The organism is Vibrio sp. YT-17 (assembly GCF_033337375.1).
Classification (GTDB): domain Bacteria; phylum Pseudomonadota; class Gammaproteobacteria; order Enterobacterales; family Vibrionaceae; genus Vibrio; species Vibrio alginolyticus.
The window spans coordinates 173,015-286,184 of record NZ_JAWOQP010000004.1; the positions used below are offsets into that span (position 1 = coordinate 173,015).

General features: G+C 44.8%; 115 protein-coding genes (2 of these 115 cut by a window edge). 65 read left to right on the forward strand and 50 right to left on the reverse strand.

The genetic code is table 11. From position 1 onward, the window contains the following. Positions 1-73: the beginning of a hypothetical protein gene (locus R7F67_RS05880; protein ID WP_005380230.1), read on the reverse strand. The gene continues 116 nt to the left of window position 1, outside the view; 73 of the gene's 189 nt are visible here — the first part of the coding sequence; its start codon is at positions 71-73; its stop codon lies beyond the left edge, outside the window. 417 nt (positions 74-490) lie between these two features. Then, positions 491-1,828 (reverse strand): amino-acid N-acetyltransferase, encoded by a 1,338-nt coding sequence (gene argA, locus R7F67_RS05885; RefSeq protein WP_086047007.1) that lies wholly within the window; start codon positions 1,826-1,828, stop codon positions 491-493. Between the two features lie 162 nt (positions 1,829-1,990). Between argA and R7F67_RS05890 the strand changes: the two genes are divergently transcribed. The 5 genes from R7F67_RS05890 (at position 1,991) to R7F67_RS05910 (ending at position 6,410) form a co-directional block, all read left to right on the forward strand. Further along, positions 1,991-2,446 carry a DUF2850 domain-containing protein gene (locus R7F67_RS05890; protein WP_054728413.1) on the forward strand — a complete coding sequence of 152 codons (456 nt, stop codon included), beginning with the start codon at positions 1,991-1,993 and terminating at the stop codon, positions 2,444-2,446. Positions 2,447-2,719: 273 nt separating this feature from the next. Then, the gene (gene mltA, locus R7F67_RS05895; protein WP_086047006.1) at positions 2,720-3,823 is read left to right on the forward strand and encodes a murein transglycosylase A; all 1,104 of its coding nucleotides are present in this window, start codon (positions 2,720-2,722) and stop codon (positions 3,821-3,823) included. A gap of 99 nt (positions 3,824-3,922) precedes the next feature. Next, positions 3,923-4,732 carry a tRNA cyclic N6-threonylcarbamoyladenosine(37) synthase TcdA gene (tcdA, locus tag R7F67_RS05900; protein ID WP_005391724.1) on the forward strand — a complete coding sequence of 270 codons (810 nt, stop codon included), beginning with the start codon at positions 3,923-3,925 and terminating at the stop codon, positions 4,730-4,732. A gap of 19 nt (positions 4,733-4,751) precedes the next feature. After that, entirely contained in the window at positions 4,752-5,180 is a 429-nt protein-coding gene (gene csdE, locus R7F67_RS05905; RefSeq protein WP_054728416.1) for a cysteine desulfurase sulfur acceptor subunit CsdE, read from the forward strand. Positions 5,181-5,489: 309 nt separating this feature from the next. Next, a complete protein-coding gene (locus R7F67_RS05910) occupies positions 5,490-6,410 on the forward strand; it encodes a GGDEF domain-containing protein (protein ID WP_054728419.1) in 921 nt (306 codons plus the stop codon). Between the two features lie 33 nt (positions 6,411-6,443). Here R7F67_RS05910 and csdA read toward each other — a convergent pair whose 3' ends face one another. The 4 genes from csdA to R7F67_RS05930 form a co-directional block, all read right to left on the reverse strand. Beyond that, complete coding sequence (gene csdA / locus R7F67_RS05915; RefSeq protein ID WP_054728421.1) at positions 6,444-7,655, reverse strand: cysteine desulfurase CsdA; 1,212 nt, start codon at positions 7,653-7,655, stop codon at positions 6,444-6,446. After that, positions 7,655-8,254 carry a DJ-1 family glyoxalase III gene (locus R7F67_RS05920; protein ID WP_006742560.1) on the reverse strand — a complete coding sequence of 200 codons (600 nt, stop codon included), beginning with the start codon at positions 8,252-8,254 and terminating at the stop codon, positions 7,655-7,657. Before R7F67_RS05920 ends, csdA begins: the two co-directional genes overlap by 1 nt. After that, entirely contained in the window at positions 8,251-9,141 is an 891-nt protein-coding gene (panE, locus tag R7F67_RS05925) for a 2-dehydropantoate 2-reductase (protein ID WP_053306735.1), read from the reverse strand. The genes R7F67_RS05920 and panE overlap by 4 nt, the downstream gene beginning before the upstream one ends. A gap of 108 nt (positions 9,142-9,249) precedes the next feature. Further along, the gene (locus R7F67_RS05930) at positions 9,250-10,095 is read right to left on the reverse strand and encodes an outer membrane protein OmpK (protein ID WP_005391741.1); all 846 of its coding nucleotides are present in this window, start codon (positions 10,093-10,095) and stop codon (positions 9,250-9,252) included. Positions 10,096-10,418: 323 nt separating this feature from the next. Here R7F67_RS05930 and R7F67_RS05935 point away from each other — a divergent pair, with 323 nt between their 5' ends. Genes R7F67_RS05935 through R7F67_RS05950 form a run of 4 tightly spaced genes read left to right on the forward strand, consistent with a single transcriptional unit; the run spans position 10,419 to position 13,665 of the window. After that, the gene (locus R7F67_RS05935; RefSeq protein ID WP_258485516.1) at positions 10,419-11,006 is read left to right on the forward strand and encodes an LON peptidase substrate-binding domain-containing protein; all 588 of its coding nucleotides are present in this window, start codon (positions 10,419-10,421) and stop codon (positions 11,004-11,006) included. Positions 11,007-11,021: 15 nt separating this feature from the next. Then, complete coding sequence (locus tag R7F67_RS05940) at positions 11,022-12,380, forward strand: DUF4397 domain-containing protein (RefSeq protein ID WP_053306734.1); 1,359 nt, start codon at positions 11,022-11,024, stop codon at positions 12,378-12,380. Between the two features lie 44 nt (positions 12,381-12,424). Continuing rightward, a complete protein-coding gene (locus tag R7F67_RS05945) occupies positions 12,425-13,009 on the forward strand; it encodes an RNA polymerase sigma factor (protein ID WP_017636022.1) in 585 nt (194 codons plus the stop codon). After that, a complete protein-coding gene (locus R7F67_RS05950; protein ID WP_005380256.1) occupies positions 13,006-13,665 on the forward strand; it encodes a ChrR family anti-sigma-E factor in 660 nt (219 codons plus the stop codon). Before R7F67_RS05945 ends, R7F67_RS05950 begins: the two co-directional genes overlap by 4 nt. A gap of 63 nt (positions 13,666-13,728) precedes the next feature. On the opposite strand, the gene R7F67_RS05955 is transcribed toward R7F67_RS05950, so the two are convergent. The 4 genes from R7F67_RS05955 to R7F67_RS05970 all read right to left on the reverse strand — a co-directional run bounded on the left by R7F67_RS05955 (position 13,729) and on the right by R7F67_RS05970 (position 17,454). Further along, positions 13,729-15,081 carry an AmpG family muropeptide MFS transporter gene (locus tag R7F67_RS05955; RefSeq protein WP_005380257.1) on the reverse strand — a complete coding sequence of 451 codons (1,353 nt, stop codon included), beginning with the start codon at positions 15,079-15,081 and terminating at the stop codon, positions 13,729-13,731. A gap of 71 nt (positions 15,082-15,152) precedes the next feature. Beyond that, positions 15,153-15,698 carry a peptidylprolyl isomerase gene (locus tag R7F67_RS05960; RefSeq protein ID WP_005380258.1) on the reverse strand — a complete coding sequence of 182 codons (546 nt, stop codon included), beginning with the start codon at positions 15,696-15,698 and terminating at the stop codon, positions 15,153-15,155. After that, positions 15,698-16,267, reverse strand: a complete 570-nt coding sequence (locus tag R7F67_RS05965) for a YajG family lipoprotein (protein WP_005380259.1) — start codon at positions 16,265-16,267, stop codon at positions 15,698-15,700. The genes R7F67_RS05960 and R7F67_RS05965 overlap by 1 nt, the downstream gene beginning before the upstream one ends. Positions 16,268-16,299: 32 nt before the next feature. Further along, positions 16,300-17,454, reverse strand: a complete 1,155-nt coding sequence (locus R7F67_RS05970; protein ID WP_318057100.1) for a methyltransferase — start codon at positions 17,452-17,454, stop codon at positions 16,300-16,302. 243 nt (positions 17,455-17,697) lie between these two features. Between R7F67_RS05970 and bolA the strand changes: the two genes are divergently transcribed. From bolA to nqrM, 9 genes are all read left to right on the forward strand, one after another. Next, positions 17,698-18,006: a transcriptional regulator BolA gene (gene bolA / locus R7F67_RS05975; protein WP_005380262.1), complete on the forward strand. Its 309-nt coding sequence runs from the start codon at positions 17,698-17,700 to the stop codon at positions 18,004-18,006. Positions 18,007-18,479: 473 nt separating this feature from the next. Continuing rightward, positions 18,480-19,820, forward strand: a complete 1,341-nt coding sequence (locus R7F67_RS05980) for a Na(+)-translocating NADH-quinone reductase subunit A (RefSeq protein WP_318057101.1) — start codon at positions 18,480-18,482, stop codon at positions 19,818-19,820. Positions 19,821-19,825: 5 nt separating this feature from the next. After that, a complete protein-coding gene (locus R7F67_RS05985; RefSeq protein ID WP_005380265.1) occupies positions 19,826-21,070 on the forward strand; it encodes an NADH:ubiquinone reductase (Na(+)-transporting) subunit B in 1,245 nt (414 codons plus the stop codon). Beyond that, positions 21,060-21,830, forward strand: coding sequence for a Na(+)-translocating NADH-quinone reductase subunit C (locus tag R7F67_RS05990; RefSeq protein ID WP_005380267.1), 771 nt, complete (start codon positions 21,060-21,062; stop codon positions 21,828-21,830). The genes R7F67_RS05985 and R7F67_RS05990 overlap by 11 nt, the downstream gene beginning before the upstream one ends. Next, positions 21,830-22,462, forward strand: a complete 633-nt coding sequence (locus R7F67_RS05995) for an NADH:ubiquinone reductase (Na(+)-transporting) subunit D (protein WP_005380269.1) — start codon at positions 21,830-21,832, stop codon at positions 22,460-22,462. Before R7F67_RS05990 ends, R7F67_RS05995 begins: the two co-directional genes overlap by 1 nt. Before the next feature lie 7 nt (positions 22,463-22,469). Further along, complete coding sequence (nqrE, locus tag R7F67_RS06000) at positions 22,470-23,066, forward strand: NADH:ubiquinone reductase (Na(+)-transporting) subunit E (protein WP_005380270.1); 597 nt, start codon at positions 22,470-22,472, stop codon at positions 23,064-23,066. Positions 23,067-23,099: 33 nt separating this feature from the next. Next, positions 23,100-24,323: an NADH:ubiquinone reductase (Na(+)-transporting) subunit F gene (nqrF, locus tag R7F67_RS06005; protein WP_005380271.1), complete on the forward strand. Its 1,224-nt coding sequence runs from the start codon at positions 23,100-23,102 to the stop codon at positions 24,321-24,323. 157 nt (positions 24,324-24,480) lie between these two features. Continuing rightward, on the forward strand, positions 24,481-25,485 hold the full coding sequence (locus R7F67_RS06010) for an FAD:protein FMN transferase (RefSeq protein WP_005380272.1): 1,005 nt from the start codon (positions 24,481-24,483) through the stop codon (positions 25,483-25,485). A 22-nt stretch (positions 25,486-25,507) separates the two neighbouring features. Further along, positions 25,508-25,741: a (Na+)-NQR maturation NqrM gene (gene nqrM / locus R7F67_RS06015; RefSeq protein ID WP_005380273.1), complete on the forward strand. Its 234-nt coding sequence runs from the start codon at positions 25,508-25,510 to the stop codon at positions 25,739-25,741. A 160-nt stretch (positions 25,742-25,901) separates the two neighbouring features. On the opposite strand, the gene R7F67_RS06020 is transcribed toward nqrM, so the two are convergent. Next, positions 25,902-27,119 carry a response regulator gene (locus tag R7F67_RS06020; protein WP_064368726.1) on the reverse strand — a complete coding sequence of 406 codons (1,218 nt, stop codon included), beginning with the start codon at positions 27,117-27,119 and terminating at the stop codon, positions 25,902-25,904. A 187-nt stretch (positions 27,120-27,306) separates the two neighbouring features. Here R7F67_RS06020 and R7F67_RS06025 point away from each other — a divergent pair, with 187 nt between their 5' ends. Both R7F67_RS06025 and dinB read left to right on the forward strand, forming a co-directional pair. Next, positions 27,307-27,540: a DUF2789 domain-containing protein gene (locus R7F67_RS06025; RefSeq protein WP_005380277.1), complete on the forward strand. Its 234-nt coding sequence runs from the start codon at positions 27,307-27,309 to the stop codon at positions 27,538-27,540. Between the two features lie 76 nt (positions 27,541-27,616). Beyond that, on the forward strand, positions 27,617-28,681 hold the full coding sequence (gene dinB, locus R7F67_RS06030; protein ID WP_025768236.1) for a DNA polymerase IV: 1,065 nt from the start codon (positions 27,617-27,619) through the stop codon (positions 28,679-28,681). Here dinB and R7F67_RS06035 read toward each other — a convergent pair. Next, a complete protein-coding gene (locus tag R7F67_RS06035; protein ID WP_005380279.1) occupies positions 28,678-30,603 on the reverse strand; it encodes an ATP-dependent DNA helicase RecQ in 1,926 nt (641 codons plus the stop codon). The two genes, dinB and R7F67_RS06035, sit on opposite strands and share 4 nt — an antisense overlap. 76 nt (positions 30,604-30,679) lie before the next feature. On the opposite strand from R7F67_RS06035, the gene R7F67_RS06040 reads away from it, so the two are divergent. Both R7F67_RS06040 and R7F67_RS06045 read left to right on the forward strand, forming a co-directional pair. Beyond that, positions 30,680-31,159 (forward strand): GreA/GreB family elongation factor, encoded by a 480-nt coding sequence (locus R7F67_RS06040; protein ID WP_005380280.1) that lies wholly within the window; start codon positions 30,680-30,682, stop codon positions 31,157-31,159. Between the two features lie 61 nt (positions 31,160-31,220). Next, complete coding sequence (locus tag R7F67_RS06045; protein WP_318057102.1) at positions 31,221-31,964, forward strand: YggN family protein; 744 nt, start codon at positions 31,221-31,223, stop codon at positions 31,962-31,964. A gap of 90 nt (positions 31,965-32,054) precedes the next feature. Here R7F67_RS06045 and R7F67_RS06050 read toward each other — a convergent pair whose 3' ends face one another. Further along, the gene (locus tag R7F67_RS06050; protein ID WP_053304077.1) at positions 32,055-34,601 is read right to left on the reverse strand and encodes an Ig-like domain-containing protein; all 2,547 of its coding nucleotides are present in this window, start codon (positions 34,599-34,601) and stop codon (positions 32,055-32,057) included. Positions 34,602-34,979: 378 nt separating this feature from the next. Here R7F67_RS06050 and R7F67_RS06055 point away from each other — a divergent pair, with 378 nt between their 5' ends. Then, entirely contained in the window at positions 34,980-36,344 is a 1,365-nt protein-coding gene (locus R7F67_RS06055; RefSeq protein ID WP_033905531.1) for a sodium-dependent transporter, read from the forward strand. Between the two features lie 104 nt (positions 36,345-36,448). Here the strand turns inward: R7F67_RS06055 and R7F67_RS06060 are convergent, their stop codons facing one another. The 5 genes from R7F67_RS06060 to tsaA form a co-directional block, all read right to left on the reverse strand. Continuing rightward, complete coding sequence (locus R7F67_RS06060) at positions 36,449-36,640, reverse strand: DUF4250 domain-containing protein (RefSeq protein ID WP_005380289.1); 192 nt, start codon at positions 36,638-36,640, stop codon at positions 36,449-36,451. Then, positions 36,640-36,846, reverse strand: coding sequence for a YaeP family protein (locus R7F67_RS06065; RefSeq protein WP_213907265.1), 207 nt, complete (start codon positions 36,844-36,846; stop codon positions 36,640-36,642). Before R7F67_RS06065 ends, R7F67_RS06060 begins: the two co-directional genes overlap by 1 nt. A 111-nt stretch (positions 36,847-36,957) precedes the next feature. After that, positions 36,958-37,626 carry a tellurite resistance TerB family protein gene (locus tag R7F67_RS06070; protein WP_017820764.1) on the reverse strand — a complete coding sequence of 223 codons (669 nt, stop codon included), beginning with the start codon at positions 37,624-37,626 and terminating at the stop codon, positions 36,958-36,960. Between the two features lie 177 nt (positions 37,627-37,803). Next, positions 37,804-39,519 (reverse strand): proline--tRNA ligase, encoded by a 1,716-nt coding sequence (locus R7F67_RS06075; RefSeq protein ID WP_005380292.1) that lies wholly within the window; start codon positions 39,517-39,519, stop codon positions 37,804-37,806. A gap of 111 nt (positions 39,520-39,630) precedes the next feature. After that, complete coding sequence (gene tsaA, locus R7F67_RS06080; RefSeq protein ID WP_005380294.1) at positions 39,631-40,326, reverse strand: tRNA (N6-threonylcarbamoyladenosine(37)-N6)-methyltransferase TrmO; 696 nt, start codon at positions 40,324-40,326, stop codon at positions 39,631-39,633. Positions 40,327-40,448: 122 nt separating this feature from the next. Between tsaA and R7F67_RS06085 the strand changes: the two genes are divergently transcribed. The 3 genes from R7F67_RS06085 to R7F67_RS06095 all read left to right on the forward strand — a co-directional run bounded on the left by R7F67_RS06085 (position 40,449) and on the right by R7F67_RS06095 (position 42,654). Next, the gene (locus R7F67_RS06085; protein WP_005380295.1) at positions 40,449-40,709 is read left to right on the forward strand and encodes a type B 50S ribosomal protein L31; all 261 of its coding nucleotides are present in this window, start codon (positions 40,449-40,451) and stop codon (positions 40,707-40,709) included. A gap of 3 nt (positions 40,710-40,712) precedes the next feature. Further along, positions 40,713-40,838 carry a type B 50S ribosomal protein L36 gene (ykgO, locus tag R7F67_RS06090; protein ID WP_005380299.1) on the forward strand — a complete coding sequence of 42 codons (126 nt, stop codon included), beginning with the start codon at positions 40,713-40,715 and terminating at the stop codon, positions 40,836-40,838. 229 nt (positions 40,839-41,067) lie between these two features. Further along, positions 41,068-42,654: an AbgT family transporter gene (locus R7F67_RS06095; RefSeq protein WP_005380301.1), complete on the forward strand. Its 1,587-nt coding sequence runs from the start codon at positions 41,068-41,070 to the stop codon at positions 42,652-42,654. A 106-nt stretch (positions 42,655-42,760) separates the two neighbouring features. Here the strand turns inward: R7F67_RS06095 and R7F67_RS06100 are convergent, their stop codons facing one another. From R7F67_RS06100 to R7F67_RS06135, 8 genes are all read right to left on the reverse strand, one after another. After that, positions 42,761-43,834, reverse strand: a complete 1,074-nt coding sequence (locus R7F67_RS06100; protein ID WP_258478471.1) for a hypothetical protein — start codon at positions 43,832-43,834, stop codon at positions 42,761-42,763. Beyond that, positions 43,831-44,943, reverse strand: coding sequence for an ATP-grasp domain-containing protein (locus tag R7F67_RS06105; RefSeq protein WP_318057103.1), 1,113 nt, complete (start codon positions 44,941-44,943; stop codon positions 43,831-43,833). The genes R7F67_RS06100 and R7F67_RS06105 overlap by 4 nt, the downstream gene beginning before the upstream one ends. Continuing rightward, positions 44,931-46,199: a F390 synthetase-related protein gene (locus tag R7F67_RS06110; RefSeq protein WP_170897457.1), complete on the reverse strand. Its 1,269-nt coding sequence runs from the start codon at positions 46,197-46,199 to the stop codon at positions 44,931-44,933. Before R7F67_RS06110 ends, R7F67_RS06105 begins: the two co-directional genes overlap by 13 nt. Further along, complete coding sequence (locus tag R7F67_RS06115) at positions 46,187-47,050, reverse strand: MBL fold metallo-hydrolase (RefSeq protein ID WP_017636031.1); 864 nt, start codon at positions 47,048-47,050, stop codon at positions 46,187-46,189. Before R7F67_RS06115 ends, R7F67_RS06110 begins: the two co-directional genes overlap by 13 nt. Then, entirely contained in the window at positions 47,019-48,005 is a 987-nt protein-coding gene (locus R7F67_RS06120) for an NAD-dependent epimerase/dehydratase family protein (RefSeq protein WP_017636032.1), read from the reverse strand. Before R7F67_RS06120 ends, R7F67_RS06115 begins: the two co-directional genes overlap by 32 nt. After that, positions 48,002-48,991 (reverse strand): ketoacyl-ACP synthase III, encoded by a 990-nt coding sequence (locus R7F67_RS06125; RefSeq protein ID WP_017636033.1) that lies wholly within the window; start codon positions 48,989-48,991, stop codon positions 48,002-48,004. The genes R7F67_RS06120 and R7F67_RS06125 overlap by 4 nt, the downstream gene beginning before the upstream one ends. A gap of 194 nt (positions 48,992-49,185) precedes the next feature. Then, positions 49,186-49,635, reverse strand: a complete 450-nt coding sequence (locus R7F67_RS06130; protein WP_054576289.1) for a YaiI/YqxD family protein — start codon at positions 49,633-49,635, stop codon at positions 49,186-49,188. Continuing rightward, positions 49,632-49,925: a hypothetical protein gene (locus R7F67_RS06135; protein ID WP_012841496.1), complete on the reverse strand. Its 294-nt coding sequence runs from the start codon at positions 49,923-49,925 to the stop codon at positions 49,632-49,634. The genes R7F67_RS06130 and R7F67_RS06135 overlap by 4 nt, the downstream gene beginning before the upstream one ends. A gap of 931 nt (positions 49,926-50,856) precedes the next feature. On the opposite strand from R7F67_RS06135, the gene R7F67_RS06140 reads away from it, so the two are divergent. Then, a complete protein-coding gene (locus R7F67_RS06140) occupies positions 50,857-51,342 on the forward strand; it encodes a GNAT family N-acetyltransferase (protein ID WP_080996677.1) in 486 nt (161 codons plus the stop codon). Here the strand turns inward: R7F67_RS06140 and R7F67_RS06145 are convergent. Together R7F67_RS06145 and R7F67_RS06150 are read right to left on the reverse strand one after the other, a co-directional pair. Further along, positions 51,302-51,601 (reverse strand): DUF3301 domain-containing protein, encoded by a 300-nt coding sequence (locus R7F67_RS06145; RefSeq protein ID WP_005380315.1) that lies wholly within the window; start codon positions 51,599-51,601, stop codon positions 51,302-51,304. The two genes, R7F67_RS06140 and R7F67_RS06145, sit on opposite strands and share 41 nt — an antisense overlap. Positions 51,602-51,614: 13 nt before the next feature. Beyond that, complete coding sequence (locus R7F67_RS06150) at positions 51,615-52,652, reverse strand: DUF3549 family protein (RefSeq protein WP_064354241.1); 1,038 nt, start codon at positions 52,650-52,652, stop codon at positions 51,615-51,617. A gap of 76 nt (positions 52,653-52,728) precedes the next feature. Between R7F67_RS06150 and R7F67_RS06155 the strand changes: the two genes are divergently transcribed. After that, complete coding sequence (locus R7F67_RS06155) at positions 52,729-53,043, forward strand: YqcC family protein (protein ID WP_005391784.1); 315 nt, start codon at positions 52,729-52,731, stop codon at positions 53,041-53,043. A gap of 4 nt (positions 53,044-53,047) precedes the next feature. Further along, the gene (truC, locus tag R7F67_RS06160; RefSeq protein ID WP_017636036.1) at positions 53,048-53,830 is read left to right on the forward strand and encodes a tRNA pseudouridine(65) synthase TruC; all 783 of its coding nucleotides are present in this window, start codon (positions 53,048-53,050) and stop codon (positions 53,828-53,830) included. A 67-nt stretch (positions 53,831-53,897) separates the two neighbouring features. On the opposite strand, the gene R7F67_RS06165 is transcribed toward truC, so the two are convergent. The 3 genes from R7F67_RS06165 to map form a co-directional block, all read right to left on the reverse strand. Continuing rightward, positions 53,898-54,281: a DUF3461 family protein gene (locus R7F67_RS06165; RefSeq protein ID WP_005380322.1), complete on the reverse strand. Its 384-nt coding sequence runs from the start codon at positions 54,279-54,281 to the stop codon at positions 53,898-53,900. Positions 54,282-54,423: 142 nt separating this feature from the next. Next, positions 54,424-57,048 (reverse strand): bifunctional uridylyltransferase/uridylyl-removing protein GlnD, encoded by a 2,625-nt coding sequence (gene glnD / locus R7F67_RS06170; protein WP_017636037.1) that lies wholly within the window; start codon positions 57,046-57,048, stop codon positions 54,424-54,426. Between the two features lie 108 nt (positions 57,049-57,156). Then, a complete protein-coding gene (map, locus tag R7F67_RS06175) occupies positions 57,157-58,035 on the reverse strand; it encodes a type I methionyl aminopeptidase (RefSeq protein ID WP_005380326.1) in 879 nt (292 codons plus the stop codon). A 384-nt stretch (positions 58,036-58,419) separates the two neighbouring features. On the opposite strand from map, the gene rpsB reads away from it, so the two are divergent. The 21 genes from rpsB (at position 58,420) to R7F67_RS06280 (ending at position 81,257) form a co-directional block, all read left to right on the forward strand. Further along, the gene (gene rpsB, locus R7F67_RS06180) at positions 58,420-59,148 is read left to right on the forward strand and encodes a 30S ribosomal protein S2 (RefSeq protein WP_005380327.1); all 729 of its coding nucleotides are present in this window, start codon (positions 58,420-58,422) and stop codon (positions 59,146-59,148) included. Positions 59,149-59,280: 132 nt separating this feature from the next. Continuing rightward, entirely contained in the window at positions 59,281-60,126 is an 846-nt protein-coding gene (gene tsf / locus R7F67_RS06185; protein WP_005380328.1) for a translation elongation factor Ts, read from the forward strand. Between the two features lie 147 nt (positions 60,127-60,273). Further along, positions 60,274-60,999, forward strand: coding sequence for a UMP kinase (gene pyrH / locus R7F67_RS06190; RefSeq protein WP_005380329.1), 726 nt, complete (start codon positions 60,274-60,276; stop codon positions 60,997-60,999). A 100-nt stretch (positions 61,000-61,099) separates the two neighbouring features. Continuing rightward, complete coding sequence (frr, locus tag R7F67_RS06195) at positions 61,100-61,657, forward strand: ribosome recycling factor (protein WP_005380330.1); 558 nt, start codon at positions 61,100-61,102, stop codon at positions 61,655-61,657. Between the two features lie 96 nt (positions 61,658-61,753). Then, on the forward strand, positions 61,754-62,509 hold the full coding sequence (locus R7F67_RS06200; protein WP_130545982.1) for an isoprenyl transferase: 756 nt from the start codon (positions 61,754-61,756) through the stop codon (positions 62,507-62,509). A 12-nt stretch (positions 62,510-62,521) separates the two neighbouring features. After that, positions 62,522-63,364 (forward strand): phosphatidate cytidylyltransferase, encoded by an 843-nt coding sequence (locus R7F67_RS06205; RefSeq protein WP_005385351.1) that lies wholly within the window; start codon positions 62,522-62,524, stop codon positions 63,362-63,364. 50 nt (positions 63,365-63,414) lie between these two features. Beyond that, a complete protein-coding gene (ispC, locus tag R7F67_RS06210) occupies positions 63,415-64,620 on the forward strand; it encodes a 1-deoxy-D-xylulose-5-phosphate reductoisomerase (RefSeq protein ID WP_047102607.1) in 1,206 nt (401 codons plus the stop codon). Continuing rightward, positions 64,620-65,978 carry a sigma E protease regulator RseP gene (rseP, locus tag R7F67_RS06215; protein WP_258475955.1) on the forward strand — a complete coding sequence of 453 codons (1,359 nt, stop codon included), beginning with the start codon at positions 64,620-64,622 and terminating at the stop codon, positions 65,976-65,978. The genes ispC and rseP overlap by 1 nt, the downstream gene beginning before the upstream one ends. 44 nt (positions 65,979-66,022) lie before the next feature. After that, positions 66,023-68,437, forward strand: coding sequence for an outer membrane protein assembly factor BamA (gene bamA / locus R7F67_RS06220; protein ID WP_005391802.1), 2,415 nt, complete (start codon positions 66,023-66,025; stop codon positions 68,435-68,437). 13 nt (positions 68,438-68,450) lie between these two features. Continuing rightward, positions 68,451-68,960, forward strand: coding sequence for an OmpH family outer membrane protein (locus R7F67_RS06225; protein ID WP_005391804.1), 510 nt, complete (start codon positions 68,451-68,453; stop codon positions 68,958-68,960). Positions 68,961-68,966: 6 nt separating this feature from the next. Further along, entirely contained in the window at positions 68,967-69,998 is a 1,032-nt protein-coding gene (lpxD, locus tag R7F67_RS06230) for a UDP-3-O-(3-hydroxymyristoyl)glucosamine N-acyltransferase (RefSeq protein ID WP_318057104.1), read from the forward strand. A 232-nt stretch (positions 69,999-70,230) separates the two neighbouring features. Beyond that, the gene (gene fabZ / locus R7F67_RS06235) at positions 70,231-70,683 is read left to right on the forward strand and encodes a 3-hydroxyacyl-ACP dehydratase FabZ (protein ID WP_005380349.1); all 453 of its coding nucleotides are present in this window, start codon (positions 70,231-70,233) and stop codon (positions 70,681-70,683) included. Position 70,684: 1 nt separating this feature from the next. Continuing rightward, positions 70,685-71,473, forward strand: coding sequence for an acyl-ACP--UDP-N-acetylglucosamine O-acyltransferase (gene lpxA, locus R7F67_RS06240; protein ID WP_005380357.1), 789 nt, complete (start codon positions 70,685-70,687; stop codon positions 71,471-71,473). Between the two features lie 119 nt (positions 71,474-71,592). Continuing rightward, positions 71,593-72,732 carry a lipid-A-disaccharide synthase gene (gene lpxB, locus R7F67_RS06245; protein WP_017636041.1) on the forward strand — a complete coding sequence of 380 codons (1,140 nt, stop codon included), beginning with the start codon at positions 71,593-71,595 and terminating at the stop codon, positions 72,730-72,732. Between the two features lie 9 nt (positions 72,733-72,741). Next, positions 72,742-73,377 (forward strand): ribonuclease HII, encoded by a 636-nt coding sequence (gene rnhB / locus R7F67_RS06250; protein WP_318057105.1) that lies wholly within the window; start codon positions 72,742-72,744, stop codon positions 73,375-73,377. A gap of 81 nt (positions 73,378-73,458) precedes the next feature. Beyond that, positions 73,459-76,938: a DNA polymerase III subunit alpha gene (gene dnaE, locus R7F67_RS06255; protein WP_318057106.1), complete on the forward strand. Its 3,480-nt coding sequence runs from the start codon at positions 73,459-73,461 to the stop codon at positions 76,936-76,938. A 46-nt stretch (positions 76,939-76,984) separates the two neighbouring features. Then, positions 76,985-77,944, forward strand: a complete 960-nt coding sequence (gene accA, locus R7F67_RS06260; protein WP_005380365.1) for an acetyl-CoA carboxylase carboxyl transferase subunit alpha — start codon at positions 76,985-76,987, stop codon at positions 77,942-77,944. A gap of 106 nt (positions 77,945-78,050) precedes the next feature. Beyond that, positions 78,051-79,361: a tRNA lysidine(34) synthetase TilS gene (gene tilS / locus R7F67_RS06265; RefSeq protein ID WP_017636042.1), complete on the forward strand. Its 1,311-nt coding sequence runs from the start codon at positions 78,051-78,053 to the stop codon at positions 79,359-79,361. Between the two features lie 70 nt (positions 79,362-79,431). Next, positions 79,432-79,746, forward strand: a complete 315-nt coding sequence (locus tag R7F67_RS06270; protein ID WP_017636043.1) for a c-type cytochrome — start codon at positions 79,432-79,434, stop codon at positions 79,744-79,746. Positions 79,747-79,932: 186 nt separating this feature from the next. Next, positions 79,933-80,271, forward strand: a complete 339-nt coding sequence (gene glnB / locus R7F67_RS06275; protein ID WP_005380372.1) for a nitrogen regulatory protein P-II — start codon at positions 79,933-79,935, stop codon at positions 80,269-80,271. Positions 80,272-80,411: 140 nt separating this feature from the next. Next, entirely contained in the window at positions 80,412-81,257 is an 846-nt protein-coding gene (locus R7F67_RS06280) for an endonuclease/exonuclease/phosphatase family protein (protein WP_017636044.1), read from the forward strand. Position 81,258: 1 nt separating this feature from the next. On the opposite strand, the gene R7F67_RS06285 is transcribed toward R7F67_RS06280, so the two are convergent. The 3 genes from R7F67_RS06285 to gloB form a co-directional block, all read right to left on the reverse strand. Then, positions 81,259-81,945 (reverse strand): YIP1 family protein, encoded by a 687-nt coding sequence (locus R7F67_RS06285; RefSeq protein WP_005380375.1) that lies wholly within the window; start codon positions 81,943-81,945, stop codon positions 81,259-81,261. Continuing rightward, on the reverse strand, positions 81,942-83,525 hold the full coding sequence (locus R7F67_RS06290) for a LysM peptidoglycan-binding domain-containing protein (RefSeq protein ID WP_258475953.1): 1,584 nt from the start codon (positions 83,523-83,525) through the stop codon (positions 81,942-81,944). The genes R7F67_RS06285 and R7F67_RS06290 overlap by 4 nt, the downstream gene beginning before the upstream one ends. A gap of 254 nt (positions 83,526-83,779) precedes the next feature. Continuing rightward, positions 83,780-84,538, reverse strand: a complete 759-nt coding sequence (gloB, locus tag R7F67_RS06295) for a hydroxyacylglutathione hydrolase (protein WP_017636045.1) — start codon at positions 84,536-84,538, stop codon at positions 83,780-83,782. 37 nt (positions 84,539-84,575) lie between these two features. Between gloB and R7F67_RS06300 the strand changes: the two genes are divergently transcribed. Then, a complete protein-coding gene (locus tag R7F67_RS06300) occupies positions 84,576-85,322 on the forward strand; it encodes a class I SAM-dependent methyltransferase (protein ID WP_017636046.1) in 747 nt (248 codons plus the stop codon). Here R7F67_RS06300 and rnhA read toward each other — a convergent pair. Next, entirely contained in the window at positions 85,319-85,783 is a 465-nt protein-coding gene (gene rnhA / locus R7F67_RS06305; protein ID WP_005380384.1) for a ribonuclease HI, read from the reverse strand. The genes R7F67_RS06300 and rnhA overlap by 4 nt on opposite strands. 59 nt (positions 85,784-85,842) lie before the next feature. Here rnhA and dnaQ point away from each other — a divergent pair, with 59 nt between their 5' ends. The 5 genes from dnaQ (at position 85,843) to R7F67_RS06330 (ending at position 89,655) form a co-directional block, all read left to right on the forward strand. Continuing rightward, positions 85,843-86,565 (forward strand): DNA polymerase III subunit epsilon, encoded by a 723-nt coding sequence (gene dnaQ / locus R7F67_RS06310; RefSeq protein WP_017636047.1) that lies wholly within the window; start codon positions 85,843-85,845, stop codon positions 86,563-86,565. A gap of 8 nt (positions 86,566-86,573) precedes the next feature. Continuing rightward, positions 86,574-87,824, forward strand: a complete 1,251-nt coding sequence (locus tag R7F67_RS06315; protein ID WP_025768253.1) for a TIGR03503 family protein — start codon at positions 86,574-86,576, stop codon at positions 87,822-87,824. A gap of 221 nt (positions 87,825-88,045) precedes the next feature. Then, complete coding sequence (locus R7F67_RS06320) at positions 88,046-88,576, forward strand: hypothetical protein (RefSeq protein WP_005380387.1); 531 nt, start codon at positions 88,046-88,048, stop codon at positions 88,574-88,576. A gap of 191 nt (positions 88,577-88,767) precedes the next feature. Beyond that, the gene (locus R7F67_RS06325; RefSeq protein ID WP_017633769.1) at positions 88,768-89,160 is read left to right on the forward strand and encodes a DUF1353 domain-containing protein; all 393 of its coding nucleotides are present in this window, start codon (positions 88,768-88,770) and stop codon (positions 89,158-89,160) included. A gap of 84 nt (positions 89,161-89,244) precedes the next feature. Next, positions 89,245-89,655 carry a GNAT family N-acetyltransferase gene (locus R7F67_RS06330; protein ID WP_005391824.1) on the forward strand — a complete coding sequence of 137 codons (411 nt, stop codon included), beginning with the start codon at positions 89,245-89,247 and terminating at the stop codon, positions 89,653-89,655. Between the two features lie 73 nt (positions 89,656-89,728). On the opposite strand, the gene R7F67_RS06335 is transcribed toward R7F67_RS06330, so the two are convergent. Together R7F67_RS06335 and fadE are read right to left on the reverse strand one after the other, a co-directional pair. Then, positions 89,729-91,504, reverse strand: a complete 1,776-nt coding sequence (locus tag R7F67_RS06335; protein ID WP_005380390.1) for a SulP family inorganic anion transporter — start codon at positions 91,502-91,504, stop codon at positions 89,729-89,731. Between the two features lie 202 nt (positions 91,505-91,706). Continuing rightward, the gene (fadE, locus tag R7F67_RS06340) at positions 91,707-94,151 is read right to left on the reverse strand and encodes an acyl-CoA dehydrogenase FadE (RefSeq protein WP_258647303.1); all 2,445 of its coding nucleotides are present in this window, start codon (positions 94,149-94,151) and stop codon (positions 91,707-91,709) included. A 376-nt stretch (positions 94,152-94,527) separates the two neighbouring features. Here fadE and lpcA point away from each other — a divergent pair, with 376 nt between their 5' ends. Then, complete coding sequence (lpcA, locus tag R7F67_RS06345; RefSeq protein ID WP_005380392.1) at positions 94,528-95,103, forward strand: D-sedoheptulose 7-phosphate isomerase; 576 nt, start codon at positions 94,528-94,530, stop codon at positions 95,101-95,103. Between the two features lie 50 nt (positions 95,104-95,153). Further along, on the forward strand, positions 95,154-95,999 hold the full coding sequence (locus R7F67_RS06350; protein WP_005380394.1) for a class II glutamine amidotransferase: 846 nt from the start codon (positions 95,154-95,156) through the stop codon (positions 95,997-95,999). Between the two features lie 389 nt (positions 96,000-96,388). Here the strand turns inward: R7F67_RS06350 and purN are convergent, their stop codons facing one another. Then, the gene (purN, locus tag R7F67_RS06355; protein ID WP_318057107.1) at positions 96,389-97,045 is read right to left on the reverse strand and encodes a phosphoribosylglycinamide formyltransferase; all 657 of its coding nucleotides are present in this window, start codon (positions 97,043-97,045) and stop codon (positions 96,389-96,391) included. 151 nt (positions 97,046-97,196) lie between these two features. Next, on the reverse strand, positions 97,197-98,237 hold the full coding sequence (gene purM, locus R7F67_RS06360; RefSeq protein WP_005389861.1) for a phosphoribosylformylglycinamidine cyclo-ligase: 1,041 nt from the start codon (positions 98,235-98,237) through the stop codon (positions 97,197-97,199). A gap of 179 nt (positions 98,238-98,416) precedes the next feature. Here purM and upp point away from each other — a divergent pair, with 179 nt between their 5' ends. Continuing rightward, entirely contained in the window at positions 98,417-99,043 is a 627-nt protein-coding gene (gene upp / locus R7F67_RS06365) for a uracil phosphoribosyltransferase (RefSeq protein WP_005380401.1), read from the forward strand. Positions 99,044-99,159: 116 nt separating this feature from the next. Here the strand turns inward: upp and R7F67_RS06370 are convergent, their stop codons facing one another. Next, a complete protein-coding gene (locus R7F67_RS06370; protein ID WP_005389855.1) occupies positions 99,160-100,413 on the reverse strand; it encodes a uracil-xanthine permease family protein in 1,254 nt (417 codons plus the stop codon). A 365-nt stretch (positions 100,414-100,778) separates the two neighbouring features. On the opposite strand from R7F67_RS06370, the gene R7F67_RS06375 reads away from it, so the two are divergent. After that, on the forward strand, positions 100,779-101,987 hold the full coding sequence (locus tag R7F67_RS06375; RefSeq protein ID WP_054577598.1) for a DUF2066 domain-containing protein: 1,209 nt from the start codon (positions 100,779-100,781) through the stop codon (positions 101,985-101,987). A gap of 140 nt (positions 101,988-102,127) precedes the next feature. On the opposite strand, the gene R7F67_RS06380 is transcribed toward R7F67_RS06375, so the two are convergent. The 4 genes from R7F67_RS06380 to R7F67_RS06395 are packed head-to-tail and all read right to left on the reverse strand — an operon-like array spanning position 102,128 to position 104,979. Then, a complete protein-coding gene (locus R7F67_RS06380; protein WP_005380407.1) occupies positions 102,128-102,568 on the reverse strand; it encodes a DUF2069 domain-containing protein in 441 nt (146 codons plus the stop codon). A gap of 22 nt (positions 102,569-102,590) precedes the next feature. Further along, positions 102,591-103,160: an NAD(P)H:quinone oxidoreductase gene (gene wrbA / locus R7F67_RS06385; RefSeq protein ID WP_005380409.1), complete on the reverse strand. Its 570-nt coding sequence runs from the start codon at positions 103,158-103,160 to the stop codon at positions 102,591-102,593. Further along, positions 103,161-103,511 carry an arsenate reductase (glutaredoxin) gene (gene arsC / locus R7F67_RS06390; RefSeq protein ID WP_005380410.1) on the reverse strand — a complete coding sequence of 117 codons (351 nt, stop codon included), beginning with the start codon at positions 103,509-103,511 and terminating at the stop codon, positions 103,161-103,163. Between the two features lie 16 nt (positions 103,512-103,527). Next, positions 103,528-104,979, reverse strand: a complete 1,452-nt coding sequence (locus R7F67_RS06395; protein WP_005394337.1) for a tetratricopeptide repeat protein — start codon at positions 104,977-104,979, stop codon at positions 103,528-103,530. Between the two features lie 257 nt (positions 104,980-105,236). Here R7F67_RS06395 and R7F67_RS06400 point away from each other — a divergent pair, with 257 nt between their 5' ends. Continuing rightward, entirely contained in the window at positions 105,237-105,473 is a 237-nt protein-coding gene (locus R7F67_RS06400; RefSeq protein WP_005380414.1) for a sulfurtransferase TusA family protein, read from the forward strand. A gap of 1 nt (position 105,474) precedes the next feature. Then, on the forward strand, positions 105,475-106,548 hold the full coding sequence (locus R7F67_RS06405; protein ID WP_005380416.1) for an AI-2E family transporter: 1,074 nt from the start codon (positions 105,475-105,477) through the stop codon (positions 106,546-106,548). 77 nt (positions 106,549-106,625) lie between these two features. Here R7F67_RS06405 and bcp read toward each other — a convergent pair whose 3' ends face one another. Then, positions 106,626-107,096, reverse strand: a complete 471-nt coding sequence (bcp, locus tag R7F67_RS06410) for a thioredoxin-dependent thiol peroxidase (protein ID WP_005380418.1) — start codon at positions 107,094-107,096, stop codon at positions 106,626-106,628. A 16-nt stretch (positions 107,097-107,112) separates the two neighbouring features. Beyond that, positions 107,113-107,655: a glycine cleavage system protein R gene (locus tag R7F67_RS06415; RefSeq protein WP_005380420.1), complete on the reverse strand. Its 543-nt coding sequence runs from the start codon at positions 107,653-107,655 to the stop codon at positions 107,113-107,115. A gap of 474 nt (positions 107,656-108,129) precedes the next feature. On the opposite strand from R7F67_RS06415, the gene dapA reads away from it, so the two are divergent. Together dapA and bamC are read left to right on the forward strand one after the other, a co-directional pair. Beyond that, positions 108,130-109,008, forward strand: coding sequence for a 4-hydroxy-tetrahydrodipicolinate synthase (gene dapA / locus R7F67_RS06420; RefSeq protein WP_005380422.1), 879 nt, complete (start codon positions 108,130-108,132; stop codon positions 109,006-109,008). Between the two features lie 80 nt (positions 109,009-109,088). Next, on the forward strand, positions 109,089-110,108 hold the full coding sequence (gene bamC / locus R7F67_RS06425; protein WP_005380424.1) for an outer membrane protein assembly factor BamC: 1,020 nt from the start codon (positions 109,089-109,091) through the stop codon (positions 110,106-110,108). 106 nt (positions 110,109-110,214) lie between these two features. Here bamC and R7F67_RS06430 read toward each other — a convergent pair whose 3' ends face one another. From R7F67_RS06430 to R7F67_RS06445, 4 genes are read right to left on the reverse strand one after another with little or no spacing between them, the layout of a single operon-like run. Next, positions 110,215-110,418, reverse strand: a complete 204-nt coding sequence (locus tag R7F67_RS06430) for a DUF2897 family protein (protein ID WP_005380425.1) — start codon at positions 110,416-110,418, stop codon at positions 110,215-110,217. Then, entirely contained in the window at positions 110,415-111,113 is a 699-nt protein-coding gene (locus tag R7F67_RS06435; protein ID WP_053306708.1) for a M15 family metallopeptidase, read from the reverse strand. The genes R7F67_RS06430 and R7F67_RS06435 overlap by 4 nt, the downstream gene beginning before the upstream one ends. A gap of 14 nt (positions 111,114-111,127) precedes the next feature. Next, complete coding sequence (dapE, locus tag R7F67_RS06440) at positions 111,128-112,264, reverse strand: succinyl-diaminopimelate desuccinylase (RefSeq protein ID WP_017820820.1); 1,137 nt, start codon at positions 112,262-112,264, stop codon at positions 111,128-111,130. An 18-nt stretch (positions 112,265-112,282) separates the two neighbouring features. Continuing rightward, positions 112,283-112,633, reverse strand: a complete 351-nt coding sequence (locus R7F67_RS06445; protein WP_005380431.1) for an ArsC family reductase — start codon at positions 112,631-112,633, stop codon at positions 112,283-112,285. Positions 112,634-112,924: 291 nt separating this feature from the next. Between R7F67_RS06445 and R7F67_RS06450 the strand changes: the two genes are divergently transcribed. After that, on the forward strand, positions 112,925-113,170 hold the 5' portion of the coding sequence (locus tag R7F67_RS06450; protein ID WP_005380433.1) for a helix-turn-helix domain-containing protein. It continues 42 nt past the right edge of the window; only the first 246 of its 288 coding nucleotides appear in the window; the start codon lies at positions 112,925-112,927; the stop codon falls past the right edge of the window.

Here is a 113,170-nt window from a genome sequence, read left to right on the forward strand (position 1 = left end):
CTAGGCCTTCTAAAAACTGATTGTCAGCCATATCCCAGAAGCTTTGAAGCGAATTACAAATGATTGTTCTCATAACAGTGCTCGTCTCGGCTTATTTAAAGTCAGATTAACAACTGTCCTTGGTGTGCAATACGGAGCTAACTAGTTTTTCAATTGCCCAGTATTTTAGGGTGAAGGCTACATTACATCACCTAGATCCATTCGTATTGGTTAAAAACCAATCACTAGCGAGCAGAGTATAGCCAACCAAATGTATATTTAAAAGATAAAATTGGAACGAAAATCAAGCAATGGTTTGCGCATTTCTAAGTTGGGTTTACATGATGACCCGCTAGTCCGGAGTAGGGTTTATGTGTGGCCTTACTCCTAAACAAACTCGTTCCTAAACAAGCTCGATGTGCAGGGTTGAGCGTCAATGAACTGAATCCTGCCCTTTGAGGTTAGTTGGTATAGTGGAACGTTAAGTTTCGCTCCCTGATTTAAGGTTAAGCTATAAATCTAACGCTAAGATTTTGGACTTACGCTGGAAGTTATATAACCCTTGTTTGGCTCCAGGCAAATAGTCGACACTGACTTCGTAAAAACCTTGCTCTCTGAACCAATGCAAACTGTGTGTCGTGAGGACAAAAATTTGATCAATGGTTTCGGATTTAGAACGATGTTTCATGTAGTTGAGCAGTAACAAACCTCGGTTTCCATCACGATAGTCAGGGTGAATCGCTACGCAAGCCATCTCAGCTTTACGCTCTTCTGGGTATGGATAAAGGGCAGCACAGCCAATAATCAAACCGTCTTTTTCGATGATGGTAAATTTTCCAATCTCTTGCTCTAGCTGCTCTCGAGAGCGCCTAACGAGTACACCTTGTTCTTCTAAAGGACGAATGAGGTCTAAGATACCGCCAATATCGTCAATATTAGCTTGCCTCACTTGTTCAGCGCTCGCCATAACGACTTGGGTTCCGATACCGTCGAAAGAGAACAACTCCTGAATTAAGGCGCCATCTACTTTATAACTGATCAAGTGGCTACGAGGTACTCCGGCACGGCAAGCTGCAATAGAGCCTTTAAGAAAGCGCAGTGTTCCTGTGTTGTAATCTAGATCAGGAGACGTATTTTCAGAGAGCGTTTTGATGACATGCTCCGCCTCAATTGGCAGTAACTCGGCGACAGCATTGCCGTTGTCATCAATGACACCTTGTTCGGAGCAAAAACCAATCAGCTTATCCGCACCCAGCTTTATCGCTAGTTGGGTGGCGACTTCTTCAGAAAGTAAGTTAAAGCACTCGCCAGTCACAGAGCTAGCAATGGGACCTAGCAGAACAATTGAACCTTGATCAAGAGTGCGGTTGATAGCATCGGTGTCAATGCGGCGAATGCGTCCACTATGGCAATAGTCCACACCATCATCAACGCCGAGTGGCTGAGCAATGATGTAGTTTCCGCTAACGACATTGAGCTGGGTGCCTGCCATCGGAGTGTTGTTGAGGCTCATTGATAGGCGCGCAGTAATCGCAAGTTGAAGTTGTCCGGCAGCTTGCATAACAACAGATAAAGCCGATTCATCCGTAATGCGGATATTTTTGTGGTAAGGCGTAGTGAGGTCTTGTTTTTCTAGCTGCTGATTAATTTGAGGACGTGCACCATACACCACCACGACTTTTATTCCGAGGCTGTGCATGAGTGCGATATCATTAATAATATTGCCAAAATTTTTGTGTGCGACGGCTTCTCCGCCCAGCATGATCACCATGGTTTTTCCGCGGTGAGCATTGACATAAGGTGTTGATTGACGGAATCCTTTTACGAGAGCAGTACTACGAATTTTCACTACAGCCATTCCTTTGTTTAATTATGTTAAAATAATGCCTTTTTATTCACTTGGTGGCAAGGTGAAATTTTGGAATAAAGCACAAACATATTGAGGTAGGTTCTTGGTCCCGTTAAGAGGGAAGGTTACAATGGTGGCGTCTTTCCTCAATACGTGAACCTCATGTCTTCTGCTGTTAATAAGAATGCTGCGATCACTGCTTCCAATCTGTCAAAAACGTCATCTAAATCAATGTTTCGTAAGTGGCTAGAGCGTTCTCTCATGCTTATAGCGATAGTTGGAACCGTTGTCGTGTGCATGCTGTATAGTGATTTGATTACTCGAACCATTAATCCGCCCATTCCCAAATCGACAATTTATGGTCGCTGGGTTGAGCAAGATGTTGCGCCTTATGCTCGTGAAGAATTTGTGTTGAGTGAGCGCGGTGTTACCGTAAATGGTTCTACAGTGGCGACCAGTTTTGAATTCGATGGGGATTCGTTTTCGTATCGAGTGGGTTCAAATGAGCGGCACTTCAATTTTGTGGGTAAGCAGCATGCAGAAATGAAGCTGGATGCTAATGCACATTATCTACCTGTATTCCGTTTAGAGGGGCGTGCAAGGATTGCGGTAAGATAGTCGTTTTTATTATTGTCTCTTAAGCTGACAGCTTTTTCGTCTGTGAGTCACATGGATGATCACAACTTCATCTCTCAATCAGTAAATTTTACTTTCAAACATAATCCGGACAATTCCGTAATTCTTCCGCTGTTATCATGTTGCATTAACTGAATGAATTTACAACGAGTAAACGGATTGGCTTAGCGTTGAAACATTTTGTCGTTGCTTTTCAATTGCGTCGTATTCATTTGTTTGCCATCCTTTTGCTATTCTCTTTTACGGAAAAGACACGTGTTAAAAAAACTCCTTCCTATTATCTCTTTGAGCCTACTCTTTGGCTGTGCTCAACAAAATGATCGTGCTCAGCAATATCTTGATGGTGAGTTTCCTCAGCTCCTCAATAAAGTGGATGTGGTTGAGTCTAACAAACCACGCGATTTTACTGAATTTAACAAGCAAGCTGAGCAAGTGGTGATAAAGTCACCATCCATGGCGAAGATATACCAACCGCTATATCAACGATTAAGTGAGTGGGCGCAACAGAGCGGAGATACCAGTGCGTTGAGTGCGTTTGGCATTCAAGCCGCGCAATTGGGTGGTGGTGATAAAAAAGGTAATGTGCTGTTTACCGGATACTTTTCTCCCGTGATGGAGCTGCGTCATACACCAAACGACATTTTTAAGTACCCAGTTTATGGCAAGCCAAACTGCTCATCAGATTGTCCGACTCGTGCGGAGATCTACAACGGGGCATTAGATGGCCAAGGTTTAGTGCTAGGTTATGCGCCTAACCGTATTGACCCGTTTATGATGGAAGTGCAGGGCAGTGGCTATGTGCATTTTGAAGATGATGATACGTTGGAGTACTTCGCGTACGCAGGGAAAAATAATAAAGCTTACGTTAGTATTGGCCGCATTTTGATTGAACGTGGTGAAGTGCCGCGTGAAAAAATGTCTCTCAAAGCGATTAAAGAGTGGGTAATGGACAACGACGACGCAACAGTACGCGAGTTGTTGGAGCAAAACCCTTCTTACGTTTTCTTTGCGCCAAAATCGGAAGCGCCAGTAACGGGGTCGGCTGGTATTCCTTTGTTGCCAATGGCCGCGGTCGCGGGTGACCGTTCTATCTTACCAATGGGCACACCAATCTTGGCGGAAGTACCATTGCTGAATGCGGATGGTACGTGGAGCGGTGCTCATCAACTGCGAATGCTGATCGTTTTAGACACTGGTGGTGCGGTAAAACAGAACCATTTGGATCTGTATCATGGCATTGGTGCGAGAGCAGGAACGGAAGCAGGGCACTACAAGCATTTTGGTCGAGTTTGGAAACTTGGGCTGGAAAACTCACCAACTCAAGCGCCTTGGGCTTTGCCGCCAGAAAAGCTACAATAGCCATCCAAGAAAGAGGAACCGCCTCTTATCTAGACATTTCATCAAAGAGTGCGTATAAATCGCACTCTTTGTTTTTCTATCGATCATCTGGACTTCAATATGCGTGAACTCGATACCCCAGCATCTGACAGCTACAATCAACGCTTTGGCGGCACTCGTCGTCTTTATGGCAACAGTGAAGTGGACATTCTTCGCGCTGCACACGTTTGTGTTATTGGTATTGGTGGCGTGGGTTCATGGGCGGTCGAAGCGCTGGCCCGTACTGGGATCGGTGAGTTGACTCTGATTGATATGGATGATGTTTGTGTCACGAATATTAACCGCCAAATTCATGCGATGACGGGCACCGTTGGCCAAAGCAAAATTGAAGTGATGGCCGAGCGTGTCAAATTGATCAACCCAGAGTGTAAAGTCAATCTGATTGATGATTTCATCACGCCAGACAATCAACATGAGTACTTAAGCAAAGAGTTTGATTACGTGCTAGATGCGATTGACAGCGTAAAAGCGAAGGCGTCTTTGTTGGCGTATTGCCGCAGCAACAAGATCAAAGTGATCACCACGGGGGGCGCTGGTGGTCAGGTTGACCCAACGCAGATCATGGTCGCTGACTTAACGAAAACGATCCAAGATCCTCTAGCGAAGAAAATCAAAGACACCTTGCGTCGTCATCATAACTTCCCTAAGAATCCGGCTCGTAAGTTTGGTATTGATTGCGTGTTTTCAACCGAGCAGCTGAAGTACCCTCAAGCAGACGGTTCAGTGTGTGGTGTGAAGTCGACAGCGGAAGGTCCAAAACGTATGGATTGCGCTAGCGGTTTTGGTGCGGCGACTGTCGTAACTGCAACGTTTGGCTTTGTCGCGGTATCGCGAATCGTTGAGAAGTTGATTTCAAAATATAAGCAGTAAACTAGAAGAAGAGCGCATCATGACAGATTTTCCCGTTTCTCCATTTGGTACAGATATCACCAGCGAAGACATTGTAGCGACTATGCAGCAATTTCAAGGCTGGGAAGATCGTTACCGTCAGGTGATTCAGTGGGGTAAAAAGCTGCCACAAATGCCAGAAGAGCTGAAATCAGAACAAGTTACCGTTTCGGGTTGTGAAAGCTTGGTGTGGTTAGTGAGCCAAGAGCAAGATGGCGTTTGGCATTTTTGTGCGGACTCCGATGCGCGTATCGTCCGTGGATTGATTGCCTTGGTAATGGCAGCTTATGACGGTAAAACGGCCGATCAAATTCAAGCATTTGATATTGATGCTTATTTTGATCAGCTGGGGCTTGTCTCCCATTTAAGCCCGTCACGTGGTAATGGCTTGAAAGCTATTGTAGAGCAGATTAAGCAAGTCGCCGTGTAACGAGTTATTTTTCCAACTCTTAAAAAACGCCGAATAGCCTAGCTGTTTGGCGTTTTTTGTATCTGAGTTGAGATATTTTTTGCATATGGATAAAAAGTATGCAAATGGTCGACTATTTTAGCGTTAATTAACCATTCTATTGATCCTGGTTCATTATATTGCCCACTTGGTTTTTATAAACTCAATTGTATTTAAAATTTGTCTATATTAGATAATAGACATATGCCCCATCCGCTCCTATTCCCCAATGTGGAAACACACTTGGAAGCGATTGGGTTACTTAGATACAAATGCTAGGAACCTCCCTATATGCAATTCACCTTGGAACATGCGCAAGACGTGTTATCCGGAATGCCAGACCCCACTTTTATTCTGAGTGAAGATGGTATCTATATTGATGTTTTTGGAGGAACAGATAAAAAAGCCTATCACGATGGAAGCAATTTGATAGGTGAGACGCTGCACAGCGTACTCGAGAAAGATAAAGCTGACTGGTTTATCGAGCAGATCAATCGATCACTGAAACAAGACAGTATTGTGACGGTCGAGTACAAGATGTGCGCCGACAGCATTCAGGGAATAGATGCTAACAGTGGGCCAAGAGGCGACCTATACTACGAAGGCAAGATCTGCCCACTCGCTATAAAATACCGAGGTCGTCGCGTTGTCCTTATTCTTACACGCAACATCTCCAATCGCCACCGAGTTGAAACCCTTCTTCGCCATCAAAGCCAAATTGATGCTCTTACCAACATCTACAATCGACGTGTCTTTTTCGAAAAGCTCACAGAAGAGGTCATTAAAGCTCAAGAGCCGAACTATCACTCCGCGTTGTTATTGTTTGATTTGGACTTTTTTAAAGTCATCAATGATAAACGTGGTCATGATGCGGGGGATTATGTCTTAGAGACCTTAGCTGATTTGGTTTCTCACTTACTCGTCAAAGACGAAATTTTTGCAAGAGTCGGAGGGGAGGAGTTTGCGATTATTTTGCCAGAAACTTCTCTGTCGGCGGCGAAAGAGGTAGGAGAGGAAGTACGTTCCCACATTCAAAATTGTCAGTTCGAATTTGAAAAGATTGAAATTCCGGTCACGGTGAGTGTAGGCGTGGTGGAAATAGGCAGAAATGAAACCACCAAACGTTTGTATGCGCATGCAGATAAAGCGCTTTATGCTGCGAAAAGAAATGGCAGAAATTGCGTGGCGACTCTGGATAGGCAGATGGAGTAACCTTGTTGGTTACTCCAAATCAAACTGTTGGCGTTATAGCATGTCGACGGCTTTTTCTACGGCGGCGATGAGTCTATCCACATCTTCAGCCGTGTTATAAATACCAAAAGAAACGCGTACCGTGCCTTTAACGTTTAGCGCATCCATCAATGGGTGAGCGCAGTGGTGTCCTGCTCGTACCGCAATGCCTTGTTGATCGAGCAGCGTCGCCATGTCTTGGTGATGAACGCCGTCCATGACGAACGTCAGTACAGAGGCATTCGGTTGATAGCCTAGAATATGGATGTCATCCAAAGCGCTTAGTGCTTGGTAGGCCTTATCCTGAAGCACATGGAGATGAGTCTCTACTTCGTGATGGTCAAAACCTTGGTACCACTCAATGGCTTTCGCTAGAGCAATCGCGCCCGCAACGTTTGGTGTGCCCGCTTCAAATTTACCAGGAAGTGCAGAAAACGTCGTTTTTTCGAAAGAAACGCGTTCAACCATTTTACCGCCGCCGTGCCATGGTGGCATGGCTTCCAAAAGTTCAAGCTTGCCGTATAAAACCCCAATGCCTGCTGGTGCATAAAGTTTGTGACCTGAGAAAACGTAGAAATCGATATCTGATGCCGATAAATCAAGTTGCTCATGTACGATGCCTTGCGCGCCATCAACTACAACAACCGCGCCAACGTTGTGCGCCAGTTCAGTGATTTTTTCGATAGGTTGGCGTGTGCCTGTTACGTTGGTTATTTGTGCGCAAGCAACAATTTTACAGCGGTCAGACAGAAGCGCCTCAAATGCACTGATGTCGAACTGGCAATCTGATGTCATCGGAACTTTAATGACTTTAGCACCCGTTTGCTCTGCCACGATTTGCCAGGGCACGATGTTGGCGTGGTGCTCCATCTCGCTAATTAAGATCTCATCACCTGGTTGTAACGTGCTACGGGCGTAGGTTTGAGCAATTAAGTTCAGTGCTTCGGTTGCGCCCCGTGTCCAAATGATCTCTTTAGAGCTGTTTGCACCAATAAAGCTTGCCACTCGTTCTCGTGCCGCTTCAAATTGGCTGGTGGCATTAGCCGTTAAACTGTGGCTGCCACGGTGAACATTGGCATTTTGCGCACTGTAGTAATGACTGATGACATCAATCACACATTGCGGTTTTTGCGTTGTCGCTGCGCTATCTAGATACACTAAGGGCGTATCGTTGACGGATTGGTTTAGAGCAGGAAATTGCTCGCGTACAGCATTTACGTCAAACATTATTCTTCACCAAGCTTGTGGTAGTGCAGAGTAGGCAGAGGGATCATTGGTTCAGCAACTGACCATGCGTGTTTTTTACCTGAGAGTTGAATGATTACTTCCATCGCGAACTCTAAAGCTGTACCCGGACCTTGACTAGTGATCAGGTTGTGGTTGATATCAAAGGTCACGCGTTTGCTGCGCCACTTCTCTTCCGGGATATGTGACTGAAAGCTCGGGTGACAGGTCATCAGTGATTGTGGGAAAAGATCATGGTGTTGCAATACCAACGCCGGTGCTGCGCAGATAGCAGCGACCAATTTTCCCTCGTAGATGTGCTGCTTAAGGATTTCTATCATCACCGTGCTATCACGAAAAATTTCTGCACCACCAACACCACCAGAAAGCGCTATGGCGTCAAACTCATCATCAGCAATATCGACCAGTTTACAATCGGCTGTTAGTGTGACTCCGCGAGAAGCTTTCATCGTCAATGAGCCATCAAAAGCAGCACTCGCTACCGTAACGTCATAACCCGCGCGAACCATCATGTCGATAACGGTGACGGCTTCCATTTCTTCGGTGCCCGGAGCGATTGGCACTAAGATTTTCTTACTCATTGTTCTGTCCAGCTTTGTTCTATTTGTTTGATGCGTTGGTAAAGTTTTAAATTCTCAGGCGTATTGATGCGATGTTTCTCGGCAGCCTTTAACAAGTATCCGGTTATAAAATCAATTTCCGTTCGACGCTGATGGAATACGTCTTGTCTCATTGAAGAATAGTTCTCAGCTGTGGCGTTCACCACTTGCATTACCGTATCGAAAAGAGAGCGAAACTCGATAGCAATACCTTCTTTACTCATTACTTCAACCAGTTCTTGAGTGATGCTTTCGAGTTGTATCTTAAACTCGGGCTTCGCAAGTTCACCATTCTTACACTGGAGAATCGCAGTCAGTGGGTTAATCGCGCAGTTGATCGCTAACTTAGTCCATAACGCAGATTGGATGTGTGGATTCCAAATGGCCTCTGGAAGGGCATTATGCATAACATCTTTCAGAAAAGTGCACTGCATTCCTTTGTCATTATAACCACCCGCTTGCGTTGTTCCGTGACCGGTATGCAATACGTGTTGGTTATCTGGTTTGTATGCGCCGTGCGTTGTTGTTGCGAGCACTATCGGATTGTTTGGCACAACCTTCTCCAAGGCAGAGGCAGTACCCATACCATTGTGCATCAGCATGATAATCGTGTCTGTATTGATATGAGGGAGCAAAGGCTGAATGGCGTCTTCCACTTGCCAAGCTTTTACCGTGATCAAAATGAGGTCCGCTTGATTTACGGAGGAAATATCTTGATTACTGAATACGATTGCGGGTGTGTCATCCAACTGAAGTGGTTGTTGTCTCTCTGAACTTCTTCCCCACAATGAAACATTGTGCCCGGCAAGCTTAAATTTTGTTGCCCAGAGTGAGCCCACCGCACCTGGACCGAGGATAAGGATATTCACCAAACGCTCTCATTAAAAAGGTTTGCTGCAAGGATAATGAGGGAAAAAAGGAAAGCAAATAAAAATGGCGCCGAAAGGCGCCATTTTTGAGCAAACTTAGTGGTTCAATTAGAACTTGTAAGTTACAGCTAGGTAGTGGCTTACACCAGTCGATTCTAGCTCAACACCTGGAGCAACTTGTAGACCGTCTTTTACGCCATATACTTCTTTGTATGCTTTCAGGCCGTAACCAACCGCGAAGCGATCTGAGTGCCAGTAAATGCCGTTGAACATTGCACCACCGTTTGACGCGGTAGTACCAAATTTGTTACCAGCATCATCATCCATACCGAATTGGTAATCAATGTAACCTTGGTAAGAAATGAATGAACCATTGTCGAAGAAGTAGAATGGTTTGAACCAGTTAGTCGAGATTTGGAAACCGTTCCAACCTTTGTTGTTGCCATCGTAAGTGCTGTACAGGTTTAGGCCGATTTTACCTAACCAAGGAACCATTACATCAGAACCTAAACCGATTTTCTGGTTGTTTACACCACCGTTGTTACCGCCCCATTCCATTAGAGATGCAATGTATAGCTCTTGAACTGGACCGAAAGATAGGTCTTTACCAGTTACGGCATCTAGAGACATACGTGGTGCAAATTTCATGAACATCTTGTCAGGAGCGCCGTTCTCAATTGACTTATCTTGGTTATCTTTAGTCGCTAGGTTAAATACGTCTACGTAACCGTATAGGTCGAAAATACCAGAGCGACCGCCAAATTCCATTTCTAGGTAATCGTGAGCGTTGTCGTCAGCGCCTTTAACTCGTGGCATTTCATCAATTGAGTACATGTAGTTGAACTGCATCCACTTGTAATCGTTTTTGTGGATATCGCCGTCAGAGTAATCTGCCGCCATAACTGGAGCTGAAGTAGCCGCTAGAAGGCTAAGAGCTAAAAGTGATTTACGCATAAGGGGACTCTCTATGTTTGTAATGATTCAGAACACGCAATCTATGCTGCGCTTTCCAATTGGCGGGAATAATAGCGATAAAAATCCCAAATGAAAGTGATAAAGGGTGCAAAACTGAACGTTTTTGGTGAGTTGTGTCACGAAATTATCTTTATTTACGGAACTTTTTGTTTGTTGCATTTGATTGCAATAAATGTGTGATTTGGATCGTTTGCGTAAGCGATTTTATGACTTTTTAAGCCAGTCGATTAACCAACATAAATCGTTAGTGATCGGAGTGATAAGGGATTCGTATGTATCCGTGAATCAAAGAGGACGTTTGAATGAAAGAAGTCATGTTATTCCCACTCACTTCAGTTGTACTCCCTGAGGGTAAAATGAATCTGCGCATTTTTGAGCCACGATATAAGCGAATGGTAAAGGAATGCAGCCTACAAAATGTGGGCTTTGGAGTTTGCCTGGTAGGAAGTGAAGGTGACCCTAAAGACGTGGGTAACGTTTCATCTATCGGAACTTTGGTCAGGATCGTTGATTTTGAAACACTCAGTGATGGCCTTCTTGGTATTACAGTTGCTGGTGAGCAACGCTTTATTGTCAAACGCGTCCGTGCAGATGCGGATGGCTTACGTCATGCAGAGGTTGAATGGTTAGACAATTGGCAACATCTAGACAACTCACCAGATTTCTTCTTTTTAAGCCAGCAGTTATCCCATGTTTATGAAGAGTTTCCTCAACTTGGAAGCCTCTACCAGCATCGTTTTTACGATGACTCTGCTTGGGTTACTCAGCGTTGGCTTGAGTTACTACCCCTAGACTGCAATCTGTTCGAACAGCTAGTCGGCGCAGAGGACTGTATTCCTGCGTTGCAATTTCTGACAGAAGCCATAGAAGCCCCGACTAACCCCGACTAACAAAGAGGCAAGGATATGAAAGGATTTAATAAAGCTGCGCTAACTATTGTTGCGACATTAGGACTTGCGGCGTGTGGCTCCGACAGTGACACTATCGAGTATTCCAATTTACAAGCAGTGCACGCTTCTTCTGATGCGCCGCTTGCAAATGTGTGGATCAACGATAAACCATCTTTAACGAATGTTGATTATGGTGTGGGATCTGGCTACGTTAAATTGCGAGAGGGGATGAATTCGATTCAGGTCGATGTACAGCTCCCAGGTAATGAAACCGCGACCGTAGTACCTAAAACAGAACTAGATCTTGATTCCGACCTCAATTATAACGTGTTCGTTGTTGGCGATGCCGATGGTTCGCCAAACCCAGTTGAGCCTTTAGTTGTGACTCGCAGCGCCGATTCAATGGCTGATGCCAATAGTCTAGATGTTCAAGTTGTTCATGCAGCTTCAGGCGTTCCTGCTGTTGATCTTTATGTCACTGAGCCAGGTGTTGCTCTTGCTAGCGCGACTCCAATAACTAACCTTGCTTACAAAGCTTCTACCGACGTATTGAACATCCCAGCTGGTGAGTATCAAGTTCGACTTGCCGTAGGAGACAGCGTTGCTTTTGACTCGGGCAAAGTATCTCTTGCGGCTAACTCCAACTTGACGATTGCCGCTATCGGCACAGGAGATTCGAATAGCACGTCACCTGTCAAACTCTTGGTGTTGGACGGTTCGGGCTCTTCTATAATTGAAGATATGGGCAGCCAAGCTGAAGTAAGAGTCGGACACCTTGTCGATGGAGCGCCAGTCGTCGATGTTAACGTTAACGGGGCGGCCTTCGCTCCTCTTGCCGACTTAGCGTTCAAAGAGATTCGTGGTTATTTGGATCTTGCTGCTAGCGCTTACGATATTGACGTTTACGTGGATGGCACAACAACCAATCCGATCATAGATGTTGGCGGGTTAATGGTTGCAGGTGGAATGGATTACAGTGTTTATGCAGTCGGTGTTGTTAGCCCAGCGATTGATATCGAAGCTCTGGTTGTTGAAGATATGAGACGCGCTGTGGCGACTAGCGCGACATTGAATGTGACACACGCGGCGGCTAATCCTATAGCGGAAATGGTGGATATTTACCTCACTACGAGTGCAGGAATAGATGGAAGTGATCCAACTATTGCTAATTTTGCGTATAAAAATAGCGTACAAGGATTATATGTCGCTGAAGGTACATATTATGTAACGGTAACAGTGGCTGGTAACCCAAGTATTGTTGCGGTTGACTCAGCACCAGTCAATGTAATGAACGGTGTTGTGTACCAAGTCGTTGCCATTGATGATGGGAACAACGGTGGTTTCAACTTGTTGGTCGATGACGTGACCGATTAGGACGAATGGGAGGAGGAGACTCCTCCCACAAATTAAGGCCGATTATGATGAGTGATAGCCCGAAAAAACTGGGGCGCAGTGATTGGAACGATTACATGGATAAAGTGAAGGATCGAGACAAAGATGCGTTCGCTTTTGTATTCCGTTTTTACGCACCCAAGCTGAAGCAATTCGCTTACAAACATGTTGGTAATGAGCAAGTTGCTATGGAGATGGTGCAAGAGACCATGGCGACAGTTTGGCAGAAAGCGCACCTCTATGATGGTGAAAAGAGCGCGTTATCGACTTGGATATATACCATAATCCGAAACCTTTGTTTTGATCTGCTGAGAAAACAGAAAGGTAAGGAATTACACATTCATTCTGATGACATTTGGCCGTCAGAGTATTATCCACCTGATCTTGTTGATCACTATTCACCAGAACAAGATATGTTGAAAGAACAGGTGGTTAAGTTTTTAGATATATTACCGAAAAACCAGAGAGATGTTTTACAAGCGGTATATCTTGAAGAGTTACCTCATCAACAGGTCGCGGAATTATTTGATATACCCCTCGGTACCGTAAAATCCAGGCTGAGGCTTGCAGTAGAAAAGCTAAGGCATTCAATGCATACGGAGCAACTATGAACAAACACCCAGATAACAGCTTGTTAGAAGCATACGCTTCGGGAAGCATTGATGCAGTTTCTGGTCTTGTGGTCGCAACCCATTTAGAAACATGCACCAAGTGCCGAGCTTATGTGAACCAAGTCGAAGCAAGTCAAGCGAACATCGTAAGTGACATACCTTCTGAGTATGTTTCTGAATTTGACGACATGTTTAATGACATCATCAATGCGGAGCCAGCGACTGATAATATCGTGATCCGCGACTCTGCTGCTGTTAATGTGGCAGGAAAAAGTTTCGCTCTTCCTAAAACTCTAGCGCGTTTCTCTGACCTCGTAGGGTCATGGAGAAGTTACGGAGGCAAGGTTTTCAGTGCTCAGATTGACCTAGGGGAAGACGCTCGTGTCAGCTTAATGTACATCGGGGAAGATGTGCAAATTCCTCAACATACGCACAAAGGCCTGGAGTCTACATTGATCCTACATGGTGGATTTAGTGACGAGGATGGCCAATATGAAGAAGGCGATTTGATGATTAGAGACGCATCAGTGAAGCACAGCCCTTACACTAAGGCCGGAGAAGACTGCTTGTGTTTAACCGTATTGACTGAGCCGATGATCTTTACTCAAGGCGTGGCACGTATATTTAATATGTTTGGTAAAGGGTTATACCCATAGACCTCTTATCTTATATCTCGCAAAACAAAAACCACCGAATTCGGTGGTTTTTTATATGTTTCGTTAATGTTTGTGACGTGCTTTTTCCAATAGAGCATCAAAGTAATGTCGTAGCGAGTACAACATAATCAAGCTTGGCACGACCATGACAGCGGTAAGCACGAAGAATGTGCTCCAATCATTAAGATAATCCACTAGCTCGCCACTGAAAGAAGCAAGAGTCGTCCGTCCGAAGTTTCCTAGAGAGGCAAGCAACGCATACTGAGTTGCCGAAAATGCTTGCCCGGTTAGAATCGTCAAAAATGAAACAAAAGCGACGGTTGAGAAAGCAGTCGTAAAGTTATCGACAATAATCGTGGCTAAGTACAAGTGCTCGTTTGGGCCTACCGAAGCAATCCATGCAAACATCAAGTTACTGGCAGACATAGCAATACCGCCGATCATTAATCCACGTACAATACCAAACCTAACGTTGAACATGCTTCCGACAAAAGTAAAGAAGATGGTGGCTCCCCAACCAATCAGTTTGGAGTAATAGCCAATTTGTTCATTGCTAAAACCAATATCTTTATAGAACGCGATCGACATCCTGCCCAAAAACGCTTCGCCAATTTTAAATAGGAAAACGAACAGCAACAGAGTAATCGCGACACGGACGCCATTGCGATTAAAGAAATCAAGGAAAGGTTCTACAACAGTCACGGTAAACCAAGCTACGACTTTTGAACCAACCACTTCTTTGTGTCGTTGTTCAGCGGCAGACTGAAGTTGTTCGCGTTGAGTCTTCGGTTCACCGACTAAAATCGTAAAGACCATTAGAATGCCGACTATCACCGCCATCCCGTAATACACACCATTCCAACCGACACTGTCAGCATTAACAAACGCTAAATAACCCGGTAGTGAATAACCTGTCCACCAGCCAATGACCGCCATTGCAGAAGCTTGAGGCAGTTTAGACTCTTCTGACTTTGGGAAAGTATCAATACGAAAAGCATCAATTGCGATGTCTTGTGTCGCTGAAGCCGTTGCAATACACAAGGCGAGTAGTGACGCAAACACCAAGTTTTCCGCTGGATTAACGCCGGCAATAAATAGGGTAGCGACGAGTACGATACTTTGGCAAAAGAAAATCCAGCTACGTCTTTGCCCCAGCAGTCTAAAGAGGACTGGCAGCTTCACGCGGTCAACCAGAGGTGCCCACAGAAAGTTGATCGCATAGACCGCAAAAACGCTACCAAAATAGCCAATTGCGGAGAGGGTCAAGCCGGCATCTTTTAGCCAACCTGACATGTTTGAACCGATAAGAACCCACGGAAAGCCGCTAGAGCAGCCCAGCATGAAAACCCACATGAGTCGTTTATCGAGGTAACTTTTTACCGTTTCCAACCAAGTGATGGAAGGTAATGAAGACATAAATCAATCCAATAAAATGAAGCCGTTGAAAGAGAAAGCCCTTCGATTATTCAAAGGGCTTATCGTTTTGGCTATTTAAGTAGTGTAGCTTTGGTGATGACGATTTGCGTCTCTGGTACATCACGCATTCGGCCTACTGTCGTGGTCGGCTGCTGAGCCATTTTCTGGATAACGTCGAACCCCTCAGTAACCTCACCAAATACAGCATAACCTGGTGGTCGAGCGCCATAGTTGAGAAAGTCATTGTCGACTAAGTTGACGAAAAACTGACGAGTTGCAGAGTTTGGTGCATTAGTTCGTGCCATGGCGATGGTAGCACGGTCATTGTTTAGACCATTATTTCCTTCGTTTTTGATTGGCGCGTATGTTTTCACCATCTGCATATCTTGGTTAAAGCCGCCACCTTGTGCCATGAAGCCTGGGATAATACGATGAAAAATAGTACCTTCGTAGCTCCCATCTTCTACATATTTCAGAAAATTAGCGACAGTGATAGGTGCTTTCTCTTCGTTTAACTCAACCGTAAATGAGCCAAGTGTCGTTTCAAACGCTACTTTTGGTCCAGCCCAAACGCTGCAGCTGAGTAATGCTAAAGACAGAATCGCTTTGCGTAACATTAGAAACGCTCCTGCATGTATTGACGAAGCTCAGGGTCATTGGCAATCTCTTTAAGCGTTAATGTCACCACATCATTCAAGGTTTCTTCAATATCGGCATCAGAAGCACTCAATGTGCCAGATCGCTTTGCTGTACCTGTATAAGTTTTGACTAGCTTGCCCTCAGGTGTCTCTGCTGTGATTTCCAGCACAACTTTAGCATCCATCTCATTTTCCATCACCGAATGCTTCACGTTGACCAACGCTTCTTGAACGCTCAATTCAATCGCGTTGTTGCTGTTTAGATCCGCATGGAAACCTTGAGATGAGAATTGCTTCTCTAATGCTTCTTCTAACGCAATACGTAAATTCTGTTTAGCATGAAGAGGAAGAATGTTCGAACGGCCGTTATCCACCAACGCCACGTACTGCGCTGCACGTACATCTTTGCTGGTCAAACTGTAAGTCTTGCCTTGAACAATTGGATTGGTGCTCAATGTGCTTTCTGGCATCAGGTTCAGCTGAGGTTGTTGAGGGGCTGAACACGCAGCAAGCAACGCAACCGAAGCCGCAAGTACCAATTTTCTCATTTTATTATTCCTTTTAACTATTTTGCTAAAGCTTATATTGCGCTTAATTTAGCAGGATTTTTTGTAGCCTGTAAAATCACAAACTTATTGTTGGAAGCGATAAGTTTCACATTTTTATCGCCAAACAGACGTTTGAGTTTTGCGTCGTACCCGAGGTGACGATTTCCGATAACCAGTAAACGGCCATTTTCACTTAATACTTGTTTAGCATCGCAGAACATTTGCCAAGCAATATGATCGGTGATTGCCTGTTGTTGATGAAACGGTGGATTACACATAACCATAGAGCTGCTGCTGTGTTTAAAACCGTCCAAGCAATTGTTCGCTATACACTGTATGTCTCTATTTTCACCAAGGTTGTCGCGTAGGTTCTGTTTTGCTGATTCAAGCGCCATAAAACTTTCATCAACACATGTTAGCCGAGCATTTGGATTCAACTGACCAAATTTAACAGACAAAACACCATTGCCGCAGCCGAGGTCGATGACATTGTCTATCGAAGGGTCTTGAGGCAGGTGCTGCAGCATAAAGCGTGCACCTAAATCTAAACTTTCTCCTGAATAGACATTTGGCATGTTCTTGAGTTCGATATCTTCGCCATCAACGCGCCAAGTCGTGAAAGGCATTACTTCAATCGGAGGCTCAACTGTTGCTTGAGAAAACACCAATCTGTGCTTTTTCCAGGCCAAAGATGTTTTTGTTTCGCCTAAGTATTTTTCAAACAGTTTTAGCGTCGAAGTATGAATGTCTTTCGCTTTATTGACTGCAATGACGGGGCAGGAAGCCGGTAGCGCCTTTCTTAATTGGCTTAGTATCCACACTAGATGGCGGTTACTTTTGGGCAGTTGCAGCAAGACGAGATCAATATTGGCAGGAACGAGGTCCATCGTGGTGGCAAGCGCTACTTTATTGCACTGGTTTTGCTCGAGATTTTGCTGTGCACCTTTATGTGAGATGAATGAATCACTCATTAGCGTTACATGGTGCTTTTCCGAAAACCAGCAGGAGAGGGCACCAAAGCTGTCATTAATCACGAGGATGTTTTGATTGTCTGGCAAAGCAAGCTCTTCAACATGATTAATAAGATACTCATCACCGGCATCCCACGCTTGTAGCGTTTCGTTACTACGTTTTGGGAAACGATGAAGTGTTAAGCTTCGCTCGTGAAGGTTCAGTTCGGTTTTCATAGCTAAATGTAAGTTGATTTAGAAATTAAGTGTTATTGTCGCAAATGATGACGTGTCGAGATACAAAAAGCTGTCAAATTTTACGAGTTCAGTGATGGCTGCTCTCTAGGCATGCTCATGGAGTCGAGCGCCTTGAGACAATATGTCTACAAAGTGCGTCAATAATGAGAGTGACGTTTGAGTGATGCATGTCTGCTTTACTTAGGTATATACTTATGGAATTCGCATCAATGAGGAACGAATATGATCCAAGAAATCATAGAGAAGAAACTACACAGTGAGCTGCAACCCAGCTATCTCAAAGTCATTAATGAGAGCTACATGCATAATGTGCCACCAGGCTCAGAGAGTCATTTCAAAGTGATTGTTGTGAGTGATTCGTTCGCGGGACAGCGTTTGATTGGGCGCCATCGTCAAGTTCATCAAATTTTGGCAGATGAACTGGACAACCACATTCATGCATTAGCTATTCATACATATACTGATGAAGAGTGGAAGCGTGAACAAGATGGCGCCCCTGATAGCCCGATGTGTATGGGTGGTGGTCACTAAAAACGCAAGATATAAAGGTGCAGAGAAAGGTGGCTTAAGGCCATCTTTTTTCGTTTTACATTCTTTAGGGACGTTAACGTGGCACAAATTCTGGTTAAAAAATGTGTTAACAGTGTTTCAACAAATGAATGGAAATTGCAGAATATTTCAGGCGATGAATATCACTTTTCCATAAGATATGTATGGAATATGGCATTTGTGCGATGGGTCAAAGTTATGACTATTCTTTGACCTTTTAGACCTGATTCTACCGAAATAACCCCTCTATTCTAATGATTGATCATGGCATCAAGTTCCTAAAAAATGCTAGACTACGGCACCTGATAAATCTCGCGTATTCCTTGTGACGAGATTTTTAATAGGATGTTGCGATTTTGATGTTTAAAACAACATCAAAACCGGACACTGATGTCGTGTCTAAAAGTTACGCAATCAAAAGAATCTTTTTCCCGATAAAAGTAGTGCAAGTGCGTATGATTACAATAAAGAAGGGCTTGGATCTTCCTATCGCAGGAACTCCATCCCAGGTGATTAATGATGGTAAGACCATCAAAAAAGTCGCCTTGCTTGGCGAAGAGTACGTTGGCATGCGACCTACCATGCATGTCCGCGTTGGTGATGAAGTGAAAAAAGCGCAAGTTCTTTTTGAAGATAAAAAGAACCCAGGCGTGAAATTTACTGCACCAGCAGCCGGTAAAGTGATCGAAGTTAACCGTGGCGCTAAACGTGTCCTTCAATCTGTAGTGATTGAAGTGGCAGGTGAAGAGCAGGTGACATTTGATAAGTTCGAAGCCGCTCAACTTTCAGGTCTAGATCGTGAAGTGATCAAGACTCAGTTGGTTGACTCTGGCTTATGGACCGCTTTACGTACTCGTCCGTTTAGCAAGGTTCCTGCAATCGAGTCTTCTACTAAGGCTATTTTCGTAACTGCAATGGATACTAATCCACTAGCAGCTAAGCCTGAGTTGATCATTAATGAGCAACAAGAAGCATTCATTGCTGGTCTAGACATTCTTTCAGCCCTGACAGAAGGCAAGGTTTACGTATGTAAATCTGGCACTAGCTTGCCACGCTCTTCACAGTCTAACGTAGAAGAACACGTCTTCGATGGCCCTCACCCAGCAGGTCTTGCTGGCACCCACATGCATTTCCTATACCCAGTAAATGCAGAGAATGTGGCATGGAGCATCAACTACCAAGACGTTATCGCGTTCGGTAAGCTGTTCCTAACTGGTGAGCTATGCACAGATCGTGTTGTGTCTCTAGCTGGCCCAGTTGTGAATAACCCTCGTCTAGTTCGTACCGTAATGGGTGCAAGCTTAGATTACCTAACAGATAACGAGCTGATGCCTGGCGAAGTTCGTGTGATCTCTGGTTCAGTACTAACAGGTACACATGCAACTGGTCCACACGCATACCTTGGCCGTTACCATCAACAGGTTTCTGTATTACGTGAAGGCCGTGAAAAAGAACTATTTGGCTGGGCAATGCCTGGTAAGAATAAGTTCTCGGTAACTCGCTCTTTCCTTGGTCACGTATTCAAAGGTCAGTTGTTCAATATGACAACGACGACCAATGGTAGTGATCGTTCAATGGTTCCAATTGGCAACTACGAACGCGTAATGCCTCTAGATATGGAGCCTACTTTGCTGCTTCGTGATCTATGTGCCGGCGACACAGACAGTGCTCAAGCACTGGGTGCGCTTGAACTGGATGAAGAAGATCTAGCATTGTGTACCTTTGTATGTCCAGGTAAGTACGAGTACGGTACGTTACTTCGTGAATGCCTAGATACTATCGAGAAGGAAGGGTAATTTTCATGGCTCTTAAAAAGTTTCTTGAAGACATCGAGCATCATTTTGAGCCTGGTGGCAAACACGAAAAATGGTTTGCCCTGTACGAAGCTGTAGCAACAGTTTTTTACACGCCAGGTATCGTAACAAATAAAAGCTCGCACGTTCGTGATAGCGTTGACCTAAAACGTATCATGATCATGGTTTGGTTTGCGGTATTCCCAGCAATGTTCTGGGGTATGTACAACGCAGGTGGCCAAGCTATTGCAGCACTTAACCACATGTACGCTGGTGACCAACTAGCGACAGTTATCGCAGGTAACTGGCACTACTGGCTAACAGAAATGCTTGGCGGCACTATCGGTGCGGAAGCGGGTGTTGGCAGTAAGATGCTACTAGGTGCGACTTACTTCCTGCCAATCTACGCAACAGTATTTATTGTTGGTGGTTTCTGGGAAGTGTTGTTCTGTATGGTGCGTAAGCACGAAGTTAACGAAGGTTTCTTTGTAACTTCTATCTTATTCGCACTTATCGTTCCACCAACGCTACCTCTATGGCAAGCGGCGCTAGGTATCACATTTGGTGTTGTTGTAGCAAAAGAGATCTTCGGTGGTACAGGTCGTAACTTCCTTAACCCTGCACTTGCAGGTCGTGCATTTCTATTCTTCGCTTACCCAGCGCAAATTTCGGGTGACGTAGTATGGACTGCAGCTGACGGCTTCTCTGGTGCTACTGCTCTTAGCCAATGGGCTCAAGGTGGTAACGGTGCTCTAGTTAACACAGTAACTGGCGCTCCTATCACTTGGATGGACGCGTTCATCGGTAACATCCCTGGTTCAATTGGTGAAGTATCGACTCTAGCTCTAATGATCGGTGCAGCGATGATCGTTTACATGCGAATCGCTTCATGGCGCATCATTGCGGGGGTAATGATCGGTATGATCGCAGTATCGACTCTGTTTAACGTGATCGGTTCTGACACTAATCCAATGTTTAATATGCCATGGCACTGGCACCTAGTTCTAGGTGGTTTTGCATTCGGTATGTTCTTCATGGCAACGGACCCAGTATCAGCGTCATTTACTAGCAAAGGTAAATGGTGGTACGGCATCCTGATTGGTGCAATGTGTGTGATGATCCGTGTAGTTAACCCAGCGTACCCAGAAGGTATGATGCTGGCGATTCTATTCGCGAACCTATTCGCACCTCTGTTCGACCATGTAGTGATTGAGAAGAACATCAAGCGGAGACTAGCACGCTATGGCAAGTAATAACGACAGCATTAAAAAGACGCTGGGTGTTGTTATCGGGTTGAGCCTTGTTTGTTCAATCATCGTATCAACAGCAGCAGTAGGTCTGCGTGATAAGCAAAAAGCTAACGCTGTCCTAGATAAGCAATCAAAGATCGTTGAAGTTGCAGGCATTGACGCAAACGGTAAGAAAGTACCAGAGCTATTTGCTGAGTACATCGAACCTCGTCTAGTAGACCTTGAAACAGGTAACTTTACTGAGGGTAATGCATCTACGTACGATCAACGTGAAGCATCAAAAGATGCAGAACGTTCAATCGCATTGACACCAGAAGAAGACGTAGCTGATATCCGTCGTCGCGCGAATACAGCAGTGGTGTACCTTGTAAAAGATCAAGATGAAGTCCAAAAAGTTATCCTGCCTATGCACGGTAAAGGACTATGGTCGATGATGTATGCCTTTGTAGCCGTTGAAACTGATGGTAACACTGTGTCTGCTATTACTTACTACGAGCAAGGTGAAACTCCTGGACTTGGTGGTGAAGTAGAGAACCCTTCATGGCGCGATCAATTCATTGGCAAGAAATTGTACAATGAAGATCACCAGCCAGCGATTAAGGTCGTGAAAGGCGGCGCACCGCAAGGTTCTGAGCACGGTGTTGATGGCCTATCAGGAGCGACGCTCACTAGTAATGGTGTTCAACACACATTTGACTTCTGGTTAGGTGATATGGGCTTTGGTCCTTTCCTAGCAAAAGTTCGTGACGGAGAACTTAACTAATGTCTAGTGCACAAAACGTTAAAAAGAGCATTCTAGCGCCAGTATTGGATAACAACCCAATCGCGCTACAAGTTCTTGGTGTATGTTCTGCTCTTGCAGTAACAACTAAACTAGAAACAGCTTTTGTAATGACACTAGCGGTAACATTTGTAACTGCGTTGTCTAACTTCTCTGTTTCATTGATCCGTAACCACATTCCTAACAGTGTGCGTATCATCGTTCAGATGGCAATCATCGCATCGTTAGTAATCGTGGTAGACCAAGTGCTAAAAGCTTACCTATACGATATATCTAAACAGCTATCTGTATTCGTTGGTCTGATTATCACTAACTGTATCGTAATGGGTCGTGCTGAAGCATTCGCAATGAAGTCTGCGCCAGTACCATCTCTTATTGACGGTATTGGTAACGGTCTAGGTTACGGCTTCGTTCTTATCACTGTAGGTTTCTTCCGTGAGCTATTTGGCTCAGGCAAACTATTTGGTCTAGAAGTTCTACCTCTAGTGAGCAACGGTGGTTGGTACCAGCCTAACGGCCTAATGCTACTAGCACCATCAGCATTCTTCCTAATCGGCTTCCTTATCTGGGTAATCCGTATTCTGAAACCAGAACAAGTAGAAGCGAAGGAGTAAGGACGTCATGGAACATTACATTAGTCTGTTAGTTAAATCGATTTTCATCGAAAACATGGCTCTGTCTTTCTTCCTAGGTATGTGTACTTTCCTTGCCGTATCTAAGAAGGTTAAGACCTCTTTCGGCCTAGGTGTTGCAGTTGTGGTAGTTCTGACTATCGCTGTTCCTGTGAACAACCTAGTATACAACCTAGTTCTGAGAGAGAACGCGTTAGTTGAGGGCGTGGACCTTAGCTTCCTAAACTTCATCACCTTTATCGGTGTAATTGCAGCACTTGTACAGATTCTAGAGATGGTCCTAGACCGTTTCTTCCCACCTTTGTACAACGCGCTAGGCATCTTCCTACCGCTGATCACAGTAAACTGTGCAATCTTCGGTGGTGTATCTTTCATGGTACAACGTGACTACAACTTTGCTGAATCGATCGTTTACGGTTTCGGCTCTGGTGTGGGCTGGATGCTAGCAATCGTTGCTCTTGCAGGTATCCGTGAGAAGATGAAGTACTCTGACGTACCTCCAGGTCTACGTGGTCTTGGTATCACATTTATCACTGTAGGTCTTATGGCGTTAGGCTTTATGTCTTTCTCTGGTGTTCAACTGTAAGTCGGGTAAACCGCAACAATTAAGGAATAGTCAATGGACATTATTCTTGGTGTAGTGATGTTTACTCTGATCGTACTAGCACTAGTACTAGTGATTCTTTTCGCTAAGTCTAAGCTTGTACCAACAGGTGACATTACAATTTCTGTGAACGATGACCCTTCTCTGGCGATCGTTACACAACCAGGTGGTAAGCTACTGAGTGCTCTAGCAGGTGCTGGCGTATTCGTATCTTCTGCTTGTGGTGGCGGTGGCTCATGTGGTCAGTGTCGCGTAAAAGTTAAATCAGGTGGTGGCGACATCCTACCAACCGAGCTTGACCATATTACTAAAGGTGAAGCGCGTGAAGGTGAGCGTCTAGCGTGTCAGGTTGCAATGAAAACTGACATGGATATCGAGCTTCCTGAAGAAATCTTCGGCGTTAAGAAGTGGGAATGTACTGTTATCTCTAACGATAACAAAGCGACATTCATCAAAGAGCTTAAGCTACAAATTCCAGATGGCGAATCAGTACCTTTCCGTGCTGGTGGTTACATCCAGATTGAAGCTCCTGCTCACCACGTGAAATACGCAGACTACGATATTCCTGAGGAATACCGTGAAGACTGGGAGAAGTTCAACCTTTTCCGTTACGAGTCTAAAGTTAATGAAGAGACCATTCGTGCATACTCTATGGCTAACTACCCAGAAGAGCACGGTATCATCATGCTTAACGTTCGTATCGCAACTCCGCCGCCGAACAACCCAGACGTACCACCAGGCATCATGTCTTCGTACATCTGGTCTCTAAAAGAAGGCGACAAGTGTACTATTTCTGGTCCATTTGGTGAGTTCTTTGCGAAAGATACAGATGCAGAAATGGTATTCGTTGGTGGTGGTGCTGGTATGGCTCCAATGCGCTCACACATCTTCGACCAACTTAAGCGTCTGCACTCTAAGCGTAAGATGTCTTTCTGGTACGGCGCACGTTCTAAGCGTGAAATGTTCTACGTAGAAGACTTCGATATGCTACAAGCTGAGAATGACAACTTCGTATGGCACTGTGCACTGTCTGATCCACTTCCAGAAGATAACTGGGATGGTTACACTGGCTTTATTCACAACGTTCTTTACGAGAACTACCTACGTGATCACGAAGCGCCAGAAGACTGTGAATACTACATGTGTGGTCCACCTATGATGAACGCTGCTGTAATCGGCATGCTAAAAGATCTAGGTGTAGAGGATGAAAACATCCTACTAGATGACTTCGGTGGTTAATTCCTCCAAGTGATTGAATCTATGGCTAGCTCTCCAAGAGAGCTAGCCATTATTTTTTATAGACATAAAACTGATACTCAACAGTTGATATAGGTAATCGGATTGAAAGGATTGATCCTATTTCCCATATCAATTCAACAACATTGGGAGTTAACAAGTGAAAAAGTGGCTTGTTGCATTTGCTTCTCTATTGATTTTGGCTGGCTGTGAGCAGCCTGCCGATCAAATTCATTTAAGTGGCCCTACCATGGGGACTTCTTACAACATCAAGTATATCGAGCAAGATGGTATTCCAACGCCAAAAGCGATGCAGACAGAAATTGATCGCTTATTGGAAGAGGTTAATGACCAAATGTCGACCTATCGTGACGACTCAGAGTTAAGTCGTTTTAATCAGCATCAAACGAGCGAGCCATTTACAGTTTCGACACAAACTGCAACGGTAGTGAAAGAAGCAATTCGCCTTAACGGTCTTACTTTAGGTGCATTAGATGTGACGGTAGGCCCTCTAGTTAACCTGTGGGGGTTTGGTCCAGAAGCTCGTCCAGATGTAGTTCCAACCGATGAAGAACTCGCTGCTCGCAAAGCAAATACCGGTATTCACCACCTATCTGTTGATGGTAATACACTGTCCAAAGATCTTCCTAACTTGTACGTCGACCTATCGACGATTGCGAAAGGTTGGGGGGTTGACGTGGTTGCTGACTACCTTCAATCTGAAGGGGTACAGAACTTTATGGTCGAAGTTGGCGGTGAAATGCGTCTCAAAGGTGTCAATCGTGAAGGTGTGCCTTGGCGTATCGCAATTGAAAAACCGACCGTTGATGAACGTTCAATTCAAGAAATTATTGAACCAGGCGACATGGCAATTGCAACAAGTGGTGACTATCGTAATTACTTTGAGAGTAATGGTGTGAGATACTCTCATATTATTAATCCACGAACAGGCAAACCAATTCATCATAAAGTGGTGTCTGTAACGGTATTAGATAAATCGTCGATGACTGCTGATGGTCTTGCAACTGGTCTTATGGTGCTAGGTGAAGACAAAGGCATGGCAATTGCGAACGAAAATAATATTCCTGTTTTCATGATTGTGAAAACGGAAGATGGTTTTAAAGAGTTGGCTTCGGAAGCATACAAGCCATTCATGAAGAAATAACAACAGAAGTGAGCATGTTTTTATGAATACATTTCTAATTACCTTTGCTGTGTTTGTCGCGGTAATCACTGCAATGGCTGTCGGATACATTTTCCAAAAGAAAGTCGTGAAAGGTAGCTGTGGTGGCTTAGGGGCAGTTGGCATCGAAAAAGTGTGTAATTGCCCAGAACCCTGCGATGCGCGTAAAAAACGTGAAGCGCGCGAGGCTGCGCGTGCTGAGAAATTGGCGGCGTGGGAAAAAGATAGAATTGCTTAGTATTGGTTAATCGTACTAAGAAAGTGATAAAGCTCAGCGTTCTGCTGAGCTTTATTTTTAGGCGGCTAACCAAAAAACTCAAATGTCCGAGAAAGAGCTCAATACCGTGTTTTGTTGTTTCTTTCTCTCATGTTATAGAGCAAGACTACATCGATAATCATTAGGACGAAGCAATGATTTGGTTACGTCCGTTCTCTTTGGCCATGTAAAGTCGCTCATCCGCCACTTTTATTTGTTGTTCCAGCTCCCCCTCGATGTTGCTTACACCAATACTCGCGGTCACAAGAATGTTTTTGTCCAAATAAGTTATTGGCGTTTTTTCTATGCGCTGTCTCATTTGTTCTAAGCGTGTTAGAAAGCCGTCATAGTCGCCACTGGCTTGAATACAAAACTCCTCGCCACCAAGCCTAGCGACAATATCATTTGGAAAATAGATTTTTAGAATATTCGCTATCATGACTAACACTGCATCGCCGCCCTCATGTCCGTGTGTATCATTTACTTGCTTAAAGAAATCGATATCAAGCATCGCGATGTTTCTTTGAGCGTTTTCTACATGGGGTTGCTCAAACAGAAAGCGGCGGTTCCATAAGCCCGTTAGCGCATCTTGATTTGCCATTTTAAACAGTTCAGATGTTGCGTCTTTGATATCTAACAGTTGGTGAATACGGCAAAAAAATTCTTCTTGATTAAATGGCTTGTATAAAAAGTCATTGGCCCCTGCTTTTAGAAACCTAGCCGTCATGGTCTTAGAGTTACTACCCGACAAGCCGAGAATGGCTAATTGATTTTTATCCCACTTCCGACGTAATTCACGCACCATAGTAATGCCATCTTTAACGGGCATATCATGGTCGGTTAAAACGAGAGTGATATCTGGATTTTGCTCGACAAGCTCTAGGGCTTTTTGCCCATTGTCAGCTTCCAACGTCTGAATATATTGATGCTCCAAAAGTTGGGCAATGTGTCTTCTTACGGTGTGTGAATCATCAACGACTAAACATTTGTGTTGTTGATTGTTGGTTAGTCGCTTGAGGAGTGGTAATAGATAGGAAACGGACGCCATGCTGTCTTTCAAAATATAGTCGAGGACACCTTTTGCAAGCATCTTTTCGCGAGTGTCTTCTTGAAATCGAGCCGTTAAAACAATGACACGATGACCATGTTCCAAAACGAGGTCAATAATCTCGCCATCTTGAGCATCCGGTAAACAATAGTCTAAAACCGCACAGAAGAGGTCCTGTGCTGAAGATAACAAGTTCTTTGCCTCCGCGTAGCTTTCCGCTGCGATGACCTCATAACCAGCTTGGCTTATTGTTTGGCAAAGAAAGTTTTTAAATGCACGACTATCTTCAACAACCAGAATCTTATTACTCAAGCGCAGTCCCCAAAATTAATTGTTTAAAATCAATGATAACTAAAATTAAACTTATCGCCATCAAAAAACACATGTCAACCAAAAGTAGAACAACTACTCAAATGTTTGACACGCATCCGTTAACATCACATCATTATTCCTGTCTTAGTTATATAATTATGTTTAGCTAACGTAGGGAGAAAGTAGTATGGAAATGCATCAACATGGTATGGCTGAGCTATTTCAACAACTGGGCCTCGGTAGCTCTCCTCAAGAAATGAAAGATTTTATTAATCAACATCGACACAAAAGAGATTCTGCGCCTTTACATGAAGCTAGCTTTTGGACGATGTCACAGGCGAACTTTCTAAAACAAGCCATCGAAGAAGATGCAGATTGGGCCGAATTAGTCGATCAATTGGACGTAATGCTTCGAGATTGACGTTCGCTTAAACACGCCCATTTCTCTTCAGGTAGATTTGATTTATACTGTTTTTTTGAACAGTGCTTTGATGGCTATGTCAGATCGAATTAGAAAAATTATTCATGTCGATATGGATTGTTTTTATGCTGCCGTAGAGATGAGAGATAACCCCAGTTACCGTGGCATTGCACTCGCTGTTGGCGGACATGAAAAGCAGCGTGGAGTGATTAGCACCTGTAATTATGATGCGCGTAAATATGGTGTTCGCAGTGCAATGTCAACGGCGCGCGCGCTGCAACTCTGTCCTCATTTGTTGGTTGTGCCCGGTAGAATGCATGTATATAAGCAAGTCTCTCAGCAGATTCGTGCTATTTTTGAGCGTTATACGCCTATCATTGAACCTCTCTCATTGGATGAAGCATACCTCGATGTCACGGACTCGACAGCTTGCCGTGGCTCCGCAACGTTGATCGCAGAGTCAATTCGCCGTGATATCTGGAGTGAACTTGGGTTGACGGCATCGGCGGGCATTGCTCCGATTAAGTTTCTTGCCAAGGTCGCGTCAGACATGAACAAGCCCAACGGTCAGTTTGTGATTCCGCCAGAGAAAGTCCAAGAGGTTATCGATAGTCTTCCGTTAGAGAATATTCCTGGCGTGGGGAAGGTGAGTCTTGAGAAGCTCCACCAAGCCGGTTTTTATCGATGTGAGGACATTAAAAACAGTGACTATCGAGAGTTGTTGAGGCAGTTTGGTCGTCAGGGTGCCTCCTTATGGCAGCGAAGCCATGGAATTGATAATCGAGAAGTCGTTGTTGAGCGCGAGAGAAAGTCCGTCGGTGTGGAAAGGACATTCAGCCAGAACATCGCAACCTATGATGAATGTTGGCAAGTGATTGAGGAGAAACTTTATCCTGAACTCGAGAAACGTTTAGAGCGTGCAAGCCCAGATAAGTCGATTATTAAACAAGGTATTAAAGTCAAATTTGCCGACTTTCAACTGACAACAATTGAGCACATCCATCCGCAATTAGAGCTTGAGGACTTCAAGATCTTGCTAAGAGATATTCTTAAACGCCAAAATGGACGGGAAATTCGCCTTTTAGGCTTGAACGTGATGCTCAAGCCCGAAGACCAAGCGCGTCAATTGAGCTTTTTTTAGGCCCTTACCGTTTCTACCTGCGTTAATACCTGCTCAAAACTTACATTTGCCATTGCACCATAACCTGCTAGCTTTGAGGCTTTTAGCTGGCTAATCAAAGGAGTGCTGATTCCGCACAAGAAGCGAGCAACGGCATCATTACTGATGGCCGATGGGGAAAGCTGAATAAACTCCCGCGCCCATATCGATACTTGAGATTGTTCAATATCTTCAGGTTCTGGTGCTGTGAATGTGGCGACGTGACCACGACACACGGAGCAGTGACCACATTGCTTTGGTGCATCGTGATCCGCAAAGTAGTTCGCCAATTGTGAGCTCAAACAGTGCTCGGACTGGAACAAGTGCAGCATGGTGTGGATTCTTTCGATATCTTTGCTTTCTTTGGATTGGAACAGTTCATACAGTTGTTGGATTAAAACATCCGAGCTCTGTTTGGTTGGCATAACTGAGTACACGTCCGTCAGTTGTTTGCTCTCTAGTTCTATCCAGCCGTTCTGGTGAAAATAGTCGAGCGCTGCGACAACTCGGCTGCGTTCCGATTGATAGTTCATCCATAGCGCTTCTAGATCAACTTGGCACCACACTTTGGCTTTTTGTGAGCAGGAAAAAATAGCCTCCACAAATTGACGTCGCTCGCCTTGAAATTGATTCACAATAAATTGCTGATCGTGCAAAAACTTAAACCGATATTCCGCAAAGTAACTGTACTTTGCTTCAATGACGTTATGTAGCTCCAAATAAACCAACAAGGTTTTGAGTGGCAATTGGCGGATATTACTTTCACGCGACAAACGCAGTGGCACTACCTCCCATTGTGGAGCATGTTCTTTCGCTTGCTCGACTACATAGTTAATTGACGTAAATTCTGGTGTGTCACCATAGACAAAATTCTCCAACACCGTTAGGCCGGACGTATTGCCTAGCAGAATGCACTCCGAGCGTTGCCCGTCCCTGCCTGCACGTCCAATCTCTTGTGCGTAGTTCTCGATTGATTTGGGTAAGTCGAAGTGAATGACGCGTCGAATATCAGATTTATCGACCCCCATACCAAATGCAATCGTTGCAACAATACAGTCAATTTGGCCATCCATGAACTGCTGTTGGATTTGTTCACGAACGTCGCTTTTCATGCCAGCGTGGTATGCGTGAGCGTTAATGCCAATATGGATTAATGACTTTGCTACTCGTTCTGCTGTTTGCTGCTGCGTCACGTATACGATGGTCGGAAGCTTAGGTGAAGAGGCGATGATCTCACTGAGCTGTTCTTGTTTCTTTGTTTCCTCACACGGGATCACCGAGATATCCAGATTAGAGCGGTAGAAGCCTGTAACGGTAATATGTTCACTGGAAATATCGAACTTTTTTTGCATGTCTTCAATAACTGCAGGCGTTGCCGTTGCGGTGAGAAGTAAAGACTGTGGGATGTTCAGTTCACGTTGATATTGCGGTAGTTTGAGATAATCTGGACGAAAGTTATGCCCCCATTCGGAAATACAGTGCGCTTCATCAATGACCATCAAAGAAATCGGTACTTGGCGAATGAATTCACGAAAACGCTCATTTTTTAGTCGCTCAACAGAAATCATCAAGATTTTGATTTGTCCATTCTTCACGCCAGCCATGACCTGTTGTGCTTCTTCTCTACTTTGACTGCTATCGATAGAAGCGGCCGCGATTCCTTTACTTTGTAAAAAGCTCAGTTGATCCTTCATTAACGCCAACAACGGAGAGATCACCAACGTAAGGTTGGGTAATATGGTTGCAGGTAGTTGATAACAGAGTGACTTCCCCGAGCCTGTAGGAAAGATTGCCGCAGCAGAGTAACCATTCATAACGGCTTCAATAACGGGTTGCTGACCTTGGCGTAATGAGTCAAAACCAAATACAGATTGAAGTGTTTGATGCAGCGAGTCACTTTGCATAATAGGGAAACCTTTCTTTGATGGTAAACTTGGCTACATTAACACACCCCGAATACTAAACGCGCGTCCTAAAAGTATGAACAAAGCTGACTTAGTCCAAATTATCATCCAACATCTGGAAGAAAAACTTCAAGTTGCCCATTCATCGGCTCAGCGAGCTATCGATGCCGCCACAGATGAAGAAACTGTTCCCGAGCACAAGTACGATACATTGGCACTTGAAGCCGCGTATCTTGCTCATGGACAAGCCATGCGAATTCAAGATAGTGAAGAGGAGTTGCGTCAATATCGTTCTTTAGTGACTCGTAACTTTAAGAATGCGCCTGTTGGTGTTGGTGCTTACGTTGTTCTCGCAGATGAGAATTTGATCGAAAAGCACTTCTTTGTAGGCCCTTGCTCTGGTGGTTTGACTGTTCAATATCAGACTCTGGAAGTCTTTGTCTTAACAGCCAAATCTCCTCTGGGTCGAGCGTTGTTCGGGAAAGAAGAGGGTGATGAGGTTGACGTGAAAATAGGAGATAAAACAACTTGTTACGAAGTCGTGACGATTTGCTGACATCTCATGTATCACTCAGTGTTATGTTTAACACGAGTAATGTTAAATAAAAGAGAATGACATGAAAAAGCTTTTTACACTCTCATTGCTGGTGGTCAGTGCTACTGGTTATGCAGCGCAGTGTCGTGTGGACATCAATAATGAAGTCCGTATGGATGGGCAAAGCTTGGAAATTCGCCAAACGACAGGTGATAAAGCTGTCGTGGATGAGGATAACAACCTCTTCATCAAAGGTGAGCTAATTGAACTCAATGCCGACCAAAAAGCGGCAATTGAAGACTATCGCGAAAAAATGAACGCGTATATTCCACAAGCAAAGCAATTGGCGAGTGATGGTTTAGCGCTTGCGAATGATATTATTGATGATGTTGCGGAAAGCCTCGATGCACCTGGTGCGTTTGATAATGTAAAAGTCGCAGTAAAGGACTTTTTCGCTGATGTTGAATCACGTTACTACAAAGATGGTGATTTCATCCTGCCTGCGGAGAGTTTTGAGTCTATGACACAAGGGTGGACTGAAGACTTTGCAAAAGCACAAGAGATCTTCAATAAAGAGTTTTTAGCCAGTTCGTTGGATGCTTTATCGAAAAAAATGAAGGAAGAGGGAGGGATAAACCTCACTGCATTATCAGAGAGTATGGCTGAACTCAGCGCGAAAGTAGAAGAGCGTTTAGCCGAGCATTCGAAAGAGGTAGAACAACAAGCAGAAGACTTGTGCGATTCGCTGGATGACATGGCAGGGCAAGAAAACGATCTGTTGAAGAAAATCCCTGAGCTAAAAGATTACCGAGTATTTACGATTTAATTACTCATTAAAAAGCAAAAACTCGATGAGATAAAGAAAGAGAGCACTATTGTGCTCTCTTTGCGTTTTACTCGCTTATTCTTTGATAGCTTATTGCGCATTCATCTCGGTGAGTTTATCGCCGACAGGTTTTGAGAAGTTAAAGCCATCATGCTGATCCCAGTTGATAGACCATGTCATTACTCCTGCATAATTCGGGTAATGGTACGCTGGTTTAACGGTGCCACATGAAGTGCCTTTGGTTAAACAATCTAGTGCGTTGATAATATTCTGTGTTGGAGCCTGCCCTGAATTTGCCGAGCTAGGACCTGAAGGTAAACCGATTGCGACTTGATCATCGCGCAATGGTGCAAATTGAGTGCCGTCGGCCAACTCAAAACCTTCGATAAGCATTTTAGATTGCGCTACCATCATATCCACAGAGCCTTCTGGTGCACTGCCTGGCAGGTATGGGTTTGGCAAACCGCCGTTGTTATATAACTGGACGTGAAGCAAGTCGAGCGTGCTGCGTGTCTCGTTTATCACAGGAATGTAAGCTCCCCAAATACCGCTGTAAGCCACATAGCCGCCTTGAACATAAGGGTGCTCAGGCGCCATGGTTAGGTACATATCTCCACCCATGTTTTGCTCTATTTGAAGCAAAGCACGACCAAGGCGAGCTTGAATTTGCGAGCCATGAACTAAGTTAGAACCACTCTCTAAATCCACATCTAGACCATCAAAGCCCCACTCAGCGATAAGACCTGTTAGGCTAGAGACAAAGTTGGCTTCATCTTGGTCGGTATTCAGCGTAATCGTGCCTTCTGCGCCGCCAAGAGAGAGAACAAACTTCTTACCTTTAGCTTGAAGCGCTGCCATGTCCTGCTTGAATTGTGTTGGATCGAGTGCTGGACAATCGCTGTAAATATCGCCTGAATATAGATTAAAGTGCACAGTGCCATCACTGTTGCGATCATTTTCAGCAAAGGCAATATCAATCACATCCCAAGCATCTGCCATATCTGCTAGACGAATTGGACAGCCCGCACCATTTACAAAATTGTGCCAGTAACCGATGAGTTTATGGCGTTTCTCTACTTGCTCAACCACCGTTATTGCTGCGGCGTCAGACAGTGCATTGCTTCCTGACAAATCCACAGCTTGGGCGCTAACTGTAAAGTTACCAAGTGCAGTTGGTGTCCAGTTGGCTGTGTAAGGTGCTGTGGTATCGGTTGCAACAATAGAGCCGTTGATCATGAAATCAACGTGTTTAATGCCTGAAGTTAAAGACGTTGCATCGGCGCTTAATGCGAGACTTTTGCCTAATCCGACGGTTTGACCGCTGCTTGGTGAAGTCAGAGAGACGACCAAATCTTTATCGCTGACTTCCACACCAACCAGGGACTCTGACGTGTTGTTATCATTATCGGTTGCGACGGCTTTAAGCTGGTTAGCGCCAATAAGTGTGGCGTTCCAAGTAACGGAATATGGCGCTTGAGTGGTGACCCCTAAGCTGGTGTTGTTCGCAAAAAACTCAACTTGCGTGACTGTGCCATCAGCATCGCTTGCGTTTGCCGTGATTTCGTTATTGCTGCCAGCGAGCACGACTTGTCCATCCGTTGGTGCCGTAATGGTAACTTGCGGTGGTGTCGAACAAGCACCTAGGCCACTCCAAGCATCTTGCCAGTATAGCCCTTCACCAGGCTCGTAAGCCCATGTCGCATCCGAGGAGCACCAACCAGCAACATCACAACGATATTTTTGGTTGAAGTGAGAAATCAGGTCGCCAGCTTGATAACTTGTGCCTGCCACATAAGGTACTGCATCTGCACATCCGCCCGTTCCGGTTTCTGAATTACTAATAACCAGCGCTACTTCTTGGCTCATCGTTGCGAGGTTTGTATCATCAGTCGCTTGTGCTTTGAACGAGTATGTACCTGGACTAGCGGTCCATTGATATTCGTAAGGTGCGCTAGTATCAATGGCGACAGATTGATTGTTTACGAAGAACTCAACTTGTGTGACCACACCATCAATATCGTCAGCTTGAGCGGCTACGGTTAGGTTATCGCCTACATTAAGCACTTCTGTGCCTACTGGGCTTGTCAATGAAATGCTTGGTGGCGGTAATTCGACTTGTGGTTGAACTTGGATAGAAATCGTCGTGGTGCTAACAGCTCCCTCATTATCTGTCGCAATTGCGGTCAATTGCGAGATCCCTTCAATAGCTGTCCAAGAAGCTTCGAATGGTGCTTGAGTTACCACAGCAACGGTTTGGTTGCCTGCAACAAACTCAATTTGTGTGATTTGGCCATCTTCGTCAGTTGCGTTGGCTAACAAAGTGATCGCACTGCCTTCGGGAATTTGTGCGTTGTTTATTGGAGAGGAGAACGACACCGTTGGTGATAAATTGTTGCTTCCACCATCACATTGCCCTAACGCTTTCCATGCTTCCCAAGATCCTGAGTTGGTCACGGGATCATTGCCTTGCGTCCAATATGCAGCCTCATAAGCGGCTCCTTGCGTTTTTACTAAAGCGCCCGATGTATAAGTCGCAGTGCTGTCCCAGTCGGGTAAACTTTGACAGTTATAGGCTTGAGCTTGGTAGCTGGCGCTGAGTGCTACAACCATCGCTCCGTGAAGTAGGGTGACCTTCATTTTCCTCTCCTTGAATCATGGGTATAAATGAGAACAGAGTAATAACTAGCTGATAAATAGACATTAGGGGGAAAAAGCGAAGCACAATATTCTGCTTTTCGACACAGTATCACGAGGAACAGTTCGTCCCTTACACCAGAGCTCATTATTTTTCGGCTCACTTCACGGCAGAAGGATTGGTAAAATTCAGCCACGTAAAACGAACAACAGTCGCGAGGCTTTTGAGCGATGAATATGAGATGTACGTTAAAATTTACAAGCTGAATGACTACAAATTGTTTCAACTGTCGAGGATTTAACCGAGGTGCTCTTGTTGAATAGTGAATATTGCTATAGTGTACTAGTTAGCTAGTTCAATGATATTTTTGTGTGAGTAGTATGACACAGCAAACCTCTTCTCAGCCTCGCGAGCATTTTGGCTCTCGTCTCGGGTTCATCTTAGCTGCCGCAGGTGCCGCAGTTGGCCTTGGCAATATTTGGGGCTTCCCAACTCAAGCAGCCAGTAATGGTGGCGGTGCTTTCCTGTTAGTTTATTTGGTGATGATTCTTATCGTCGCATTTCCGATGCTGGTGGTTGAAATGGCGATTGGTCGCCATGGTCAAGCCAACCCTGTAGACAGTATGCGTGCAATCACAGATAACCCTACCGGTAAAAAACTCGGCGGCATTGTGGGTTGGATTGGTTTAAGCGTACCAAGCGCTGTCTTAGCGTTTTATTCAATTGTTGGTGGTTGGTTGATCTGCTTTTTACTGGGTGCAATCACAGATCTAATGGGGTTAGAAGCTGCAACTCAATGGCTAAAGGGCTTTAGTGTTGAACGTAACTTGTTCGGAACCATTACTTTTTATGTACTGACGATTCTCATCGTACAAGGTGGCGTAAAACAAGGTATTGAGAAGTGGTCCACACGTTTGATGCCAGCATTGTTTGTTCTGTTTGCTCTGCTATTTGCTTACATCATGACGCAAAACGGTGCGATGGAAGGTCTGAAACATTACCTAGTGCCGGATTTTGAAAAGGTATGGGACCGCAAGTTGATTCTTGCTGCAATGGGACAGGGCTTCTTCTCGCTTACGATCGGTGGCTGCTCAATGTTGATTTACGGATCTTACTTGAGTAAGAAAGAAAACCTACCAAAGATGGCGATGAACGTGACCATGGTAGATACTGCCGTTGCTTTCATTGCAGGATTAGTGGTGATGCCAGCGATGTTTGTGGCAATGCAAAAGGGCGTTCAAATCTATGCAGAAGATGGCTCTCTATTAAGCTCAGATACGTTAGTGTTTACGGTATTGCCACTAATGTTTGATAGTTTAGGTTTGCTTGGTCAATTATTCTCTATTGTGTTCTTCTTATTGCTGACGATTGCGGCGCTAACGTCCTCCATTTCAATGTTAGAGTGTCCAGTGGCTTTAGTGAGTGAGCGTTTCAACACCAAGCGTAGCGCAACGAGCTGGGTTTTAGGTGGTCTCATTGCTTTGTTCAGTGTGGTGATTGTTTATAATTTTGGTGCTCTATTTGGTATGGTCGCGACGGTTGCTACTCAGTATCTACAACCAACCGCTGCGCTCTTATTCTGCTTATTTGGTGGTTGGGTATGGAATCGCAACTCAAAAATCAAAGAGCTTGAGCAAGGTTGCCCGGAGTTTACGCAAGGTTGGTTTGGTAAGTTATGGCCTGCGTATGTGAAGTTTGTATGTCCAATTCTTGTGGCGACAGTCATCTGGGCTTCATTTGGCTAACCGAGACGCCTATCGAATAAAAGAAAAGGGCTTGATGGTAACTCATCAAGCCCTTTTTCATATTGGTTATTCTCGTTTCGGTTATCCGCCAAGAATGGTGTTGATTAACGGAATTGTCCTGCTTCTGGAAGAAAGTCAAAACCAGCAGAAGCCAGTTTTGTCTCCAGTGCTGTGCGTTCGATATCGAAGAAAGCCACCAGTTTATCTAAGTCACCACCGAAGTCGTCGCGTAGCTTCATATTCACAATGCTCATCAGCATGACAGGATCCATGGATTCAAAGTTCGCTAGATTCATTACTTATCCTCAAAATCTGAAATCAGTAGGTTTGCCGCAGCAAATGCCGCTTTTTCACGCACTTCTTTAGGCAGGGACTCATCCGCTGCAACATCGTTCAGTGCTTTAACTGCACATGAAATTGCTTGGGGAATATAAGCTTGCTCGCCACTACCAATCTGAGCATAAAGCTCACGAACCAGTTCACAACAGCCGTATACTTGCATGTTTTCTTTCCACTAAATGATAACTTATCTCAATATACACACAGCGGATTTGAAACTCAAAGTACAGAGTTGTTTTGGCTCAAGTTGAAGGTTTGCTTGAGCGAGATTTAATCACTGCATTTGTGCTTCTAACTGCTGAGTGACTTCTGGTGAAAGTTGAAGTTGTTTTGCTAGTTCTTGCAGATACGCTTTTTCCATAAAGTTTTGTTCATCAGCGACGATCAAAGACGCCAGGTAAATTTCTGACGCTTGTTGAGGAGAGGTCGCCTGATTAGCAATTTCAGCAGGATCAAGCGGTTTGTTTAACTCTTGCTGAACGAGGTGACGAACGTGCTCATCTGCGCCCATATCCGCGAGGGCTTGTTCAATGCGCGCCATTTCCTCTTCATCAACATGGCCATCAGCTTTTGCAGCACCAATCATCGCTTTTAAAATTAAGACACTGTGTTTACTGTCATCGGGGTCAAAGGTTTCTTGAACACCTTGACCGGATTGCTTGGCTTGCCAGTCGTTATACACTTTGTAGGCCAAGGCTCCAAGCGCAGCTGCGCCACCGACTTTTAATGCGCTTGACCCTACTTTTTTAGTCATTTTTTTACTTTTCTTTGAGCCCATCAGCATACCGATGAGGCCTCCGCCTACAGCACCTGCTCCTAGCGTTTTTAGGCTACTTGAATTTGATGAGGATTTGATGTTGTTGGTTTGTTTGCCCAATGCATCTGCACCTTGCTTAAGTAAGTCTGATTTGAGTGCTTGGTTTAGAAGACTTTTTAAATCCATAACTGACCTCCTTTAGATGATGAAATCAGTTTAATAGCAAGAAGCTGAACCAAAGATTAACAAAGTGAATAGTTCGAAAAAGGTGGAGGGGGGCGTTGAGCTGTAATAAAAAGGGCTGACCGAAGCCAACCCTTTTTAACTATTTGAAACTACTTCAAATGCGAACTCGTCGAGTGCTTACTTTAGTTGAGCTTTTACGTGCTCAACAATGTCAGTCATTGCGACTGCTGTTTTCTCACCAGTAGCACGGTTCTTGTATTCGAAGTTGCCTTCTTTCATTGAGCGGTCACCGATAATAATTGTATGCGGTACACCAATAAGCTCCATGTCAGAGAACATTACGCCTGGGCGTTCTTTACGGTCGTCAAATAGCACTTCGATGCCCATTGCCGTTAGCTCAGCGTACAATTTCTCAGCGGCTTCTTTCACTTCTTCTGACTTGTGCATGTTCATTGGAACGATCGCTACCTGGAATGGTGCGATTGCATCTGGCCAGATGATGCCGTATTTGTCGTGGTTTTGTTCAATAGCAGCCGCTACTACGCGAGTGATACCGATACCGTAACAACCCATTTCTAGGATGACGTTCTTACCATCAGGACCCAGTACACCACAGTTCATCGCTGCGGAGTAAGCGTTACCTAGTTGGAAGATATGGCCAACTTCGATACCACGCTTAAGCTGGATAATGCCCTTGCCACATGGGCTTGGGTCACCTTCCACAACGTTACGTAGGTCTTCAACTTGACCAAGCTCTACATCACGACCCCAGTTAATACCGAAGTAGTGTTTGCCATCGATGTTCGCGCCCGCACCGAAGTCGCTCATTACCGCAACGCTGCGGTCAACAATGAACGGCAGTTTAAGGCCAACAGGGCCTAGTGAACCAGGGCCTGCACCGATAAGCGCACGAATTTCTTCTTCAGATGCCATTTCCAGTGGAGCTGCAACCTGAGGAAGGTTTTCTGCTTTCACTTCGTTCAGTTCATGATCACCACGAATAATAAGCGCGATGATTGGCGCATCAACTTCGTCAGATGCTTTCACAAACAGTGTTTTCACTGTTTTTTCAATTGGTAGTTCGAACTGCTCAACCAATTCAGCGATTGTTTTCGCGTTTGGCGTATCAACCAACGTCATTTCTTGTGTTGGTGCCGCAGCCTCAGAGGCTGGAGCTAGTGCTTCTGCTTTTTCAATGTTTGCCGCGTAATCTGACTCGCTAGAGAATGCGATGATATCCTCGCCGCTTTCAGCCAGTACGTGGAACTCTTGAGAGCCGCTACCACCGATAGCACCGCTATCTGCAAGTACAGGACGGTAATCCAGACCCATGCGATCGAATGCTTTACAGTAAGCATCGTGCATTGCGTCGTATGATTTTTGTAGTCCGTCTTTATCAATGTCAAAGCTGTACGCATCCATCATTGAGAATTCACGTGAACGCATTACGCCAAAACGTGGGCGTCGTTCGTCACGGAATTTAGTTTGGATTTGGTACAGGTTTAGCGGAAGCTGTTTGTAAGAGCTCACTTCATTGCGAACAAGGCTAGTGATCACTTCTTCAGCGGTTGGGCTAAGTACAAACGGACGAACATGACGGTCAGTAAAGCGAAGTAGCTCAGGACCCATCTTTTCGCTGCGGCCTGTCTCTTCCCATAGTTCAAACGGCTGAACAACGGGCATCAAAGTTTCGACTGCGCCTGCATTGTCGATTTCTTGACGAACGATGTTTTCGACTTTACGCAGTACACGTAGACCAGTAGGTAGCCAGGTGTATAAACCTGAAGCCAGCTTACGGATCATACCTGCACGTAGCATGAGCTGGTGGCTCACTACTTCTGCGTCGTTTGGAGTCTCCTTCAGAGTAGAAAGAAGATAATTACTGGTACGCATTAAATTTATCCGTTTATTTAAGTTAGATACTCAAGCTTGAATAAGCAGGAGTATGGGAGTTCCCGAAAGGGAAATTTGTTAGCCGTCTATAATATCAGCCAATTGCGTTTGTCAAAAGCTTTCAATAGCGGTAACCGTTATTAAGTTGCTTGTTGCTGTGAACTTTACGTTCAAGTCGAACAAATTTACCGCATATTCTTTGTCGTCCGGTTTGTTTTTCTTATATGCAGGGCGAGGATCTTGTGCCAGAACTTGTTCAATGACTGATCTTACATAGTCAGTATCGGATCGATTTTCTATCGTTGCTAATGCTTGAGCAGAAAAGGTGACTTGTGACTTTTCTGGCTCTTGGTCTGCGTATCCGCCTTGTGCTTCCGAAATAGAATCCGAATAGGGGATATAAGGCTTAATATCCACAATCGGTGTCCCATCCACGAGATCTACACTGCCTAAATCAAGATAGATTTGATCGCCTTGCTTAGTGACTCCTTTCACTTCAACGGCTGACATTCCGATTCCGTTTGGACGGAAAGTCGAGCGCGAGGCAAAGACACCAATTCGTTCATTGCCGCCTAATCGTGGCGGACGTACAGTTGGTTTCCAACCAGCTTCCAGGTTCTGATCAAATAGAAACAACAACCAAACGTGAGAGAACTGTTCTAGCCCACGCACTGCTTCAGGGCTATTTGCTGCACCTAACAGTTTTACGCGTGCTTTAGCCTCTGGTACTAAGCGTGGTTGGCGCGGAACTGCAAACTTTTCTTTGTACGGTGTCTCAATGACGCCGATGGGTTCGATGGAATACATGGTGGACATCTTTAAGAATTCATTGAGATGAAAGTATCACAAATTTCTCTTGCTTTTCTTGTTGATAATGATTATTAATTAAAATGTTATAACATAACAATTTAATTGAAAGGAAAAGTATTATGAAACCAGGAATCCATCCTGAATATCGTCCTGTGGTGTTCCACGACACCAGTGTAGATAAGTACTTTGTCGTTGGTTCTACATTGAAAACGGAGAGAACCATCGAATGGAAAGATGGCAAAACTTACCCTTACTTTACGTTAGATGTGTCGTCAGCTTCTCACCCGTACTACACCGGTAAACAGCGCGTTGTACAAACCGAAGGTCGCATTGCGAACTTCAACCGTCGTTTTGGTCAATTTAAGAGCGAAAAGGAATAAATCATGAAGGTAGTAAAATCATTAAAAAGTGCAAAAAGTCGTCATCCGGATTGCCAGATTGTAAAACGGAGAGGGCGTCTTTATGTCATTTGCAAAACGAACCCGAGATTCAAAGCTGTGCAAAAGTAATCAACCTGCATATATCTAACTTATGGTTTTGTTTAATTGATAATGTTGAGTTAATTATCTTACATGGATGAAATATCTACATTTTTATTCAATGTTGGTTATAAATGCCTCTGTTCGTCACAGTTTGTAACATTTAGGGCTTTTATTTGACCTTCTACTCAAGTACCCTTCGCACGCTTTTTGACATTTTTGTCACATTTGCATAGGAATAAAAACAAGGAGGGAACAGATGAGTTCATCTGATTCAATTAAACAAAACTCGCCTAAGAAGCCGCTGTTTACGCGCTTTTTGGATACTGTCGAATATTTGGGGAACTTATTACCCCACCCGATCACACTATTTGCCATTTTCTGTTTAGCCATTCTGGTGATGTCGGGTATTGCAGGATACTTCGAAGTTTCCGTAGTTGATCCTCGTCCTGAGGGTGCAAAAGGTCGTGCCGCGGATGGCATGATTCATGTCGTTAGCTTGCTTAACGCTGATGGCCTTGAACTAATCGTTACCAATCTAGTGAAAAACTTTGTCGGCTTTGCACCTTTGGGTACGGTATTGGTTGCGATGTTGGGTGTTGCTATTGCTGAATACTCAGGCTTACTATCTGCAGCAATGCGTGGCTTAGTCATGGGTGCATCACAACGCATGGTAACAGTGACGGTCGTTTTCGCGGGTATCATTTCAAATACGGCATCAGAGCTTGGCTATGTGGTACTTATTCCACTGGCTGCAATGCTGTTCCATTCTTTAGGTCGTCACCCACTTGCCGGTCTTGCTGCGGCGTTCGCTGGTGTATCTGGTGGTTACTCAGCAAACCTACTTATTGGTACGGTTGACCCGCTGTTGTCAGGCATTACTGAAACGGCTGCGCAAATGATTGACCCAACTTACACTGTTGGTCCAGAAGTTAACTGGTACTTCATGTTTGTGTCGACATTCTTCATTGCAATCACAGGTGCGTTTGTTACTGAAAAAATTGTTGAGCCAAAGCTTGGCAAATACAGTGAAGAAGAAGCCTCAGAAGATTTGTCGAACGACAAAATGGGTGGCTTAACAGACATTGAGAAGAAAGGCCTAAAACTAGCAGGTGTTGCTGTACTGGTTGTTTCAGCGCTGCTTGCTTGGACGGTTGTTCCAGAAGACGGCATTCTACGTTCTGATGCAGGTACAATTGCAGGTTCACCATTCCTGAAAAGTATCGTGGCATTCATCTTTGTGTTCTTTGCTATTCCAGGCTTTGTGTTTGGTAAAGTTGTTGGCACGATGAAGACGGATCGCGATGTAATTGATGCAATGGCGAAATCTATGTCTTCTATGGGCATGTACATTGTATTAGTTTTCTTTGCGGCTCAGTTCGTTGCTTTCTTTAAATGGACTAACTTCGGTCAGGTATTCGCGGTTGCTGGCGCTAGCTTCCTGCAAGAAATTGGCTTAACTGGCCCAATGTTGTTCTTTGCCTTCATCCTGATGTGTGGCTTTATCAACCTAATGATTGGTTCGGCATCGGCACAGTGGGCAGTAACGGCTCCGATTTTTGTTCCTATGTTGATGCTTGTTGGTTATGCACCGGAAACGATTCAGGCTGCTTACCGAATTGGTGACTCGACGACAAACATCATTACTCCAATGATGAGCTACTTTGGTTTGATTCTTGCCGTAGCGACTCGTTACATGAAGAACTTAGGTATCGGTACGCTGATCGCGACCATGCTACCTTACTCAATCTGCTTCATTGTAGGTTGGAGTGTGCTGTTCTACCTATGGGTATTCGTATTTGGTTTACCAGTAGGCCCTGGCGCAGCAACATACTACACACCTTAGAAAACGGTTACCTCACACAGCTCCATTATAAAAAGCCTGCGAACGTCGCAGGCTTTTTTATCGATTGAGACTGTGTACGCAGGCTTACCTGATTATAGATGTCGGATTATAGCTGAAAACGCATCAACAAAGGGCGATAAAAGTGCTGAGTGAGCCAGCACAAGCTTTTCCAAATTATGCGTTTGTACCAGGGTAAGTGCGCAATATACACATAGCTAAATTCAATTTCTGGCTGGGCTTTTCTGTTGCGTTTAAAAGCCGGAGCACCTGAGCTCATATTAAAGCGACGCTGGAATATCATTGCGTGGCGGATGGTATAGGCCGATATTCGACGATACAATGCGAGGCGTTGTGGCTTATTGGTATAGTAGCCAAAAATTGGGCAAGTCATATCATTATCAATTTCTACAATGCCTAACGTAGCCAGCATCTCTTCTTGATAAAACAGTCCCACTAACTTTACTAATTTGTTCTGGCTCGCCTGTTTTAAATATTGGGTTGAAAACTGGATGTTATTGATGCTGTATTTATCAAGGTAAAGCATGTCATATAACTCTTTGGCACGCTGAAACTCTTCATCAGTGGTCAGTGGCCTAAACTGCCAATCTTTATCATTAAGCAGTTTGAAGTCTTTCGTTAAATCTCGGTTGAAGCTGAACGCTTGCCAATCATCAAGTAAATACACTTGTCGTGTTACCAAGCTTTGCCATTGCTGCTGCTCTAATCGCTGAATAAAGCGTGATTGTTGACGTTGGTTAATGGAGCGAAGTACCAAGGGAAAGGTGGGATATTTATCGAGTGCGACGCGACGCAGTTCATCGAGATTTAAGGCTGCCCATTGTTCGCTATACATATTGGTGGACAAGCACTGATTGTTGAGCGTTTGGACTTGATCCAATCCAGCCAATGATAAGATTGGTTTAGTCATATTAATAAGTAACTTACATACCCATCGAACAGCCACATTTTTGACTTTGTGAAGCTCTCCTTCGGCGTAGCCACTAAGCAGTGTCATAGGGGAGACTGCATAACAGTTGTTTGGTATTTTTGGTGTTACGGAGTAAGGAATGGCAACATCATCAATATAGTAGCAACCAAAGCTTGCTGTGCATTCATCAATAGGATTTGACTGCATAAGAGTGATAAAGGTTTGATGCCATTCTTGAAAGGAAAGTGTCATGAGTTCAATGCCTCTCCATTCCACTCAATATCAACGGTAGAAGCGTCGCTCCACTTCGTCTTGTTCTGCCTAGCTAACCGGAGTAATTCAAACATACTCCGGATTTGGCTCCCGACCGGTAAGTTATGCTGTTGCATCACATTCACTCCAGACCACCAATCTTGCCAAGTTCGAGCCTTGAACAGGGATAACCCGCCCTCAGCGATGAGTGTTATTGGACCTAAATGATGCAATCGCTGCTTGGAAGGACTGGTAAACTCCATATTAGGAAGCAGTTGGTTGCATCGAGACGAGAGTAGGTGCAAACCACTGGTGGCTCTTGGGTTACATTCAATCACGTAGAGCTCATCTTGTGATTTGATGAAGTCAAACGACACTTGCCCATGATAAGTATGACGTTTACCAAAAGCGGCGATAAATCTATCTAGTCGTTCGCACGAGATCGGCTGAAAAGCACTGGCGGCCGAGCCGTTTACACAGTATTTCGGCACATAAGCTTGGTGTGCTTTAAGGTCACCATGTTCAAAAATGGCATAGTTACACACCGGAGTCCCTTGGATTTTTTGTTGCTGAACCCAAGGGTAAAGGGGCGATATCGTGGCGGCAGAAATAGACTGAGTCGTCACATCTCTTATGACTTGCCCGCCAAACCGAGAGTAAACGGGCTTTAGAACGGTTCTCTTATTAATTTCAATCTCACTTTTATCAGCGACCAAACGAGTTTTTGGAAGTGTGATTTCTGGCAAACTTTGAAGCTGTTCAAAGACGGTCAACTTGTTGTGCAGGGCATTGAGTAGTCCCACATTGGGCAGAAAAAAATCTACTTCTGGGCATTGTTTGGCAACATGAGCCAAGTAATACACTTCTTCACAAGTGGGTATCACTATATCAATACGCATCTGAGTAATGATTTTTAGGATCTGTTGTTGATAGGTGGGAAACGCAAATCGAGGCGAAGCGGTGGGGATATAAGACTCGATGCCTCGCAAAAACGATCCTAGAGGTTTTTTTAGCGAATCGGTGAGAGTTACGTCATGTCCATGATGCATACACATGGTTGCCCACTCTAGTGCAACTGGTGATCGGGCTCCGGTGATTAAGACCCGCATATGTTCACCACACGTCGTTGTTTATTCATTGGCGTCCAAATAGGCGCAGGGCGGTAACTAAATCTGACAGGATCAAGCCGCAATTGCTCAAACAACTTTATCAAGGCTTGATGTATAACCCGATGGTGGTGAACATCCGCTTCAATTTGAATGGCTTGTGACCCTGTTTGGGTGATTCGGTAATCCACGCGACTTTGGGCGGATAGTGTTATAGCGCGGTAGATGAGATCTGGTAACACCGTCACTGGGACGTGGTTTGCGTTTAGCGTGAGGCGATCACCACATCGTCCGGCAATTGCGCCAAGAGGTTCAAATACGCCATTATCCTGTTTATTCTCAATAATATCGTCGAGCTGATAACGAATAATTGGCTGAGTTTTACGACGAAAATCGGTAATGATTGGGCTGTAATGAGTACGTTCGGTATTCAGCCAATGTTTTTCGATGTAAACAACATCTTGATTCCAGCGCATTTGTCCATGCTGATCCGTACATGCAAGAAAACCTTCAGTACATTGATAGACTTCATGGAGTTCGCTGTCGAACCGTTGAGAAATAAAGTGACGGTCACTCTCGGTTAGGACTTCTGCACCAGAAATGATCCGCTGTGGTTGAATTGCGGGTTGACCAAATTGACCGCTGAACTGGGCGCAGAGCTGAAGAGCTTGCGCACTACCAACCAAAAGCGTGGGTTGGAACTCATCCAGCTCTTTTATCCATTCTTGGTAAGGTTTGGTTAAATCGGCATAAAAAAATGTTACAGGCCCTTTCGCGACGGATTTATACAGTGGGCTGTTGGCGCGCAAGGCTAGAGCAATTCGGTGTTTTTGCCATAGGTTGGGCAACAGGCGAGCCAATATATTGCCAGCCCATAGTTGTGTTTCCTGTTTGTCAGCAAGAAACAACCCGCGCATGCCTGATGTGCCCGAAGAAAGCCCAACAGTAACATCGCCAACTTTCGAAGCGGCGAAGTTGCGTGACTGTTCTGCGTCGAGTGCTTGTTGCATTAGCTGTTCAGCATCTAAGCCTTTCGTATTCAACTCCGAGAGGTTCTCCATCATGGTTTGCTTATTCATGATAGGGAAATCACTGAGTGGTGCACCTTGAAGTGAGCGGTAATACGGTGAATGACGGCATACCCAATCCAAGTGTTGCGTTAAGTGTTGTTGCTGCCATGTTTCGACTTGTTCCCTTGAGCCGAAGGGGCGGTAGCGGGTTCGCCAGAATTCTGAGATAAGCGTTCTCACTTCATCCATCCTTCTTTGATTAGCTGCTGGATAGTTTCCTGACAATGTGAAGGCACGAAGCGAACAAAGTGGTGGGTTTGTTGGTAGCAACTTCTCAACTCGGAGAGGGTGTTTTTATAGGCTTTTGTATCATCGCAAAGCATGTTCGCCAGCCAATGTTGATCGATATTTTCACTCAAGCTCTCGATTAACCAGCATGCATCGGCGAGTAAGAACAGCCAACTTTGGTCTCTTTTAACTAGCAAGCCCACTTGACCCGCAGCATGGCCTGGCAAGCTAACCATATAAATGAATCCGTCGTCGAACATGTCTTTACAGAGCAAATTAACACCTTGGCACTGAGGAATAATTTGGCTGATTGGTACGGAAAAGTCACTATGAATGAATAAGTTAGATTCAAGTTGTGGAGGAAGTAGAGCTTTTAGGTATCCTTTTCTTACGCCTCCAATTCGACCACTCTTAGTAATTGCATCCACCCCTTTTTGTTGGCAATGCAATTGAGAGTGGGAAAACTCAGACACGGCAGCAATGTGATCAGCATGGAAGTGGGAGAGTACTAAGTGTTCAATATCATGAGGTTTGAGACTTTCTTTTGCTAACTGCGCAACAATTCCGTGTTCTTTGTTATAGCGACAAGGTGTTGTCCAAGCATAAAAACGTTCAGGGAAGGGACGAGTCGCGCTAAAAAAATGCTCGTGATATCCCGTGTCAAACAGGATGTTGCCTTGTGTTGGGTGCTGAATTAACGCAACGGCTGCCGGAAATGCTCTAGGCTTGATACCAGAACCTGGTTTGACAACAAAGCCTGGGTGTACGCAGTGTCCAACCTCAAAGATTTTTATTTTTAGACCAGTTTGCATACTGCTGTATTCCTTCTTGAATTGAAAAAAGCGGTTGGTAATTCAGTGTTTGTTTCGCCTTGCTGATATCCAGAGTTTGATGATAGTTAAACAATCCTGCGCTGTATGAGGTGAGCCTTGGTTCTGGCTGATGTGGTAAGTGCCTTCGTATTTGCTCACTGAGCTTTAATAATGGTGATACAACGCCATATGGTAATGATTGTAACGTTACTTTTAGGTTTAACCCCTCACATAAAGCTTGCAGAACAGTCTCAATTGGCATTGGTTCGTTGTTGGAAATGTTGAACACATCACCATGCTGAAGTCGGTCTGCCTGAGTGCAAGCGAGCATCGCTGCATGGGCAACGTTATCGACATAAGTCAGATCAACCACAGGATTTCTACCCGATGGCAGAAGCAGAGTGTTGTTTTTTATCGCCTTAAGCACTCTTGGGATAATAGCGCGATCATTGGGTCCAAAAATGCCACGCGGTCTTAAAATGATCGCTTTGCTTTGGCCTTTTACGGCTTCAATTTCCGATAGGTATTTTGTGTGTGCGTAATCATTACACCAGTATGAAGCTATGGCGTCGGTTTCTCGAATATTCCAACGGTCTTGATGGTCAAAGTAGACGCTGGTGGAGGAAATATGGATAAAACGCGAGATTTGATAGGTATTAGCCGCATTGACGAGGTTTTTGGTGGCATCTACATTGGCTTGATAAAACGCCTGCCACTTTCCCCATGGGCTTGAGAGAGCGGCACAATGGATGATTGCATCCATACCTTGGCATACCGCATGAACTGCTGAGTGGTCTCTTAAATCGACTATATGTGGGATAACATCGAATTGCTCGGCGAGTTGTTTAGCGATGACTGTATTTCGTGCTATAAAATGCAGTTCATGCTGCTGGTGAAACATTCTCAGAATTGCGCTACCCAACATCCCGCTGCCACCAGTGACCAATATCTTCATAGTTTTAGCACTCCCATCCCTAGCGACAACCCTGCGGCGGTGCCAGCTAATAACACATGTTTTCCTGCGGTTTCTGGCTGATTACGCAGCCAGTGTAAGTTAATTGGGAGTGAGGCGGCGACTTGGTTTCCCAAAGTCGAAAAGTGATTAACGGTTTTCTCTGTTGGTAGCCCGGTGAGTGAAGGCAGTTTTTTTAATCCATGCGCGCTGGCTTGATGAGGAAGAAAATAATCAATATCGCCGAGTGTTACCGGAGAGGCGTCAAACCCTTTTTTTAGAAACGCTGGTAAGGCTTTACGCACATGTTTAAAGAGTGCTTTGCCCTCCATCTCAAACTGGCAACTTTTTAAATAGGCTTGATGCTCGGAGGTATGCGGATTGATATGACTACCTCCGCCCTTAATTTGACAAAATGAATACCCGGTATGATGCGTTTCAAAGTGACTGGTGAGCAATCCATCATCGTCGTGTTCTTCGAGCAAAAATGCGGCGGCACCGTCCGCGAATAAGGTTGCAACTTCTGGTTTGAGCGTAAAATTTCGATTCAGTGTGATGCCAGTGGCGAGTTCGCTGGTGACAATAAGAATCCGACGGTACCGTTTTGCTAAGAATAGACTCTGAGCAAGATCAAGCGCAGAGAGAAAGGATAAACAGGTGCTGTTCAAATCAAAGCTTTCTAGCCATGTTGGAGCGTCTAACGCGGCGAGAACCGCTGAGGCGTCGTAGGGTAGAGACTGGTGGTGTGTGCCGCTAGCGTAGATAAGAAGATCAACGGAGCTTAAGGTATGTGTGTTTCCTAAACACTGCTCTATTGCCTGCATTGCCATGTAAATAGCGGTCTCTTTTGTATTGGCTACATGACGATATTCAACGTCGAATTTATTTCGGCAGGTCCCTGGCGCTAATTTTAGGAAGCGATCCATCTCTCGATCAGACCATTGATTCGTTGGCAGGTAGCTTCCACTGGAAACGATGTTAAAGCCCATTATTCTCTATACACTTATTAAAAACGTCGTTCAAAATAAACCACGTTGCATATTGAAGCTATGGCGAGCAAGATGAAAAATAAACAGAACAAAACAAATGGGAGTAAGAGCACGCTTTGGGTGCAATGCTGAGAATGAATTTTCAGGAATGAGCCAGGCTTTTATTTGCTGGCTCAATTTGAATAGAGTGAGGGTTACTTCTTAAATTTCGCCAAAATACGATCCAAATGGTTTGCAAATTCGCGTCGATCGGTTTGAGAAAGCGCGGCGGGTCCACCTGTCTGAATTCCGCTTGAACGCATGGTTTCCATAAAGTTGCGGATATTTAGGCGAGCTTTGATGGTGTCTTTTGTATAGAGCTCGCCACGAGAACTGAGGGCTTGAGCGCCTTTAGAGATAACCTCATCTGCAAGCGGAATATCTGACGTGATCACCAAATCGTTGGCTTCTACACGCTTGACGATTTCGTTGTCTGCGATGTCAAATCCCGCAGGGACTTGTAGCGAATGGATGTTGTCTCTTTTCGGCACAGGGACAACGTGGTTAGCGACAAACGTACATTCAATCCCCGTACGCTCGGCGGCACGCACAATGGTTTCGCGAATAACTTTTGGACACGCGTCTGCATCTACCCATAACTTCATGATGATTTCTCACTTAGCTTGGCTTCTAGCTCTTCAATACGAGCCACTAATTTTTTCACCGTGCTTTCTAGCGCTGCAAGACGATCATTATCGGTGTGCGCTTGTGCTGCGACTTCAACCTTGGGAACACGCTGAGCACTTTTCCAACTTTTTATTGCGGTGATTAATGCAGGCATTGGGACGGGCGTTTTCAAGCGTGCTTTCACTAACGCTACGGTTGGTTCTTTTCCTTGTTGTTGCAGTTGTTCCATTACCGCTTCTAATTCTTTAGTAACGTCTTGAGTTAACATTTTTAATCCTTAACAACGATATATCTATCATCATACGTTGAGTGCGCTAATTTGGCGAATGGCATTTTGGAGAGTGTAGTGTGAGAGATCTCTTACATAGGTTGTGAGAGAAAACGATTTCGTAAGCGGGAAAAGAGAAGATAAAGAGCTTAAGTTTATGATAAATAATGATTTAACAACTTGTTAACCAATGTGAGAGCCAAATATTTATCTTGGATAGATTGTCTATTTTTGGAAAAGGCGTAAATTGAGAGTTGTCAGCAGGAAGCAGACATGGAACAGGAAAGCACCAAGGATTTGGTTATCGTCAGGAAGACGATTTGGTTGGTCAGGATGATTAATCAAGCATGGAGCGTAGGACATTGTAAGGATACGATCATCAATAGGATGTTGATGACTAAGGATAGACAATGGACCCTCTAGGATTGAGGTTATGGACAGCATCAGGAAGATGCAAGGGACACCGCTCAAGGAACAAGTGACGTGTGCTAACGAGGAATGTTAGCAGTCAGGATGATAAGGACACCGCTAGGACGGCGACGTAAGGAATAAGCTGACGGAATCAGCCACTATTATGGATGATGCATGGAGCACTTTTAGTAGCCGGACTGCTGCGAGTAAGACCATGACCCCGATACTTATGTGTCGGGGTCTTTCTTATATAAAAACGATATCCAGTGTTCTCATTGAATTAAGCATCTCGATGTTGCTTGGGGATATCAATATCACAAAATATATAAATTCCTAATAACACTTAATAAAAAACAACTCAGATCAATATCCTTTCCAACCAGTTGGTTTAACTTTCGGCTTCTCTACAAGGTGTTATGCCCGCAATCATTGAGCATGTTCAGCTCATCGAGTTTGTGATCTGCGGATAGATTAAGTTTGTTGTAATCAAGGAACAGATGTGGCCATAGTAACCAGAAGAATGCTTCTTCTACCCTACAATGAGTCGTTGCAACTAGAATTCGTCATGCTGAATTGCTGTGCGAAAAACCGTGCTGAATTGAATGGTCCGTATACAGTTGCGTCTGCCAAACAGATGTTTGAGAAAATACTGGATGATGAGAACATTTATAGTATGGCAGTGCTAGAGAGCACCAGTCGTGACTATATGGGGCACGTGTTTATTGCTAATCTCGATTCCGAACCTGAATTAGGGTTTATTTTTGATAAATCATATTGGGGTAAAGGGTTAGCAACAGAAGCACTAAAAGCATTTTTCCCCAAAGCGTGCCATGAGTTGGGCTTGAATAAGGTGAAAGCTAACGTGAATAGCAATCATCAAGCTTCTATGGCGGTACTGAAAAAGCTGGGATTTGTTAAAACAAAAGAAAGTAAGGATATATATGGTCCTTACTTTGAAATGGAATTTACAAGCGATGCGGTGGTAGGTGAAAGTTCTGCGGCCTGAAACCGACCATGGTTAACTCTCCTTGGTAGCAATCGTCACCAAGAGATGAAAACTCAAATTGATACACCGTATGCCAACGCCAGACTCCGTCTGGCGTTTTTAGTTTATGGGCACCAAAGGCGATGCTGATTAATTGGAGATCCAATTGCTCACATTTACGCGTGATGGCCGCTTTTGCGAGTTCGGCTTGGCGACGCTGTTGCCAAAACAGGTAACAGAAAAAGCAGAGCCCTAAAATTGCTAAAAGATCACCAATCATTCCTGAACCTTTCTTAGCTTTTTGTTGCTTGTTGTAAGCTTACTAGCGCATTTGCTAGTTCCTCTGATGGGTTTGAATGCAGCAAAGGCAATAACACCATTCTTAACTCTGGCAGCATCACTAAATCGGCAAATAACTGATTAAATAGGGCTTGATTACCGGTTTGAGCTAAACGCAGCAAAAACTGTTCTGCTACCTTTTCATTGGCGAGTAAGTGCCAAGCGCGACCCGCCACACCAATCAAAACCTCCTGATGGCTTAAACGAGGGCTATGCAATATCGCATCTAATACTGGAGAGGCGACTTCTGTTGGTGCACCAGCAAGGGCTCGGATAAGTGCTGAAAGTAGGAAGAGATCAGGTTCGCTACTTGCGATTTCTTGCTGTGCCTTTTCCGCAATACGTTCTGCTAAACGCTCTTGAAGCTCTACATGCTCAAGCGCACCTAATAGGGCATAAAGTGGCTCATTTGGTAGGTGGTTCAACGCTTTGCGTATCATTACCCCGTTTTGCTCTTTGTCCAAACGAGCGGTCATGTCGGTGATCCCTTGCAGACCTACGGTTTGCCAATTATCCCAGCCTAAACCACCTGAAAAGTAATGCTGAGTGTGCTCATAATATTGGCTGGTAGGAAGATCGAGGTTCGCGCGGACCTGGCTATGAAACACGGCCATTTTGTCTTCGGAAGGTTTGAACGTATATGGGTTATTAGACAGCTTTTGCTGTTGCTCTTCAGAGATATCACCATTGAGGCGTGTTCCCATGGCTTCCACTACGTATTTAATGAAATTGCCGATATCTGATTGCTTTAACAAACCGCGCTCGTCCAATTCAAACTTTAGAAACCAAATCCAAGGCTGCTTTTGTTCATTCCAATAAGCGATGGCAAGGTGTGCTTTACGCTGCATTGGGAATGGGTACGGTGCTTGACCTTTTTCTACATCGGCAAACTCTTTCTTAGCGATGGTTTTGATACGACGACCAAGATCGAAGATTTGATAATCACAGCGGCTGTTGTTCAACAGTTGAGTGAGGGTTTGAATGTTTTCCATTAAATACGACGTCCTAACGTTCTTTTCACAAGAAATGGTATCATTCTCGGCTAATTCAAGGTTCGAGATAGAATTAATGGTAACAAATACTCAATTGGTCGACTTACTTCACCAACTTGAAACGCAGCTTAAAGAACATAAGTTGTGGCAACACACTAGGCCTTCAGAGCAAGCCTTACAAAGCGTGGAGCCATTTGCGATTGATACATTGCATCCTCATGAGTGGTTGCAGTGGATCTTTATAGACAGAATGCACGTGCTAGTGGAAAACAACCAACCATTGCCAAGAGGGTTTTCTCTCGAGCCCTATTTTTCAGAAGCGTGGAAGCAGGAACCGCAGTTCGCAGAGCTGCTTGTTACAATCCGAACCATTGACGAACTGTGTAAGTAAACGAATGCTAGAACAAGAAATAGCGCGATCTTCAGAACCAGTTGAGCTGGAGATCGTTTATCAGGATGAATATTTTGTAGCGGTCAACAAGCCTGCAGGCATGTTAGTGCATCGCAGTTGGTTAGATAAACACGAAACTCAGTTTGTCATGCAAACTTTGCGCGACCAAATTGGTCAGCATGTGTTCCCATTGCATCGTCTGGATCGTCCAACATCTGGTGTGCTCGTGTTTGCGTTGTCGAGTGAAGTCGCATCACAAGTCATGCCGATGTTTGCTGAACATAAAATGGAAAAGACATACCACGCAGTAGTACGCGGTTGGATTGAGGAAGAGGGCGTCTTGGATTACGCGCTCAAAGTCGAGTTAGACAAGATTGCGGATAAGTTCGCTTCACAAGAAAAAGAAGCGCAAGAAGCGGTGACGGAATATAAGCCGTTGGCTAAAGTGGAGGTTCCCTATTCGACGGGTAAATTTCCTACAACGCGTTATTGCTTAGTTGAGATGAAACCTAAAACGGGGCGTAAGCACCAACTTCGTCGTCATATGGCACATCTACGCCATCCGATCGTGGGTGATACAACGCACGGGGATGGAAAGCACAACAAGCTGTATCGCACAGAGTTTGATTCTCATCGTTTGCTACTGCATGCTTCAGAGTTACGGTTTGTCCATCCATTTACCGATCAAGAGATTGTCATGACGGCCAATCTTGATGAAACTTGGCAGCAATTGTTTACTCGATTTGAGTGGGATGAACCGATAATCGGCGCAGTTAGATCTAGATAATGATTGAGTACAAATAAAAAGGGTTAGCATCAATGCTAACCCTTTTTAATATTTAAGACTTAACGTTTTACTTTAGTTTTTCAAGATCCGCTTCGATCTCTGCGATCTTGCTCGAAACGACTTTTTCTAAATGACGAAGGTCTGAAAGAATTTTCTCTTTTACATCAACCTCAGGTTGTTTCGTTGGCTTAGTGATTTTATTCAGTTCATCAATGACTAATGTGAGGTTACGGTTGATTTCCGTTACTTCTTTATATTTGTGACTGCCACTGTCCACAAGAACATTTTTGATTTGGCGCGGGTATTTGAATTTAACGCTTTTAGCGAACAGTTCGCCTTTTTGCTTGTGGAAATAGATCTTGAGTACGTCTTTGTGTGCTTCTTGGCGTAGGGAATAACGTTCAATCTGCTTAGGGTCGTGAATACCCAAACCAGTGAGGTGGGGATACATAGGCTACCTCTATTACATCGAATTGATATTGATATAACTGTAGCAGCCTATGTATGAGCTAGATAGCTGATATTTAGCCAAAATGCTTAACTTGTGGGCAAGATCGCTCTCGCCCTGAACCGAAAAGATTGGCAGGTTTGATCTAAGCTGCGACCTCATCAGATAACTTTTCGATCAATCTCTCTCTTAGCTCATCCTGTTGTTCTTCACTTAATCTTCCCCCTGCATCACTGGTTAAAATAAACAAGTCTTCTGCTCGCTCACCAATGGTGGTGATTTTTGCACCATGAAGGTTGATATTTAAATCAGCAAACGTACGGCCTACTTTGGCCAATAGCCCTGGTGTGTCTAGCGCGACAAACTCCATTAAAGTGTGTTTTTTACCTTTGGTTGGTAAGAAGTCGACTTTGGTTTTCACGTTAAAGTGCTGAAGTTTGTTCGGAGTACGGCGCGTTTTAATCTTGGTTGGTCGGCCTGCCTCCAGTACATGAGTGAGGTGTTTAATCACCGCGGCGTGACGAGACTCATCGATCGCTTCGCCATGTTGATCGAGTACCATAAAGGTATCAATCACGTGCCCATCTTTGCTGGTCATGATTTGCGCGTCGTGTACATTAAAATTACGCCTATCTAACTCCGCCACGACTGTCGCAAATAAAGCAGGCTGGTCTTTCGTATATACAAACACCTCAGTGCCGCCACGAGTGGCTTTTTTACTGATCAACACTAAAGGCTTAGTCGGATCTTCCATGCGAAGTAAGTGTTCGCAGTGCCACGCGATTTGCGTATGGGTATGACGAAGGAAGTAGTCAGCTTTGAAGCGTTGCCACAATACTTCAATTTCGCGCGCGGCAAACCCCTCTTTGCGCAGCATTGCGGAGGCCATTTGTTGATTGTGGCGAATTCGCTCACGCACATCGACAGGGTTCTCTAGGCCTCTACGTAAAGCACGTTGTGTGGAGTAATACAGCTCCGCAAGTAAAGTTCGTTTCCAAGCATTCCAAAGTTCTGGGTTGGTTGCACAAATATCTGCAACTGTCAGGCATACAAGATAATCGAGAGATTCTTCGTCTCTGACTTTTTTGGCAAATTCGGTAATGACATCGGGATCATAAATGTCTCGGCGCTGTGCGGTGACAGACATTAATAGATGATGTCTTACCAACCAAGCGACAAGTTTGGCCTCGGGCTTCGATAAGCCATGCTCAATGCAGAAGTCGTACGCTTCTCCTTCACCGATAATCGAGTGATCGCCGCCACGACCTTTCCCGATGTCATGGAAAATAGCGGCAATAATCAGCAGCTCTTTCTTTTGCATCCGTGGGTAGACGTCACAGCAAATTGGGTGCTTCGCATGATTTTCTGGGTCACTAAAAGTGTTGATGTGTTTAAGTAAGCGAATACTGTGTTCATCAACTGTGTAGGCATGGAATAAGTCAAACTGCATTTGACCAACAATCTGACTCCATTGCGGCAAATAGGCCGCCATAACTCCTAATCGGTGCATGAGACTGAATGCTTTGTGCAGAGCATTAGGGTGACGACATAACGCCATGAACTTTTCACGCGCAGCAGGAATGGTGTGCAAAAACTTGTTGAGCCGACGGCGAGCGGTGCGCAGTTGACGCAGCGTTGGTGGGCTCACCCCTTCAATAGTTGAGTCGTTAGCAATATGTAAGAACATATCCAGAATAGTTTCTGGGCGAGCTTGGAACAATGCGGGTTTCCGCGCTTCAATTAAAGAACCGCGACGTTGAAAGTCCGTATCGAGAATCTCGGCACTTTCTGTCGCCCCACCATTAATGATCGCTTGGTCAAAGAGTTTGAGTAGCATTTTATTGAGCTCTGCCACACGACGAAGCGTGCGGTAGAACTCTTTCATCATCATTTCTACGCCTCGGTTGCCTTCTCCGACGTAGCCTAGATTTTCCGCAACTTGTGCTTGATGAGCAAAGGTCAAGCGGTTGTCATAGCGGCGAAGCTCCATGTGCAGAGCGAAACGTACTCGCCAAAGGAAGTCCTGACATTCAACCAATTCTCGGTATTCTGCGTCAGTTAAAAATCCGTATCGGCTCATTTCTAACAATGAAGTCGCACCAAAGTGACGTCGAGCGACCCAGCTTAATGTATGAATATCGCGCAGCCCGCCAGGGGTTGATTTAATGTCCGGTTCTAAGTTGTAGGTCGTGTCGTGGTAACGTGCATGGCGTTCGCGCTGCTCTTGAATTTTAGCGCGGTAAAACGTCTCACTTGGCCAGAAGGAGTCTGATAACACGACTTTCTTCAGTGCCTGAAAGGTGTCCTCGCTTCCACACAGCAGTCGCGCTTCTTGCAGGTTTGTCGCGACCGTTAGATCGGCTTTACCAATTTCAGCACATTCAGTAACGGTGCGAACAGCGTGTCCGACCTCGAGTTTTAAATCCCACAACAGCGTAATGAATTCGCTGATTTTTGCTTCTAACGCGGTTGGCAGTTTATTGTTCGACAGAATCAAAATATCGATATCGGAGAGCGGATGCAGCTCACCGCGTCCGTAGCCACCAACGGCAACTAGGGAAATGTTGTAAATATCCTTGAAACCAAAATGTTGCCACAAACGATTGAGAAGCAGATCCATATATTCAGCTCTGGCTAAAACCAAGCTTGTTACCGGATGATGATTGAGAAACTCTTGGTTTTGATTAGAGCTAAACTTCTCTAATTCTTGTTTGAGTTCACCGATATTGATTTGTTCATCGGAAAAGGTAAGAGGGGACTGAAGTGTCATATTTGCCATCCGTGCAAGCTAATCTAATAACAATCTAACAAATTTGCGGCAGATAAAAAATATCCCCGCCGAAGCAGGGATATAGTAAACAACGAGTGGTCGTAAGCTTTACGCGTTTTTCATTAGGCGAGGAATCGTATCGTCGCTACGAAGCGTCAGTACTTCACAACCTTCTTTTGTTACTACAATGGTATGTTCCCATTGCGCAGAGTTCTTGCCGTCGCCCGTGTAAACAGTCCAGTCATCTTGTGCATCAACAGAGCAACCAAATTTACCTGCGTTAATCATCGGCTCAATAGTAAAGCACATGCCTTCTTTTAATACGCGGCGGTCTTTGTTCTTGTAATGAACCACTTGTGGTTCTTCATGGAACTCATCGCCGATACCGTGACCACAGAAGTCTTTCACAATAGAAAACTTGTTGCGAGGATTGTTCTTGTTGTTCTCTTTGATGTACTTCTCGATAGCTGTACCGATGTCACCAACCGTTGAACCTGGCTTAACGGTACGCATACCAACATACAGTGCTTCTTGAGCTACCATGCACAGACGTTTGTTTGCAGGCGAAACATCACCGACTAGGAACATCTTAGAAGTGTCACCATGGTACCCCTGAGGACGCACGCTCAGATCGGCATTCTCATCATTTGGAACGATTACGGTAATATCAACGTTTAAGATGTCACCATCTTTTAGTACCGCCGGCTTCATTTGGCCGTTGCTACCGATTTCGTCTTTTTCCGCTGGAATACCGTGGCATACGATATGGTTGATTGAAGTACAGATCGACTTAGGGAAACCATGGTAATCAAGCGGAGCAGAGTATGCGCCTTTTTCTAGAGCGTACTCATGACAGATTTTGTTTAACTCTTCTGTCGTCACACCAACTTTGATGTGTGGTTCGATCATTTCTAGAATCTCTGCGGCTAGCTTGCCCGCAATGCGCATGCGTTCTATTTCTTCAGCAGTTTTAATCTTGATTGACATTGGCTTTCTCTACTTATTCCTAAGCACGTAAACGTGCGAATGGCCGCATTCTATCAGACATCGGGGCGTTAACCCAAGTTAGATAGGAATATGCATCATTCTTAATTCGATCATATGTTTAAAGTTTTGCTTATAAATAGGAGAAAGTGGCTCGGTGAAGAAATAATTTTTACTAGCCACAGTGAGCTAAAATATGGTATAAAGCGCGCCGGAATAGAGGACTGTTCTCTTCGTTTAGCAAAGTTAAGCGGCGAAGCAAGCTTCATCCGAATAACCTTTTATCTTTAAATCACACACATTCCGTCACATATTCCGGGGTGCTGAGCAGAAGCTTGGTCGGAGTTATGGGGAATGTGGAGGCCTAACCCCATAGAGGATTTTAAAATGGCAACTGTATCAATGCGCGATATGCTAAAAGCTGGTGTTCACTTCGGTCACCAGACTCGTTACTGGAACCCAAAAATGAAGCCATTCATCTTTGGCGCTCGTAACAAAGTTCATATCATCAACCTAGAAAAAACTGTACCAATGTTCAACGACGCTCTAGCTGAACTAGCTAAAGTTGGCGAGAAGAAAGGTAAGGTTCTATTCGTAGGTACTAAGCGCGCTGCATCTGAAGCTGTTAAAGAAGCTGCAATCGCAAGCAACCAGTTTTACGTAAACAACCGCTGGTTAGGCGGTATGCTTACAAACTACAAAACAGTTCGTCAGTCTATCAAGCGTCTAAAAGAACTAGAGACTCAATCTCAAGACGGTACTTTTGACAAACTAACTAAGAAAGAAGCTCTAATGCGTACTCGCGAAATGGAGAAGCTAGAGAAATCTCTTGGTGGTATCAAAGACATGGGCGGCCTACCAGACGCTCTATTCGTAATCGACGCTGATCACGAACACATTGCAATTAAAGAAGCTAACAACCTAGGTATTCCAGTATACGCTGTGGTAGATACTAACTCTAACCCAGACGGCGTTGACTACGTAATCCCAGGTAACGACGACGCGATCCGCGCTGTACAGCTATACCTGAACGCTGCTGCTTCAGCAGTATCTGAAGGTCGTAACAAAGACGTAGCTGCAGTTGCTGAAAAAGACGGTTTCGTAGAAGCTGAATAATAGCGGCTCTGTGTCACACTTGGTCTATGTGAAACCTTTGTGTAGCATAAACTAAGTTATAGTTAGCAATGGGGGCCGACAATGTTAGGCCCCTGTTTTTTACCTTATTTCGAATCAAACGAGGAAGACAGAATGGCAACTGTAACTGCTGCTCTAGTTAAAGAACTTCGCGAGCGTACTGGCGCTGGCATGATGGAATGTAAGAAAGCGCTTGTAGAAGCAAACGCTGACATCGAACTAGCAATTGAAAACATGCGTAAATCTGGCGCAGCGAAAGCAGCTAAGAAAGCTGGTAACGTTGCAGCTGAAGGCGCAATCATCATCAAAGAAGAAAACGGCGTTGCTGTTCTTCTTGAAGTTAACTGCCAAACTGACTTCGTTGCTAAAGACGGTAACTTCACTGCATTCGCAGAAGAAGTTGCAGCTGCAGCTCTAGCTTCAAAAGCTTCTGTTGAAGAACTACAAGCACAATTCGAAGACGCACGTGTAGCTCTAGTAGCTAAAATCGGTGAAAACATCACTATCCGTCGCGTAGAATACGTTCAAGGCACTGCAATCGCTTCTTACCGTCACGGTGAGAAAATCGGTGTTGTTGTTGCTGGTGAAGGCGACGCAGAAACTCTTAAGCACGTTGCAATGCACGTTGCTGCTTCTAAGCCAGAGTTCGTTAACCCAGAAGACGTACCAGCTGACGTAGTAGAAAAAGAGAAAGCGGTTCAAGTTGAAATCGCAATGAACGAAGGCAAGCCTGCTGAAATCGCTGAGAAGATGGTTGTTGGCCGCATGAAGAAATTCACTGGCGAGATCTCTCTAACAGGTCAAGCTTTCATCATGGAGCCTAAGAAAACTGTAGGCGAAATGCTGAAAGAAAAAGGCGCTTCAGTTTCTACGTTCGTTCGCCTAGAAGTAGGTGAAGGTATCGAGAAGAAAGAAGAAATGAGCTTCGCTGAAGAAGTTGCAGCAGCTCAAAAAGGTTAATCCTTAGAGACTGTATAAAGATTAGACCGTAGCCAAGGCTGCGGTCTTTTTATGAGCAGTGAACGATTAGCCGTGATGAATAGCCATAACTGAAGTTGTGTCTATTCATGACTGTTAATCAACAACTCTCTTTGGAAGGTAAACTCCATGACTACGAACCCTAAACCAGCGTATCAACGTATTCTATTAAAACTGAGTGGTGAAGCTCTTCAAGGTGAAGACGGTTTTGGTATTGATCCTGCGGTCCTTGATCGTATGGCACAAGAAGTTAAAGAACTGGTTGAACTGGGTGTTCAGGTTGGTGTAGTTATCGGTGGCGGTAACTTGTTCCGTGGTGCAGGCCTAGCTGAAGCTGGTATGAACCGCGTAGTTGGTGACCACATGGGTATGCTTGCTACAGTAATGAATGGCCTAGCGATGCGTGATGCTCTTCACCGTGCATACGTAAATGCGCGCGTTATGTCTGCAATCCCTCTAAAAGGCGTATGTGACGACTATAATTGGGCTGATGCGATCCGTGAGCTTCGCCAAGGCCGAGTTGTCATCTTCTCTGCTGGTACTGGTAACCCGTTCTTTACAACGGATTCTGCTGCTTGTTTACGTGGTATCGAAATTGAAGCGGATGTCGTACTAAAAGCGACGAAAGTTGATGGTGTATTTACTGCTGACCCTGTAGCAAACCCAGACGCAGAGCTGTATGATAAGCTATCTTATGCAGAAGTTCTGGATAAAGAGCTGAAAGTTATGGACTTGGCGGCGTTTACGCTAGCTCGTGACCACAAAATGCCAATCCGCGTATTTAATATGAACAAGCCAGGCGCACTACGTCGCGTGGTTATGGGCGAAGCAGAAGGCACGCTCATCAACGAATAAGCTTGGCTTAAGGTGCCACTCCAAAGCGTTAGGGTGGTGCTTGCTTTGCTCAACCGTTTTAGGCTTTCTTCAGGAAAGATGACATTTTTAAGGTGAAACTGTGATTAACGAAATCAAAAAAGACGCGCAAGAGCGCATGGATAAAAGCGTTGAAGCGCTTAAGAACAACCTTTCTAAAATTCGTACAGGTCGTGCACACCCAAGCCTACTATCTGGTATTTCTGTAGAATACTACGGTGCAGCAACACCTCTAAACCAAGTAGCAAACGTTATTGCTGAAGATGCACGTACACTTGCAATCACGGTTTTTGATAAAGAGCTGACGCCGAAAGTAGAAAAAGCGATCATGACGTCTGACCTTGGTCTAAACCCTATGTCAGCTGGCACTATCATCCGCGTTCCACTTCCACCGCTAACGGAAGAACGTCGTAAAGACCTAGTTAAGATCGTTCGTGGTGAAGCTGAAGGTGGTCGTGTTGCTGTTCGTAACATCCGTCGTGACGCAAACAACGATCTTAAAGCGCTTCTAAAAGATAAAGAAATCTCTGAAGATGAAGACCGTAAAGCACAAGACGAAATTCAAAAGCTAACTGACGTTGCAGTTAAGAAGATCGATGAAGTTCTTGCTGCAAAAGAAAAAGAGTTGATGGAAGTTTAATACTCCCACACACATCACTGTTGGAAAACGCTGTGCTCACAGCTCAGCGTTTTTTTATGTTAGTCTATCCAACTGATGGAACTCAATTAACTCCCTATGCAAAATTCTCAAGCCTTCTCTGATTCCCTTCCTAAGCATATTGCCATCATTATGGACGGTAATGGCCGTTGGGCTAAGTCCAAAGGAAAACCTCGCGTATTTGGTCATAAAAAAGGCGTTAGTGCCGTTCGTAAGACCGTGGCTGCTGCTTCAAAACTAGGCATTAGAGCCATGACGCTGTTTGCTTTTAGTAGTGAAAACTGGCGTCGTCCGGAGGAAGAAGTGGGTCTTTTGATGGAACTGTTTATCACGGTCCTGTCTAGTGAAGTAAAAAAACTACACAAAAATAACTTACGGTTGCGCGTGATCGGTGATACCAGTCGATTTAGTGAGCGTCTACAAAATAAAATTGTAGAAGCAGAAAACCTAACGGCAGATAACACGGGTATGGTGATCAACATTGCAGCCAACTATGGCGGTAAATGGGACATCACAGAAGCTGCTAAAACGTTAGCGCTAAAAGCACGTAACGGTGAAATTCGTGTAGAGGATATCAATGAGCAGCTAATCACTGAGCATTTGACCATGGCAGACCTACCGGAAGTGGATCTTTTAATTCGCACCAGTGGAGAGTGCCGCATCAGCAACTTTATGTTGTGGCAAATGGCTTATGCAGAAATGTACTTTACACCAGAGTACTGGCCAGAATTCGATGAAGACAGTTTGGTAGAAGCTGTGACTTGGTTTATCAACCGAGAACGTCGTTTTGGCTGTACAGGTGAACAAATAAAGGCATTGATGGCAGCTCAATAAGGACTAGTTAGTTTGAAACAGAGAATAATAACAGCACTAATTTTAGCTCCCCTGGTTATTTTAGGCATTTTTAAATTACCGCTAATGGGCTTTATTGCCGCTTTAACTGCAATAACGCTATTAGGTTTTTGGGAGTGGACTCAGTTTACAGGAAGCAACTCTCGCATTGCTGCCCTTGTGCCGGCAATCATTATTACCGGACTTAGTTTTCTATACATCTCGCCTGATGCATATAGCCTAAATCACTTAACGACACCTCATTATGTCGTCTTGGGTATTGGTTTTGTTTGGTGGATTATTGCTAGCTTAATGGCGATTACTTACCCCAAAACGACGAAATCTTGGCAAAGTAATTTTGTTTTACGTCATGTATTTGGTTTTCTGACACTAATCCCATTCCTTTGGAGTGTGATTATTCTCAGAGCGTATGACATCACTGTAGATCCATACCACGGCGCAAAGCTTGTGTTGTACGTTTGTTTCTTGGTATGGGCTGCAGATAGCGGCGCCTACTTTGCAGGCAAAAGCTTAGGCAAACGTAAGATGGCTCCTCATGTAAGCCCCAATAAAACCATTGAAGGGCTAATTGGTGGCATTATCACGGCATTAATCGTAGCGTGGGCATTTGCTGATTGGTTCGACATCCAGTTCACTAGCCCTGTCCATATGGTGCTGATTACGCTAGTGACTGTCGTTATTTCAGTGCTTGGTGATCTGGTTGAAAGTATGTTCAAACGTGTCTCAGGCATTAAAGACAGCAGTAACATTATCCCAGGGCACGGTGGTGTGCTAGATCGTATCGACAGCCTAACCGCAGCATTCCCAGTTTTTGCTCTTCTTTACTACGTATTCTAATTTATCAGGAGCGGCGTCGTCGCTCCTGAGCTTTCTAACGGTCTTACAACATGCAAAAGTTAACGATTCTTGGTGCTACTGGATCAATTGGTGCAAGCACGCTTAAAGTGGTCGAACAAAACCCAGATCTGTTTTCTGTCGTTGCCTTAGCGGCAAGCACTAACGTTGAAAAGATGATCGGTTTATGTCGTCATTGGCAACCTAAGTATGCGGTCATGGCAGATAAAGCTGCGGCGTCTCAACTTCAAGCTGAGCTACACTCGGTTTCGCCAGGTACCGAAGTGCTAGGTGGTGTTGATGCGCTATGCCATATTGCTTCGCTGGACGAGGTCGACAGTGTAATGGCTGCTATTGTAGGAGCCGCTGGCTTATTGCCTACCATGGCTGCCGTGAAAGCAGGTAAGCGAGTCTTGTTGGCAAATAAAGAAGCACTTGTAATGTCAGGCCAGCTATTTATTGATGCCGTTGAAGAATTTGGCGCAGAGCTACTTCCCGTCGACAGTGAACACAACGCCATTTTCCAATGTTTACCGCAGCAAGTACAAACCAATCTGGGTCGTTGCAATTTACAAGAACATGGCATTTCTCATATTTTGTTGACTGGATCTGGTGGTCCTTTCCGTTACACTGACATCGCAGAACTGGAGCAGGTGACACCCGCGCAGGCGATTGCTCATCCAAACTGGTCGATGGGGCCAAAAATTTCTGTTGACTCTGCCACGATGATGAATAAAGGCCTTGAGTATATCGAAGCTAAGTGGCTATTTAATGCTGCTCGCGAACAACTGAAGGTGGTTATTCACCCTCAATCGGTAATTCATTCTATGGTTCAGTATCGTGATGGTTCGGTCTTGGCACAAATGGGAGAAGCGGATATGGCGACGCCAATTGCGCTCACCATGTCATACCCGTCAAGAGTGGAAGCTGGGGTTAAGCCGCTAGACTTCACGAAAGTTGGTGAGCTGACGTTTTTGCAGCCTGATTTTGCTCGTTACCCATGTTTAAAACTCGCAATTGATGCTTGTTATGAAGGTCAACACGCAACAACGGCATTGAATGCAGCTAATGAAGTCGCTGTTGATGCATTTTTAAATAACAGACTAGGTTTTACCGATATTGCTCGCATCAATGAGTCTGTGTTGAATAAAATCAACGCAAGCTGCAAAGCTGAGAATGCGAATAGCTTGGAAAGCTTGCTCGAGCTAGATAGAATGGCACGAACTATTGCCCTAGAAACCATACGCGAGCGTAGCTGATGACTGGTATATTGTGGAATCTCATTTCTTTTATCGTCGCACTGGGCATTCTTGTTACCGTGCACGAATTTGGGCATTTTTGGGTTGCTCGCCGTTGCGGCGTTAAAGTTGAAAAGTTTTCAATCGGTTTCGGCAAGTCTATTTGGAGTAAAGTAGGCAAAGACGGAACGGAGTACAGCATCTCAATGATCCCTCTCGGCGGCTATGTGAAAATGGTTGATAGCCGTGTCGATGAGGTGCCAGAACATGAGAAGCACCTAGCGTTTGATAAGAAGCCGTTATGGAAGCGAACCTCTATTGTTGCGGCTGGCCCCATCTTTAATTTTCTTTTCGCAATTTTTGCCTATTGGCTGGTATTTCTAATTGGCATCCCTGCTGTTAAGCCTGTAATTGGTGAAGTTACGCCCAATTCGATTGTTGCGGAAGCTGGAATTGAATCTGGAATGGAACTTAAATCGATATCTGGTATCAAAACTCCGGATTGGGAATCAGTAAATATGGGATTGATTTCTCATATTGGCGATGATTTGATGACGGTAACACTAACGTCAGCGAATGAAGTTGGTTCAGAAGTAACGAAAACGCTCGATTTACGTGAGTGGAAGTTCGACCCAGAAACTCAGTCAGCGATGCAGTCGTTAGGTTTTGCTCCGTATACACCGGAGGTGTATCGAGTTATCGAGCAGGTCTCGCAAGGTGGAGCGGCGGAAAAAGCCGGTGTGCTTCCAGGTGATGAGGTTGTCGCAATTGGTCAACAACGCGTGACCGAATGGAAGCAAGTGGTTGAAGCGGTTCGTTCTAATCCTGATACACCGCTTGAATTGACGGTGTTACGTCAGGGTTATGAGCAAACATTGACGCTGACGCCCGGTAGCCGTGAGCTAGCTAACAAAGAAGTCGTTGGTTTTGCAGGTATTGCACCTAAAGTCGCAGAATGGCCAGAAAGTTATCGCTTCGATCTTCAGTTTGGTGTATTCGAGTCAATAGGTAAAGCAGTAGACAAAACTGGCCAAGTCATTGGTTTGACAATCAGCATGCTTAAGAAGCTTATTGTTGGAGACGTTGGTCTGAATAATCTGAGTGGACCAATATCAATAGCCAAAGGCGCAGGCGCGACAGCAGATTATGGTTTGGTCTACTTTTTAGGTTTTCTCGCTCTAATTAGTGTTAACCTAGGTATTATTAACCTCGTTCCTTTACCAATGTTGGATGGCGGTCATTTGTTGTTTTTTGCAATTGAAGCAGTCATTCGACGTCCTGTTCCTGAGAAAGTGCAGGAAATGGGCTTTAGAATTGGTGGTGCGATTATCTTCTCGCTCATGGCGTTAGCGCTATTTAATGATTTTACTCGTCTGTGATAGTTCAGAGACAAAAGCAGTAGCAAGGAATAATTAGAACAAGTATGGCGATTAAGCGAATTCTATTTGCAAGTTTACTGGCGACCAGTGTATCTGCAAATGGAGCAGAGAACTTCGTAGTTCAAGATATTGAAATCGATGGATTGCAACGTGTAGCACTGGGTGCTGCATTGTTGAAAATGCCTGTACGTGTCGGTGATACCATTGGCCAAGGCGATGTTGCAGAAATTATCCGCGCCCTGTATGCATCTGGTAACTTTGAAGATGTGAAAGTGTTGCGTGACGGTGGTGTTCTGATGGTTCAAGTCAAAGAACGTCCTACCATTGCAAGCATCTCTTTTTCAGGTAACAAAGCAATCAAGGACGAGCAGCTACAAGAAAACCTGAACGCGTCTGGCGTTCGTGAAGGTGAAGCGCTTGACCGCACCACGCTAAGCAACATTGAAAAAGGCTTAGAAGACTTTTACTACAGCGTAGGTAAATACAACGCAACAGTAAAAGCGGTGGTGACTCCACTACCACGTAATCGTTCTGATCTTAAGTTTGTCTTTACTGAAGGTGTGTCGGCAAAAATTCAGCAAATCAACTTTATCGGTAATGAAGTGTTCAGTGATGAAGAACTGCTTTCGCGCTTTAACTTAAATGTTGATGTGCCGTGGTGGAATTTCCTTTCTGATGAAAAGTATCAAAAGCAAGTTCTTGCAGGCGATATTGAAGCACTCAAATCATTCTACCTGGATCGTGGTTACTTAAAATTTAACGTTGATTCGACACAAGTTGCAATCTCTCCTGACAAGAAAGGGGTATACATTACTCTTGGTCTAGAAGAGGGCGAGGTTTACACCGTTAAGGACGTGAAGTTCCGTGGTGATTTGATTGGCGAGGAAGCGACGTTCGAAAGACTTGTGCCATTTGAAGACAATGAGACATACAACGGCTCGTTGGTTACTTCAATGGAAGAAGGGATTAAGCGTGTGCTTGGTGAGTCCGGTTATGCTTATCCTCAAGTGAATACCATTCCAGAGTTTGACGACGAGAATCAAGAAGTTTCTTTGGTCGTTAACGTAGACCCGGGTAACCGAATTTATGTTCGTGATATTCGCTTCACGGGTAATAACTCAACCAAAGATGAAGTCCTTCGTCGTGAAATGCGTCAGATGGAAGGCAGTTGGTTGAACTCGAAATCGATTGAAACGGGTAAAACTCGTCTAAATCGTTTGGGCTACTTTGAAAATGTTGAAGTACAGACGGTTCGAGTTCCTGGTAGTGATGATCAAGTTGACCTAGTTTACTCTGTCAAAGAAGCGAACTCTGGTAGCGTTAACTTCGGTGTTGGCTACGGTACAGAATCGGGTGTGAGCTTCCAGGTTGGCCTGCAACAAGATAACTTTATTGGTAGCGGTAACCGTGTTGGTATCAACGCGATGATGAATGACTACCAGAAAAACATCAGTCTAGATTACCGTGATCCGTACTGGAACTTAGACGGTGTAAGCTTAGGTGGTAAGGTTTTCTATAACGAATTTGAAGCTAAAGAAGCCAATATCGTTGACTATACCAACGAAAGCTATGGCGCGAGCTTAACGTGGGGCTTCCCATTCGATGAGTTGAACCGTTTTGAATTCGGTGTCGGTTATACGCACAACAAGATCGGTAACTTATCGCCTTACTTGCAGGTAGAGCAGTTCTTACGAGCACAAGCAGACAACATTGATTCTAGTGGAGCGTTGAACACAAACGACTTCGACTTCAATATCTCTTGGACACGTAATAACTTAAACCGTGGTTACTTCCCAACGGCAGGTAACCATCAGCGAGCATTCTATAAAATGACCGTACCTGGCTCTGACGTTCAATACTTCAAAATGCAGTACGATGTTCGCCAGTATGTGCCATTGACTAAAAAGCACGAGTTTACCCTCTTGTTCCGTGGCCGCTTAGGTTACGGTAATGGTTACGGTCAAACGGATGGTAACGATAACTTGTTCCCATTCTACGAAAACTACTACGCAGGTGGCTTTACATCGCTTCGTGGCTTTGGCTCAAACTCTGTTGGTCCTAAAGCGGTTTACCGTGATACATCTGGTTCAAACAATGGCGCAGATACAGCAACAGATGACTCTGTTGGTGGTAACGCCGTAGCGCTAGCAAGTGTTGAGTTGATTGTCCCAACACCATTTGCATCAGAAGAAGTACAAAACCAAATTCGTACCAGTATCTTCTTTGATATGGCAAGTGTTTGGGATACGGAGTTTGACTACCGCGATTCAGGTGCGGAATATGGTGACCGTTACTACTACGATTACTCAGATCCAACCAACTACCGCTCTTCTTACGGTGCGGCGTTGCAGTGGATGTCTCCAATGGGGCCACTAGTATTCTCACTAGCGAAACCAATTAAGAAATTTGATGGCGATGATGAAGAGTTCTTCACATTCACTATCGGTAGAACTTTCTAAAGAGGAAAATATTTTGAATAAAATGATCAAAGCGGCTGGGATTGGCCTTCTTGTACTGAGCTCTTCAATGTTTGCAAATGCGGCAGAAGCTGCACAGAAAATTGCTTACGTAAATACAGCTCAAGTTTTTCAAGCTCTTCCTCAACGTGAAGTTGTACTACAAAAAATGCAGAAAGACTTCAAAAGCAAAGCTGATGAACTGAAGTCAATCCAAGCACAAGCTAAAACAAAGATTGAGAAGCTACAACGTGACGGCGAGCTTTTGGGTCAAGACGAAGTTGAAAAGCTACGTATCGATATCGCGAAGCTAGACAGCGAGTACAAAGTGAAAGCACAAGCACTTGAAAAAGCAAGTGCGCGTCGTGAAGCTGAAGAAAAAGCGAAGCTTTTCAAAACGATTCAAGATGCAGTTAAGAAAGTCGCAGACAAAAATGGTTACGATCTTGTGATTGATATCTCTGCTTTGCAGTACGGCAAGCCAGAATACAATATTTCTGAAGACGTAATTAAAGCTCTAAAATAAGAAGTTATGAAGACATTAACATTAGCCGAATTGGCGACAATTACCGGGGGTGAGCTGTTTGGTGACGAGTCTCTCGTTGTAAGCCGTGTTGCCCCAATGGATAAAGCACAAGAAGGTGACGTAACCTTCTTGTCTAACCCAAAATACGCAAAACACCTTTCTGAGTGCCAAGCTACCGTTGTTATGGTAGAGGCTGAGCATAAAGATCAATGCGTTGGAAATGCGCTAGTGGTTTCAGACCCTTATGTCGCATTTGCTCGTGTGGTCCAAGCGATGGATACCACACCAACACCGGCAGACGATATTGCACCAAGTGCTGTGATTGCCGGCGACGTTAAGATGGGTGAGAACGTTACAATCGGCGCTAACGCTGTGATTGAAACGGGCGTAGAACTCGGCGATAACGTAAGCGTTGGCGCTGGTTGTTTTATCGGTAAGAACGCCAAACTAGGGAATAACACCAAGCTTTGGGCTAATGTCACTATCTATCATGAAGTGTCATTGGGTGATGACTGTCTCGTTCAATCGGGTACCGTCATTGGCTCTGATGGCTTCGGTTATGCGAATGACAAAGGCGAGTGGATCAAAATTCCTCAGCTTGGTTCAGTGCGTATCGGTAACCGCGTTGAGATTGGTGCTTGTACTACGATTGACCGCGGTGCACTCGAAGATACTATCATTGAAGACAATGTCATTCTGGATAACCAACTTCAAATCGCGCACAACGTGCAGATCGGATATGGTACCGTGATGCCTGGTGGTACTATTGTCGCGGGCAGTACAAAAATTGGTAAGTACTGCCAGATTGGCGGCGCGTCTGTTCTGAATGGCCATATCACTATCGCAGATGGTGTGGCGATTACAGGTATGGGCATGGTAATGCGCAGTATCGAAGAAAAAGGCCTTTACTCATCAGGTATTCCACTACAAACGAACAGAGAGTGGCGTAAAACTGCAACTCGAGTTCACCGTATTGATGAGATGAATAAGCGCCTAAAAGCGGTTGAAAAACAGCTGGAACAGAAAGAAGAAATTTAGAACAAGTTATCTTTCGCTCTGTATTTAACGTGAAAGCTAACAGGCTCTAGTTCCATATTCTGTACGAAGACTCGCGAAATGCGGGTCTTTTTCTTCTATAATGACGCGCTCTAAGTAGATTTAACTCCAAGATGGTGCGTATTTTGCTAGTATATTGCAAAGCGATTCGGCTTTACGACCTGTTGCCACGTTTGCCATCTTGGCGGCAAAAAATTGATATAGGAAGACGACTTTGACTACTGAAAAGAAAACGATGAACATCTCTGAAATTCAAGAGCTACTACCTCATCGCTACCCATTCTTATTGATCGACCGAGTGATAGACTTCCAAGAAGAGAAGTACCTTCACGCGATTAAAAACGTGTCGGTTAACGAACCTCAGTTCACAGGTCACTTTCCTCAACTACCAGTATTCCCAGGTGTTTTGATTTTAGAAGCAATGGCTCAGGCAACAGGCTTACTTGCATTTAAATCATTTGGTGCACCAACAGAAAATGAACTGTACTACTTTGCAAGCGTAGACGGCGCGAAATTCCGTAAACCAGTGGTTCCGGGCGACCAATTGGTTATTGAGGTAGAATTTCTGAAAGAACGTCGCGGCATTGCTGCATTTAGCGGTGTAGCAAAAGTTGACGGCGAAGTGGTATGTTCTGCAGAACTGAAGTGTGCTCGTCGAGAGTTTTAATATGATTCATGAAACCGCTAAAATCCACCCGGCAGCGGTGGTAGAAGAGGGCGCCAAAATTGGTGCTAACGTAACAGTAGGTCCTTTTACGTACATCACCTCTACGGTTGAAATTGGTGAAGGCACAGAAGTGATGTCTCACGTTGTGATCAAAGGTCACACGACTATTGGCAAAGATAACCGTATTTTCCCACATGCTGTCATCGGCGAAGAAAACCAAGACAAAAAATACGGTGGTGAAGACACAACTGTGGTTATCGGTGACCGTAACGTCATTCGTGAAGCGGTCCAAGTTCACCGCGGCACAGTGCAGGACAAAGCAACCACGATCATTGGTGATGACAACTTATTGTGTGTGAATGCACACGTTGCGCATGATGTTGTTATTGGTAACCACACTCATATCGGTAATAACTCGATTCTTGGTGGTCACGTTACTGTTGATGATTATGCCGGTGTGATGGCACTGTCTGCGATTCATCCGTTTTGTACAGTGGGCGCTTACGCTTACATTGGCGGCTGTTCAGCTGTGGTGCAAGATGTCCCAGCTTATGTACTCGCGCAAGGTAACCACGCTACTCCATTCGGCTTGAACCTTGTTGGCTTGAAGCGTAATGGCTTTGAGAAACCAGAGATTCGTGCGCTACAAAAAGCGTATAAAGAAATCTACCGTTCAGGTAAGACGCTAGAAGAAGTGAAGCCTATTCTGGCTGAAATGGCTCAAGAGTGGCCGGCTGTGAAGCGTTTCTCAGATATTCTGGAAACGACGGAACGTGGCATTATTCGTTAATTGGCGAATGAACCAATAAATAAAAAGATCGTGACCAAATTTGAGGTTACGATCTTTTTGTGTTTTATGGATAAGGCAAACCGTTATCCATAGCGCACAGGAAAAATAGCGAAGTAGATATGGAAAGACCATTACGTATTGGCATCATTGCCGGAGAATTGTCTGGCGATACGCTAGGTGAAGGCTTTATCAAAGCAGTAAAGCAACAATATCCAGACGCAGAGTTCGTAGGCATTGGTGGTCCGAAAATGATAGCCCAAGGTTGCGAGTCTCTGTTTGATATGGAAGAGCTTGCGGTGATGGGATTAGTCGAGGTTTTAGGCCGCTTACCGAGACTTCTTAAAGTGAAAGCTGAGCTCGTTCAGTATTTTACTCAGAATCCGCCTGATGTTTTCATCGGGATCGATGCTCCTGACTTCAACTTACGCCTGGAGCTTGACCTCAAGCAAGCGGGCATTAAAACCGTTCATTACGTGAGTCCGTCTGTTTGGGCTTGGCGTCAGAAGCGCATCTTTAAAATAGAAGCGGCAACGAACTTGGTGCTAGCATTTCTTCCGTTTGAGAAAGCGTTCTACGACAAATTTAATGTACCTTGCGAGTTCATTGGTCATACCTTGGCTGATGCCATCCCACTAGAATCAGAACAAGCGCCTGCACGTGAGTTGCTTGGTTTAGAACAAGATAAAAAGTGGCTTGCTGTCCTGCCAGGCAGTCGTGGTAGCGAGTTAAAAATGCTCTCAGAGCCATTTATTGAAACCTGCAAGTTACTCCATAAAAAATTTCCAGAACTGGGGTTTGTTGTCGCGCTTGTTAATCAAAAACGCCGTGAGCAGTTTGAACAAGCATGGAAAGAGCTAGCGCCAGAGTTGGACTTCAAGTTAGTTGATGACACCGCACGCAACGTCATCACCGCATCCGATGCCGTGATGTTGGCCTCCGGTACCGTAGCGTTGGAGTGTATGCTTCTCAAGCGTCCAATGGTGGTGGGTTATCGTGTGAATGCATTTACTGCTTTTTTAGCTAAACGTCTATTGAAAACGAAGTATGTGTCATTGCCGAATATCTTGGCGGATGATGAGCTCGTCAAAGAATATCTACAAGATGAGTGCACACCAGACAATTTGTTTACTGAGGTTTCTCGCTTATTGGAAAGCGATAATAAACCGATGTTAGATAAGTTTACGGAAATGCATCATTGGATTCGTAAAGATGCGGATCAACAAGCCGCAAACGCGGTTCTAAAACTGATTGAAAAATAGAGATTTATCATGGCTGTTAAACCAAAAGCGACCAAAACCAAAGTTGAACTCCCTCCGTTTGAATATCCGCAAGGTTATCAGCTTGTGGCCGGAGTCGACGAGGTAGGACGTGGCCCTTTGGTAGGAGACGTCGTCACCGCTGCGGTTATCCTTGATCCTAACAATCCTATTGAAGGGTTGAACGATTCGAAAAAATTGACCGAAAAGAAACGCATGGCGCTGCTTCCTGAAATCAAAGAAAAAGCATTGGCGTGGGCGGTCGGGCGTTGTTCTCCTGAAGAAATCGATCAACTGAATATTTTGCAGGCGACTATGGTTGCGATGCAGCGTGCAGTGGCGGGGTTACAGGTTCAACCTGATTTGGTGTTGATTGATGGTAACCGTTGTCCGGAGCTGCCTATGGATGCTCAAGCTGTAGTAAAAGGCGATCTACGTGTTGCCGAAATCAGTGCGGCTTCAATTATTGCCAAAGTCGTGCGTGACCAAGATATGGAAGAGTTGGATAAACTTCATCCACAGTTTGGCTTCGCGAAGCACAAAGGTTACCCAACTAAAGCGCACTTTGAAGCGATTGAGCAACACGGAGTGATCAGTGAACACCGCAAGAGTTTCAAGCCAGTAAAAAAAGCGTTAGGCATAGAATAATCAAACGATCTAATTGGTGTTATAAACCCAACCTCTTTAGGTTAGAATCCCCAACAAAATAGAGTTACACGGTACCTGTTAATGTCAGATCCCAAATTCATCCACCTGCGTGTTCATAGTGACTTCTCGATGGTGGATGGTCTCAACAAAGTTCCGCCAATCGTAAAGAAAGTTGCTGAGCTCGGTATGCCCGCAATGGCGTTGACCGACTTTACCAACCTATGTGGTTTGGTGAAGTTTTACGGTACAGCACATGGCAGTGGTGTTAAACCGATCATTGGTGCTGACTTTAAAATGCAGTCGGACGAGTTTGGTGAAGAGCTGACACAAGTGACTTTGCTTGCGGCGGATAATGTAGGTTATAAGAACCTGACGTTATTGATATCAAAAGCGTACTTACGTGGACATGTTCAACACCACCCAGTGATTGACAAAGCCTGGTTGGCTGAAATGTCTGAAGGCCTGATTGTATTATCCGGCGGTAAAAGCGGGGAAATTGGTCGCGGCCTTTTGAAAGGCAACCGTCAAATAGTGCAAGGGTGTGTTGATTTCTATAAACAGCATTTTCCAGATCGCTTTTATCTTGAGCTACTTCGTACCGGTCGTCCAGATGAAGAAACTTATCTTCACTTTGCGGTTGAATTGGCAGAGCAGCAGGACTTGCCAGTAGTGGCGACCAATGAAGTTGTATTCCTGAGTCCAGACCTATTTGATGCTCATGAAATACGCGTAGCGATTCACGATGGTTACACATTAGAAGATCCGCGTAGGCCAAAAAACTACAGTCCGCAGCAATATCTTCGTACAGAAGAAGAAATGTGTGAGCTGTTTGCTGATATTCCTGAAGCGTTAGAAAACAGTGTCGAGATAGCGAAGCGTTGTAACGTGACTGTGCGCTTAGGTGAGTACTTCCTACCAGCTTTCCCAACCGAAGGGATGAAAGAGACTGAGTTCCTAGTCATGAAATCCCGAGAGGGGTTGGAAGAGCGTTTAGAGTTCCTATTTCCAGATGAGGAAGAGAGAAAACGTCGCCGCCCTGAATATGATGAACGTCTTCAGATAGAGCTAGATGTTATCAACCAAATGGGATTTCCTGGTTACTTCTTGATCGTAATGGAGTTCATCCAGTGGTCAAAAGATAATGGAATTCCTGTCGGTCCTGGACGTGGTTCCGGTGCTGGTTCTTTGGTGGCTTACGCACTAAAAATCACCGATCTGGATCCACTAGAATATGACTTGCTGTTCGAACGTTTCTTGAACCCAGAACGTGTTTCGATGCCCGATTTCGACGTCGATTTCTGTATGGATAAACGTGACCAGGTTATTGACCACGTTGCGGAAATGTACGGTCGCGACGCGGTATCTCAGATCATCACGTTTGGTACCATGGCGGCAAAAGCGGTAATCCGTGACGTTGGCCGCGTATTGGGCCACCCATTTGGTTTTGTTGATCGTATTTCAAAGCTGATCCCGCCCGATCCAGGCATGACGCTAGATAAAGCGTTTAAAGCTGAACCTGCACTACCTGAATTGTATGAGGCCGATGAGGAAGTTAAAGAACTCATCGACATGTGTCATATTTTGGAAGGCTGTACGCGAAACGCCGGTAAACACGCTGGTGGTGTTGTAATTTCACCTACAACAATTACCGATTTTGCGCCAATTTATGCAGACGCTGAAGGTCACTTCCCGGTTACTCAATTTGATAAAAACGATGTTGAGACCGCTGGCCTAGTTAAGTTTGACTTCTTGGGTTTACGTACCTTAACCATTATTGACTGGGCGTTAGGGCTGATTAACCCACGTCTAGAGCGAGAAGGTAAAGAACCGGTTCAAATTGAATCCATACCGTTAGAAGACCCTGCCTCTTTCCGTTTGTTGCAAAACTCTGAAACGACAGCAGTATTCCAGCTTGAATCTCGAGGCATGAAAGAGCTGATCAAACGACTTCAGCCAGACTGTTTCGAAGACATCATCGCATTGGTAGCACTCTTCCGTCCGGGTCCTTTGCAATCGGGCATGGTAGATAACTTTATCGACCGTAAACATGGTCGAGAAGCGATCTCTTATCCAGATGAAAAGTGGCAACACGAGTCGCTAAAAGAGACGCTTGATCCAACCTACGGCATCATCCTGTATCAAGAGCAGGTAATGCAGATTGCGCAGATCTTAGCAGGTTACACGCTAGGTGGTGCGGACATGCTTCGTCGTGCAATGGGTAAGAAAAAGCCAGAAGAGATGGCAAAACAACGTGCTATCTTTGAAGAAGGTGCGATAAAGAACGGTATCGATGGCGAGTTGGCGATGAAAATCTTCGACTTGGTAGAGAAGTTCGCCGGTTATGGTTTTAACAAATCGCACTCTGCTGCTTATGCATTGGTTTCTTATCAAACTCTTTGGCTGAAAACACATTATCCTGCCGAATTTATGGCTGCGGTAATGACAGCCGATATGGATAACACGGAAAAAGTCGTTGGCTTGGTCGATGAGTGTTTCCGTATGAAGCTCACCGTGCTGCCACCAGACATCAACTCTGGCCTATATCGCTTTAATGTTGATGAAAATGGCGCAATTGTTTACGGTATTGGTGCGATAAAAGGGGTAGGTGAAGGTCCTATCGATGCGATTCTTGAGGCGAGAAATAAAGGTGGTCACTTTAAAGACCTGTTTGATTTCTGTGCTCGAGTTGATCTAAAACGCGTCAATAAACGAGTGATAGAGAAGCTGATTTACGCGGGTGCGTTGGATCGACTAGGCCCACACCGCGCGGCGATGATGGCGTCACTCAATGATGCGGTAAAAGCAGCAAGTCAACATCACCAAGCTGAAGCGTTTGGTCAAACGGATATGTTTGGTGTGCTAACGGATGCGCCTGAAGAAGTAGAGCATAAGTATACGCAGGTTCCGCCTTGGCCAGAAAAAGTGTGGTTAGAGGGCGAGCGTGATACCCTAGGCCTATATTTGACAGGGCACCCAATTAACGCCTACGTAAAGGAACTAAACAAATACACCAGTTGTCGACTAAAAGACGCAACGCCCACTCGCCGCGACCAATCTATCACGGTAGCCGGCCTGGTTATTGCCGCTCGTGTAATGACGACCAAGCGTGGTACACGAATTGGTATTATGACACTGGATGACCGAAGTGGTCGCATGGAAGTGATGTTGTTCTCAGATGCGCTGGATCGATACGCTGAACTTCTCGAAAAAGACAGAATTTTGGTCGTTTCTGGACAGGTCAGCTTTGATGACTTCAACGGTGGCCTTAAAATGTCGGCGCGTGAAGTTATGGATCTCGGCAGTGCGCGCGAGAAATACGCTCGTGGTTTGTCGGTATCGATAGATGCAAATCAGATCAACGATCAGTTTTTTGAGCAGTTCAGCCGTATTTTAGAACCGCACAAAGCCGGAACCGTACCCGTCAATGTATACTACCAGCGTGCCGACGCCAGAGCGCGGTTAACATTGGGCACCGAGTGGCGAGTTACGCCAAGTGATACATTACTCGACGATTTAAAACAGTTGCTTGGCAAAAGCCAGGTAGAACTCGAATTTAACTAAAAATTCAGCGCAATATGTTAGACGCTGAGTAAACAAGGATTCATAGATGAGCCTAAACTTTCTTGAATTTGAAAAGCCAATTGCAGAACTAGAAGCGAAAATTGAAGCATTACGTGATGTCTCTCGTCACGGTGGTGATTCTGCGATTGACCTGGATAAAGAAATCGAACAGCTTGAGAAGAAAAGCTTAGAGCTGAAGAAAAAAACCTTCAGTGACCTAGGTGCATGGGAAACAGCTCAACTGGCTCGTCACCCACTACGTCCTTACACGCTGGATTACATCCAACACGCTTTTGAGGAGTTTGATGAATTAGCGGGTGACCGCGCGTTTGCAGACGACAAAGCGATTGTGGGTGGCATGGCTCGCCTTGAAGGCCGCCCTGTGATGATCATTGGTCACCAAAAAGGTCGTGAGACCAAAGAAAAGGTGAAACGTAACTTTGGTATGCCGAAACCAGAAGGCTACCGTAAGGCTCTACGCTTGATGGAAATGGCAGAGCGTTTCAACATGCCGATCATCACATTTATTGACACGGCTGGTGCATACCCAGGTGTGGGCGCAGAAGAACGTGGTCAATCTGAAGCTATCGCGAAAAACCTAAAAGTGATGTCTGGTCTTAAAGTACCAGTAATCTGTAACGTTGTCGGTGAAGGCGGTTCTGGTGGTGCACTAGCAATCGGTGTAGGCGACTACGTGAACATGCTTCAGTACTCTACGTACTCAGTAATTTCTCCTGAGGGTTGTGCTTCAATCTTATGGCGTGATTCAGACAAAGCGCCACAAGCGGCAGAGGCAATGGGCCTAACTGCTCCGCGTCTTAAAGAGCTTGAACTGATCGACGAAATCATTGAAGAGCCACTAGGCGGCGCTCATCGCGATCATGTTCAAATGGCAGCGAATATGAAAGCGACACTACTTCGTCAGCTAGAAGATCTAGAACAACTGGATGAAGAGACGCTACGTGAACGTCGTTACCAGCGCCTAATGAGCTACGGCTACTGTTAATTTCGGTGATTGCTGTTAAGCGTTAGCTGATATCTCAATTGATAACAGTTAAAATAGAAAGGGTTGGATGAGAGTCCAGCCCTTTTTTGCATCTATCGGATCGTTTATGGAATCGCTTTACCTGCATTTTGCTCAAGTTCTCGGCCGCTACTATCAATTAGGCACTAAGGTTGTCTTGGCGTTTAGCGGAGGAGTGGATTCACGTCTTTTACTCGAATTACTCAGTCGCTACCAACAAGCGCATTCGATAGAGTGTCACGCTGTGTATGTGCACCATGGTTTAAGCTCGAATGCCGATAATTGGGCCGATAAATGCTTACTTTGGGCACAACAAGTGGGGATATCTTGCTCGATTGAGCGAGTGAGCTTAGACATCAGCAATGGTGAAAGTATTGAACTTCTTGCTCGTGAAGCTCGCTACCAAGCCTTAACTAAGTACATTCAAGAAGGCGATATACTGTTGACTGGTCAACATGCCGACGATCAAATAGAGACTTTTCTCCTTGCTCTTAAGCGCGGTAGCGGGCCAAAAGGGTTATCTTCGATGGCGGAGAGTATGCCGTTTTCTTGCGGATCTCTAGTTCGACCATTGCTTACTATCAAGCGGAAGACCATCGAAGACGCCGCTACTAAATTAGGCTTGGAGTGGGTGGAAGACGAAAGCAATCAAGATACCCGTTATGATCGTAACTTTCTTCGTCATTGTGTTATTCCTGAATTGTCTGGTCGTTGGCCGAGTATCCATCAAGCGGTTCAGCGCAGTGCAAACTTATGTGCTCAACAAGAAGCGCTATTGGATGAACTATTGAGCGCGGTGTTTGAACGCGCTTTACAAACGGATCTAAGTTTGAGTATTGAAGAACTGGCTAAGCACAGTGGATTAGCGCGTGCGCGCTTGATTCGTATGTGGCTGTCTAAGCTTAATACTAGTATGCCGACTCAGGTACAACTCAATCTTATCTGGAATGAAGTGGCATTAGCTCAGCAAGATGCCAACCCCAAACTACAACTTAAACAAGGTGAAGTGCGCCGTTTTCGAAATCGTCTCTATTGGGTAACGGAAACGGCTGATGTCACTAAGTGGCAAAGTACGATTCAAGTTGATGCGACTTTGTCGCTGCCTGAGGGACTCGGGGAGCTGACCTTAACGACGAGTTCTAGTAACGCAACGATTGCGCTACCGAGTCAGCCAGAATTGCTTCGCGTGACCTTCAATCCGGAAGGCTTATCAGCGCATCCAACCACACGTAATCACAGTCGAAAACTGAAGAAGTTATTCCAAGAATACAATGTGCCAAGCTGGCTGCGTCGTCAAATTCCGATTTTAATGTACCAAGACCGAGTCGTTGCTGTGGCAGATCTGTTCGTTGATCAGGCGTTTAATGGTCAAGATTGTGAACTTATTTGGCGCAGGTAATGAAAATTCATGCCACAATGTCGATTATAAAATATAAAAATCCTTAAATAATAATTGATTAGGTGAAGCAATGAAGAAAACAATCATGGGTGCAATGGTGGCGTTAACCATGTTCAGTGGGCAGGCTCTAGCTGCGGGAGATGCTGCAGCAGGTCAAGCAAAGTCGGGAGTATGCGCGGCGTGTCATGGCGCTGATGGTATTGCTGTCATTCCGGGTTACCCAAATCTGAAAGGGCAAAATGAGCAATATATTATCAGTTCAATTAAAGCTTATAAAAATAAAGAGCGAACAGGTGGGCTTGCTGCTGTGATGCAAGCTCAAGCTTCATTGTTGTCTGATGAAGATATCGCTAACCTAGCGGCTTACTACGCAAGTTTGAAGTAAACGCGAGTCTGAAAAAGCTTGGACGATTGGGCATTGAGCAGTCCTCATTGGGTTTTATCAACTCACGATATTCGCTATGTTAATTTGCTCAGCCTGGATTTTCGCTGGTGGATCAGAGACAAACATTGAATGTTGCGAAACGCTAAACGATAATAAGCGCAATCGATTGAAGCTTAAGGGATGAACATGAAAAAAATTGAAGCGATTATCAAGCCATTTAAACTGGATGATGTTCGAGAAGCGCTAGCTGAAGTTGGCATTACAGGGATGACCGTCTCTGAAGTGAAAGGCTTTGGTCGCCAAAAAGGTCACACCGAGCTTTACCGTGGTGCAGAGTACATGGTGGACTTTCTACCTAAAGTGAAGCTCGAAATCGTTGTAACGGAAGATGTGGCTGATAAATGCGTAGAGACAATCATTGAAACCGCGCAAACTGGTAAGATTGGTGATGGTAAAATATTCGTCACTGATATTGAGCGTGTGGTTCGTATTCGTACTGGTGAAGAAGACGAAGACGCGATCTAAGGTTTCTTGTCACTTGTTTCGTATTTATTATGCTAAAAGGGAGCCAAGTGGCTCCTTTTTTGTTGTTTGCTTATTAGTGAAATCATTTAACCCGAGATTTGTTGTTCTAGATTTCGGGTGCCTACATTCAGGTTTGTCGTATGTTTAAGCGTTTTTTTCTGGCGTTAGCTTTTCTCGTAATGGCGGTATTGGTTGGCTTCCAGGTTATTTTCACCGTACCAGATCAGCCGCAAATTATTACTCAAACAGGTACCGAGCTGACACAAGATATCAGGTGCATCGAATTTAGCGATTCAAAAGCTCTCGATCATGACGGCAAAATCAATGTGCTTGTCTGGAATATCTACAAACAGAACCGGGCTAATTGGCAACGTGCACTCGATGAGTTTTCTGCTGATAAGCAGTTACTGTTATTGCAAGAAGCCAGCATGACACCATCATTTAAACAGTGGTTGGTGGATGGTCGCTGGGTTAGTAATCAAGTGAGTGCTTTTAAGGCGCTGGGTAGCGGTGCCGGTGTAATTAGTATTGCTCAAGGGCAACCAGAAAAAGCCTGCGCTTACACCTCTAAAGAGCCGTGGCTTCGCTTACCTAAGTCTGCATTATATAGCCAGTATCACTTGAGTAATGGCGAGAAACTCGCAGTGGTGAATGTACATGCAATTAACTTCACCGTGGGTACAAAAGAGTATGTATCTCAGTTAACGGCGGTTGAAATGCTTTTAAAGCATCATGTGGGGCCAATTCTATTTGCTGGAGACTTCAATAGCTGGAGTGAATCTCGCGTTAATGCGATGAGGCAGGCCTTAAAGGCTGCGGACTTACAAGAGGTGACGTTCTTGCCGGATCATCGAGTCCAATTTATAACAGGGTTACCACTGGACCATGTGTTTTACCGAGGTCTGACGCTTAAGTACGCAAAAGCGCCGCAGAGCGACGCTTCCGATCATAACCCATTGTTATTGTCATTTACGTTAAATAACTAGCTTAGGTTACCACAATATAAAGTGCCCAAATAACGTAGAAGAATACCCATGGCAGGCTTGCTATCACCAAAGCTTGGCCACGTTCAAACTCCGTCCACGTCAGTACAACGCCGTAGCCGAGCACAATGTACCAAGGCAGAAGCAAAGGTAACGAGCTAGCGAAATGAGACCATTCGTTAGTAAGAGGCAGCTTTAATAGACCATTGAGGCTATTTAAATCGGCAGCGTAAGTCATTACCTGACCATGCTTGAGTAGCAAGCTCGCGTAGCTTGCTACATCGCCCAATACTGCTGGGAATAAGATAGCACACGATGCGGCAAACCATTTCCAGTAACCGTATTGTTGTTTGCTTGCCTTTGTTGCAAGAAAGAACCAAAGCGCGAGCAATAGTAAGGTGGCAAAGCGGTTGAATACATCATTGATGATCGCGCTTGCCATTAGCGTGTTTGGTTCTAATAGCTCAATCTGCTTCGGGTCGATTTGCTGAAATTGCGCAGCAAGTTGGTCACTGAGCCACGTGAAATCGACATTCGAAAAGTAAGCACCCCAGAATAAAAACGGACTAAGCATCAGGAAGATGAACGGTTGCCATCCCCATCCACCGCGTTGATAAAGCGCAAGAAAACAAGATGTTGGAGAACGAAAAATGTCCAACAGCATCACAAGTGGATTGCTTGATGGGTTCATACACTTACCTTCGTTACGTCAACGTACAACTTAAGCTTTTGACCTGGTTGTAAGTATTTTTTCTTGTGTAGCGAGTTCCATTTCACGATGTCGTTCGTTTTTACTTTGAACTTGCTTGCAATGCCGCTAATGGTGTCGCCAGAGCGAACGTTGTAGAAAACGGTACGGATCACAGAACCTTTGTCTGAGTCTTTCCAAATCACTAGCTTTTGACCCACACGCAATGGATCTTTAGGGCCCATACCATTCCATTTAGCTAACGATTTATACGACACTTTATTGTTACGTGCGATTGACCACAAACTTTCTCCAGACTGAACGACATGGGTGAGCTTGAGTTGACCACGAGCACGAGATTGAGTCTTGTTTAATCGGTTTTGTGCCGTTAATGCATATTTTGCATCGTCTTTTGTTGATGTCGGAATCAATAGGTATTGACCAATACGAATGTTGTTATTCGATAGGCCGTTGGCACGTCGAATGACTTTCGTGGTTGTGCCGTATTTATTAGCTAGCACGCTTAAAGAGTCACCAGATTTCACCTTGTAGCGAGCGACCTTCATCCCTTTACCGCGATTTTTCTCCACCTTGGTGAGAAAAGTCTCTTTTTTCTCTACGGGAATCAAAAGTTGGTGCGGCCCCTCAGGCGCTGTCGACCACTGGTTGTATGCTGGGTTGTAACTCTGCAACTCTTTTACGCTAATGCCGGCATAATCTGCGGCAATAGCCATATCTAACTGCTCTTCTGGATCAACAAGCGTTAGAACAGGCTTGTTTGGAATTGCAGGAATATTAAGTCCGTACTTGTCTTGGTTTGCGATAACGTCAGCCAAGGCCAATAGCTTAGGAACGTAACTGCTGGTCTCTTTTGGTAAGTCTAATGAGAAGAAATCGATAGGTTTACCGAGCTTTTTATTCTTACGAATTGCGCTAGAAACTCGGCCTCCACCGCTGTTATAAGCGGCGATTGCATGTTCCCAGTTACCATCAAAACGCTCGTTTAGTTGTACTAGGTAGTCCAGCGCTGCATCCGTTGCTGCTGCCACATCTCTGCGACCGTCATACCAGTAGTTTTGCTCTAATCCCATCATTTTTCCGGTGCCTGGGACAAATTGCCACAACCCAGCCGCGCTACCATGTGAGTAGGCAAAGGCATCGAATGAACTTTCCACTACAGGAAGTAATGCAAGCTCCATTGGGAGTCCGCGCTCTTCGATACGTTTTGTGATCATGTATAGAAAAGGAGTCGCACGCTTAGATACCGTGTAAAGGTGATTTGGGTGCTTTAAATACCACGTACGGTAGTAGTCCACTTTCTTGTGGTTTGGGATATCCATGTCCAGCTGCATGGCGATACGTTGCCACACATCTTCTTGTTCTTGGGGGGAGAGAACTTTAGGCGCGTCGTTAGCGGATTTTTTTGCTAGTGACGATTTATTGCCCGGTTGAGCTTTTACTGCATTTTGCTTTGCAGTCTGCTCAGATTTATTGGTTTCTGGTGTAGAAGACGTTGAATCTGACTGAGTCAATTGACAGCCAGATAATAACAACGCCAACGCCCAAGTATACTTCAAACGCATGGATTCAGCCTATTTAGGGCCTGTTTATCTTCACCTGCCTGTCGCGCAACGTAATGTGCGTGGCAGTCGCAAGATAATAGACATCTTTTAAACACTAACTAATTTATAGAGGCAAAGAGCTTCTAATTATGCAATGGGGAGAAATTCAAATAGATTTATATCAACCCCAAACGTAAGAGAAGCGCCAGTGGCGCTTCTCGAAAAATCAGTCCCTGATAATACTGGGGTCTTGCAAACTTACAAGCAGAAAATGGTTAAAATTCGTTCTTCCACTCGCGTAAAGCAGTAAAAACCGAGCATGGATCGCTATTTTTAATGCGACTAGCAACAGATTGAACCACGTCAGGGTTAGAGGTTCGCAAGAACGGATTAATCCACTTTTCTTTGCGTATTGTTGTTGGAAGTGTCGGAATGTTGAGTGCTCGCAGTCGGTTTACATCGTCGCGATATTGGCGAAGTTGCTCATTGTCAGGTTCAACCGCTAGAGCAAACGCCACGTTACTCGCGGTGTATTCATGCGCGCAGAAGACTTGAGTTTCTTCTGGTAGAGACGTTAGTTTGCTCAGTGATTCAAACATTTGCTCAGGCGTACCTTCAAAAATACGACCGCAGCCAGCAGAAAAGAGCACATCACCGCAAAACAGTTTTCCGTCCCCAACGTAACCGATATGGCCCAAAGTATGGCCGGGTAACCCAAGTACTAAGAAAATCTCACCAAACAACTCCAGCTTGTCGCCTTCTTCCATTGGTGTCGTTAGGGTTGGAATTGGCTCTGATTTTGGGCCCACAACGGCGACGTCAGGAAATGCACGCACTAAGTCTGGAACGCCACCAATGTGATCGTTGTGGTGGTGCGTAATTAAAATCGCTTCTAAAGTTAATTCGTTAGCCTGCAGAAATTCTAATACTGGCTTCGCATCGCCCGGATCAACGACTGCGCAGCGCTTATCGCTATTTTGTATCAGCCAGATGTAATTATCATTAAATGCGGGTATGCTTTTGATCTCTAACACGATTCGTTCTCCGTCACCCATTTTAGTCAGGTGGTTAATGAAACCAGCACTCAGCAACAAAACTATACCACACCCGTCGACTTGGTCAGCAATGAACAACGGTCCGTGGGTGCTTGAGTCAATCCAGACCCGACTTGATGAATGGTGCCCGAAACTCTTCGGCTACCATATGCTCAAACTGGGCGGGTTGAGCTGTGAGCTAACCAGCTGTAATTGTAACATTCAACACCAAGTCAACGTAGATATCCAGAACCCGTTGCATAATGTGATTGCAGATGGTTACGAATTACCCTTTTTGGAAAAAAGCTTTGATGTTGTGATACTCGCTCATCAGCTCGACTATGCAAGCGATCCACACCGTTTGTTGCGTGAAGTCGATAGAGTGATGATGGATGATGGCTATGTAATTATTACTGGATTCAACCCATTAAGCTTGACTGGATTAGCGAGTTTGCTTCCATGGCGTAAACATAATTTGCCTTGGAGTGGACGAATGTTTACGTCGAACCGCATCAAAGATTGGTTAGGGTTACTTAATTATCAAGTGATTCATTGTGATCGTTATGCGCTGTTTCCGATGAAACGTTACCGTACGATGTGGACATGGTTGGAAAATAGTCTTGGTGATTGGGCATCACCCGCTGGGAGTTTGTATTACATAGTCGCGCGGAAACGGACATACCCTCTCAAGCCTATCAAACCGCATTGGCGCTTGAAGAAAAAGCTCACACCACTTGGGGTGATGAATCGAGAGGGTAACACTATGAGGAAAGAATCTCGCTAAGAGGGTTGGTAACCTGTATCTTCCTCAGTTGGGTTTTCTGCAGCAGTCCGGGCTAGCTCATCACACATTTCGTTCTCACGATGGCCCGCGTGGCCTTTTACCCAATGCCATTCAACTTGATGGCGTGCGGTTTCTTTGTCTAGAGCTTGCCATAAATCGGCATTCTTCACGGGTTTTTTATCCGCTGTTTTCCAACCACGCTTCTTCCAGTTATGGATCCACTGAGTAATACCTTGGCGCACATATTGGCTGTCAGTCGTTAAAGTGACTTTACAAGGTTGTTTTAACGTCTGTAGCGCGACGACAGCCGCCAACATTTCCATGCGGTTGTTGGTAGTTAACGTATAGCCTTTGGAAAGTGTCTTTTCTACGTCTTTGTAACGCAATACTATGCCGTAACCACCTGGTCCTGGGTTACCTAAACAAGAACCGTCAGTGAAAATCTCAACGTGTTTGGTCATATTTTTTGGTACTATTAGCCGAAACATTTAATAAAGCATAGTCTGACATACATAACCTTATGAATACCAGCAGCAATTCTGAATATAACCGCATTGTCGTTCTCGATACCGAAACCACAGGTATGAACCGCGAGGGTGGTCCTCACTACATGGGACACCGCATTATTGAAATCGGTGCCGTGGAGATCATCAACCGTAAGCTGACTGGTCGTCACTTCCACGTTTATTTAAAACCCGATCGTGAAATCCAACCAGAAGCGGTTGAAGTTCACGGTATTACGGATGAATTCTTGGTTGATAAACCGGAATACGCGAGCGTGCACCAAGAGTTTCTTGAGTTTATTAAAGGCGCAGAACTTGTTGCCCACAACGCGCCCTTCGATACCGGCTTTATGGATTACGAGTTTGGCATGCTCGATCCTAACATCGGCAAAACGGACGACTACTGCAAGGTGACCGATACCCTTGCTATGGCGAAGAAAATCTTCCCTGGTAAGCGAAACAACCTTGATATCTTATGTGAACGTTACGGTATTGATAACTCGCACCGTACACTCCACGGAGCTTTGCTCGATGCGGAGATTCTAGCCGACGTTTACCTCTTTATGACGGGTGGTCAAACGAGTCTAGAATTTAACGCGAATAAACAAGAGGGTGGGGTAGAAACCATTCGTCGTATTGAAGGAAGAAAAGCGCTAAAGGTTTTGCGCGCAAGTGCCGATGAACTAGAAGCTCACCAAAAAAGATTAGAGTTGGTGAACAACTGTATTTGGCATCAATAGGAGAAGCTATGTTGAGGGCTTTGTTGGTCGCGTTTTTAGCGATATGGAGTAGTCTCTCGAGTGCTGCGAGTGAATCTACAATGTCTTTGTTAGACAATCGCTTTCGAGTTGATCCAACCATCGAGCAGATCACGTTTTTGGTTTATCGTGAGCAAAGTTCTCAGCCAGTTGTTTTAGTCCGTCCTGACGGTAAAAAATACTATGCTTGGGGCTCTTACGACAATGTACGTTGGTATCAAGAAGCCTCACTCGATATTATTTCCGTTGATAACCCTATGCCAGGTCCATGGCAGGCTGTGGGGAAAGTTACGCCTAAAAATAACATCCGCTTAATTTCTCACCTAAAGCTCAGTACGGATCTGTTCCCAAACCGATTATATAATGGGGAAGCGCTTAAGTTTACAGCTCGCCTGACCTCCGACGGCAAACCTCTTGTACTGCGCGACTTCCTTGATCGCGTGAATCTGCGCGTGACATTTACCAAGTTTGTCGAAAATGAAGATGAGCTGATCAAAGAAGCACGTCCAGTGCCGATGGTTGTGGGTGAGTTTTCTGATGACGGCCGAGGCTTGGATGAAAAAGCAGGGGATGGAGTGTTCACGGTTCAGCTCCCAATAGACGTTGAGCCTGGTAAGTACCGTGCGCGCATCACGTCTGGCAATGGCGTATTCTTACGAGCGCAAGAGCAAGTCATCTTGGTTTATCCGAACCCAATCTCTCGTACTTTTATTCAGGCTCGTAATCCCGATAAGCCACACCAATTAGTGGTGAGTGGCGAGCAAGGTATGATTGCACCAGGCTCTATTGCAGTCACAGTGAAAAAGGACGCTCCCGATGGTTTCATTAGTTACAGCCAAGGACAGGTCTCTAAAGATGGAATGAGAGTTACGTTGAACCTCAATAACGATGCTGAGCTTGGTAAGTACGCATGGCGCGGCGAGATCTTTGCCACTGATTTTGCAACTCAGCGCTCGTTGGTGTTTCCTATCCCAGAGCAAACCTTCAGTGTTGTTGATGAAGTTGATCTAGAAGCTGCTCGAATTGCAAAAGAAGCTGAATTAGCCGAACAGCGCCGTATTGAAATGGAAAAGCAAATTATCGCTGAGCGAGAGGCTGAGCGTAAGCGCAGCATGATTATTATCGCGGTGGGTAATTTGATAATGCTGCTGATTGTGATCATTGCATGGATAGTCTGGCGCAAAATTAAAGCGAAGCGCGATGCCATGCCAGAGATGCAATTAGAAGTACCAAAGAAATAGTAGTAACACATAAAGCGAGAAACGGAGCCAATCGGCTCCGTTTTTTTATCAAGTTACCAAGTTGGAAGAAGAAAAATGGATAAATTATGAATATTTAAGTTTACTGTATTCAAATATATGTTTGGGATTTTATATAAATAATATATCATTTTTACTTTCTAAATTGGTTGCATTTTTAATGTGACTAACTTTCAAAACAATCAATTAAAGATAAAGAAATAATGAATAAAATTTTAGCTTTTTTTTGTGCAGTGATAATTGTAGGTTGTTCTTCTATTGATAATGGTGTTAATAATCCAGATTCGGGAAGTAATAATTTAAAATCACTTGATACCTTCACTTTCGATCCCTTAAGTAAAATCCAAAAAGTAGAAATACCAACTTATTATGATGGCTTGTTTGATACAGCAAGACCCTATTTAGATGAAAAGTACCCTTACACCTATGTCAGTAAACCTCAAGCATACATAATTGATGACGAGATTATTTCTTTTGCTCCTTGGTTTCCTGTCGAAGGAAGGTTTACGGTTTTTCCAACCGCTCACTATATAGTTATAACTCAAGAAACCGAGAGTGGCTTAGTCTCCGCACGATTTAATCATGAACAAGTAATTAAGCTGTTAAGTGAAGAGTATAAAATTACTGAGCATACAAGTCCGTTTTTTCATTATGTTCTAGAGGTTTCTCCAAGTGAACAAGCCAATTTTGTAGAAGATATCCATAAAAAATTGAGTAGACTTCCTTCAGAATAAGGATTGTTGGTTGAATTTTGGTCAATAAAGTCAGGGGTTCTGGCTTTATTGATTGCATGGAGTTCTATTTATATTGATTTGGGCTTTGTAATAGGTAGTACGCCATAATAACAAGAGCCGATCTTTTAGGGTTTCTGGATAAATATTCAGCTGTGCGTGATAAATAAGAATAAGTAAACGCGAGGTCTCTGATGAAATACAAAAAGCGTCAGAAGTATAAATACACTCTCCATTCTGAAGAAAAGATTGAGACTCACATTTCAGTGAGTAACGCGTATGACAGCCCTTTTCTTAGTTTGTCCAAACAAGGCGTGTTAACGATTAAAAAGGGCTATGCATGGGATGGAGCGAGTGGGCCAGCGTTAGACACAAAAAACATTATGAAAGCTTCTTTAGTGCATGATGCTCTTTACCAACTCATGAGGGAAGAGGTGTTGCCACAAAGTGCTCGAAAGCATGCGGATACGTTGTTGAGAGAAACATGTTTAGAAAAAGGAATGTCTAGCTTCAGAGCAACTTATATCTATTATGGCGTCAGAGTTGTCGGTGGCTTCTTTTCTAGACCTGATACTTTGTGTGCTTAATGGGAACATCTTTCCAACGTTTAACTGTTTATTTATACAGTTTAGTTATGTAAGCTCCAAGGTGATACAAAGGAGTAGTACATAATGACAATAAGATATGAAGAGCATGTGCCAAGCCCGAAAGAATACTGTGATATGCGTATAAAAGCCGGGCTATCACCTAAATCGTTGAAAGCTGCTGAAATTGGCCTACCCAATTCGTTATATGGCGTATCTGTTCGGGATGAAGGAAAGCTCATTGCAATGGGTCGGGTTGTTGGTGACGGGGCGTGTAACTTCGAAATTGTCGACGTTGCCGTTGATTCTGATTATCAAGGTAACGGTTTAGGTAGAAAAGTCATGGAATACATCGACGGTTATCTTTCTTCTGTTGCACTTGAAGGCTCTTACGTTTCTATGATTGCTGATGAACCGGTCTTTTACGAAAAGCTTGGTTATAGGCTGGTGGCTCCTAAAAGCCAAGGGATGACAAAAAAGTTTAAGCCAAAGGCATAACACGTATTCAGCTGTGAAGATAAGCACTAGAAAACAGGAGTTTAATTTCCTGTTTTCTATATTAAATTTCTATTTAAGCCACTTCTGGAATTGGTTTGGGTGGCTGCTCTAAATCAGGCTCTTTTTGAACAGTAGGAATTTGTCCCTCACCCACAGCACTGATGTAACAGCCACTAAGTTTAATGGCAAGGTACATATCAGCTCGCAGTAAGATGCCTCCTTCACTGGTGCTGATACCAGTAAGCTCACACCATTGACGAAGACGTCGTTTCCTTCCTGCGAGGATTAAGCGTACACCTCTCTTTTTCAAAGTATTGTGAATATCTGCCAGTGTTGCCATCACACTGAGATCCAAGTGAGTAAAGCTCGATACGGCGTCGATGACAACGCAACTTGCGTCTTTGTGATGCTCTGCCTGCTCTAACACTCTACGTTTAAAGTAAGGAGCATTGAAGTAAGTTAGCGGTGAGTTAAAGCGGTAAATCACCATTCCAGGAATAGGCGAAGCTTTTCCTGAGTCGTCGATGGTCCGAATGGTACCTTTTTCATCCAAGCCAAGTAGCTGATCACTCGGTCGCATGACAATCCGTAAAAATTGAAACAGCCCTAGCAATACCGCCAAAGTGATCCCCGGTATTACACCCACGATCAACACAGAAATAAAAGTAATGATGGCCAGATAAAATGCATCTTTGTCACGAGATTTTAATTTCCAAATTGCTTTAAGATCGAGCAGCGATAGGGACGCAATGATCAATACAACACCAAGTGAAGCGATAGGGATGAACTGCAAAGGCTCGTAAATAAATACCGCAATAATGGCAATGGTGATTGCGGCGACAATCGAAACTAATTGAGATTTACCGCCATTTGCATCATTGACGGCTGTGCGTGAGTCAGCGCCGCTTATTGCGAAACCTTGTGAAAACGCTGAGGCAATGTTGGCAAAACCCAACGCCTGAAACTCTTTATTTGCATCAATATCATAACCGTTTTTAGCCGCGAAACTGCGGGCGGTGAGCATCATGCTAACAAAACTGACAATCGCAAGGTTGAGCGCCGGGACCACTAGTTCACGGACTTCACCTAGCTCAAACTCCGGTGTTTGAAACTGAGGGAAGCCACCTTGTGTGAGTCCGACAACCGATACGCCCATCTCTTGTAAATGGAAAAACCAAACTGACGCAGTAGTTACGAGGATCGCCAGCATGGCAGCAGGCCAAGTTGGTCGGTAGCGTTTGGTGAGCAAATAAACGACAACCGTCACGATACTCAGAGTTACAGTAGGCCAATGAAGATCGGTTAATCGTTGTGGAGCTTCCCATAAACGTTCCAGTAAATAACGTTGCTCGTATTTCAAACCGACTACTTTCGCAAACTGACCAACGATAATTGTGAGAGCAACACCGTTGAGTAGACCCAAAAGAATCGGACGAGAAAGGAAATCTGCAAACACTCCTAGCTTGAAACGACTTGCCAGTACACACCAAATTCCCGTCATCGCTGTCATGGTCATAACCAACTGCCAATGTTTTGTGGGGTCACCTGCGGCAAGTGGTGTCACAACAGCTGCGATCACTGCACAGGTTGCTGCATCGGGTCCGACAATGAGTTGCCGAGATGTGCCCATCATGGCGTAAACCAACATTGGCAGTACACACGAATACAGACCGACAATTGCGGATACACCAGTTAACTGTGCATAAGCTATGGCAACTGGCAGTGCAACCGCGACAACAGAAAAGGCGGCTCTAAAGTCGTTAACAAACCATTCTTTTTGATAATGCTTAAGCTGAACAAGCCCTGGGAACCACTGTGCGAGTAATATTTTAGCCAACGGATTTACCATATATGTGAGTGAGTTACTTAAAGTATACACCGCTTAGTTGGAACGTCTGTGAGTTAGTTATCACTGGAAATCGGGGAAAAGATTGGAGTGCGAGGATTTTATTGCGCAGGGGGGCTTTGTAGTGTGAGGTGTTATGAATCCGATTCTGGAAGCAATAAAAAACGGGAGCTGATACTCCCGTTTGTGGTCTCAGATTCTAGAGTTACGCGACACTATCCATCTGAGGGTATAGCGGCTTTGCGGCAAGCAGTTCCGGCTCAAAATCGTCAACGTTGATTGTATCTAGACGATGCTGTTCCGCTTCTCTGAGTAGATCGGCTTCTTCTTGCGTGATAAAGTCTTGCTCTAGCCCTTCCTGAGCAATCATATCCAAACGTAAGAATGGGCGACGCTTACCTTGCGCTTTACATACTTTGTCAAACACAGGTTCAGCTTGAAGAATGACTGACAGCGCAAGCTCAATCTTACCTGCTGCGTTGTGCTCGGTTGGTTCAAGGTATTGACCGCGACCAATGCGTGAGCGCGTTGCACTTGGCGTTTGTAGAATGCGCGCCACTTTACTGTCTAGTTTATCGCTTGGCGCTTTGCGTACACGACCGAATGGCATGATTAACACGCGCAGTGCACGACCAATCACTTTGTTCGGGAAGTTTGCTAAGAATTCGTCTACCGCCACTTCCGCTTGTTTCAAACTGTCTTGTAGACCCCAGTGTACTAATGGTAAATCTTCGACTGGGCGTCCATCTTGCTCAAAACGTTTCAACGTCGCAGAGCTTAAATATAGCTGGCTTAGAATGTCACCAAGACGCGCTGATAGACGCTCTTTACGCTTCAAAGAGCCACCTAGCACTGCCATCGAGATATCCGATAGTAAGGCAAGGTTTGCACTGTAGCGGTTCAATTGTTGGTAGTAACGCTTGGTTGCATCTTTGGTTGGCGATGAAGAGCCCAGACCGTCGCTCAAACCAAACCATATACTGCGCACTAGGTTACTCATTGTAAAGCTCACGTGACCAGCAAGCGCTTTATCAAATTTCTCGACAGCATTACTTGCTTCAGAATACGCCGCGTTCATTTCTTCAAGAACGTACGGATGGCAACGGATTGCGCCTTGGCCAAAGATGATCATTGAGCGTGTTAGAATGTTAGCACCCTCAACCGTTACTGCGATTGGCGCACCTTGGTAACCACGAGCTAGGAAGTTAGAAGGTCCCATACAGATACCTTTACCGCCTACGATGTCCATTGCATCGATGATGCTTTGCTGGCCGCGGTGCGTACAGTGATACTTCACGATAGCTGAGATAACTGAAGGTTTTTCACCTAAGTCGATACCCGCAACGGTTAAGTTGCTTGCTGCATCCATCACGTAAGCATTACCACCCAAGCGTGCTAATGGTTCTTCAACTCCTTCCATATGGCCGATCGGCTGTTTGAACTGACGGCGAATACGTGAGTAAGCACCGGTTGCCATTGCCGCAGTTTTGATGCCACCTGTTGAGTTTGAAGGTAGCGTGATACCACGTCCAACCGACAGACACTCAACCAGCATACGCCAACCTTGGCCCGCCATTTTTTCACCACCGATAATGAAATCGATAGGAACAAAGATGTCTTTACCGCGCGTTGGACCATTTTGGAATGGTACATTGAGCGGGAAGTGTCGGTTACCAATCTCAACACCTTTGACATCAGTTGGGATAAGCGCACAAGTGATGCCAAGATCTTCTTTGTCGCCTAGCAAACCTTCAGGATCGCGAAGTTTAAATGCTAAGCCTAGTACCGTTGCGACTGGCGCTAGGGTGATGTAGCGCTTGTTCCAAGTCAGGCGCATACCCAGTACTTCTTTTCCTTCCCATTCGCCTTTACAGACCACACCGTAATCTGGAATAGAGCCTGCGTCAGAACCCGCTTCTGGACTTGTTAGGGCGAAACAAGGGATTTCCTTACCTTCAGCTAGACGCGGTAAGTAATGATTTTTTTGATCTTCAGTACCGTAGTGTTGCAGTAGCTCACCTGGGCCCAAAGAGTTAGGAACACCAACGGTAGACGATAGAACGCCAGAAACACCCGTTAGTTTTTGTAGTACTAGTGATTGCGCGTATGCTGAGAATTCCAGACCACCGTACTTTTTCTTAATGATCATGGCGAAGAACTTATGATCTTTCAGGTATTGCCAAACTTCTGGCGGTAAGTCCGCGAGTTCATGGGTCACTTGGAAATCACTCACCATGGCGCACACTTCATTCACAGGGCCGTCTAAAAAGGCTTGTTCTTCCGCACTTAACTTAGGTGCTTGAATCGCGTGTAGCTTTTGCCACTCTGGTTTGCCTTTAAACAGTTCGGCTTCCCACCAGACGGTACCTGCGTCTAACGCTTCTTTTTCGGTTTGAGACATAGCTGGCAGCACTTTCTTGAAAAGCACTAACGCTTTGCGGCTAATTAAAGACTGACGTACGCCAGGAACCGCGAGCACAGCTGCGGCGAGAACGTAAATAGCCCAACCAATAACGCCGACAGTTCCTGCTACTGTAAGAGCCAGCATGGCCGCGGTGAGTAAGCTAATAGATTTCACGAGAGACATGCGGTGGTAGAGCGTAATGCCTAGCACGATCGCCATCGTGATGATTGAGAGCAAGATGTCCATATATATTTTCCTTTTCAGACTTTATAAGTTTTGTACGTCTGTATGTTAGGTAAGAGGTCTAACCAGTTGGTTTAAGTGTAATCAAAATATTAAGGAAATGTAAAACATAAGATTGGATAAAAAGTGATCTAAGTAGAGTTAAAATTCTAAAGTTGAGATTTGAGTGATGGTTTCATGAGCAAGTTGACAAGTTTATTACCATCACTAATCTAAATCTGTTGGTTCACTATCGACACTAATTCTCGTTTGTGGGTAAACTCAGAGTAATCAAACCCGAGTTCAGGTTTATGAAATGTCCGATACCAAATTGGTATCAGAACAATTTGCTCAGTGAGTCAAGAGCTGACTGAAGCCGAAATAATAAAGAGAACGTCTTATGTACCATGATCTGATTAGAAGTGAATTAAACGAAGCTGCTGAAGTGCTCAACAAATTTTTAAGCGATGACCATAACATTGCGCAAATCGAAGCAGCGGCGAAAATGATTGCTGACTCATTCAAACAAGATGGTAAAGTATTGTCATGTGGTAACGGTGGTTCTCACTGTGATTCAATGCACTTTGCCGAAGAGCTAACAGGCCGTTACCGAGAAAATCGTCCTGGCTATGCTGGTATTGCTATTTCAGATCCAAGCCACCTTTCTTGTGTGAGTAATGACTTTGGTTATGACTTCGTGTTTTCACGTTATGTAGAAGCGGTTGGTCGAAAAGGTGACGTACTGTTTGGTCTGTCGACTTCAGGTAACTCAGGTAACATCCTGAAAGCGATTGAAGCAGCACAAGCGAAAGGCATGAAGACGATTGCGCTAACAGGTAAAGATGGCGGCAAAATGGCAGGCCTTGCAGATATTGAAATCCGCGTGCCACACTTTGGTTATGCAGACCGCATTCAGGAAATTCATATTAAGATTATTCATATCATCATTCAGTTGATCGAAAAAGAGATGGAATAATCGTTTACGGCCACCGTTTCGAGCTGTGTTGTTAGGGAGTTTTTTAAACCATGTGTGAATTGCTCGGTATGAGCGCTAATGTTCCAACGGATATTTGTTTCAGTTTTACTGGGCTCATGCAGCGTGGAGGCCGAACCGGCCCACACCGTGACGGATGGGGGATCACCTTCTACGAAGGGAAGGGCTTTCGAACCTTCAAAGATCCCAAGCCAAGTTGTGAGTCTAAAATAGCAGAGTTGGTACAAAATTATCCCATCAAAAGTCGTGCGGTCGTTAGTCATATCCGACAGGCGAATCGTGGTGGTGTTAATTTAGAAAATACTCATCCCTTTACACGTGAGCTGTGGGGTAGGTATTGGACGTTTGCGCATAACGGTCAGCTCTCTGGCTATCAAGACTTGCATACAGGTCGACATCGACCTGTCGGTGAAACAGATAGTGAACTGGCATTTTGCTGGTTATTGAAGCAAATGGAAGATCGATATCCTGAGCCACCAAAGGATATGGAGTCGGTATTCTTATATGTTGCTAAATGTTGTGATGAGCTAAGAGAGAAGGGTGTATTTAACATGCTTCTGAGTGATGGTGAGTATGTAATGACGTATTGCACCAATCATTTGTATTGGATCACAAGACGCGCACCGTTTGGAAAAGCCGCGTTGCTTGATGAAGATGTGGAAATTAACTTCCAAGAAGAAACAACGCCACACGACATCGTTTCTGTGATTGCAACTCAACCTTTGACGGGCAACGAAGCTTGGCAGCGTATGAAACCTGGCGAATACGGCTTGTTTCACCTAGGTGAACTAGTCAAAAATAATGCCTCTGAACTGGTAAATGTGCCGTTTGCGGCGGCTAAGCCGGGCAATCAAGCGCCAACCGAACCGTTAGAGTGATGGTCTCTTACTCTGAATATAAAAATAAAGCTCGCTTAATCGCGAGCTTTATTTTTATGCGTTTTAAACCGAGGGCGGATACGGATGAGCATTCTTACTTTCTAGAGTGCTGGTAGTAGAGTCCTAGTCTCGCTAAGGCTTGCTGTAAAGACGTAACTGATAGAAATTTCTCATAAAACACCTCGTCAGTCTGAACGGTGAAGAACGAACCAGATTCAGAATCTACTTTCCGAGTGTTATGTTACTCAAGTGGTTATGGGATTTTTTAGAATGTTGGGTTTTAGGTTTCTAGTCTCACTACGGCTTTCTTGAATCAAGTTTATAAGTATTAAAACAACCAAGAGCAGCCCTCAGGCTGCTCTTTTGTGCTTGGAGTTTATTATTCAGGGCTACTCATCTGAGGCGTACCCATGTACGCCAAGCTCTGCGCCATCTAAATAGGCTTTACCATCCTTCATGATCAACCGCTCGTCTACCAGCCACTTAGCCACCATAGGGTAGATTCGGTGCTCCTGCGCCTGAACACGTGCCGCAAGTACACTAGCATCATCGTCTTCGAACACAGGAACTTTTGCTTGCAGTATGACAGGGCCACCATCAAGCTCTTCCGTTACAAAGTGCACACTCGTACCATGTTCTTTATCGCCAGCATCAATTGCTCTCTGGTGTGTGTGTAGCCCAGGATATTTTGGTAGAAGAGAAGGGTGGATATTGATCATCTTACCCATGTAATGAGAAACAAATGCGCTGCTCAGAATGCGCATGTAACCAGCAAGAATAATCACGTCTGGTTGGTATTCATCTATTTGACTCATTAGCTCTGCATCAAAGCTTTCACGCGAGCTGAATGCTTTAGGGTCGACAAGGTGACCGTCCACATCAAACTTTTTTGCACGTTCTAAACCAAAAGCATCTGCTTTGTTAGAGAACACGGCTGCCACTCGTGCGTTTGGCATGCTGTCTTCGCAAGCTTCCAAGATAGCTTGCAGGTTACTTCCGTTACCCGAGATGAGGACCACAATGTTTTTTAGGGTATGGTTTTTCATGATGTCGAGAGCGCCTTGGTATTGTAGGTTGGAGTTATGTAGCTTCTAAACTACCTACTAATAGAATGGTTTTTAGTGTTCTAGATAGCAAAATGAGGACCTAGTCATCTAGTGTCCTCATTCTTCTTATCTTTTGAGCTCGATTTGCAAATTATTGGATTTCAACTTGCTCTTCGTTCGCGTCTGCTTGTGCGATTTGACCAATCACCCACGCGTTTTCGCCTTCTTCTTTAAGAAGAGCAACTGCTGCATCTGCCTGGTCTTTCGGTAGTGCGACGATTAGACCTACACCACAGTTGAATGTGCGGTACATTTCGTGTGTGTCGACGTTGCCTTTCTCTTGTAGCCACTTGAAGATAACTGGCCATTCCCAACTGTTACCATCGATAACTGCTTTCGTGCCTTCAGGCAGTACGCGTGGGATGTTTTCCCAGAAACCACCACCAGTGATATGAGAAATCGCATGGATGTCGTGTTTCTCAATCATCTTAAGTGCTGACTTGATGTAAATTTTTGTTGGTTCTAGTAGGTGCTCACCAATAGTGCGGCCTGCTAGCTCTTCGCTCTTATCTGCACCAGATACTTCTAGGATCTTACGGATAAGGGAGTAACCGTTTGAGTGTGGGCCGCTTGAACCAACAGCGATAAGTGCATCACCAGCAGCGACTTTCGTGCCGTCAATCACGTCTTCTTTTTCTACTACGCCAACACAGAAACCAGCTACGTCGTAGTCTTCGCCTTCATACATGCCAGGCATCTCCGCAGTTTCGCCACCAATTAGGGCACAACCTGCTTGAACACACCCTTCTGCGATACCTGAAACAACATCCGCTGCGGTATCAACGTCTAGTTTGCCTGTTGCGTAGTAATCTAGGAAAAACAGTGGCTCTGCGCCTTGCACGATAAGATCATTTACACACATTGCCACTAGGTCGATGCCAATCGTGTCGTGCTTGTTCATATCCAGTGCTAGGCGAAGTTTTGTGCCAACGCCATCAGTACCAGAAACCAGTACAGGTTGTTTGTATTTAGTTGGCAATTCGCATAGCGCGCCAAAACCACCGATACCACCCATAACTTCAGGGCGACGAGTACGTTTTACCGCACCCTTAATACGATCCACAAGCGCGTTGCCTGCATCAATATCTACACCAGCGTCTTTATAGCTAAGAGAAGAGTTGTTACCACTCACAGGGAAGTCCTCGGTATTAAGTTGGATATGAAAACGGCGCTATTCTAACAGTGCTTAAACATAGATAGCAAACGTTTGCGTCTGTTTTTTTCTTTAGTGATTTATCCTGATATCCCTGTGAAAATCATGTATAATCTGAAGGTTTGTTTAAATATTGCCAACTATAGCCGGAGATGGACATGAAAGTTGTTGAAGTAAAGCACCCTCTAGTAAAACATAAAATTGGTCTAATGAGAGAAGGTGACATCAGCACAAAACGTTTTCGTGAGTTAGCGACTGAGGTCGGTAGCCTACTTACTTACGAAGCAACGTCAGACTTTGAAACAGAAAAAGTGACCATTGATGGTTGGAACGGTCCGGTAGAAGTAGACCAGATTAAAGGTAAAAAAGTAACCGTAGTGCCAATCCTACGTGCAGGTCTAGGCATGATGGATGGAGTTCTTGAGCACATGCCAAGCGCACGTATCAGTGTTGTGGGTATTTACCGTGATGAAGAAACGCTTGAGCCAGTTCCTTACTTCAACAAGCTTGCTTCAAACATCGAGGAGCGTATTGCGCTTGTTGTTGACCCAATGCTTGCAACAGGTGGTTCTATGATTGCTACTATCGATCTCCTAAAAGAGAAAGGTTGTAACCAAATCAAAGTGCTGGTACTTGTTGCTGCACCAGAAGGTATTGAAGCGCTAGAAAAAGCACACCCAGATGTTGAGCTATACACTGCGGCAATCGATGAGAAGCTTAATGACAAAGGCTACATCGTTCCGGGTCTAGGCGATGCAGGTGATAAGATCTTCGGTACTAAGTAATTCTTTGATGTATTACTATGACTGAACAGAAAAAGGCTTGGTGAAAACCAAGCCTTTTTTGTATCTACAAGAGGAGAAAAGTAAGACACGCCACCTAATAAAGCGGCGCAGACGTACTATTTCGCGCTTTCTTCTTCCATTTGTGCGTTATCTACAACGTGGTTTTCACCTAAATCGTTTGGTAGCACAAGGTTAAGAATAATTGCCACGATACCGCATAGGCTCACACCCTGTAGACTGAACTCACCAATACCGAAGGCCATACCACCAATGCCAAACACAAGGGTTACGGCAACAATCACTAGATTACGAGACTTATGTAAATCAACGTTATTCTTGATCAGTGTGTTGAGGCCTACCGTTGCGATAGAGCCGAACAGCAGAATCATGATGCCGCCCATGACAGGAACTGGAATCGTTTGAAGAACCGCACCTAGCTTACCTACCAATGCAAGTACGATTGCGGTGATTGCTGCCCAAGTCATGATCACAGGGTTAAATGCTTTGGTTAGCATTACCGCTCCTGTTACTTCACTGTAAGTGGTGTTTGGTGGAGCACCCACCATCGAAGCTGCGATAGTTGCCACCCCGTCACCTGCGATTGTGCGATGAAGGCCTGGTTTTTTCAGGTAGTTTTTACCTGTAACGTTTGAGATAGCAAGCATGTCACCTACGTGCTCAACCGCAGGTGCGATAGCGACAGGAATCATGAACAAAATTGCGTTGATATTGAACTCTGGCGCGGTGAAGTTTGGCATGGCTAGCCAAGCCGCTTGTTCTACGGGAGTGAAATCAACCACCCCGTAGAATAGAGAAACAGAGTAACCAGCAAGAATACCACCAACAATAGGAACGAGCTTCAAAAAGCCTTTTGCAAAAACGCTGAGTACAATGGTTGTGAGCAGTGAGACCGCCGAGATAATGATCGCAGCATCACCATTAACTAGCTGTGCAGCTCCATCACCAGTTTTACCTACCGCCATGTTCACTGCTGTTGGGGCAAGGCCAAGGCCGATAACCATGATCACAGGGCCAACGACAACGGGCGGGAGAATTTTATGGATAAATCCAACACCACGCACTTTGATCATCGCCCCTAGAGCCACATAAACTAAGCCAGCTGCCATCAAGCCGCCCATCGTTGCACCGATACCCCAAGTTTGGATACCGAACATAATAGGAGCAATAAACGCAAAAGAAGAGGCAAGGAAGATGGGAACAGAACGTTTAGTCATTAATTGGAAGAGGAGGGTACCGACACCGGCACCAAAGAGGGCTACGTTTGGATCAAGGCCAGTTAGGAGCGGCACAAGCACCAAAGCACCAAAAGCGACAAAGAGCATTTGAGCGCCTTGTAACGCGTTTTTCATAATAATTCCCTATTTTCAAGATACGCAGACAAATCCGGCGAATACTATCATCCTGCAATCGTTTGCAATGTTGCATAGATCAAACTTTCGATTGAATTTTTCCCATAAATAGCACTTTTGAGAGTTGCTTGCTTGCAAATTGTCCTCTTTTACGTGTCTTGCGTGAAGATGAAAAATGGACAGCCTAACTTGTTGAGATAGCTTAATAAGCAATGAGTTTATTATAAAAAATAGCACTGAAGTGCTGGTTGAGGCCCGAGTTAACAAAGCTGGTCATAATACAGACAATTTACTCAGTACTTACCTTGCTCAAGATTTGATAGTTGCTTATTATTCGGGTTCTTGTTCAGAGGATTATAAAAACTATGCGCTATTTAGCTCTCTTACTGATAGGTTGGTTGTCCCTACCAGTATATGCATTAACTCAGGTGGATATCTATCGTGCCGAAGTGGTTATCGACAGTGAGCAGAACGACGGTGAGTCTTTGGCTCGTCAACAAGGTATGCAGGATGTGATTGTTCGAGCGACCGGTTCTCAATCCTCTTTAAGCAATCCAGTGATTAAAAAGGCACTTAGCTCAAGTGCGCGTTACATTTCTCAACTAAGCTATGGGCAGGTTGATGGAAAAGCGAGCTTAAAAATGTTGTTTAACAACGACCAAATCAGCTCTCTTTTAACACAAGCACAATTGCCATCTTGGTCGCCAAATCGTGCCAATATTTTAGTTTGGATGGTTGAAGAACAGGGTTACGATCGTAACATTGCGTGGGAACATTCTGAATCTTCAAATGTTGCAGCACTTCGTAGCGCAGCGAAATTAAGAGGCCTACCAATCACTATCCCGGTTGGGGATTTTGATGATGTAACCGGTGTTAATGTCTCTGATCTTTGGGGCGGCTTTATTGAGCCAATTGGTCAAGCCAGCCAGCGCTACCCAGCTGACGCCGTTTTGGTTGTACGGGCTCAAGGTGAACAAATTCGTTGGACACTCTACGACCAGTCGCCAACGAGAATTGTAGAAGCGCAACGTTCTCCGCGTAGCGAGTCTGCATCAGGTGCTAATGCTATTGCAGAAATGGTGGATGGCATCGCAGACTACTATGCAAGTAAGAGTGCAGTTGTGGTTTCAGGAAAGTCTTCAAAAGCGCTAGCAGTGAAAGTCCTTAATGTAACCTCTGCCACGGACTTCTTCCGTTTAGAGAATGCGCTAAAACAACTTAATTCGGTTGCGGGTACAGAGATTAAGCGTGTTCAAGGGGACGAGTTAACGCTCAACATCCACCTTTTGGCATCACAACAAGCTTTTGAGAAAGAAGCTTCTTCTATTTCTCAATTAATGGTTTTTGAAGATCCTTTAGGTGAAGTTGATGCCCCAGCTTCAACTCAAGAAGAAGAGCCATTGGTTCAGAGTAATGAAGCAAAAGACGCCGCGACGCCAAAAGAAGCGCAGCCTGAAGTACCAGTAAATGTTGTGGCAGAAGCAAGTGACGAAACACAACCAACTCAGCCGATGATTGTGGAGCCTGTCCGAGAACAGTATGACTTGATCTACGAGTGGCGCTCGGCATCGTAATCTCCTTGGTAGCGTTCCAGGCGTGAAACGCAAGGATCAAACACCAATGTGGTAAGCATAAAAAAGAGTCGCAATAGCGACTCTTTTTGTTTTCTAAATTCGTATTCGAACCAATGATCAGTGATTGACTGCGATTGGCGTTATTTATTGAATTTCGCTTTTTCTTCTTTTTCTACTTGAGAGAGGCGTTTCAACTTAAGGCCTAGCTCTTTGCCTCTCGCTCTAGCAAACAAAATATTGCCAGCGAAACCGAGTGAAGTCAGTATCAGTTCCACTGCCGCAAGCCAGCGTTCACCCCCATCCACATAAAGGATGGTCAGCGCATGCAAGAAATACAGCATAAGAACAAAGTTAGCCCAAGCATGAGTGTAAGGCTTACCAGCTAAAATACCAGGCAACGGAAGTAGTAGCGGAATACACCAAGCAATAGCAAGTGTTGTGCTGCTGAGGTGAGGGTGAGGGGATAACGCAAGCTGCCAAATAGCGACCCAGGCTAATAAGGCTAAGTTGCCAAATAAAGCCAGGTAACGATAGGTTTTAGCCTGTGTACCGAGTGGTGTTTGGTCTAAAGAGTCAGACATCGATTAACTATCCTTGATTTTACTAACAGACTTTTAGTTTTAACGCTGCAGTTGCCAGCCTTTTGCCTAATTGTTGTGCCAGGCGAATCTCTTCACTGCTTAGGGTTGCCTCATGGCCTACACTGCTGGCGCCATACGGAGTGCCTCCGGACTGCGTAGTGTGTAACTCTGGCTCGGAATAAGGAATGCCCAAAACCATCATCCCGTGATGCAATAAAGGGGTCATCATGCTTTGTAACGTTGTTTCTTGACCACCATGCATCGAGGACGAAGAGGTAAAGACACAAGCAGGCTTATCGATTAAGTCACCACTGACCCATAAAGATGTAGTCTGATCCCAGAAGTGCTTTAAAGGCGCAGCCATGTTGCCAAACCAGACGGGACTGCCAAACGCTAGACCGTCGCACGTTTTTAGTTCCTCTAGAGTAACAATTGGATCAGAAGGGGAGTGTGAGTGAGGTGACAATTCTTCAACTGTACGCAAAATTGCTTGGCATTGAGGAGTCGATTCGACTCCTCTTGCTATTTGTCTTGCCAGTTGTTTTGTCGAGCCATGACGGCTGAAATACAAAATAAGGATCTGGCAATCCATTTATAAAATATCCAACACTTGCTCTGGTGGGCGACCAATTTTTGCTTTGCCGTTAGCAACGACAACCGGACGCTCAAACAACTTTGGATTTTTCGCCATTGCTTCGAATAATTGCTCATCGCTGACGGAGTCTTCGCCTAAGCCAAGCTCTTTATATTCACTTTCTTTAGTGCGCATCATTTCACGTACAGATGAAAAGCCAAGCTGGGCGTACAGCGCTTTTAGTTCATCCACGTTAAGTGGTGTGTCTAGGTATTTGACGACTTCCGGTGTAACACCATTTTGCTCAAGCAGTTCAAGTGTTTGACGGCTCTTTGAGCAACGAGGGTTGTGATAAATCACGACTGACATGGTTTTCTCCATTTCGTTATTGTAATGCCATGAATCGATCTCTTTGGATCATGAGTTGGTCGATACGGGCATCGTATCGCGCTTGCTCTAAGCTGCCCAACTTGGCCATTTTACTTGCTTCACTATAATATTGAATCGCTTTATTCCAATTTGCTCGCAATGCCAAAATTTCTGCTCGAGCAGCCAACTCTTCATCGCTACGCCCCAGCGCGTGGTAGCTCTTCGATATTAGGTGCCAGCCATTTGTATCTTCAGGATAGTCATGAGTGTATCTTTGAAGAACTCGCGTGGCTTGATCGTTTTTATTGTCCTCAAGTAGCGCATTGGCGTAGTTAATGGTCAATACTTTATTTTGAGGGTTACGAGATAACGCTTTGCGGAGCATCTCGGTTGCTTTTTCTGGCTGCTTCTTCTCGATGTATAAATCCGTCATAGCGTCCAAGTAAAACGGGTTACTTGGGTCTTGTTCCAGTAACTTTTTCAAAATTGGTTCCGCTTGAGATAAGCGTTTATTGTCTAAATGCACGAGTGCTCGACCATAATCAAAAGCAGGTGTAATGTCCGCAGAGGCTTTCTTTTGGGTTCTCTCAAACCAGCTCAGGGCGGCTTGTCCATCAATGCCAGCGTAACGAGCCACAATGCGCGCGCGAGCTAGATGATAGTCTATTGAAGGCACAACACGCATTGGAGGATAGGTTCTTGCTCGCGCACGGCTATCGGTAATTCGATCTTCAGGCAAAGGGTGAGTCAGGAGCATTGGTGGCGGTTTACTCGCATAACGATACTCATCAGCAAGACGGCCAAAAAACCTTGGCATTGCTTGAACATCAAAGCCGGCTTTTGCTAGTGTCGAAATACCAAAGCGATCCGCTTCTTTTTCGTTTGCACGAGTGTAGTTGATTTGACTTTGCATGTTGCCCGCGGTTGCTGCTGTAATTGCAGCCATCCCCGCTTCGGGTGAGGCAATTGAAAGTAGTAGTGCCCCCGCAAGTGCGGCTAATGTGGCCGGAGAGCGACGCGCTTGTTCTTCCATACTCCGAGCAAGGTGACGTTGTGTGACGTGCGCTATCTCGTGAGCGACAACAGAGGCCAGCTCACTTTCTGAACGAGCATGAAGAAACAACCCAGAATGCAGCGCTACATAGCCACCAAAAAACGCGAATGCGTTGATATTACGGTCGCGAATCATAAAGAAGTGGAACGGCGTTTTTACATCATTCGCATTGGCCACTAATTTGTGCCCAAGAGAGTCAATATATTCATTGATGACAGGGTCATTAACGATAGGTTTACTGGCTCTGAGCATACGCATATAGGCGTCGCCATAAATCAACTCTTGGTCTATTGAAAGCGTGCCACCAGCAGCTGTGCCAATGTCTGGCAAGTCAATGCTATTGGCATAAGTTGTCGGCGAACTGATGGCAGCAGCAAGACATAAGCAAACTAGCGAGCGAGTGCGTTTTAACATACGTTTACAAGGTTCTCCAAAATACATAAGCATGTGGTTACAGGTCGAGAGCCTATTAACAGCGCCACATACGTTTTGGTTATCCGTGAGGATATAAGCTAACAGTAAGACCGGAAATAAATGAATTGGTTTCGTAAATTATTTTATATCCGAGCTATTTCAGCATGTGGTTAAATCATGTCAGAAGTGCTAGCACCAGCTCAAAAAGCCGTTACAATACAACCCTATCATAAGTGCAGAGCAATACAATGGAATCCATGTTACTTGATTTGCGTGAGCAACGTTGTCCTATGGCACTGTTACTTGCAAAGCGTCATGCTGCTGAGGTCTTTCAAGGAGAAGCAAAGCAGTATCATCAACTTGTCATTCAAGTGGTGGACAACAGCTCTAAACGAGACATTGTGAACTATCTTAGTGCCCAAGGGTACTCAGTTGATTGCCAATCTACATCAGAGCACTACACATTGACTGTCTTCAATAAGGAATCCGCATAAGATGTTTGAAATGGTTAGTCGTTGGTATAAACGACGTTTCTCTGACCCTCACGCAGTAAGTCTCGTCGCGATCTTGCTGTTTGGCTTTATCACCATTTACTTCTTTGGACACTTGATTGCGCCATTACTTGTCGCGATCGTTTTGGCTTATCTACTTGAATGGCCAGTTGTCAAAATGTGTCGTATAGGCGTGCCGCGCACCTTGTCGGTTATTATCGTTATCTTGGTCTTTGTCGGGTTGATGTTAATTGCGTTGTTTGGCTTGGTTCCGACGATTTGGACTCAGGTCGGTAATCTAATTAACGATATTCCGAACATGTACAACGGGCTACAAAAGTTTATTGTCACATTGCCAGAGCGCCATCCTGAACTAGCCAATTTAGAAATAGTAGAAACCGTGGTGACGAACGCCAAAAACCAAGCACTGGGGCTGGGTGAAAGTGTCGTCAAAGGGTCGCTTGCTTCATTAGTTAGCATTGCAACGCTAGCGGTATATTTGATCTTAGTGCCACTCCTTATCTTCTTTTTGCTTAAAGACAAAGAAGAAATGCTGCGAATCGCAAGCGGTATTCTGCCGAAAAACCGTAAATTGGCGAATAAAGTTTGGCATGAAATGAACGAGCAGATATCAAATTACATTCGCGGTAAAGTGTTAGAGATTTTAATCGTGGGCGGTGTGAGCTACGTGACTTTTGCCCTTTTAGATCTTCGTTACTCGGCGTTGCTTGCCGTAGCCGTTGGTCTGTCGGTTTTGATTCCTTATATCGGTGCGGCGGCTGTTACTGTACCTGTTGCTATCGTTGGTTTGTTCCAATGGGGTTTAACGCCTCCGTTTTATTGGTTGTTGCTTGCTTACGGTATTATCCAGGCGCTGGATGGTAATGTGTTGGTTCCTGTTCTGTTTTCCGAGGCAGTAAACTTACACCCAGTTGCTATCATTGTGGCTGTATTAGTCTTTGGTGGGCTGTGGGGTTTTTGGGGGGTGTTCTTCGCCATTCCTTTAGCGACATTAGTCAAAGCCGTATGGCATGCATTACCAAGCACGGAAGAAAACGAACCTGTCGAACAAGAGTAGTTGTTACCAAAGGTACGATGGTTAAAAGAAAGCCCAGCAGTTTGCTGGGCTTTTTGTTTGTAGAAAAACAATAGCGTTTAAGCGTTTTCGTTTAAGTAGTTTAATACGACTTCGTGGTGATCTTTGGTTTTGAACTTGTTGAACACATGTTCGATCACGCCTTCTTCATTGATCAGAAAGCTAATGCGGTGAAGACCGTCGTATACTTTGCCCATGAATTTCTTTTCGCCCCAAACGCCGAACTGGTCAGCAACGGCATGGTCTTCATCAGAAAGCAGAGTGAAGTTTAAATCATCGCGCTCGATGAACTTGCCTAGGCGCTTTACAGGGTCGATGCTTACGCCGAGTACCACCACGTTATGTGCATCGAGTTCAGCTTTGATGTCACGAAGGCCTTTTGCTTGTGTAGTACAACCCGGCGTCATCGCCTTAGGGTAAAAGTAGAAAAGTACTTTCTTGCCTTTAAAGTCTTCAAGAGAAACGGTATTTCCGTCTTGGTCGAGCAAAGAGAAGGCTGGCGCTGGCGAGCCTGCTGTCAGCGTATTCATTTTGATTTCCTTTACTTTATAGTGTGTTTTTAATGAAATTCAGAGAACCTTGTACGTTGAGCGACTTACAAAGTTCATCGAAGTCTTCTTGTAACTGCATCAAATTAAAATCCGCGCTTACAGATGCAGTAATCGCAATGTGAAACTGGTCAGAATCGAGTTGAATTTTCGACTTGCTGATGGTTTGCGCGCTAAGAGAGTCTAAACCAATCTGCTGATCAGCGAAGAACTTAGTAAATTTTTCAGTTAACCCAGGGCGGTCTTCAGACTCAATAAACACTTCCATGGTGTAGCTGTTATCGAGCAGTTCGTGCGCCGCTGTGCGTTTCATGATCGTAATAAGGTCATGTTCTTGGCCAAGCAGGGGCAATTGCGTTTCAACTCGAGTCACGCTGCTGGCGTTCCCAGTCAGGAGCATGATCAGCGTAAATTCGCTGCCAAAGATAGCGATACGGCTATCGACTATGTTACAACCAGCTTGAGTAACGAGCTGTACGACTTGGTTACAAATGCCTGGACGGTCCGTTCCAACTGCTGTAAGTACCAGATGTTGCTTCATAAATGAGCTTCTTGTCCTTTCTTCAATAGAGAGATGTTAGCACAGATATTGCGAAGAAATATCGAGCCAGTTCTTTTTAGTCTATAAAAAGCAGGAGGATGTTGAGGGGAGTGGTGGGAAATAAACAGTAAATGCAGGCTGTAGGATAAACAAAACGTTTGCATGATGTGCTTGCCTATTGTCTGGCCGTTTTATTCACTTAGATCTGACTTGGCTAACAAGACCAAAGAGTATATTTTCCTTGCTTGTGCTCTTCAGTATTTTCCAAATCACTGATAGATTCTAAAGTCACTCGAAAGCCCAACACGATTATCAATATTGCCGTTAATCAAACCAAATAGAGCAATTAAGTTGCTAGACCTCTAACAACTGGTAATTATTCATTCATTTGTACTTTGTAAGCGAGTTTACGCTCTTGTGTTTTTCAATCGCATTACAGTACCATGCAGAAAGAGTTAAATGAGGGAGATAAACATGTTTTCAGGAAGTATCGTAGCGCTGATTACGCCATTCAAAGCAGATGGCGAAGTAGACTTTGATGGTCTGCAAAAGCTAGTAGAGTACCACGTTGAAGCGGGTACAGACGGTATTGTGGCAGTAGGCACAACAGGTGAGTCAGCGACACTGACCATTGAAGAGCATGTAAAGGTCGTTAATAAAACTGTTGAGTTTGCCGACGGTCGCATCCCTGTGATTGCTGGCACGGGTGCAAATGCTACCCATGAGGCAGTAACATTTAGCAAATTACTGGCTGATTCTGGTATTGCTGGCTTCCTGAGTGTGACACCGTATTACAACAAACCAACTCAAGAGGGTTTGTTTCTACATTACAAGGCAATTGCCGAAGCGAGTGATGTGCCTCTAATTTTGTACAACGTACCAGGCCGTACTGCTGTTGATATGCAGCCAGAAACAGTGGCACGCTTGTCAAAGCTTGATAATATCGTGGCTCTAAAAGATGCAACGGGCGATTTGGAACGAATTGCAATTCATCGTGAACTTTGTGGCGAAGATTTTATCTTACTAAGTGGCGATGATGCGACAGGGCTGGATTTTGTGAAACTTGGCGGCAATGGTGTTATCTCGGTAACGAACAATATTGCAGCTAAAGACATGGCAGACATGTTCCATTTGGCAAGTGAAGGTAAGTACGAAGAAGCAGAAGCGATTAACCAACGCTTGATGACTCTACACAAAAACCTTTTCATCGAAGCAAGCCCTATCCCAGTAAAATGGGCAGCGCAAAAGCTTGGTTTGATTGAAGAAGGTGGTTTGCGTCTTCCTTTAACTACGCTTTCTGAAAAATCGCAGCCGATCGTCGAGCAGGCGCTAACAGACGCCCATATTTATTAAGATTGAGCTATTAAGATTGAGTTACTAGGATTGAAGTTCATACTGGGGGCCAAAGCGCCCTCGGTGTTTTAGGAGTATAGATGAAGCTTTCAAGCCAGTTAGTGTTAAGTTCATTAGCTGTATTCGTATTGACTGCCTGTTCAGGTGGTGCCAATCAACGTCGTCAAGCAAAAGATGACTTCGAGTATTTGAACTCCCCCAATTTGGGTGAGTGGAATGTCCCACAGGGTGCACAGCCTCAGTTTTACCCTAACTACGAGATCCCTCAGGGTAACTACGCTGGTGGTGTCGGTAAAGATGTCGACATTCGTCCACCTCAACAAGTCCTAGAGCTTATTCCCGGTGCACGTCTAGACCGCAGTAGTGATGGTGAAGTGACACTTTGGCTACTTCGTAAAGATGAACTAGATAAAGTTTGGCAAACGGTGCAAAACATGGTCGCGGCCAACGAGATTCCAGTTGAAAGCCAAACAGACTCTCGCATCGAGACAGGATGGGTGACTTGGGATTCGCCAGATGAAGAGCTAGAAATTGGCAGCCGATATGAAATCGTACGCGCTGAAGCAAATGGTCGACACGGCTTTAAGGTGAGCCTTATTGACTGGCGTGAAGGCAATCAAGTGAAAGAAGTAACGGCGACCAACCGTGAGCGCTACAATGTGTTCATGACGAACTTGGTCACCGCTCGCTACGATCAAGAAGTGCGTGAAGAAGCACAGCGTAAAGCGCAAGAGTTGGTTAAACAGATCCCAATCACAATGGGTAAAGACCGCAGCGGACTTCCAGTGATTATCGCGCGTGCGCAATACAACATGCTTTGGCAGCGTCTGCCTAATATTCTACCTAAGATGGGCTTTAAGATTGAAGAGCGTAGCCAGTCTCAGGGCACAATCACTGCGAAATATGCGTCTCCGGATGATGAATTCTGGAACGATATCGGCGTTAAACCAGTGGAGTTAGCCGCTGGTAAGTACACATTCTTACTTGGTGATTTAGGCAACCGTACGTCTATCAATATCACCGACTCCTCTGGCAAGCCAGTAGAAGAAGAGTTTTTGAAATCACTAGCGCCTGTATTGGCTGCAACAGTGAAGCAGTAAACAAAGCGAGCTTAACGCGGCGTGTTTACTTAATGATAGAAAAGGGACCTAGTGGTCCCTTTTTTGATGTTTAGATTAAATGTGTCGAGATGAAGCTGGTGAGTAACTAACGAGGCTCGTTTTTGTTTTTATCTTCTTCAGCGTAGCGCTGTTTATCCAATGTGTTCAGCTTATCTAAATCGTTCTTACGGCTTTTATCCATCTGACCAAACTTCATTTTTGCGGTATATTTGAGTGCGGCAATATTACCAATGACCACGCTCAACACTACAATAATAATGACCCAAGGATTGGTTAGTATTTCTATCATAGAGCCTCCGGCGGCGTGATATTGTGAATAAATTTGGCAACGACGTTATCCAAATTATTCAGTATGACGTCAATCCCTGCAATGTTGTCGGTCTGATTTTGTTTAATCAACTGGCTTCTGAGTACATCAAGCGTCAACTGCTCGAGGCATTGCTGCCCGACAGCGCGGTGACTAATGTGCCAAGGCTCAATCGAAACGCCACCTAAATCATGCTGATAAGGAAAGAAGAAACCGAACCGACCAAGGTTGGCTTTTAACCATTGGTAGAACGCCTGCTGGTGGCCTTCAAGATACTCCCAAGGTTCCAACTTGAGTTTGGTGTCAGCAGGCAATAAATTGCGCGCATAGACATCAAAATCACAACCCCAATGATGACGACTTCCTCCGGGCAATGCCGACCAGCGCAAAATGGCCATCAATTTCTCTTCGTCATTTAACTCTGCTTTATTCAAAGGGCGGGAGTTGATGTCGAGAATTGGCAACTCACCAGAAAACTTCCCGTTCCAGATGGCTTTTTGGCGATTAAAGTCACGAAAACCACTGGCGATTTCCATTTTGAAACCTGCTTCTGTTGCCGCTTCAATCATCTTTAGCAGATCGTCAGCCACTTCAGGGTGGAGTAGAAACGCTTTTTGCCCCACTAGTGTGGATTGAAGATGAGAATCAGTGATTCCGGTGAGTTGCTCTGGTGTCATTGTGTTCTCGCTGATTATTTCGCCAATAGGTGTTTCAACGTGTTTTCGTACATGTCCGTCAACTTTTCAAGATCGTCGACTTTCACACACTCGTTCACTTTATGAATCGTAGCGTTAACAGGACCTAACTCTACGACTTGACCTCCCATTCGAGCAATAAAACGACCATCAGACGTACCGCCAGTTGTAAGTAGCGCTGGCTTCGTATCATTGACTTCGGCCACTGCAGCTACAACCGCGTCTAGCAGTGCGCCCGTATCGGTCAGGAATGGGTCACCGTTGAATGTCCATTTTAGGTCGTAGTCCAGCTCATGCTTGTCCAATGTTTCGGTAACACGCTGAACAATTGCGTCATTGTTAAGCTCAGTACTAAAACGTAGGTTGAACTGAACATGGAACTCGCCAGGAATAACGTTAGACGCACCAGTGCCAGCCGATACATTCGGGATCTGGAAACTGGTCGGTGGGAAGTAATCATTCCCTTTGTCCCATTCTGTCGTCGCGAGTTCATGAATCGCGAGTAGAGACTCATGCACTGGATTGCTGGCTAGGTGAGGGTAGGCCACGTGGCCTTGTGTTCCTTTTACCGTTAAATCACCAGTGATGGATCCACGGCGTCCATTTTTCACTACATCGCCAACCACTTCGGTGCTGGATGGTTCACCAACAATACACATATCGATGTTCTCACCACGTTCCATCAACGTTTCTACAACACGAACGGTACCGTTGATAAATGGCCCTTCTTCATCCGACGTAATTAAGAAGCCAATTGAGCCTTTGTGATCTGGGTTTTCGGCGATAAAGCGTTCAACTGCAACAACCATAGCGGCGAGTGACCCTTTCATGTCAGCTGCGCCGCGGCCATGCAAGTAACCATCAATAATGGTCGGTTCAAACGGATGTGTATTCCAGTGTTCCAATTTGCCAGCTGGTACCACATCGGTGTGGCCAGCAAACGCAAATAGCGGCGCTTCTGAACCACGTCGAGCCCAGAAGTTCGTGGTGTCTTCAAATACCATCACTTCAATTTCAAACCCGAGTGCTTTTAAGCGCTCGATCATCAAATCCTGACAACCTGCGTCTTCCGGCGTTACGGACTGTCTACTGATCAGATCTTTAGCAAGTGCCAATACTGGACTGTCTGTCATCCTTGAGTATTCCTTTATTTAAGAGTTGAAAATGCTAGCGTATTGATCAGCTTTAAAACCGATATGAAGTTGATCATTCACTTTTAAAATTGGGCGTTTAATCATCGCAGGGTTTTCTACCAAAAGAGCGATGGCGTTTTCCTCGTTAAGTGTGTCTTTCTGCTCTTGCGCTAATTGGCGGTAGGTTGTGCCACGTTTATTGAGCACCTGTTCCCAACCTAAAGCGCGACAAAATTCACTTACCATTTCTGCATCAATGCCTTGCTTACGGTAGTCATGGAAGTCGTAAGCAATATCCTCGGCTTCTAACCATTTCTTGGCTTTTTTGATCGTATCGCAGTTGGGAATACCAAACATGGTAATCGACATAGTCTTTCCTTTTTCTTTGTTCTATTTTTCACTGGCGCGGTTAAGACGCACTTAAGTGATTTGGGCTGTTAAAGCATCCTATCAAGAAGCAATCAAACTGACAAAATGCGGTGGAAAATATTTTCAGATAGATTGAGATAACTAATGTCACATAACTTATTTACGATGAATGCGCTATAAATCGAATAAAAATTCGTCTAAATCAAATGGAAAAGTCGAGTTATTGATCAAACGCAACACCTCGCTGAGCAAAAACGAAATAATGAATCAGCACAATTTTAGGAGGTGTCAATGGAATTGAGTCCTGTTTTTGCAAGGCGGCTATATTTGGCCTTGTTGGTGGAAAACCTAGAAAGGCCGAATGTGCCAAAGTTGATCGAAAAAACGGGGTGGCCTCGTCGTACTATTCAAGATGTACTCAAGGCGTTACCTGGGATCGGCATTGAACTCATATTCGTTCAAGATGGCCGACGTCATAATGACGGCTATTATCAACTTTCAGATTGGGGGCCTTTTGATAGCCAATGGGTTCTAGAG

Excerpts from the sequence above, each read along its gene's own strand:
- R7F67_RS06330 (WP_005391824.1), top strand. The coding sequence starts at position 89,245 with ATGACAATAAGATATGAAGAGCATGTGCCAAGCCCGAAAGAATACTGT.
- R7F67_RS06380 (WP_005380407.1), bottom strand. The coding sequence starts at position 102,568 with ATGTCTGACTCTTTAGACCAAACACCACTCGGTACACAGGCTAAAACC.
- R7F67_RS06060 (WP_005380289.1), bottom strand. The coding sequence starts at position 36,640 with ATGAATCTAGCGAACTTTGAATCCATGGATCCTGTCATGCTGATGAGC.
- lpxD (WP_318057104.1), top strand. The coding sequence starts at position 68,967 with ATGAAGACATTAACATTAGCCGAATTGGCGACAATTACCGGGGGTGAG.
- lpxB (WP_017636041.1), top strand. The coding sequence starts at position 71,593 with ATGGAAAGACCATTACGTATTGGCATCATTGCCGGAGAATTGTCTGGC.
- ykgO (WP_005380299.1), top strand. The coding sequence starts at position 40,713 with ATGAAGGTAGTAAAATCATTAAAAAGTGCAAAAAGTCGTCATCCGGAT.
- accA (WP_005380365.1), top strand. The coding sequence starts at position 76,985 with ATGAGCCTAAACTTTCTTGAATTTGAAAAGCCAATTGCAGAACTAGAA.
- R7F67_RS05945 (WP_017636022.1), top strand. The coding sequence starts at position 12,425 with ATGATGAGTGATAGCCCGAAAAAACTGGGGCGCAGTGATTGGAACGAT.
- R7F67_RS05985 (WP_005380265.1), top strand. The coding sequence starts at position 19,826 with ATGGCTCTTAAAAAGTTTCTTGAAGACATCGAGCATCATTTTGAGCCT.
- R7F67_RS06350 (WP_005380394.1), top strand. The coding sequence starts at position 95,154 with ATGTGTGAATTGCTCGGTATGAGCGCTAATGTTCCAACGGATATTTGT.
- rnhA (WP_005380384.1), bottom strand. The coding sequence starts at position 85,783 with ATGACCAAACACGTTGAGATTTTCACTGACGGTTCTTGTTTAGGTAAC.
- R7F67_RS05990 (WP_005380267.1), top strand. The coding sequence starts at position 21,060 with ATGGCAAGTAATAACGACAGCATTAAAAAGACGCTGGGTGTTGTTATC.
- R7F67_RS05910 (WP_054728419.1), top strand. The coding sequence starts at position 5,490 with ATGCAATTCACCTTGGAACATGCGCAAGACGTGTTATCCGGAATGCCA.
- tsf (WP_005380328.1), top strand. The coding sequence starts at position 59,281 with ATGGCAACTGTAACTGCTGCTCTAGTTAAAGAACTTCGCGAGCGTACT.
- R7F67_RS06100 (WP_258478471.1), bottom strand. The coding sequence starts at position 43,834 with ATGACACTTTCCTTTCAAGAATGGCATCAAACCTTTATCACTCTTATG.
- R7F67_RS06370 (WP_005389855.1), bottom strand. The coding sequence starts at position 100,413 with ATGAAAAACGCGTTACAAGGCGCTCAAATGCTCTTTGTCGCTTTTGGT.
- fadE (WP_258647303.1), bottom strand. The coding sequence starts at position 94,151 with ATGGACATCTTGCTCTCAATCATCACGATGGCGATCGTGCTAGGCATT.
- R7F67_RS06040 (WP_005380280.1), top strand. The coding sequence starts at position 30,680 with ATGAACAAAGCTGACTTAGTCCAAATTATCATCCAACATCTGGAAGAA.
- R7F67_RS06300 (WP_017636046.1), top strand. The coding sequence starts at position 84,576 with ATGAAACCAGCACTCAGCAACAAAACTATACCACACCCGTCGACTTGG.
- R7F67_RS06045 (WP_318057102.1), top strand. The coding sequence starts at position 31,221 with ATGAAAAAGCTTTTTACACTCTCATTGCTGGTGGTCAGTGCTACTGGT.
- R7F67_RS05995 (WP_005380269.1), top strand. The coding sequence starts at position 21,830 with ATGTCTAGTGCACAAAACGTTAAAAAGAGCATTCTAGCGCCAGTATTG.
- R7F67_RS06115 (WP_017636031.1), bottom strand. The coding sequence starts at position 47,050 with ATGCAAACTGGTCTAAAAATAAAAATCTTTGAGGTTGGACACTGCGTA.
- nqrE (WP_005380270.1), top strand. The coding sequence starts at position 22,470 with ATGGAACATTACATTAGTCTGTTAGTTAAATCGATTTTCATCGAAAAC.
- dapE (WP_017820820.1), bottom strand. The coding sequence starts at position 112,264 with ATGACAGACAGTCCAGTATTGGCACTTGCTAAAGATCTGATCAGTAGA.
- rnhB (WP_318057105.1), top strand. The coding sequence starts at position 72,742 with ATGGCTGTTAAACCAAAAGCGACCAAAACCAAAGTTGAACTCCCTCCG.
- lpcA (WP_005380392.1), top strand. The coding sequence starts at position 94,528 with ATGTACCATGATCTGATTAGAAGTGAATTAAACGAAGCTGCTGAAGTG.
- rpsB (WP_005380327.1), top strand. The coding sequence starts at position 58,420 with ATGGCAACTGTATCAATGCGCGATATGCTAAAAGCTGGTGTTCACTTC.
- R7F67_RS05920 (WP_006742560.1), bottom strand. The coding sequence starts at position 8,254 with ATGAGTAAGAAAATCTTAGTGCCAATCGCTCCGGGCACCGAAGAAATG.
- R7F67_RS06145 (WP_005380315.1), bottom strand. The coding sequence starts at position 51,601 with ATGATTGGTGATCTTTTAGCAATTTTAGGGCTCTGCTTTTTCTGTTAC.
- R7F67_RS06085 (WP_005380295.1), top strand. The coding sequence starts at position 40,449 with ATGAAACCAGGAATCCATCCTGAATATCGTCCTGTGGTGTTCCACGAC.
- wrbA (WP_005380409.1), bottom strand. The coding sequence starts at position 103,160 with ATGGATTGCCAGATCCTTATTTTGTATTTCAGCCGTCATGGCTCGACA.
- R7F67_RS06415 (WP_005380420.1), bottom strand. The coding sequence starts at position 107,655 with ATGAAGCAACATCTGGTACTTACAGCAGTTGGAACGGACCGTCCAGGC.
- R7F67_RS06025 (WP_005380277.1), top strand. The coding sequence starts at position 27,307 with ATGGAAATGCATCAACATGGTATGGCTGAGCTATTTCAACAACTGGGC.
- R7F67_RS06290 (WP_258475953.1), bottom strand. The coding sequence starts at position 83,525 with ATGCGTTTGAAGTATACTTGGGCGTTGGCGTTGTTATTATCTGGCTGT.
- tcdA (WP_005391724.1), top strand. The coding sequence starts at position 3,923 with ATGCGTGAACTCGATACCCCAGCATCTGACAGCTACAATCAACGCTTT.
- R7F67_RS05940 (WP_053306734.1), top strand. The coding sequence starts at position 11,022 with ATGAAAGGATTTAATAAAGCTGCGCTAACTATTGTTGCGACATTAGGA.
- lpxA (WP_005380357.1), top strand. The coding sequence starts at position 70,685 with ATGATTCATGAAACCGCTAAAATCCACCCGGCAGCGGTGGTAGAAGAG.
- nqrM (WP_005380273.1), top strand. The coding sequence starts at position 25,508 with ATGAATACATTTCTAATTACCTTTGCTGTGTTTGTCGCGGTAATCACT.
- R7F67_RS06430 (WP_005380425.1), bottom strand. The coding sequence starts at position 110,418 with ATGATAGAAATACTAACCAATCCTTGGGTCATTATTATTGTAGTGTTG.
- R7F67_RS06315 (WP_025768253.1), top strand. The coding sequence starts at position 86,574 with ATGTTGAGGGCTTTGTTGGTCGCGTTTTTAGCGATATGGAGTAGTCTC.
- map (WP_005380326.1), bottom strand. The coding sequence starts at position 58,035 with ATGTCAATCAAGATTAAAACTGCTGAAGAAATAGAACGCATGCGCATT.
- R7F67_RS06155 (WP_005391784.1), top strand. The coding sequence starts at position 52,729 with ATGGTAACAAATACTCAATTGGTCGACTTACTTCACCAACTTGAAACG.
- R7F67_RS06070 (WP_017820764.1), bottom strand. The coding sequence starts at position 37,626 with ATGGATTTAAAAAGTCTTCTAAACCAAGCACTCAAATCAGACTTACTT.
- R7F67_RS06130 (WP_054576289.1), bottom strand. The coding sequence starts at position 49,635 with ATGAAGTTATGGGTAGATGCAGACGCGTGTCCAAAAGTTATTCGCGAA.
- R7F67_RS06165 (WP_005380322.1), bottom strand. The coding sequence starts at position 54,281 with ATGTATCCCCACCTCACTGGTTTGGGTATTCACGACCCTAAGCAGATT.
- bolA (WP_005380262.1), top strand. The coding sequence starts at position 17,698 with ATGATCCAAGAAATCATAGAGAAGAAACTACACAGTGAGCTGCAACCC.
- glnB (WP_005380372.1), top strand. The coding sequence starts at position 79,933 with ATGAAAAAAATTGAAGCGATTATCAAGCCATTTAAACTGGATGATGTT.
- R7F67_RS06405 (WP_005380416.1), top strand. The coding sequence starts at position 105,475 with ATGTTTGAAATGGTTAGTCGTTGGTATAAACGACGTTTCTCTGACCCT.
- R7F67_RS06400 (WP_005380414.1), top strand. The coding sequence starts at position 105,237 with ATGTTACTTGATTTGCGTGAGCAACGTTGTCCTATGGCACTGTTACTT.
- tilS (WP_017636042.1), top strand. The coding sequence starts at position 78,051 with ATGGAATCGCTTTACCTGCATTTTGCTCAAGTTCTCGGCCGCTACTAT.
- R7F67_RS05970 (WP_318057100.1), bottom strand. The coding sequence starts at position 17,454 with ATGAAAACCGAACTGAACCTTCACGAGCGAAGCTTAACACTTCATCGT.
- R7F67_RS06055 (WP_033905531.1), top strand. The coding sequence starts at position 34,980 with ATGACACAGCAAACCTCTTCTCAGCCTCGCGAGCATTTTGGCTCTCGT.
- R7F67_RS06445 (WP_005380431.1), bottom strand. The coding sequence starts at position 112,633 with ATGTCGATTACCATGTTTGGTATTCCCAACTGCGATACGATCAAAAAA.
- arsC (WP_005380410.1), bottom strand. The coding sequence starts at position 103,511 with ATGTCAGTCGTGATTTATCACAACCCTCGTTGCTCAAAGAGCCGTCAA.
- R7F67_RS06105 (WP_318057103.1), bottom strand. The coding sequence starts at position 44,943 with ATGCGGGTCTTAATCACCGGAGCCCGATCACCAGTTGCACTAGAGTGG.
- R7F67_RS05950 (WP_005380256.1), top strand. The coding sequence starts at position 13,006 with ATGAACAAACACCCAGATAACAGCTTGTTAGAAGCATACGCTTCGGGA.
- csdE (WP_054728416.1), top strand. The coding sequence starts at position 4,752 with ATGACAGATTTTCCCGTTTCTCCATTTGGTACAGATATCACCAGCGAA.
- purN (WP_318057107.1), bottom strand. The coding sequence starts at position 97,045 with ATGAAAAACCATACCCTAAAAAACATTGTGGTCCTCATCTCGGGTAAC.
- pyrH (WP_005380329.1), top strand. The coding sequence starts at position 60,274 with ATGACTACGAACCCTAAACCAGCGTATCAACGTATTCTATTAAAACTG.
- R7F67_RS06325 (WP_017633769.1), top strand. The coding sequence starts at position 88,768 with ATGAAATACAAAAAGCGTCAGAAGTATAAATACACTCTCCATTCTGAA.
- R7F67_RS05955 (WP_005380257.1), bottom strand. The coding sequence starts at position 15,081 with ATGTCTTCATTACCTTCCATCACTTGGTTGGAAACGGTAAAAAGTTAC.
- R7F67_RS06285 (WP_005380375.1), bottom strand. The coding sequence starts at position 81,945 with ATGAACCCATCAAGCAATCCACTTGTGATGCTGTTGGACATTTTTCGT.
- rseP (WP_258475955.1), top strand. The coding sequence starts at position 64,620 with ATGACTGGTATATTGTGGAATCTCATTTCTTTTATCGTCGCACTGGGC.
- dinB (WP_025768236.1), top strand. The coding sequence starts at position 27,617 with ATGTCAGATCGAATTAGAAAAATTATTCATGTCGATATGGATTGTTTT.
- bamC (WP_005380424.1), top strand. The coding sequence starts at position 109,089 with ATGAAGCTTTCAAGCCAGTTAGTGTTAAGTTCATTAGCTGTATTCGTA.
- dnaQ (WP_017636047.1), top strand. The coding sequence starts at position 85,843 with ATGAATACCAGCAGCAATTCTGAATATAACCGCATTGTCGTTCTCGAT.
- R7F67_RS06320 (WP_005380387.1), top strand. The coding sequence starts at position 88,046 with ATGAATAAAATTTTAGCTTTTTTTTGTGCAGTGATAATTGTAGGTTGT.
- R7F67_RS06280 (WP_017636044.1), top strand. The coding sequence starts at position 80,412 with ATGTTTAAGCGTTTTTTTCTGGCGTTAGCTTTTCTCGTAATGGCGGTA.
- R7F67_RS06125 (WP_017636033.1), bottom strand. The coding sequence starts at position 48,991 with ATGGGCTTTAACATCGTTTCCAGTGGAAGCTACCTGCCAACGAATCAA.
- R7F67_RS06335 (WP_005380390.1), bottom strand. The coding sequence starts at position 91,504 with ATGGTAAATCCGTTGGCTAAAATATTACTCGCACAGTGGTTCCCAGGG.
- R7F67_RS06375 (WP_054577598.1), top strand. The coding sequence starts at position 100,779 with ATGCGCTATTTAGCTCTCTTACTGATAGGTTGGTTGTCCCTACCAGTA.
- R7F67_RS06110 (WP_170897457.1), bottom strand. The coding sequence starts at position 46,199 with ATGGATGAAGTGAGAACGCTTATCTCAGAATTCTGGCGAACCCGCTAC.
- R7F67_RS06120 (WP_017636032.1), bottom strand. The coding sequence starts at position 48,005 with ATGAAGATATTGGTCACTGGTGGCAGCGGGATGTTGGGTAGCGCAATT.
- bcp (WP_005380418.1), bottom strand. The coding sequence starts at position 107,096 with ATGAATACGCTGACAGCAGGCTCGCCAGCGCCAGCCTTCTCTTTGCTC.
- dnaE (WP_318057106.1), top strand. The coding sequence starts at position 73,459 with ATGTCAGATCCCAAATTCATCCACCTGCGTGTTCATAGTGACTTCTCG.
- ispC (WP_047102607.1), top strand. The coding sequence starts at position 63,415 with ATGCAAAAGTTAACGATTCTTGGTGCTACTGGATCAATTGGTGCAAGC.
- R7F67_RS05935 (WP_258485516.1), top strand. The coding sequence starts at position 10,419 with ATGAAAGAAGTCATGTTATTCCCACTCACTTCAGTTGTACTCCCTGAG.
- csdA (WP_054728421.1), bottom strand. The coding sequence starts at position 7,655 with ATGTTTGACGTAAATGCTGTACGCGAGCAATTTCCTGCTCTAAACCAA.
- R7F67_RS06075 (WP_005380292.1), bottom strand. The coding sequence starts at position 39,519 with ATGCGTACCAGTAATTATCTTCTTTCTACTCTGAAGGAGACTCCAAAC.
- R7F67_RS06200 (WP_130545982.1), top strand. The coding sequence starts at position 61,754 with ATGCAAAATTCTCAAGCCTTCTCTGATTCCCTTCCTAAGCATATTGCC.
- R7F67_RS06270 (WP_017636043.1), top strand. The coding sequence starts at position 79,432 with ATGAAGAAAACAATCATGGGTGCAATGGTGGCGTTAACCATGTTCAGT.
- R7F67_RS06140 (WP_080996677.1), top strand. The coding sequence starts at position 50,857 with ATGCTTCTTCTACCCTACAATGAGTCGTTGCAACTAGAATTCGTCATG.
- R7F67_RS06395 (WP_005394337.1), bottom strand. The coding sequence starts at position 104,979 with ATGTTAAAACGCACTCGCTCGCTAGTTTGCTTATGTCTTGCTGCTGCC.
- upp (WP_005380401.1), top strand. The coding sequence starts at position 98,417 with ATGAAAGTTGTTGAAGTAAAGCACCCTCTAGTAAAACATAAAATTGGT.
- dapA (WP_005380422.1), top strand. The coding sequence starts at position 108,130 with ATGTTTTCAGGAAGTATCGTAGCGCTGATTACGCCATTCAAAGCAGAT.
- glnD (WP_017636037.1), bottom strand. The coding sequence starts at position 57,048 with ATGACACTTCAGTCCCCTCTTACCTTTTCCGATGAACAAATCAATATC.
- R7F67_RS06135 (WP_012841496.1), bottom strand. The coding sequence starts at position 49,925 with ATGTTAACTCAAGACGTTACTAAAGAATTAGAAGCGGTAATGGAACAA.
- nqrF (WP_005380271.1), top strand. The coding sequence starts at position 23,100 with ATGGACATTATTCTTGGTGTAGTGATGTTTACTCTGATCGTACTAGCA.
- R7F67_RS06035 (WP_005380279.1), bottom strand. The coding sequence starts at position 30,603 with ATGCAAAGTGACTCGCTGCATCAAACACTTCAATCTGTATTTGGTTTT.
- R7F67_RS05980 (WP_318057101.1), top strand. The coding sequence starts at position 18,480 with ATGATTACAATAAAGAAGGGCTTGGATCTTCCTATCGCAGGAACTCCA.
- R7F67_RS06050 (WP_053304077.1), bottom strand. The coding sequence starts at position 34,601 with ATGAAGGTCACCCTACTTCACGGAGCGATGGTTGTAGCACTCAGCGCC.
- R7F67_RS05965 (WP_005380259.1), bottom strand. The coding sequence starts at position 16,267 with ATGAGAAAATTGGTACTTGCGGCTTCGGTTGCGTTGCTTGCTGCGTGT.
- R7F67_RS06065 (WP_213907265.1), bottom strand. The coding sequence starts at position 36,846 with ATGCAAGTATACGGCTGTTGTGAACTGGTTCGTGAGCTTTATGCTCAG.
- R7F67_RS05960 (WP_005380258.1), bottom strand. The coding sequence starts at position 15,698 with ATGTTACGCAAAGCGATTCTGTCTTTAGCATTACTCAGCTGCAGCGTT.
- truC (WP_017636036.1), top strand. The coding sequence starts at position 53,048 with ATGCTAGAACAAGAAATAGCGCGATCTTCAGAACCAGTTGAGCTGGAG.
- R7F67_RS06095 (WP_005380301.1), top strand. The coding sequence starts at position 41,068 with ATGAGTTCATCTGATTCAATTAAACAAAACTCGCCTAAGAAGCCGCTG.
- bamA (WP_005391802.1), top strand. The coding sequence starts at position 66,023 with ATGGCGATTAAGCGAATTCTATTTGCAAGTTTACTGGCGACCAGTGTA.
- R7F67_RS05890 (WP_054728413.1), top strand. The coding sequence starts at position 1,991 with ATGTCTTCTGCTGTTAATAAGAATGCTGCGATCACTGCTTCCAATCTG.
- R7F67_RS05930 (WP_005391741.1), bottom strand. The coding sequence starts at position 10,095 with ATGCGTAAATCACTTTTAGCTCTTAGCCTTCTAGCGGCTACTTCAGCT.
- tsaA (WP_005380294.1), bottom strand. The coding sequence starts at position 40,326 with ATGTATTCCATCGAACCCATCGGCGTCATTGAGACACCGTACAAAGAA.
- R7F67_RS06150 (WP_064354241.1), bottom strand. The coding sequence starts at position 52,652 with ATGGAAAACATTCAAACCCTCACTCAACTGTTGAACAACAGCCGCTGT.
- R7F67_RS06435 (WP_053306708.1), bottom strand. The coding sequence starts at position 111,113 with ATGACACCAGAGCAACTCACCGGAATCACTGATTCTCATCTTCAATCC.